Annotated in this window: 72 protein-coding genes and 1 pseudogene; 23 read left to right on the top strand and 50 right to left on the bottom strand. The window is 58.9% G+C overall.

Translation table 11 applies throughout. From position 1 onward, the window contains the following. Positions 1 to 93: 93 nt before the first annotated feature. Positions 94 to 711: a hypothetical protein gene (locus tag GSQ80_RS06075; RefSeq protein ID WP_158786752.1), complete on the bottom strand. Its 618-nt coding sequence runs from the start codon at positions 709 to 711 to the stop codon at positions 94 to 96. Positions 712 to 826: 115 nt separating this feature from the next. Here GSQ80_RS06075 and GSQ80_RS06070 point away from each other — a divergent pair, with 115 nt between their 5' ends. Next, positions 827 to 1,525, top strand: a complete 699-nt coding sequence (locus tag GSQ80_RS06070) for a potassium channel family protein (protein ID WP_158786751.1) — start codon at positions 827 to 829, stop codon at positions 1,523 to 1,525. Between the two features lie 28 nt (positions 1,526 to 1,553). On the opposite strand, the gene GSQ80_RS06065 is transcribed toward GSQ80_RS06070, so the two are convergent. Further along, a complete protein-coding gene (locus tag GSQ80_RS06065; RefSeq protein ID WP_254059467.1) occupies positions 1,554 to 2,411 on the bottom strand; it encodes an HAD family phosphatase in 858 nt (285 codons plus the stop codon). A gap of 307 nt (positions 2,412 to 2,718) precedes the next feature. Between GSQ80_RS06065 and GSQ80_RS06060 the strand changes: the two genes are divergently transcribed. Continuing rightward, entirely contained in the window at positions 2,719 to 3,603 is an 885-nt protein-coding gene (locus tag GSQ80_RS06060) for an aldo/keto reductase (protein ID WP_158786749.1), read from the top strand. A gap of 159 nt (positions 3,604 to 3,762) precedes the next feature. On the opposite strand, the gene GSQ80_RS23255 is transcribed toward GSQ80_RS06060, so the two are convergent. From GSQ80_RS23255 to GSQ80_RS06025, 8 genes and pseudogenes are all read right to left on the bottom strand, one after another. Continuing rightward, a complete protein-coding gene (locus GSQ80_RS23255) occupies positions 3,763 to 4,185 on the bottom strand; it encodes a hypothetical protein (protein WP_254059466.1) in 423 nt (140 codons plus the stop codon). Positions 4,186 to 4,452: 267 nt separating this feature from the next. Further along, positions 4,453 to 4,695: pseudogene (locus GSQ80_RS23830) on the bottom strand (carboxypeptidase-like regulatory domain-containing protein); the annotation flags it as partial. Between the two features lie 60 nt (positions 4,696 to 4,755). Beyond that, positions 4,756 to 5,463, bottom strand: a complete 708-nt coding sequence (locus GSQ80_RS06050; RefSeq protein ID WP_158786747.1) for a DUF899 family protein — start codon at positions 5,461 to 5,463, stop codon at positions 4,756 to 4,758. 84 nt (positions 5,464 to 5,547) lie between these two features. Continuing rightward, positions 5,548 to 6,030 (bottom strand): hypothetical protein, encoded by a 483-nt coding sequence (locus tag GSQ80_RS06045; RefSeq protein WP_158786746.1) that lies wholly within the window; start codon positions 6,028 to 6,030, stop codon positions 5,548 to 5,550. Positions 6,031 to 6,219: 189 nt separating this feature from the next. Beyond that, positions 6,220 to 6,696, bottom strand: a complete 477-nt coding sequence (locus GSQ80_RS06040; protein WP_158786745.1) for a chitobiase/beta-hexosaminidase C-terminal domain-containing protein — start codon at positions 6,694 to 6,696, stop codon at positions 6,220 to 6,222. A gap of 39 nt (positions 6,697 to 6,735) precedes the next feature. Further along, entirely contained in the window at positions 6,736 to 7,329 is a 594-nt protein-coding gene (locus GSQ80_RS06035; protein WP_158786744.1) for a chitobiase/beta-hexosaminidase C-terminal domain-containing protein, read from the bottom strand. A gap of 64 nt (positions 7,330 to 7,393) precedes the next feature. Then, positions 7,394 to 8,935, bottom strand: a complete 1,542-nt coding sequence (locus GSQ80_RS06030) for a carboxylesterase/lipase family protein (RefSeq protein ID WP_158786862.1) — start codon at positions 8,933 to 8,935, stop codon at positions 7,394 to 7,396. A 37-nt stretch (positions 8,936 to 8,972) separates the two neighbouring features. Continuing rightward, positions 8,973 to 9,770 carry a phosphatase PAP2 family protein gene (locus tag GSQ80_RS06025; protein ID WP_158786743.1) on the bottom strand — a complete coding sequence of 266 codons (798 nt, stop codon included), beginning with the start codon at positions 9,768 to 9,770 and terminating at the stop codon, positions 8,973 to 8,975. Between the two features lie 229 nt (positions 9,771 to 9,999). On the opposite strand from GSQ80_RS06025, the gene GSQ80_RS06020 reads away from it, so the two are divergent. Next, the gene (locus tag GSQ80_RS06020; protein WP_158786742.1) at positions 10,000 to 10,689 is read left to right on the top strand and encodes a peroxiredoxin-like family protein; all 690 of its coding nucleotides are present in this window, start codon (positions 10,000 to 10,002) and stop codon (positions 10,687 to 10,689) included. Positions 10,690 to 11,249: 560 nt separating this feature from the next. Here GSQ80_RS06020 and GSQ80_RS06015 read toward each other — a convergent pair. The 3 genes from GSQ80_RS06015 to GSQ80_RS06005 all read right to left on the bottom strand — a co-directional run bounded on the left by GSQ80_RS06015 (position 11,250) and on the right by GSQ80_RS06005 (position 18,577). Beyond that, positions 11,250 to 12,719, bottom strand: a complete 1,470-nt coding sequence (locus GSQ80_RS06015) for a nitronate monooxygenase (RefSeq protein WP_158786741.1) — start codon at positions 12,717 to 12,719, stop codon at positions 11,250 to 11,252. A gap of 82 nt (positions 12,720 to 12,801) precedes the next feature. Continuing rightward, the gene (locus tag GSQ80_RS06010; RefSeq protein ID WP_158786740.1) at positions 12,802 to 13,953 is read right to left on the bottom strand and encodes a PLP-dependent aspartate aminotransferase family protein; all 1,152 of its coding nucleotides are present in this window, start codon (positions 13,951 to 13,953) and stop codon (positions 12,802 to 12,804) included. A gap of 76 nt (positions 13,954 to 14,029) precedes the next feature. Beyond that, complete coding sequence (locus GSQ80_RS06005) at positions 14,030 to 18,577, bottom strand: glutamate synthase-related protein (protein WP_371315683.1); 4,548 nt, start codon at positions 18,575 to 18,577, stop codon at positions 14,030 to 14,032. Between the two features lie 253 nt (positions 18,578 to 18,830). Between GSQ80_RS06005 and GSQ80_RS06000 the strand changes: the two genes are divergently transcribed. From GSQ80_RS06000 to GSQ80_RS05965, 8 genes are all read left to right on the top strand, one after another. Continuing rightward, entirely contained in the window at positions 18,831 to 19,268 is a 438-nt protein-coding gene (locus GSQ80_RS06000) for an arginine repressor (RefSeq protein ID WP_158786738.1), read from the top strand. After that, on the top strand, positions 19,261 to 20,337 hold the full coding sequence (gene argC / locus GSQ80_RS05995; RefSeq protein ID WP_158786737.1) for an N-acetyl-gamma-glutamyl-phosphate reductase: 1,077 nt from the start codon (positions 19,261 to 19,263) through the stop codon (positions 20,335 to 20,337). Before GSQ80_RS06000 ends, argC begins: the two co-directional genes overlap by 8 nt. Next, positions 20,334 to 21,116 (top strand): acetylglutamate kinase, encoded by a 783-nt coding sequence (gene argB / locus GSQ80_RS05990; RefSeq protein WP_158786736.1) that lies wholly within the window; start codon positions 20,334 to 20,336, stop codon positions 21,114 to 21,116. Before argC ends, argB begins: the two co-directional genes overlap by 4 nt. Further along, a complete protein-coding gene (locus GSQ80_RS05985; protein ID WP_158786735.1) occupies positions 21,113 to 22,390 on the top strand; it encodes an aspartate aminotransferase family protein in 1,278 nt (425 codons plus the stop codon). Before argB ends, GSQ80_RS05985 begins: the two co-directional genes overlap by 4 nt. Before the next feature lie 4 nt (positions 22,391 to 22,394). After that, on the top strand, positions 22,395 to 23,486 hold the full coding sequence (argF, locus tag GSQ80_RS05980; RefSeq protein WP_174241313.1) for an ornithine carbamoyltransferase: 1,092 nt from the start codon (positions 22,395 to 22,397) through the stop codon (positions 23,484 to 23,486). A gap of 20 nt (positions 23,487 to 23,506) precedes the next feature. Continuing rightward, positions 23,507 to 24,847 carry an argininosuccinate synthase gene (gene argG, locus GSQ80_RS05975; RefSeq protein WP_158786733.1) on the top strand — a complete coding sequence of 447 codons (1,341 nt, stop codon included), beginning with the start codon at positions 23,507 to 23,509 and terminating at the stop codon, positions 24,845 to 24,847. An 87-nt stretch (positions 24,848 to 24,934) separates the two neighbouring features. Further along, positions 24,935 to 26,437: an argininosuccinate lyase gene (argH, locus tag GSQ80_RS05970; RefSeq protein ID WP_158786732.1), complete on the top strand. Its 1,503-nt coding sequence runs from the start codon at positions 24,935 to 24,937 to the stop codon at positions 26,435 to 26,437. Continuing rightward, a complete protein-coding gene (locus tag GSQ80_RS05965; protein ID WP_158786731.1) occupies positions 26,430 to 26,981 on the top strand; it encodes an N-acetyltransferase in 552 nt (183 codons plus the stop codon). The genes argH and GSQ80_RS05965 overlap by 8 nt, the downstream gene beginning before the upstream one ends. A gap of 6 nt (positions 26,982 to 26,987) precedes the next feature. Here the strand turns inward: GSQ80_RS05965 and GSQ80_RS05960 are convergent, their stop codons facing one another. Continuing rightward, positions 26,988 to 27,788 (bottom strand): ABC transporter ATP-binding protein, encoded by an 801-nt coding sequence (locus GSQ80_RS05960; RefSeq protein WP_158786730.1) that lies wholly within the window; start codon positions 27,786 to 27,788, stop codon positions 26,988 to 26,990. Between the two features lie 56 nt (positions 27,789 to 27,844). Beyond that, a complete protein-coding gene (locus GSQ80_RS05955) occupies positions 27,845 to 28,444 on the bottom strand; it encodes a histidine phosphatase family protein (protein ID WP_158786729.1) in 600 nt (199 codons plus the stop codon). 30 nt (positions 28,445 to 28,474) lie between these two features. Here GSQ80_RS05955 and uvrB point away from each other — a divergent pair, with 30 nt between their 5' ends. After that, positions 28,475 to 30,463, top strand: a complete 1,989-nt coding sequence (uvrB, locus tag GSQ80_RS05950) for an excinuclease ABC subunit UvrB (protein ID WP_158786728.1) — start codon at positions 28,475 to 28,477, stop codon at positions 30,461 to 30,463. A 51-nt stretch (positions 30,464 to 30,514) separates the two neighbouring features. Here uvrB and GSQ80_RS05945 read toward each other — a convergent pair whose 3' ends face one another. Further along, the gene (locus GSQ80_RS05945; protein ID WP_158786727.1) at positions 30,515 to 31,201 is read right to left on the bottom strand and encodes a Crp/Fnr family transcriptional regulator; all 687 of its coding nucleotides are present in this window, start codon (positions 31,199 to 31,201) and stop codon (positions 30,515 to 30,517) included. Positions 31,202 to 31,409: 208 nt separating this feature from the next. On the opposite strand from GSQ80_RS05945, the gene GSQ80_RS05940 reads away from it, so the two are divergent. Then, a complete protein-coding gene (locus GSQ80_RS05940; RefSeq protein WP_158786726.1) occupies positions 31,410 to 32,762 on the top strand; it encodes a sigma-54 dependent transcriptional regulator in 1,353 nt (450 codons plus the stop codon). Positions 32,763 to 32,991: 229 nt separating this feature from the next. On the opposite strand, the gene GSQ80_RS05935 is transcribed toward GSQ80_RS05940, so the two are convergent. From GSQ80_RS05935 to GSQ80_RS05920, 4 genes are all read right to left on the bottom strand, one after another. Continuing rightward, complete coding sequence (locus tag GSQ80_RS05935) at positions 32,992 to 33,399, bottom strand: response regulator (RefSeq protein WP_256369875.1); 408 nt, start codon at positions 33,397 to 33,399, stop codon at positions 32,992 to 32,994. A 44-nt stretch (positions 33,400 to 33,443) separates the two neighbouring features. After that, the gene (locus GSQ80_RS05930) at positions 33,444 to 35,072 is read right to left on the bottom strand and encodes a PAS domain-containing sensor histidine kinase (RefSeq protein WP_158786724.1); all 1,629 of its coding nucleotides are present in this window, start codon (positions 35,070 to 35,072) and stop codon (positions 33,444 to 33,446) included. A gap of 234 nt (positions 35,073 to 35,306) precedes the next feature. Further along, on the bottom strand, positions 35,307 to 38,132 hold the full coding sequence (locus tag GSQ80_RS05925) for a UPF0182 family protein (protein WP_254059465.1): 2,826 nt from the start codon (positions 38,130 to 38,132) through the stop codon (positions 35,307 to 35,309). A 59-nt stretch (positions 38,133 to 38,191) separates the two neighbouring features. Continuing rightward, the gene (locus GSQ80_RS05920; protein WP_158786723.1) at positions 38,192 to 38,512 is read right to left on the bottom strand and encodes a hypothetical protein; all 321 of its coding nucleotides are present in this window, start codon (positions 38,510 to 38,512) and stop codon (positions 38,192 to 38,194) included. Between the two features lie 188 nt (positions 38,513 to 38,700). Here GSQ80_RS05920 and GSQ80_RS05915 point away from each other — a divergent pair, with 188 nt between their 5' ends. From GSQ80_RS05915 to GSQ80_RS05885, 7 genes are all read left to right on the top strand, one after another. Beyond that, a complete protein-coding gene (locus tag GSQ80_RS05915; protein WP_158786722.1) occupies positions 38,701 to 42,513 on the top strand; it encodes an alpha-amylase family glycosyl hydrolase in 3,813 nt (1,270 codons plus the stop codon). A gap of 171 nt (positions 42,514 to 42,684) precedes the next feature. Then, positions 42,685 to 44,382 carry a 30S ribosomal protein S1 gene (locus tag GSQ80_RS05910; RefSeq protein WP_158786860.1) on the top strand — a complete coding sequence of 566 codons (1,698 nt, stop codon included), beginning with the start codon at positions 42,685 to 42,687 and terminating at the stop codon, positions 44,380 to 44,382. A 448-nt stretch (positions 44,383 to 44,830) separates the two neighbouring features. Beyond that, positions 44,831 to 46,534, top strand: coding sequence for a phospholipase C (locus GSQ80_RS05905; RefSeq protein WP_158786721.1), 1,704 nt, complete (start codon positions 44,831 to 44,833; stop codon positions 46,532 to 46,534). A 110-nt stretch (positions 46,535 to 46,644) separates the two neighbouring features. Further along, positions 46,645 to 48,285 (top strand): multicopper oxidase family protein, encoded by a 1,641-nt coding sequence (locus tag GSQ80_RS05900; protein WP_305794641.1) that lies wholly within the window; start codon positions 46,645 to 46,647, stop codon positions 48,283 to 48,285. Between the two features lie 95 nt (positions 48,286 to 48,380). Continuing rightward, positions 48,381 to 49,028 carry a 2Fe-2S iron-sulfur cluster-binding protein gene (locus GSQ80_RS05895; RefSeq protein ID WP_158786720.1) on the top strand — a complete coding sequence of 216 codons (648 nt, stop codon included), beginning with the start codon at positions 48,381 to 48,383 and terminating at the stop codon, positions 49,026 to 49,028. A 24-nt stretch (positions 49,029 to 49,052) separates the two neighbouring features. Next, complete coding sequence (locus GSQ80_RS05890) at positions 49,053 to 50,036, top strand: xanthine dehydrogenase family protein subunit M (RefSeq protein ID WP_158786719.1); 984 nt, start codon at positions 49,053 to 49,055, stop codon at positions 50,034 to 50,036. Between the two features lie 10 nt (positions 50,037 to 50,046). Further along, positions 50,047 to 52,308 (top strand): xanthine dehydrogenase family protein molybdopterin-binding subunit, encoded by a 2,262-nt coding sequence (locus tag GSQ80_RS05885; RefSeq protein ID WP_158786718.1) that lies wholly within the window; start codon positions 50,047 to 50,049, stop codon positions 52,306 to 52,308. Between the two features lie 3 nt (positions 52,309 to 52,311). Here GSQ80_RS05885 and GSQ80_RS05880 read toward each other — a convergent pair whose 3' ends face one another. Further along, entirely contained in the window at positions 52,312 to 53,568 is a 1,257-nt protein-coding gene (locus GSQ80_RS05880; RefSeq protein ID WP_158786717.1) for an SGNH/GDSL hydrolase family protein, read from the bottom strand. Positions 53,569 to 53,667: 99 nt separating this feature from the next. Between GSQ80_RS05880 and GSQ80_RS05875 the strand changes: the two genes are divergently transcribed. Continuing rightward, positions 53,668 to 55,293: a DUF5597 domain-containing protein gene (locus tag GSQ80_RS05875; protein ID WP_158786716.1), complete on the top strand. Its 1,626-nt coding sequence runs from the start codon at positions 53,668 to 53,670 to the stop codon at positions 55,291 to 55,293. A 59-nt stretch (positions 55,294 to 55,352) separates the two neighbouring features. On the opposite strand, the gene GSQ80_RS05870 is transcribed toward GSQ80_RS05875, so the two are convergent. The 28 genes from GSQ80_RS05870 to GSQ80_RS05735 all read right to left on the bottom strand — a co-directional run bounded on the left by GSQ80_RS05870 (position 55,353) and on the right by GSQ80_RS05735 (position 92,507). Next, positions 55,353 to 55,601 (bottom strand): hypothetical protein, encoded by a 249-nt coding sequence (locus GSQ80_RS05870; RefSeq protein WP_158786715.1) that lies wholly within the window; start codon positions 55,599 to 55,601, stop codon positions 55,353 to 55,355. A 13-nt stretch (positions 55,602 to 55,614) separates the two neighbouring features. Next, the gene (locus GSQ80_RS05865; protein WP_158786714.1) at positions 55,615 to 55,950 is read right to left on the bottom strand and encodes a DUF1360 domain-containing protein; all 336 of its coding nucleotides are present in this window, start codon (positions 55,948 to 55,950) and stop codon (positions 55,615 to 55,617) included. 156 nt (positions 55,951 to 56,106) lie between these two features. Next, positions 56,107 to 59,592: a DUF4157 domain-containing protein gene (locus GSQ80_RS05860; RefSeq protein WP_158786713.1), complete on the bottom strand. Its 3,486-nt coding sequence runs from the start codon at positions 59,590 to 59,592 to the stop codon at positions 56,107 to 56,109. 148 nt (positions 59,593 to 59,740) lie between these two features. Then, positions 59,741 to 61,633, bottom strand: a complete 1,893-nt coding sequence (locus GSQ80_RS05855) for a DUF4157 domain-containing protein (protein ID WP_158786712.1) — start codon at positions 61,631 to 61,633, stop codon at positions 59,741 to 59,743. A 14-nt stretch (positions 61,634 to 61,647) separates the two neighbouring features. Next, positions 61,648 to 63,879: an ATP-binding protein gene (locus tag GSQ80_RS05850; protein WP_158786711.1), complete on the bottom strand. Its 2,232-nt coding sequence runs from the start codon at positions 63,877 to 63,879 to the stop codon at positions 61,648 to 61,650. Beyond that, positions 63,855 to 65,468, bottom strand: coding sequence for a hypothetical protein (locus GSQ80_RS05845; protein WP_158786710.1), 1,614 nt, complete (start codon positions 65,466 to 65,468; stop codon positions 63,855 to 63,857). The genes GSQ80_RS05850 and GSQ80_RS05845 overlap by 25 nt, the downstream gene beginning before the upstream one ends. Positions 65,469 to 65,517: 49 nt before the next feature. Next, a complete protein-coding gene (locus GSQ80_RS05840) occupies positions 65,518 to 65,715 on the bottom strand; it encodes a hypothetical protein (protein ID WP_158786709.1) in 198 nt (65 codons plus the stop codon). Between the two features lie 11 nt (positions 65,716 to 65,726). Continuing rightward, positions 65,727 to 68,687 (bottom strand): hypothetical protein, encoded by a 2,961-nt coding sequence (locus GSQ80_RS05835; RefSeq protein ID WP_158786708.1) that lies wholly within the window; start codon positions 68,685 to 68,687, stop codon positions 65,727 to 65,729. A 27-nt stretch (positions 68,688 to 68,714) separates the two neighbouring features. Further along, positions 68,715 to 70,535: a hypothetical protein gene (locus GSQ80_RS05830; RefSeq protein WP_158786707.1), complete on the bottom strand. Its 1,821-nt coding sequence runs from the start codon at positions 70,533 to 70,535 to the stop codon at positions 68,715 to 68,717. A 35-nt stretch (positions 70,536 to 70,570) separates the two neighbouring features. Beyond that, the gene (locus GSQ80_RS22980) at positions 70,571 to 73,018 is read right to left on the bottom strand and encodes a YncE family protein (protein WP_216850152.1); all 2,448 of its coding nucleotides are present in this window, start codon (positions 73,016 to 73,018) and stop codon (positions 70,571 to 70,573) included. An 86-nt stretch (positions 73,019 to 73,104) separates the two neighbouring features. Then, positions 73,105 to 75,339, bottom strand: coding sequence for a phage tail protein (locus tag GSQ80_RS05820; RefSeq protein ID WP_158786706.1), 2,235 nt, complete (start codon positions 75,337 to 75,339; stop codon positions 73,105 to 73,107). A gap of 6 nt (positions 75,340 to 75,345) precedes the next feature. Further along, positions 75,346 to 77,343: a putative baseplate assembly protein gene (locus GSQ80_RS05815; RefSeq protein ID WP_158786705.1), complete on the bottom strand. Its 1,998-nt coding sequence runs from the start codon at positions 77,341 to 77,343 to the stop codon at positions 75,346 to 75,348. Positions 77,344 to 77,346: 3 nt separating this feature from the next. Beyond that, positions 77,347 to 77,760, bottom strand: coding sequence for a GPW/gp25 family protein (locus GSQ80_RS05810; RefSeq protein WP_158786704.1), 414 nt, complete (start codon positions 77,758 to 77,760; stop codon positions 77,347 to 77,349). Positions 77,761 to 77,780: 20 nt separating this feature from the next. Continuing rightward, the gene (locus GSQ80_RS05805; RefSeq protein WP_158786703.1) at positions 77,781 to 78,488 is read right to left on the bottom strand and encodes a hypothetical protein; all 708 of its coding nucleotides are present in this window, start codon (positions 78,486 to 78,488) and stop codon (positions 77,781 to 77,783) included. 36 nt (positions 78,489 to 78,524) lie between these two features. Beyond that, entirely contained in the window at positions 78,525 to 79,040 is a 516-nt protein-coding gene (locus GSQ80_RS05800; RefSeq protein WP_158786702.1) for a phage baseplate assembly protein V, read from the bottom strand. Positions 79,041 to 79,042: 2 nt separating this feature from the next. Next, positions 79,043 to 80,284 carry a phage late control D family protein gene (locus GSQ80_RS05795; RefSeq protein ID WP_158786701.1) on the bottom strand — a complete coding sequence of 414 codons (1,242 nt, stop codon included), beginning with the start codon at positions 80,282 to 80,284 and terminating at the stop codon, positions 79,043 to 79,045. A gap of 3 nt (positions 80,285 to 80,287) precedes the next feature. Next, positions 80,288 to 81,007: a LysM peptidoglycan-binding domain-containing protein gene (locus GSQ80_RS05790; protein WP_158786700.1), complete on the bottom strand. Its 720-nt coding sequence runs from the start codon at positions 81,005 to 81,007 to the stop codon at positions 80,288 to 80,290. A 21-nt stretch (positions 81,008 to 81,028) separates the two neighbouring features. Continuing rightward, entirely contained in the window at positions 81,029 to 81,217 is a 189-nt protein-coding gene (locus tag GSQ80_RS05785; protein WP_158786699.1) for a hypothetical protein, read from the bottom strand. 9 nt (positions 81,218 to 81,226) lie between these two features. Next, on the bottom strand, positions 81,227 to 81,778 hold the full coding sequence (locus GSQ80_RS05780) for a phage tail protein (RefSeq protein ID WP_158786698.1): 552 nt from the start codon (positions 81,776 to 81,778) through the stop codon (positions 81,227 to 81,229). Then, complete coding sequence (locus GSQ80_RS05775) at positions 81,775 to 84,123, bottom strand: phage tail sheath subtilisin-like domain-containing protein (RefSeq protein ID WP_158786697.1); 2,349 nt, start codon at positions 84,121 to 84,123, stop codon at positions 81,775 to 81,777. The genes GSQ80_RS05780 and GSQ80_RS05775 overlap by 4 nt, the downstream gene beginning before the upstream one ends. Positions 84,124 to 84,144: 21 nt before the next feature. Further along, on the bottom strand, positions 84,145 to 84,588 hold the full coding sequence (locus GSQ80_RS05770; RefSeq protein ID WP_158786696.1) for a phage tail protein: 444 nt from the start codon (positions 84,586 to 84,588) through the stop codon (positions 84,145 to 84,147). A 12-nt stretch (positions 84,589 to 84,600) separates the two neighbouring features. Next, a complete protein-coding gene (locus tag GSQ80_RS05765; RefSeq protein ID WP_158786695.1) occupies positions 84,601 to 87,009 on the bottom strand; it encodes a phage tail sheath C-terminal domain-containing protein in 2,409 nt (802 codons plus the stop codon). Between the two features lie 22 nt (positions 87,010 to 87,031). Beyond that, positions 87,032 to 88,114, bottom strand: coding sequence for a hypothetical protein (locus GSQ80_RS22885; RefSeq protein WP_174241312.1), 1,083 nt, complete (start codon positions 88,112 to 88,114; stop codon positions 87,032 to 87,034). Between the two features lie 11 nt (positions 88,115 to 88,125). Further along, complete coding sequence (locus GSQ80_RS05755; RefSeq protein ID WP_158786694.1) at positions 88,126 to 88,734, bottom strand: DUF4255 domain-containing protein; 609 nt, start codon at positions 88,732 to 88,734, stop codon at positions 88,126 to 88,128. Further along, positions 88,709 to 88,966 (bottom strand): DUF3467 domain-containing protein, encoded by a 258-nt coding sequence (locus GSQ80_RS05750; RefSeq protein ID WP_158786693.1) that lies wholly within the window; start codon positions 88,964 to 88,966, stop codon positions 88,709 to 88,711. The genes GSQ80_RS05755 and GSQ80_RS05750 overlap by 26 nt, the downstream gene beginning before the upstream one ends. A gap of 248 nt (positions 88,967 to 89,214) precedes the next feature. Beyond that, positions 89,215 to 90,591, bottom strand: a complete 1,377-nt coding sequence (locus GSQ80_RS05745) for a sigma-54 dependent transcriptional regulator (RefSeq protein ID WP_158786692.1) — start codon at positions 90,589 to 90,591, stop codon at positions 89,215 to 89,217. 420 nt (positions 90,592 to 91,011) lie between these two features. Further along, positions 91,012 to 91,797, bottom strand: coding sequence for a hypothetical protein (locus GSQ80_RS05740; RefSeq protein WP_158786691.1), 786 nt, complete (start codon positions 91,795 to 91,797; stop codon positions 91,012 to 91,014). Between the two features lie 80 nt (positions 91,798 to 91,877). Then, complete coding sequence (locus GSQ80_RS05735) at positions 91,878 to 92,507, bottom strand: TetR/AcrR family transcriptional regulator (protein WP_158786690.1); 630 nt, start codon at positions 92,505 to 92,507, stop codon at positions 91,878 to 91,880. A gap of 48 nt (positions 92,508 to 92,555) precedes the next feature. Here GSQ80_RS05735 and GSQ80_RS05730 point away from each other — a divergent pair, with 48 nt between their 5' ends. Both GSQ80_RS05730 and GSQ80_RS05725 read left to right on the top strand, forming a co-directional pair. Next, positions 92,556 to 93,161 (top strand): SRPBCC domain-containing protein, encoded by a 606-nt coding sequence (locus tag GSQ80_RS05730; RefSeq protein WP_254059464.1) that lies wholly within the window; start codon positions 92,556 to 92,558, stop codon positions 93,159 to 93,161. Then, positions 93,158 to 93,553 carry a DUF1761 domain-containing protein gene (locus GSQ80_RS05725; protein ID WP_158786689.1) on the top strand — a complete coding sequence of 132 codons (396 nt, stop codon included), beginning with the start codon at positions 93,158 to 93,160 and terminating at the stop codon, positions 93,551 to 93,553. The genes GSQ80_RS05730 and GSQ80_RS05725 overlap by 4 nt, the downstream gene beginning before the upstream one ends. A gap of 108 nt (positions 93,554 to 93,661) precedes the next feature. Here GSQ80_RS05725 and GSQ80_RS05720 read toward each other — a convergent pair. Next, positions 93,662 to 94,236, bottom strand: a 575-nt coding sequence (locus GSQ80_RS05720; protein WP_216850150.1) for a S9 family peptidase, incomplete at its 5' end; no start/stop codon positions are given.

The following is a 94,236-nucleotide window of genomic DNA, read 5'->3' as shown; positions in this document are numbered from 1 at the left end:
ACGCCCCCAAACCCCCCCCCCGCCGCCTCTCCCCCGACTTCAAAACCACGAACGCCCACGAAGCCGCCGCAACCCTCCTCAACCTCTTCGGGTTCACCGCCTAAGCGCCCTACTCTTCCTCTCCCACCTCACCACCAGCACCACAATCAACACGCAAAGCAGAAACGCCCGCAGCGGATAAAGCATCGCGACATAATCGCGGCTGCCGGTCACATCCAGCACGACGCCGATCAGCGCAGCCACAGCATTAATCCCCCACGTCTCAACTGGCTCCGGCGATCTCCCCGGCTTCCACTGCCACATACTCTCAATCGTCGGCAGATACGCCACCGTCATCACCGCCTGGAATCCCACAAAGCCGATCCACGCTGTCTTCGTAATCATCCAAGCGACCATTGTTATGCCCGCAATCAGCAGGCACAACCGCTCATTCCTCGTGAACGAAATCTTCTCACCGCGCTGCTCAAAAAACAGCGCTGCAATAATGGCAGTGACCACAACGAAGTCCGTAAGGTTTAGCGCGGCCTTCACCAGGCTATGATCCTGCGACGCAAAATACGCAACCAAACTCATCACCACGCCGAGCTCAAAGATCAGCCACGTCGCAATCCGCGGATGCGCCTCCTTGCGGATCAGCTTCACGCAATACCGAGCGCCCACGCACACATCCAGAAGCACCACCACGCCCGCCGCCCAGAGAGTTGCCGTCACCTAATCGAACGCTTCCTTTCAGCGGGGTCCCGCTAAGCCATCATAGGTCACCCCGCCAGCCCCGAATCCATCAACGTTCCCATCCGCCAGGCGATAGGAGAAGATGTAGATAGCCATGAAGCGAACCCCACGTGCCGTGCTCGAATCCTATCGCTCCGAGTTGCTGCTGGCTGCCCTCATCGCAGCGATGATTTCCTCGCCGCTGATTGACCACCATCGACGCATAGGCGGCGTAGCGGCAATCATCCAACTGCTGCTATTGATCGTAGGCGTCCTTCACTTGGCAGACCTGAAAGTTGTCCGCAGGATTGTGCTCCCAGCGGGTATCCTTTGGCTCTTCGCACGCCTTCTCGAAGCTTTCGGCGACCCCCGTCACGGCTACACCCACCTCGCGCCTCTCGCCGGATTAGCCCTCTCCTGCGCGATCCTATGGGGTTTGTTCCGCCGCTTTGGCTCCATCGCAAAGGTAACCGGCAGCATCATTTCAGAAGCAATCATCTGCTATCTCGTCCTCGCGATCGCCTTCTCGCAGCTCTATTGGGTCCTCGATCACTTCATTCATAACGCGTTCAATCAGACAATCGCCCTCGGCCAGAGTGGCACATTCCTGTACTTCAGCATGATCACGCTCAGTGGCGTCGGCTATGGAGGCATCCTCCCGATCAACAGTTACGTTCGATTGGTAGCCGCATTCGAGAACATCACTGGCCTCTTCTATCTCGCGGTCGTAATCTCGCGTCTCGTCTCCTCGTATCGCCCCAGAACCTCTACCCCGGATCTCCCGCCGCCGCACGTCTCCGAGCCGCCAGAATAACTACACCTGGAGTACGCGCTCCGACTACCTATTCCACGGCGTCGAACGCGAACACCCGGTTCCAGTCGTTCTTCATATCCACCACAGTCCAACCCTTCGCCGCGGCCTCCGTCAACGCCACATCCAGCTTGCCGAAGGGTGATACATCATAGGCATACTCGCGGACCGCATCCGTGTGATGCACCAGCAACGCAAATCGAGATCCCTTCCCCGCAGTCGTCCACTGCAGCATCTGCAGATCGCCGTCAGAGTTGCCAAACGCAGCGATCGGCCGCCGTCCAATATGTCGGTTGATCCCCACCGGCTTCCCAACGGTATCGTCCATAAAATTAAGCGCTGGCAGCCGCGTCAGCACCGGAACGCCGTCCACAATCTCGAACTTGGTTTCGATGCAACTGCCAATCACCTGCTCCGGCGGAATCCCATAAACCTTTTCGGCGAAGACCCGGATAAATTCAACTCCTCCGCCCGAAACAATAAACGTCTTAAAGAGATTGGCGCGCAGGTACGCAAGCAGTTCCAACATCGGCTGGAAAATCACATCCGTATAGCAGCAAGCGAACTTGGGATGCTTGGCGCTTTTCATCCAATCCGCAGCAATCTTCGCAAACTCTTCTGTGTTCATGCCGGCGTGGGTAACCATCGCCACCTCCAGCAAACCCTTCACCCCTCCCGCAGCCACAGCCTTCATATCTCCCGCCAGCACCGCCGTATAGAGTGGGTTGTCCTTCCACTCAGGATGTTCCGGCGCCATCGCTTTCAGACGATCGAAGACAAATGCAACCTGGAAATAAAATGGCTGCTCGCTCCACAACGTCCCGTCGTTATCGAAGACCGCGATCCGCTCTTCGGGTTTTACGAAGGAGGGCCCGCCAGCCGTTGTCACTCCCCGAACAAACTCGAGGATGCTTTTCTTTGTCGAACCTTCGTTCCAAGAAGGAAGTGGATCGCTGCCTATCATCTGCATTTACCTGCAATTGGACTTTCCGGCTGGATCTTCAGCAGTGCTACCCTACCCGATCGCGACCCATCGAAGAACTGGCAAAACTAACAGCCGTATGCGCTTGCTACTCCAACGGTGGACCAATCCGTCCAAAGCCACAAAGAACACTCTGCCCTGCCACAAACCTCGCGAGCAGAGTGCTACCATTTTGGAAATGGCAGCCGCCTTCTGCCTGAAACGGAGATCTCCCATGAGCCCGTTTACCCGTCGCGAATTTTTGAAGACTTCGATCGCTGCCGGAACCATGGCCAGCGTCAGCAATCCCTCTCTCCATGCAGCGCCGCGTTCCGCCACAGATACCGTGACCCTAGGCAAGTGTGGCGTGAAAGTCAGCCGGCTCGCGTTTGGCACCGGCTCCGACAATGGCTACGTCCAAGCCGCCCTCGGCCAGCAGGAGTTCAACCGCCTCATTCACTACGCCTACGACCGCGGCATTCGATTCTTTGAGACCGCGGAGGCCTACGTCACTCCCGCCATGCTCGGCGAAGCCCTCAAACCCTTTCCGCGCGATACATATCAGCTCATGACCAAGGTCACCACGGATCCAGGGGCTGACCCGCGCAAACGCTTCGACCAGATGCGCCGCACCTCGCAGACGGAATACTTCGACATCATGCTGCTCCACTGGCAGCACACACCAGACTGGGTCAGCAATACGAAGCACTGGCAAGATGGAATCCTGGAGGCGCAGTCGAAGAAGATCATCGTCGCACGTGGAGCCTCAGTGCATGGCTTGCCGGCGTTGCGCCAGATGCCGGGCAACGACTGGCTCGAGGTTGCGATGGTCCGCATGAACCACAACGGAACCCGTATGGATGGCCCCACCGGCGCAGACAACAACAACCCCTCCGATGTGTCCGAGGTGGTCGATCACGTCAAGAAGGTACACAGCCAGGGCATGGGTGTAGTCAGCATGAAGCTGGTAGGAGCGGGAACGTTTACGCGTCGTGAGGACCGCCAGGCAGCCATGCGGTTCGCCTTTCGCAACGCCGGCGTAGACGCAGTAACGGTTGGCTTCAAGAACACGCAGGAGATCGACGAAGCGATCAGCAACCTTAATCTCGCCTTGGCTTAGCCCCGCCCGTAAATCCTTCCTCACTCGAATTGAGGGTTCCGAAACCCCCGTTTTTAAGAGCCTGCTTTGATCGCAAGAGCTACGTATCTCTGGACAGCCGGACAAGTGGCCCGACCACGCGGCACCTTACGTTGCAAAAATAGAGCGCGCATCAACGGTTTAAGAGGGGATGTGGATTTCTATACCCTCAAGGTCAGCATTAGTTACCCGGATGTTTGTGGCGGCAAACTTCCGAAGCACGCTCGTGCGCCCGTCTGGCTCCGGCGGCGCAAGCTCCCAGACCTCGACAGCGTAATCGCCTGACTGCACCTGATGTTCAAAGGTTCCGTCCTGCCCCACCTTGGGTCCGCTACCCCCGCCGATCCCATCAATTGTTCCCATTGTTCGCGAGAACATCACATTGATTCGATGATCCCCTGTTGGCAGTTCCCCTGTTACTTTGCCCCGAACCGTATACCAGATTGAACGCGGAATCTGTAGTTGCAAACCCGAGATCGTCTGGCCAAGTTCAACATCGAAGCCCGTCGCATCCGAGATATCCTGAGCGTCGGGATACAGAAAATCAAAGATGCGCTGTTGCATGGCAAGGTGACGCGGTTCGTTTGGTACAGCGTCTGCTGGCTTACGAAGAATGCCGGCGAAGCGCAGAAAGTATCGAGCTGGAGGGAGGGGCGGTGAGCAGAAGGTGCCGTCGTCGGAGACTTTGTGGTCACCGGAGTCGCTGATGTACCCTGACTCGCCCCTTCTTTCCCCGGCTCGAACCAAGGTGAACCAGCAACGCTCAGGCGGCTGTTGCTTATCGTCGAGAATCCTCCCGGACAACACGCCCCCAGGCCTGAGGGCAATGTGCAGCGACGGCAAGATTTGACCCTGAGCAAGAGTCAGGCGTTCGTACCGAGGAACAAAGTTCTTATCTTGAAAGGCTAAGGAGTATTCCCCCTCAGGCAGGTCCGAGAACGAGAAACAGCCATGCTCGTCAAGCGAGGTGCAGGTCTCGCCAGAAACCCCAATCCGATAAAGCCTTACATCAGGCGAAGTAAGAGGCTCGCCCGTTGTTTCGTCGACTACGCAGCCATTAACGGATTGATTCATCGCTCCTCCGATGACCGCGAACCACCCACCTTTTCGGCAAGTTGACCGCGCACCCAGCCCCTACCCGCGCTTGTACTCCAGCTTCGGATACCAATCCGTCCCGCGCCCTTCCGGCGCCATATCCAGCATCAGCCACAACGGATCCATGTCCGGAGCACCGCGCGGATCCTGCCCCGGATCCGCCATCGCCCCGCTCAACTCCCCGCTGTAGAAGTGAAACACCTTCCCATCCCGCCGCGTGAACACACTGAACCCCGGCACGTCCGCGTCTTCCGCATTCACATACGTCCGCGTGTACTCGCCCGACCCATCCGAGGCGAACACAAGATTCCCCAGCCCACGTTGTTTCTTGAACTCCACCAGCCGCTCAATCGGCGAGCGCGCCGTCACCGCCATCGCCACCCGCTCCCGCAGATTCACCGCCGTCCCATTCCACGAAGTAAGGAACGAAGTGCACGATGGACACACTGCCTTCCGCTGCGGTCCAAACATCATGCTGTAAACCATCAGCGTGTCTTTATCGCCGAACAACTCCGAAAGCCGAACCGGCCCCGCCTCTGCCACGAACTCGAAGTCGCGCGGAACCTCACCACCCACCGGCAGCTCTCGCCGCTGCGCAGCCACCCGCTCCACATGCCGTCGCAATTCAATCTCTTCCGCCAGCAGCGCATTGCGTGCCGCCCGATAAGCCGCACTCTCGTTAGGAAAATGGGCCGTATTCGTAGCCGCCATCTGCGCGGCCGGCTTCAATATCTGGGAATCAGCCATAACTCCCTCCGCCAAATATCTTAGTGCAGTTCTCAGTTCCTGCCCTTCCTGACAGCTGACAACTAAGAACTGATAACTATCCCGTCACTGATCCGTTCGGTTGTACATCAACACCTGGTTGTACTGCTTCCCATCCTTGCCCGTGTACAACACCCGCACCAGCACTGTCCTCTTATCCTTCTCCAACGACATCTTCCCCACCCGCGTCGCCCCATCCGCGAACACCCAGTGCTCGTTCCCGTCCTTGTCGATCCCAAAGCTCATCCCCGAGCTTCCCGTCAGCGGCAGCATCCTGCCATTCTGTGGTCCGCTCCACGAGCTCTTCACCGTCTTCCCGGAATCATCCACCATCACGAAGTCCACGCTCAGCATCGCCGGCTTGTCCTCATTCACCGTGAACACGTCCGACTGCATCTTCGGCCCACCCCCAAAGTCCGACCGCAACTGGTCCAGCTCCCACGTACTCGGCACCGGCAGCTTGGTCTTAGCCGCCAACATCGCCGGGCAAACCATCGCCCCACACACCACCCCGACCGCCAGAACCCTCCACCCAGCTCTCATCTTCATAGCCCTCTCCTCGGACAGCCTGCCATCTCATTCCAAAAGCCCGAGTATCATAGCATCCCAAAATTGAGATGCCAGGCACAGCACCTCCTTCGCCACCTCTGCGTCCCGAAACCAGGCTAAGATGTCACCGCGTTACCCGAAACCGGGCTAAGTCGACACCAAATCCAACGAAAATCGCCCCCAAGCGCCTCAGGACTTGACTCGAAACGTCTTCGAAACCACCCCACTCGGCATATCCGCCAAGTCAAACGCCATCGCTCGAACCCGCACCTTCGAGCTCACCACGATCGGCCCCGCATACCGCAACGACCGAAGCGTCGGCAACGAACCGTCGGTCGTATAAAACACAATCGCCTCAGGATCAGCATCATACAAAATAACGCTAATCCCACCCTTCAACTTCACAATCACAGGCCGAGGCGTCACCGGCAGCGCTGGCCGCTGCACCGCCATAGACATTCTGCTGTTCACCTGCATAGCATCCTGAGTGGCCTGTTGCGCGGCCTGCATCGCCATCTGATTCGCAGTCTGCGCAGCCTGCATCGCCATGTCGTTCGCCTGTTGCGCCGCCTGTATCCCCATCATCGTCGCGTCCTGCGCCCGCACCAAGCCCCCACCCATCACAACCATCGCCACAACCGTCAGCATCAAGATCATCCTGCGCATACTCAGCGCCTCCCGGGCGCTTCTTCGTTGCAACATTCTCTAAGATGCACCCGCCGGCTGCAAAGACCCCTTCGCCGCCTTAACCTTAAACGTCTTCGAAACCACGCCGCTCGGCTGCATACTCACGTCGAACGCCAGCGCCTGCACCTTGGTCTTCGCGCTTACCGCAATCGGCCCAGCGTATCGCTCGGACGAAGTCGTAGGCTTCTTCCCGTCCGTCGTATAGAACACAGCCGCCGACGCATCGCTGTCCGCAATCGTCACCTGCACACTAGCATTGAACGTCCCGCCCCCAGGCGTAATTACCGGCTCCGGCGTAACCGGCAGCGCTGGAACCACCGGCGCCACCGGCGTATCGTCGCTAGAGTTCATCCCGGCAATCGAAGCCGACGCCGAATCCTGCATCGCCGCCATGTTCTGTTCGGCCGCAGCCTGTGCCTGCGCATTCGCCGACATCATCGCCTCCATCCCGACATTCCCCGGCTGCCCACTCATAATCGCCGAAAAATCCATCGGATCCGTAGCCGCATCCACCGTGAATCCCGTGGAAGGATCCACCACCTGCGCGCCGACCAGGCGCCCTCCCAAGGCCATCGCCATCATCACTACAAGAACACCGATCGTCTTGCGCATACCCTGCGCCTCCCGGGCGCCTACTCCAGCAAACCCAGCCCCGCGCAAATCCACTTGCTCTCGCTCACGAATTATTTACGACGATCACCTCTCCCATAACCCCATCCCATAACCGCAACTCCGCCTCCTGCGGCCTCGCCTCGACACGACTCACTTTGTCGAACACCATGGTCTCGCGCGTCTCACTCGAATACTGCGGCCACAACGGCAACCCCTCGGCGCCCGGAGTTTCCCCCTTGATGAACGCCAGCCAAGCCGCATGCATCTGCTTCGCGAGCGCCCGCTCCGCCGCGACATTCGTAATCTCCTCATTCACCTTGTCCCACACCAGCCCAATATCTTCGGAGTGATACGCCTCGCCCTTCCATCTCCCACTCGCAGGCGCAAAGTCCAACCGATACATCCACGCCGTCCCTCCGCCCTTCAGGTAGGCATCGACCAAGCGCACGCTCGGCACCCAATATTCTTCGGCCGTCACCGCCCGTATCCGCAGTTGCTCCTCGCTCATCCCCGGATACACTGCCCCGTACCGCGCAAACACCTCATCAAACTTCGCCAGCGGAACATTCCCCAAATCCGCCGCAGTGATTTTTTGTGGATGCGGCCCCACGAACAACGCACTCTCATCGCGGTTCGTCCCGATCAGCAACCGTGTCCCACTCAGCGCTCCACCCGCAATCGTCTCCACCGGCAGCCGCGGAATCAGGCTTCCATCCACCTCCATCCGCAGCGGGAAATGCTGCGGCCAGCTCGCCACAAACCGCACCTGCGCATTGATCAACGCATCTGGTGGCGCGACCTTCAACTTCTCCGCATCTCTCCCCCACGCCTCGCCAAATCCCCGCGCCACCGCCTCTGCATTTCCCTTCGGCCACACTCTCTCCGCGCCGCCGCTCTCCGAGATCATCTGCGCAAATAATCCCTGCGCCTTCGGCACCCCCATCAGCACATCCGTCAGCTTCGCCCCCGCCGACTCGCCCCCCACCGTTACGCGTTTCGGATCTCCTCCAAACGCCTCAATATTCTCCCGCACCCACTCCAGCGCACAAATTAAATCCCGCACCGCATTATTTCCCGATCCCGCATACTCCGCCCCCAGCAGCGGCCCCATGTCGAGAAACCCAAACACGCCTAACCGATACGCCACCGTCACCACCACCACACCGGCCTTCGCAAACTCCGTTCCATCAAAGACCGGCGCAAACGAGCTTCCGCCCGTGAACCCGCCCCCATGAATCCACACAAACACCGGCAACGCCTCGGCACCGGGCACTGTCCACACATTCAGATACAAACAGTCTTCGCTCTTCGGAACCTCTCCATCGCCGTCCTGCATCGCCTCTGCCGAAAACTGGCTAGCTTCGCGCTCCTCAACCCAGGGCTTTACTTTCACTGGCGGTTTGAACCGCAACACGCCCACCGGAGGCTCCGCGAACGGCACGCCCCGAAACACCCGCACGCCATCGATAACCTGGCCCCGCAGAGCTCCCAGCGGCGTCTGGATCAACCCCGCGTTCACCGCCGCTGCACTCTGGCCAAATATCCTTCGCCCACGACCCGTCAGCGCTGCCGCCGCGCCCGCCGCCACAAATTGCCGCCTGTTCATCCCGCGTCCGATCATGCGCTCATTCTAGCGCCCTGCCCTATCTCCCCAGCCCATGACGACGATGCGACCGCACCACATAGTGCCCAATCAACCAGCCTACAGAGCTACCCACCAGCACGTCCGTCGGAAAGTGTTCTTGTCCCAACACCCGCGTCAAGCTCACGCTGGTAGCCAGCGTGTACACACTCGCCTGCACCCACGGCGATCGATACTCTCCCGCAATCACAGCAGCCGACGACCACGCCAGCATCGAGTGCGACGACGGAAACGACGAGTCCCATCCCGCGTCCCCCTGAAAGAACCATCCCCGCGCATCATGCAGCGCCGGTCGTTCCCTCCAGAACACCAGCTTCATCCCCTGCTCCACCACCACGCTGTCGAGCAACGCCTCCCCGCCCAGTAGCCCGGTCTCCCGCGCCTTCGCATCATGCTCATACTGCCCCACGCCAAACAGCGCCACCGGCGCCGCAATGAACCCGCCAATCAACACGTTCGACGCATTTACGTTGTCCCCATTGAAACTCGGATTCTGCGACACAACCGAACTCATCGTGTAATGGTCCGTCGCGATCGCCACACCCGTCGCCGCCGCCAACGGAGCCAGCCATACCAAGTCCTTCCTCCGAATCCGTGCCGGACTCGTCCAGATCGACTTCTGGTCCACCCCCACCGCCTTCGGCAACCCCTTCAGCGTCACTTCCGGCGCACTCTCCAGCTGCGGTACCGGCGCATTCGTCAACCCCGCAACTTCGCCGCCCCCCGTCTGCGCAAACATCATCCCGCAGCTCATCAGCCCTACCGCAACCACACCCACCAACTTGCCCAAACCCTTCACAAGCCTCCTCAATGCAACTTCATTTCCCGGCCTCGTCCACGCCAGCTTCTAAGAGTACTTCCCCGACACCTCCGAATAGTCTGAAAAATCAGTCATCTTGACCTCACGACAATTACCTCTTCGCCATGAAGAGAACAGCAATCACCACTACCGCATCCCCGCCCCTCACCGTCCGATGTTCGCTCCCATCAGGCCGCCTTCCCAGCTCCGAGCATCTACACTTAAACCAATGCCGCACACCACCGACCTCCAAACCAGTCTCGACAACATCACCACCCGGACCCGCGCCCTGGTCCAGCCCAGCCGTCTTGCCATCACGGACGAAGCGGTGCAGGCCCTCTTCCTCACCGGCATCGAAGATCGCGTCCTCCCCATCGGCGCCCTCGCCCCCACCTTCGATCTGCCCGACGCCGCGGCCACCTCGCTCACCAACGCAACCGCCGCCAACGCCCGCCTCGTTCACTCAACAGACCTGCTAGGCATCGGCCCGCTCATCGTCGTCTTTTTCCGCGGCCGCTGGTGCCCTTACTGCATGACCCAGCTTGAAGCCTGGCAGGCCGCCTTCCCCGCCGTCCGCGAAAAGGGCGCTCTCCTCGTCGCCATCTCCCCTCAACTCCCCCGCCAGAACGACTTCACGGCCCAGCACCACAACCTCACCTTCCCTCTCCTCACCGACGCCGGTTCCGTTCTCGCCGACGCCTTTCGCGTTGCCTACACCGTCCCCGAGTCCATGCAGCAGCACTACCGCTCCATCATGATCAACATCCCCTTCATCAACGGCGACCAAGGCCCCAACACCTGGCGTCTGCCCATCCCCGCCACCTTTGCCATCGCCCCCTCCGGCAGGATCACCTTCGCCGAAGCCCACGCTGACCACCGCGTCCGTCCCGACCCCAAAGACGTCCTCGCCACCCTCTAGCCGCCAGGGTGTCATCCTTCGCCGCAGGCGGAGGATCCGCTTCTGATGTTGCTCTTGCCTTTCTTTCTGTCATATCCCCTTGGGAATTTGCTTCTGCTCTGTTGTTGCCGCTCTTTCGGATTCGCAGAGGGCTTCAGGCCCCAGAACCCCATCCGCACCGAAAGAGGGCTTTTAGCCCTGGAGCTTCTCCCCTTACGTAACAAAAATCCATCAAGAACAGCCCATAATCCGCGTGTCAACCCCCCAACGACCTCAGGATCTCTCAATGCCCCTATAAACATTGACGATTTCTCTCGCCCACACTTGGCATAGTTACCCCCGCCAAAGGCCTACAATTTAACTAGAGCAACCGCCAAAACAGTCCTCTTCATCCCAGGACAGAAGTAGTCTGTCCAGAAGCGCCGTAAGTCCTGCGGCTGCCCTACTTTACCCGCAAAGTCTCTGGATGGATAACTTTCGGCAGCTACCCTGCCAGACTTTATTCCCTAACCGCCCTGAATGGAATACTTTAGCAACAAAGTATGACTTGCCGGGGGTGGGGGGTAGGCCCACTCCTGTGTTTACACACCAACCGCGATCCGCTCGTCCCGTTCAGCCGATACTGGCCTCAACCCTTTCTCCAACTCCGTGATCACGTCCAGCGCAGAGTAATGCGTCTGCCCCGCAGGCAGAAACTGGGCAACCGTGACGATATCGTCGCCCGCAGTCACAATGCCCTGCTCCACGCGATTCCCATTCAGCACCTGCGGAAATCCAATGTTCGCCAGCAACCCATTGCAAATGCACTTCCGTCCAACCGCATCCTCGGCATGTCCGCCCTTGGACACATACACCGTGACGGGTTCGGAAGCGCAACGGTATCCAATCTCGCCCGAAGGCGTTCGATACGCCTCGCGCAAAAATCCCAGGTTGCAGATCCGGGGACGCTCCTCGTACACCTCGTCCTCCGAAACCGTTCCCTCCAACTGCGCGACCTTGAACGGAAACCCCGTCGGCGACGCCAGCGGATCCGTAAACACGCTCGCGGTCCCTGCAATGACCTTCTCCAACAACTCCCGCTTGTAGTCCGGCCGCAACCCCGACTCATCGGTAAACGCAAAGGCTGTCCCTACTTGGACGCCCGCAGCGCCAAGCGCCAAGGCCTCGCGCAACTTATCCGGATGCCCATATCCGCCAGCTAGCCAGAAAGGAATACCCAACTCGCAGAGCTTCGGAATATCGATCGCGTCGCGCTCCCCATAGATCGGCTCGCCGATCTCGCTGAGCTGCAGCTTCCCACGCGGAGGAGCATTGTGCCCTCCAGCGATCCGCGTCTCGATCACCAATCCATCCACGCGCCCGTTGGCTTTCTTCACCATCGTCAACGCCAGCGTGTTTGAAGAAACAATCGCCAGAAACTTCGGCCGATGCAGCGGAGCCAGCTCACATTCCATGAATTGGGCCGGATCAAACCGCATGGTCGTGTCGTCGCCCTCAACCGAGCCCGTCACATGCATCGGATATTCCGCAGCCTTATGCTCAGCATAGTGATCCAGAACGCCAGGCATCTTGAGCGGGATCCCCGCACCCATGATGACGTATTCCACCCCCGCGAGCATCGCGCCATACATACACGGCAAAATAGCCGCCTGGATCTTTTCCAGGTAGTTGATGCCCACCGGATTCCCATGACCCTCGCGGGCCAGAAACACCTCGACGAAGTTGCTTACGATACACAGTTCAGCCAGTTCGCGAGACATATCCTTCGCCAGCACAGGCACCGCACGATAAGGGGCACTCTCAGCCTTACCACCAGCAAGGAAGTACCGTTCACGAACCCGCTCTGCCATCGCCCGAAACGGGAACGCCTCCAAACCTCGGCGCATCGCTCCATCCGGATCACCATCCTGCAGCCGCCGAGCCAGCACTTGGTCCAGCGCCGTCCCCGACACAACGCCCAGTTGCCCAGCCCTTGATACAGCTTGTGCAAGCTTCCAACCCGATACACCAACACCCATGCCGCCCTGAATGATCGCGCAGTTCTCGCTCATGCTCTGATTGTTTCACTCAAGCGTGCGATGAACGGTATTAGTTGTGTAACGTGCGATATCCGTTCCAAATCGGGAAACGCCGCTATCTGGTCATTGCCTGCTCGAGATCCGCGACAATATCCGCGACATCCTCAATTCCCACCGAGATTCGCATCAATCCGTCGGTAATCCCGAGCTTCGCGCGTCCCTCAGCACCAACCGCAGCATGCGTCATCGTCGCCGGATGACAGATCAACGTCTCAACGCCGCCCAACGACTCAGCCAGGTAACAAAGCTTCAATCCCGTCGCAAACCGGTTCGCCGCCTCCAGCGATCCAAGCTCGAACGAGATCATCGACCCAAATCCGCGCTGCTGCCGCTTCGCCAGTTCGTGCTGCGGATGCGTCTCAAGGCCCGGATAAAACACCTTGCCTGTACCCAACTTCCTCGCCAAATACTCCGCCACAACGCGACCATTCGCATCATGCTGTTCCATCCGCACCGCAAGCGTCTTCACACCGCGCAACAGCAGATAGCTATCGAACGGAGAAAGAATTCCACCAGTACACTTCTGCACAAACCGAAAGGTCTCAGCATGTCCGGGCTTCGTGCCCACCAGAACGCCTCCCAAGCCATCAGAATGCCCATTCAAGAACTTGGTCGTCGAATGCATCACAATGTCCGCGCCCAGCTCAATCGGACGCTGCAAATAAGGAGATAGAAACGTGTTGTCGACGCTAAGTTCCACGCCCTTCGCATGACACACATCGGCCACTGCGCGAATGTCCGTGACTGCCATCATCGGATTCGTAGGAGTCTCGATATGAACCAGCTTGGTTTCCGGTCGAATGGCCGCGGCAACCGCATTGGCATCGGTCGTATCGACATAGGTGAAGCTCAGCCCATAGTGGACAAGCACCTTGTCGAACAGCCGCGATGTTCCGCCATACACATTGTCTGAACATACGACGTGATCGCCTGACTTCATCATGGTGCAAAGCGCCGTGATAGCGGCCATTCCCGACCCAAAGCAGTGCGCGGACGTCCCTCCCTCGAGCGAGCACAAGTTCTCTTCAAGCGCGTCGCGGGTCGGATTGGTCAATCGCGCGTACTCGTGACCCTTGTTCTTCCCAATCGCCTCCTGCTTGTACGTTGAGGTGAGATAGATGGGTACATTGACCGCGCCGGTGAGCGGATCAGCTTCCTGACCATCGTGGATGGCGCGAGTGGCAAAGCCTTGCTTGGTATCAGACATGACTCCATGGTAGCGAAGTGCAGAGAAAAGGTCAGCCGCTCGAGCGCGGCTGACCCTCACGACCTGACGATCGCTTCTATGCTTGCGGTTTTGGCGTAAACAGGATGAAGTTAGCCGAAGCCTTCGGCCAATTGGCCAGCAGTCGTTCGCCCAGCTTACTGTGCGCAACGCTCACATGTTCCTCGACCAGCGCTCGCAGGCCAGCCTGTTGCTCGGCCGTAGTCTCAGCAAACGTCTGGGCTTCGAGGAAGTCATTGTGATACCGGACTTCCGGAATCATCGTCTGCTGCGCGTCGTACACCCAAGCCAATCCGCCGGTCATGCCCGCGCCGAAGTTGATGCCAACAGGCCCGAGAATAGCCACGAGTCCACCAGTCATGTACTCGCAAGCATGATCGCCAACACCTTCAATCACTGCGGTCACTCCGGAGTTACGCACCGCGAATCGCTCGCCGGCGCGACCAGCCGCAAACAAACGTCCTGAGATCGCACCGTAAAGCGCAACGTTCCCCAACAAGACGTGCTCTTCACTATGTTCAGCGGCACTCCCGACGGCGCGCAGAATGAGGTCCGCGCCTGACAATCCCTTACCGACAAAGTCGTTCGCCTGCCCAGTGAGAATCAACTTCATTCCCTTGCCTGCGAACGCCCCAAAGGATTGACCGGCAGTCCCGACCAGGTCGTAGGTCACATCCACTTCGTCCAGTTGCCCCTTGGCGCGCAGCAGTGATAATTCGCCAGAAAGTCTCGCACCTACCGAGCGATGCTCATTGCAGATTTTGCTGTGAACCGAAAAGGCCTCACCCTTGGCAGCCGCAGCCAGCGCGGGCTCAGTCCACGGATCATCCAAAGGATGATCTTCACCGGGCCGCTGATTACGAGATCCCATCCATCGTGTCGGTCCATGGCCTGCGTCTGAAAGAATTGGCGTAAGGTCAAGGTTGCCATCGAAGCGCACTTGCTCCAGCAGGTCGACCCGCCCGATCGCGGCCTCAAGGCTAGGCAGACCGAACTTCGCCAGCAGCCGACGAAGATCTGCGGAAAGCTGGCGGAAGAACATGACGACGTGCTCAGACTTCCCGCGGAATTTGGCACGCAATTCAGGCCGCTGCGTGGCAATGCCTGTCGGACAGGTATTGAGATGACACTGCCTAGCCATATCGCAACCGAGGGCAACCAGAACCGAAGTACCGAATGCATATTCATCCGCACCCAACAAGGCTGCGACAAGCACATCACGCGCCGTCGCAATTCCACCATCCGTTCTCAATCGAACGCGTTCACGCATGCCTGTGCTACGCAACTGCTGTTGCGCTTCTGACAGTCCCAGCTCCCATGGATTGCCGGTGTACTTGATGCTCGAAAGCGCCGCAGCACCCGTTCCGCCCGTGTTCCCTGCGATCACGATGAAGTCCGCATAGGCCTTCGCAACTCCAGCGGCCACCGTTCCAACCCCACAACCTGAGACCAGTTTCACGCCAACCGCTGCGCGAGGGTTCACACGCTTCAGGTCATAAATCAGCTGCGCAAGATCTTCAATGGAGTAAATATCATGGTGCGGAGGCGGCGATATCAGCGACACACCGGGCTGCGCATGACGCAGCTTGGCAATAAGCCCAGAGACTTTATGTCCGGGCAATTGGCCGCCCTCGCCCGGTTTGGCTCCTTGCGCGACCTTGATCTCTATCTCTTCCGCGTGGGCCAGGTACTCCGCGGTCACACCAAAGCGGCCCGAGGCGATCTGCTTGATCTTGTTATTGAATGAGCTATGCACTGCAGGCGCCGAAACCAATTCCGCAACTGCAGCCGCACCTCCTTGACTGCTCGACCGAGCCGCGAACGCCCCTCCATCACCAAGGTCAATAGGCGAAGACACCGGCATAGGACGATAGACATCCGGATCCTCGCCGCCTTCGCCCGTGTTCGAGCGCGCACCCAGCGAGTTCATCGCTTGAGTAATGGTCTGGTGAGCCTCAGGACTGATCGATCCCAGCGACATTGCGCTCGATACAAAACGCTTGCACAGACTGTCTGCAAGTTCGACTTCGTCCAACGCCAGCTCTGGTCCCGCAGGCCTCACCTCCAGCAGGTCACGCAACGTCACGGCTTCGCCCGCATCGATATTGCGACTGAAGATCGCAAATGCGGCCGTGGGGTCCGCACTTGCGGCAACTCCGCGCGCGCTGCCAACTACCGTTTGTAATGCCTTTACCGTTGGCGGTTGCCACATGTGCGGCTCTGCGGTATCTGCCTTGCGAAATCGGACCCACCCAAAGTCGGGAAGGTCAGCATTCTCCGCTACTCCCTCGGCTGCGGGCTGCCAGGTAAGACGCAAGCGACGGTCGAGCTCCGCAAAGCCAATACCTGAAAGCGGAGCTGGGGTATTCGGGAAACATCGGTCAACAACACTCGAGTGGAGACCCAGCAGATCGAAGAGATGTGCGCCACGATAGCTGTCGACTACCGAAATCCCCATCTTCGACATCACCTTCGCCAAGCCACCATCCAGGGCCTTCAGCATCATCTTCTCGCCGTCGATGCCTTCCGGTTGCAATGACCTGGCAGTCTCCAGAGCCAGCCACGGACATACAGCACCCGCACCATAGCCAATCAAAACGGCAGCGTGATGAATGTCCCGGCAATCACCTGCCTCGACCGCGATTCCACACAGCGTCCGCAAACCCGCCGCAACGAGTCCCTGATGCACGGCTCCTGTAGCCATCGCCATTGGAATAGGAATCGCCGTCGCGTTCGCGTCACGGTCAGTCAGCAGTAGAAGCCGAACCCCAGTCCGCACCATCTCCACCGCGCGGCCGCAAAGATCATCGATAGCCTGTTCCAGCGTTCGTTCCGGAGAAAACAAGCACGAAAGCTTCTCGAGTCGGAGTAGCTCACAATGCGGATACAAGCCGGCGCGCAGCGCTGCTACCTGGCCTAAAGAAAGAAACGGGGATCGGAGAGAGATTCCGGGAAGCGGCTCGTTTTTCTCCAGGATGTGTGCCCATGGGCCCAGGCGAGTATCCATGGAAACCACGATTGCCTCGCGGAGTGGATCGATCGCGGGATTGGTGACCTGTGCAAAGCGCTGCCTAAAGAAGGAGTACATCGGCCGCGGACTCCGGGCGAGAAATGCCAGCGGAGTATCATCGCCCATCGACCAAACAGGGTCTTTGCCACCTGCGGCCATCGGCTGCAGAATCATCTTCACATCTTCTTTGGTATACCCGAACCCTCGTTGCTGAGAGGCGAGATCGAAGCTCTTTTCCGGCTCGGCGATTGGCAGGAGCGGCGTCTCCTCGACTAGCGACGCATACGTAGCCTTCGCGTCGAATGCATCCAGCATCTCTTCGTTGTGGTAGATCTTGTGCTCTTCGGTGTCGACGCCGATCATCTGACCGGGGCCCAATCGTCCACTCTCAATCACCGTCGCCGGATCAAGGTCAACCAATCCGGCTTCGCTGCCAGCCACCACCAGGCCATCACTGGTAATCGCATAGCGACAAGGCCTCAGGCCATTTCGATCTAAGGCGGCGCCCACGACAACCCCGTCACTGTAGGCAATGGCAGCCGGACCATCCCAAGGCTCACTACAACCCGCGTGGTATTGCAGAAACGGGCTCGGACGACTAACCATCGCCGGCGGCAAGAGCATTCGAACAGCTTCAGATATGGTGCGGCCATTCTGGCTAATCAACTCGACGGTCTCATCGAGGCTCGTTGAATCCGTGCCATCTTTAGTTAGGACCGGTTTGCACTCAACGGGCAGGGTGGAATCCCTCGCTGCCATGCGCGAACGGTTTCCCCATACGGTATTAATCTCCCCGTTGTGCCCCAGTTTGCGGCCCGGCTGCGCACGATGCCACGCCGGCAGCGTGTTGGTCGCATAACGTTGATGAAAGACAGCAAAGTGCGTCGTATACGAAGGAGACGCCAGATCCGGATAGAACTCGGGAAGCAACCGCCCCAGGCACATGGCCTTATACACCAGAGTGGAATTAGAAAGTGAGCAGATGTATCCCGTGACTTCGCCCAACTCAACGGCGCGCTCGAACTGCTTGCGCGCGAGATAGAGACGGCGTTCCATCGAATCGGGATCCTCGGGAGCATTATCTGCAATCAGAACTTGTCGAATGCTCGGCATCGTACTGAGGGCGATTTCTCCAAGAATCTCAGGCCGCGTCGGGACGTCGCGCCAGACGAGCACTCTCAGTTGTTGCGATAGGAGGCATTGTTCGAGCACACCTTCTGCTCGCGTCTCAGCATGGGGCCAGAAGGCCATGCCGACGCCGAGCTTCTCCTGAGCGCCAAGTTCCACCCCTGTATCGGCCAAGAGAAGCTGGCGCGGGACTGCGGTCATCAGCCCAATACCGTCGCTGCTTGCACCGTCCGCAGCTACAGCGCCGCGATGCTCAAGGCGCGATAGCGCGGTCAGAGCATGTTGAAGAATTTGGTGATCTGATTTCCCTAACGCAGACGCTACAAAACCAACACCGCACGAATCGTGATCAAAACGAGGATCAATCAACGAAGCGGGGGATTCGATCTGCGAGCTCCCAACCCGCGCCGACGCGCCCTGCGGCTCGGGTTTCAGGTCTTCGCACTTCCGACGTTCTACTTCAGACACACCCATAGTTCAATATACTTCCATTTCCGCACGGACATAGCCCACAAACAGGCGAATTGCCACCGGCGACCTGTACACTACTTTTGTGGCTACAAAGTGATTACGCTTCCACCTTGACAGCACATGTGTGTATATTTATACATGATTTATGGATTTTTATGCGAAGGGCGTGACGCTCCGTGCGTCACGTTTTTTCGTGCTTTCAGGACGCGGTATACGAGTGGCGTAGCGGTCTTCAAGTGAATTGGACTGTATGAAAAGTCAGCGGCATAGTGCGATTCGAGAACTCCTGGTGAAGACGACCGTCACCAATCAGGATGAACTACGGCGCAAGCTAGCCGGCCGCGGTATCCACGTCACGCAGGCGACCCTTTCTCGCGACATCCGTGAATTGAAACTAATGAAGGGCCCAACGGGTTATGCTCTGCCCGTTGTTCAGGACGGAGAGGACGATCTTCCGGAGATCGCCAGTGTGCTGCAAGACTTCGGGCTCGAAGTGCGTCAGGCGCAGAACCTGCTCATCGTCCTAACCACGATGGGAGGCGCCCAGCCGGTGGCTGCAAGCATTGATTCCGAGGATTGGGAAGAGGTTGTTGGCACCATTGCCGGCGATAACACGGTATTGATCATCTGTCCGGACAATCGTAGAGCAGAGGTGCTGAGGAGCCGAATCGAGGCCTACATTGCCTAACTCCGTGAACCGTTTACTCCGCACCGCAGTGGTGGGCGTCAGTGGGTACGCTGGCGGCGAGCTCGCACGCTTACTGCTGCGTCATCCACAGCTGATAAGTACTCCACCGGTCTTTCTCGGGCGTATGGGCGAGCCTGATGCGCATCCAGCTGCCTTAACCCAACTTCACCCCGAGCTTTCCGGGCTTCCCTTCGCGGACGAGTTGCGCGTGTCGGCTTTTGATTGGAAACAGTTGGAGAGAGAATCGATCGACATCCTTTTTCTCGCGACACCCCACGAGCAATCTCGCGCCTGGGTACCCGATGCGATTGGTCACGGGATGCGAGTCATCGACCTTAGTGGAGCATGGCGTCTTCACTCGGACACACTCCGTGCCGTCTACAAGCTTGAGGATGCGGATCCGGCCGTGACCGCCGAGTTACAGGCTGAAGCCGTGTACGGATCTCCCGAGCTTCACGGACCCGCTATTAAAGCGGCACGGTTGGTCGCAAACCCAGGTTGTTATTCCACTTCCATCATCCTTGCGCTGGCCCCTCTCGTGCGCGCCAACTTAATCGATCTCGACCATGGGATTATCTGCGATGCAAAGTCTGGGGTCAGTGGCGCCGGTAAAGCATTGGTTCCGACGAACAGTTTCATGCATGCCGCGGACAATCTCTCTGCATATGCTGTGTTCGGCCACCGTCATACCGGCGAACTGCTTGAGCAACTCAACCTCGCGGAAGATCAGATCCAGTTCACTCCGCACCTGCTACCCATTCCCAGGGGGATTCTGTCAACAATCTATGTGCGGCTGAATAAGCATTCTGATCGCGCGGAGGTCCAATCTGTTTTTGACCAGTTTTATTTTGACGCTCCACTCGTCAGGGTCCGGCGTTCACCGCAACTTCCTCAGATTCAGTATGTTGTGCGGACGAATTTCTGTGATGTTGGTTTCCAACTCGCTCCTGACGGCAAAAGGCTGGTCTTGATCTCATGTCTTGACAATCTATTGAAGGGCGCAGCCTCTCAGGCGGTGCAGAATATGAATCTTATGGCTGGATGGCATGAGGCGGAGGGTCTCCTATGAAGTTTGTAGTAAAGCTCGGCGGGGCGGCCCTGGAAAACCCAGAGTTGCTGCACCGTTGTGCTCGGGCCATTGCCGAACTAGCCAAGGACGGCCACAAAGTTGCTCTGGTTCATGGCGGCGGAGTTCAACTCACCCGGGTGCTTGCGCAGATGGGTAAGACGAGCGAGTTCGTTGCAGGGCTCCGCGTTACGGACGCCGAGACGCGTGATGCCGCTCTCATGGTTTTGGGAGGCCGCGTGAACAAGTCTCTCGTGGCAGCACTCGACAAGTGCGGTCAGGCAGCGATGGGACTTACGGGGGGCGATGGCCACGTATTTCGCGCGCGGAAGAAGAAAACGACGCCTGACCTTGGATATGTCGGTGAGATTGCCGCAACGGACACTAAATGGCTGGATGCTATCTGGACGATGGGAGCTATTCCGGTGATTTCTTCCATCGCACTTGGTTTTGACGGCGAATACTACAACATCAACGCGGATGAAATGGCTTCTGCATGCGCAGTGGCGACGAAGGCGGATGCTCTCGTCTTTCTTACGGACGTCCCGGGAGTCAAAGGAGCAGATGGTAACGTGATGCGCTGGCTCTCGCTCAAGCAGATCCCGGAACTCGAAGCGCAAGCTGTCGTCTCGGGTGGGATGCTGCCCAAGCTCAACGCGTGCAAGGAAGCTTTGATCCATGGTGTCAAGCGTGTTCGCATCCTTCCCGCGGAGTCTGCTTCCGTCCTTCCAGATCTGATTAGTTCACGCGTTAATGACGGTACGGAGGTGATGGTCGCATGATATCGAATCTTGAGAGCAGCCTAAAGGATCTTCAAACTGCAGAAGCCAAGCTGCTGGTTCAGACCTACGAACGCAATCCATTGCTTTTTGTTTCAGGCGAAGGCGTGTATCTGCGCGATGAAGACGGCAATGATTATCTTGATCTCCTCAGCGGTATAGGTGTCTGCGCACTCGGTTATAACCATCCGGTCATCACTAATGCCATCGCCGAACAAAGTCAGAAACTTCTACATACTTCCAATCTGTTCTTTCATCAAGGCACCGCTGAACTAGCGATGCGTCTTACGGAAATTACTGGTCTGGATCGGGTTTTTCTATGCAATAGCGGTACGGAAGCGTGGGAAGCTGCGCTCAAGCTCGCGCGCGCACATGCAGGCCTTTTGAGTTCCGAAGGCAAGCCTCTCGGAACGAAATTCCTCGCGCTCGAGCACAGCTTTCATGGCCGCACCATGGGATCCGTGGCGACGACGCACAAGCTGAAATATCGCGAACCGTTTGCTCCGGTCATGCCAGATGTTGAGTTCGTTCCGTTCGATGACGTATCAGCACTGAAAGCTGCGTTTTCGAACGACGTGTGTGCCATTGCGATCGAGACAATCCAAGGCGAAGGGGGTATCAACCCGGTCTCGCAAGAGTTTCTCGCGGCCGCCCGGGCATTGTGCGACTCGACCGGCGCTTTGCTGCTACTGGACGAAATACAGAGCGGCATGGGAAGGACGGGTAAGTGGTGCGCCTACCAGCACTATGGGATTCAACCGGATGTAACCACCCTCGCCAAACCGCTGGCTGGAGGCATTCCCATTGGAGCGATGCTCTGCACCGAAGAGGCCGCACGCGCATTCACTCCAGGTATGCATGGCACGACCTTTGGCGGCAATCCTTTGGCCTGCGCCGTGGCGATTGCCGTAATTGACGAAATCAAACACTCGATGTTGCTTGATCGGAATGCATCCACCGGGGAATACTTCGTCAGCCGTCTCCGCGATTTGCAAGCAAGGCATTCCTTGATCGTCGACGTGCGCGGCTTCGGCTTGATGATCGGAGTCGAACTGGATTCAGACATCCTTGCGAAAGCAATCCTGGCAGGCATGATGAATCAAGGCATTTTACTGAACAGAACGCATGAGACTGTGCTGCGTTTTTTACCACCATTCCTAATCACACGTGATCATGTTGATCAGGCGATAGGTGCCCTGGACGAATTGCTTGCGATCCACACCCCTGCAAAACCATCCGATGGCAGGGTACTAGCAGGAGAACCTATCAATGGATAACCGCATGAACGACATAAGAGAGAGTAAAACTATCGTGATGAATCCGCCCAAGGGCGCCCGTCCCGCTTCCACTCTCGGCATTCAATCCGATACTGCGTTCAATGAAACTGCGAAGAGCCTGGTTGGCCGTGATCTCTGCTCTATCGCTGACCTCTCCGTCTCGGAGATGGCCGCAATCATGGAGTTGTCACACGCGGTCAAGGCGCAACCCGAGGACTTCCGTCATGCCCTCGACGCGAGGCAGATGGTTTTGATTTTCGAGAAGGACTCGTTGCGCACACGTCTCACGTTCGAGACGGCAATGAACACTTCCGGCGGGAATGCGCTATTTGTGGATCAGACGAAGTCTCCACTGGGCGAGCGCGAATCGATTCCGGACGTGGCGCGTAATCTGGAACGGTGGATGCAAGTGATTGTTTTACGCACCTATGCGCATGACACGATCACGGAGATGGCGGCAAACGCGAAGGTTCCTGTGATCAACGCGCTTTCCGATCTCGAACATCCATGCCAGGCCATCGCTGACTTCATGACTCTCGAAGAACGATTTGGCTCACTCGAAGGCCTGAAGTTCACCTACGTTGGAGACGGCAATAACGTCTGCCACTCGCTGATGCTCACGGCTGCTCTACTTGGCGTGCACTGTACGGTCGCAACGCCCAAGGGGTTCGAACCTAAGCTCGAAATTGTTCATAAGGCGATCGAGATTGCCGAGAACACCGGCGGCTCTCTAACACTCACTCACGATCCGTTGAAGGCGGCCATCGAGGCAGACGCTATCTATACCGACGTCTGCACAAGTATGGGCCAGGAACATGAAGCAGCGCGGCGGGCGCCGATCTTCAAGCCCTTCCAAGTGAACGACGAGATGATGTCACGCGCACAAGAGTCGGCGGTCTTCATGCATTGCCTTCCGGCTCACCGCGGTGCAGAAGTCACCGACGCTGTGCTCGATGGACCTCAGTCCGTCGTCTTCGACCAGGCGGAGAACCGCATGCATGCACAAAAGGCGATCACTCTTATGTTGCTTGGTGGGGCTAAGCGAATCCCCAGCAACCGAAACCGCGCCGGCCTACAGGCTCGCACCAAGCGATAACGCTTCAGGAAAATATCTTTATGTCCGTAATCTTAGAAAAACTACCGATCGGCCAAAAGGTTGGCATTGCTTTCTCTGGCGGCCTGGATACCAGCGCCGCACTTCACTGGATGAAGCAGAAAGGAGCTGTGCCTTTCGCATATACAGCCAACCTCGGCCAGCCGGATGAAACCGACTACGACGAGATTCCCCGCAAGGCCCTCGAGTATGGTGCCGAAAAGGCGCGGCTCATCGACTGCCGGCAGCAGTTGGTTCGCGAAGGAATAGCCGCTCTCCAGTCCGGTGCATTTCACATCACCACTGCCGGAGTTACGTACTTTAATACCACTCCCATAGGCCGCGCAGTCACCGGCACCATGCTCGTTACCGCCATGAAGGAAGATGACGTCAACATCTGGGGCGACGGATCCACCTTCAAGGGGAATGATATAGAGCGCTTCTACCGTTACGGCCTGCTCGTGAATCCGAATCTCAAAGTTTATAAGCCGTGGCTGGATGCTGCTTTCATCGAAGAGCTAGGCGGCCGCGCCGAGATGTCGGACTTCATGCAGAAGTCTGGATTCTCCTACAAGATGTCCTCCGAGAAGGCATACTCAACTGACTCAAACATTCTCGGCGCAACCCACGAAGCCAAAGACCTCGAACACCTCACGACCAGCATGAAGATCATCGAACCCATCATGGGTTCGGCTTTCTGGCGAGACGACGTTGAGATCAAACGCGAACAGGTCACCGTCCGATTTGAGGAGGGCTTCCCTGTCTCACTCAACGAGACCGATTATGCAGACCCTGTTGCACTGCTGCTCGAAGCCAATGCCATCGGTGGTCGCCACGGGCTTGGCATGAGTGATCAAATTGAAAACCGCATCATTGAAGCCAAGAGCCGCGGGATTTATGAGTCCCCGGGGCTCGCGCTTCTTTTCATCGCTTACGAACGCCTCATCACCGGTATCCACAATGAGGACACCATCGAGCAATACCGCGAGAGCGGTCGCAAACTCGGCCGACTCCTCTATCAGGGCCGATGGTTTGACCCTCAGGCCATCATGCTCCGCGAAGCCGCCCAGCGTTGGGTCGCCAAGCCCGTCACCGGCTCGGTCACTTTGGAACTGCGGCGCGGCAACGACTATTCCATTCTCAACACCGAGTCGCCAAATCTCACTTTCTCGCCGGAGCGCCTTAGCATGGAGAAGACAGATTCCGCGTTCAGCCCTCGCGACCGCATCGGCCAACTCACCATGCGCAACCTTGATATCACCGACACCCGCGCGAAGTTGATGACTTATGCCAAAAGTGGGCTACTCACACTGAACAATGTTTCTGAAATGCCACAACTCAGCAGCGGAAGAAATAAGGAGTAACTGCGATGCATAGTGGGCTTGGTAAATTCGATACCCGGGCAATCCGCCGCAAACGTTTCGTGACTACAACGAGGTACGCTTCAGACAATGTCCAATGATCCCATCAAGATGTGGTCAGGGCGTTTTCGCGAGCCACTCGACCGCACCTTTGAACAATGGCAGCGCAGCTTTCCTTTTGACTGGCGGCTTCTGCCGCAGGAAGTTGCTGCGAGCAAAGCGCACGCGCAGACGATTGCAGCAGCTGGCATCCTTACGCCGGACGAATTAGACAGAACACTCGCGGGCCTGACCCGTGTCGGCGAGCGGGCAATCAACTGGTCTAACAGAATCTCTGCCACCAGTGGCCAGATCGATTACGAAACCTCCGACGAGCAGATTGGTGCGGCCATCGTCGCGTCCGCCCCGCAAGCGGAGGACATTCACCATTTTGTTGAGCTCGAGCTAACCAAAGAGCTTGGAACGTTGGCTCTCAAGCTACACACTGGCCGCAGCCGGAACGAACAGATCGCAACGGACATGCGGCTGTTCGTACGCGAAAGTATCGATTCAACGCTTCGAGGTCTGGAGCGTTGGATCGACGCACTGATTTCCCTCGCCGAATCGGCAGGAACTGCTGTAATGCCCAGCTATACGCACCTTCAACGCGCAGAGCCGGTACTGATTGCCCACTGGCTGCTTGCGTATGTCAGCATGGCGGAACGAGACCACTCCCGCCTGTTGGATGCCCGCGCACGCATGAACTTCTGCCCCCTCGGCTCGGGAGCGGTAGCTGGCGCTACGCTCACTCTCGACCGCAATATCGCGGCCGCAGCGCTAAAGTTCGAAGCGCCCACTCCCAATAGTATGGATGCGACGAGCGACCGCGACTTTGCAATCGAGTTCACTCAGTGTCTATGCATTTTGGGTTTGCACATTTCGCGTTTTGCCGAGGAACTCACGCTCTATTCCACCGCTGAATTTGGCTTTATTGATCTACCGGAGCGGTTCTCTACCGGTTCAAGCGCCATGCCGCAGAAGAAGAATCCTGACTTGACCGAGCTTCTTCGCGGCAAATGTGGACGCCTGGCCGGTGCAGCGACTACGCTCACCATAATTGTTAAAGGCTTGCCCCTGGCTTATAACAAGGACCTTCAAGAAGGCCAGGAGCCGGTCTTCGACGCAGCAGATACGATCGCCGGAATACTCAGTGTGTTGCCATCCTTCACAAAAGCATTGAGGTTCCGCCTTGACACGATGAAACTTGCGGCAACGTCTGGCTATCTAAACGCAATGGCCGCTGCAACTTATCTCACGCACAAAGGTGTTCCATTCCGAAAGGCACACGAGATCGTCGGAAACGCAGTTCGCTTTGCCCTTGAAAAGGGCGTCGAGCTCGATGAGCTTTCGCAGGACGATCTTGAATCATTCAGCCCAGAGTTCGGACCGGACTTCCGCCATGCAATTGCATTGCAGGCTACGATCGATTGCCACAATGTCATCGGAGGAACGGCAACCGCTCAGGTCCAGCAAGCTCTCCTACGTGCAGGCGAACGCGCGAAGAAGCGCACTCATCCTGGCAGAACATCCGTTGCGGAGGCCCCTCATGCCTGAAATCCGCATACATAAGGCTCGCCTTCAGGATGCTCGTAACATCTTTGATCTCGTGAATTCGCTATCCGGAGATGGCACGCTTTTGCAACGCAGCTATGCTGAAATTTGCGAGAATATTCGCGACTTCACTGTCGCTGAAACCAGCGAAGGCGAGTTCCTGGGGTGCGGTGCGCTTCACCTGTACGGTCCCCATCTAGCTGAAGTCCGATCCATTGTCATGAAGCCCGAAGCAAAGGGACAGGGTGCCGGAGGATTGCTCCTCAAAGCCCTCGTCGAAGAAGCCGAACAGCACGCGGTCCTCTCTGTATGTTTGTTTACAAGAATCCCCGACTTCTTTGAGCACTTCGGTTTTCGCGTCGCTGAACGCGATGCAATGCCAGATAAAATCTATAAAGATTGCCAGACCTGTCCGAGACTTTATGCCTGTGATGAAGTTGCAATGGTCCGCGGACCTCTTCCCAAGGTTGCGGTGCTTGGTCCTAGCAAGATTCAACGACCTGAGTTGGTCACGCTGCAGCTGAGTTCTACAGGCACGGGAAGATAAATCCTTTCACCAAGCATTCCAGTACCCATCACGTTCGGTGAGTGCGATCTCGCGCCCAAATAGAGTCCCCAAATGTTGGGCTGTGAGGAGGTCCTCTTTGCTCCCGTCCGCAACGATGTGGCCAGCATTCATCATCACGATACGACCGATCTCGGGCAAGATATCGGCAATGTGATGTGTGATCAGAAGAATGGCTGTACCTCGCTGGGCCAGTGTGCGCAACATCTCCCGCAGATCCTGTTGAGCAGTTAGGTCCAGGGCGTTCGAGGGCTCATCCAGCAACAGCATCTGCACGCTACCATCCAAGTCATTTGAGGAAGTTCCAGCCATGGCGCGCCCAATCATGATGCGTCGCTGCTGGCCTGCGGACATCTCTCCTACCGGGGTGCCTCTGAGGCTTTCAGCATTTATCTGGATCAGAATGTCTTCCGCGCGCTCGCGCATACGATCAGTGACGGCTAAATTTGGCCATAAGGTTGAACTAGAAAAGAACCCCGTGAGGACCGCATCTAACCCCGTGATCGATAGCGTTTGTCTACCTGGCAACTCTGCCGCAACAACGCCCATACGTCGCTTGAGCTCGGTGAGATCCCACCGTTCTCGTCCCATGATCCGAACTCTTGTCTCCGGTCTCACTACCGGATAAAGTTCGCAAGTGATTGTTTTCAGGAGCGTGGATTTTCCGCAACCGTTGGGTCCAAGGATTGCCAAATGCTCGCCACGGTCGATACGAAGACTGAGATCGTGCAGAACTACATTATTTCCTCTAGCCACGTGCACATGCTCCAGTTCAACGATCGAATCCATCCCCTCACACTCCGTCCCCGCATGGGATTCCCAGATTTGGTCCTGGAGATATACGTCTACTTGGTTTCCTCGACATAGTTCCATTGCGAGATAACACGTGTCTCGCGCTCAAACCCCACCACACTAATGCTCCCGGTACCGAGCCCGAAGTACTGGCCACCCACTGCAGGTAATCCGATCCAGCGGGCCGCGAGAATCCTCAAGATGTGAGCATGCGCGAAAAGCGCAACCGCTCCGCCGGATGGCACAGCAGCCAAAGCCGTACGGATCATTTCATCCGCGCGCTCTCCCACATGTTCTACCGTTTCACCGTCGAGAATCGGACTGGTCCAAACACTCCATTGCGGCCCGTGCAACTCCCGCATCTGCTGGGTGGTCTTCCCCTCACTCTCGCCATAATTCCACTCCTGAAGGTTGTCATCGATCACGGCTACATCTCCGAAACCCGCTATCTCACAAGTCTCACGAGCTCTTTGCCGAGGGCTGACAAACACCGCGGCAAACTTCTTGTTCGACATGACCGTGCGCAGCCACTTGGCCCGTTCACGGCCGCGGTTGGTCAGCGGGATGTCGGTCCAGCTCGTATGTCGACCGTCGAGGCTCCATTCAGTCTCCCCATGTCGGACCAGCCAAAGCTCTGTGTTCGTTTCAGACATCTCCACCCTCCCTTGCCCTATCCTACAAGGATGGACTTCCATCTCGTCTCTGAATACAAACCCCAGGGTGACCAGCCACGTGCGATCGCGGAACTCGTCTCCGGACTCCATGCCGGCGAGAAGGACCAGGTGCTGCTGGGCGTCACCGGCTCAGGTAAAACCTTTACAATGGCGAAGATTATCGCAGAGCTCAATCGCCCGGCACTTATTCTGGCACACAATAAGACGCTTGCAGCGCAGCTCTATCATGAGTTCAAGCAATTCTTTCCCAACAACGCGGTAGAGTACTTCGTCTCCTACTACGATTACTATCAGCCGGAAGCGTACATTCCTTCCGGCGATCTTTACATCGAGAAGGAATCCACCATAAACGACGAGCTCGACAAGCTTCGTCTCTCGGCTACTCGCAGTCTGTTTGAACGCCGTGACTCCATCATCGTTAGCTCCGTCTCTTGCATCTATGGGCTGGGTTCACCAGAAGCGTATTACGGCATGCTGCTCTTGCTGGAAAAAGGGCAAAAGATCAAACGAGAAGACATCACCCGCCGTCTGGTAGAAATCCTCTATGAACGCAATGACATCGACTTCCGTCGCGGAACCTTCCGTGTGCGTGGCGATGTGATCGAGGTTTATCCCACCTATGACGAAAACGCTTTTCGCATTGAACTATTCGGCGATGAGATTGACTCGCTCTCACAAATCGATCCGCTGTTCGGTACCGTCAAACAGAAGTATTCTCGCCTTCCCATTTATCCGAAGAGTCATTATGTTGTTCTTCCGGAACGCAAGAGCGCCGCGATCAATGGCATCCTGGCCGAACTGACTGACTGGGAAGCTCAACTCGAAAAAGAAGGACGGCTCGTCGAATCCCAACGTATTCATCAGCGCACCCGCTTTGATTTGGAAATGATCAAGTCGGTCGGATTTTGTCACGGGATTGAGAATTACTCTCGCCACTTCTCCGGTCGCCTCCCCGGTGAGCCTCCTCCGACATTGCTCGATTACTTCCCGCGTGATTTTCTCGTTTTCATCGACGAGTCGCATGTCACCGTGCCACAACTACATGGCATGTGGCACGGCGACCGATCGCGCAAGCAAAATCTCGTGGATTACGGGTTCCGTCTTCCCTCAGCGATGGACAATCGGCCGCTGCGATTTGAAGAATTCGAAACTCGCGTTGGGCAAACTATCTATGTATCGGCGACGCCCGGCCCGTTTGAACTCACGAAGTCGTCAGGGGTTGTTGTTGAACAGATCATCCGCCCTACAGGTCTAGTCGATCCTAAAGTGGAAATTCGTCCAATCAAAGGTCAGATCGACAACCTATTGGCAGAGATTCGTGAGCGTGCCCAGAAAAACCAGCGTGTGCTCGTCACAACTCTGACGAAACGTATGGCGGAGGACCTCGCGAACTATTACACCGAAGTCGGTGTCCGTTGCCGTTATATGCATTCTGAGATCGAGACGCTGGAGCGGATTCGGCTCCTGCGCGACCTGAGAAAGGGAGAATATGACGTTCTAATCGGTATCAATCTTTTGCGCGAGGGCCTTGACCTTCCGGAAGTATCCCTGGTTGCAATCCTCGATGCCGACAAGGAAGGATTCTTGCGTTCCCAAGGCTCCCTAATCCAAACAATTGGGCGCGCCGCACGCCACATCGAAGGCCGCGCGATCCTGTACGCAGACAAGATGACAGATTCTATGCGCCGTGCCATCGACGAGACTGACCGGCGTCGGGAAAAGCAAGTTGCGTATAACGAGGAGCATGGCATCACGCCGCAAAGCGTCATTCGTGGCCTTGATGACTCGCTTGCGACCGTTCTCAAGGCGGACTATGCAGATCTGACAGAGCAGGATGCTACGCTTCCCGAGTTTAGCTCTCAATCAGAATTGGATAGTTATATCGCTAATCTAGAAAGCGACATGAGGGAAGCCGCCAAGAAATTTGAATTCGAGAAAGCCGCGAACCTTCGCGATATCGTCAGAGAACTCCGCACGAAAGAGTTTCTTTTTAGTTAGCAAGACCGATGGCAATGTCGTCAATCTGTTCTCGCGCGGTGATAGATACCCTTAGCAGGCACAAAGCCGTTCGAGTGCTTTCGGCTGAAGGACGGTCAAAACAACGCCGTGCGTCGAAATAATCTTATCTTTGCGAAAGCGTCCGAGGGTTCTTGTGACGGTCTCGCGAGTGGTAGCCGTCATAGATGCGACCTCTTCATGCGTCAGAGACATCGTAATCAGCGAATTGGAACGGCTCCTCGCATCGTCTGCCCAGTCCAGAATCAGGCGGGCGACCCGTCCTGCCGGTGACGCGGGAAGCGCAATCAGCCGTGCTTCGTCGAACGCTGCGCGATAGTCCTCTGCGAGCGCATTGGCGGCTCCCAAGCTGGCATCGCCGTACTTCTGCAACATTGTCGTAAGGTGCCTCAGATGAAGGACTCGAACGCGGCATGGCTCAAGAGCCTCAGCCGTCACTTCATACTCGCCCTTCGTCAAAGCTGCGCTCATGCCCAATACGTCGCCGGCGTCAGCGATCCGCAAGATCATGGTCTTCCCGTCCCTGGAGGTCGCCGAAACCTTGGCCTTGCCCGAGCACATAACGAAGACTGCATTGCTGCGATCTCCCTCGCGAAAGAGAGTCGAGCCACGGGAGTAGTCGGTTGTTAGCGAGTTCGATTCGAGGAAGGCGCGAGACTCTGGACCGAGCTTGCAGAATGCGTGTTTTCCAGCTTCAGGACAATTCAGGCACTTGGTCATTTAGAACTCTCCGTTGTGATGTCTGACCTGAACTAAAGCAATCCCGCTGCCAAACTTGATTTCGTGTGATTTGAGACACATACACCTGTTCAGGGTAGGATCTCGCCCTGGCAACTGAGTGTTGACACCCACCAGCTGCGCCAAATGACCCAACTAGCCATCCAGACGGGGGGGGGATAGGATTTAGGTTGTTTACGTTTGCTCATTCATGGCCGAAGCTCTTTCTATTGTGATCATCGACGACAACCCTGGCAGTTTGGAGCTGCTGTCGGTGGCTTTGGCGCACTCTGAGGCTGCGGTTTATACGGCGGCGAACCCGGTGGAGGGGTTGGAACTGGTCAGAAAGCATCGTCCGCGGCTGGTGGTGACCGACCTCGTGATGCCCGAAATGAGCGGGCTGGAGGTGCTGAAAGAGGTTGTTAGCTTTGACTCATCCATCGACGTCATCCTGATGACGGCGCATTACACGCCGGAGACCGCAGTCGCGGCGATTCGCCAGGGAGCGGCGGATTATCTGCAAAAGCCGGTAAAGATTGGCCTGCTTCGGGAGCGAGTTGCGTCCCTGATCGAGTCGGCCAACCTTCGCAAGCGGGTGCACGCGTCGTCCGGCGCCGGAGCTCAGGATCTTGAGTTTGAAGGCCTGCAGGCTAAGAGCGATCCGATGTGGAATCTGTTTGCGATGATTCAGCGAGTCGCTCCGCACTATCGGTCGGTACTCATCCAAGGCCCCACTGGCGCCGGGAAAGACCTGATCGCGACGGCACTCCATCGTAGAAGCCACGTATTGGGGAAGTTTGTGGTGCTCAACTGTTCCGCAGTCGTAGAAACGCTGTTTGAAAGCGAGCTGTTCGGGCATGTTCGAGGTGCGTTTACGGGTGCCGATCGCGATAAGACTGGACTATTTGAGCTTGCCACCGGGGGTACGCTGTTTTTGGACGAGATTGGGGACATGCCGCTCGCGACACAGGCAAAGCTTCTCCGAGCTATTCAAAACCAGGAGATATTGCCGGTTGGCTCGCTAAACCCCCACAAAGTAAATGTACGGATCGTCGCCGCAACCCATCGTGATTTGCGGGCGGCCATTGCCTCCGGGAATTTTCGTGAGGATCTTTACTATCGGCTCTCGATGGTGGAGCTTACTGTGCCTCCGCTGAAGGATCGGCCAGAGGATATACCGCTGCTGGCGCGCCATTTCGTTCGCAAGTTCAGCGGCGAGTTCTCGAAGCCCATTGAGGGTCTCACTCAGCGAGCCCTGCTGGTCCTACAGCGCTACGGCTGGCCGGGTAATGTGCGGGAGCTTGAACACGTCATTGGCCGCGCCTGCATGCTTTCAGACGGCACTATGGTGGATATCGACAATCTGCCGGAAAGCCTCATTCATACAGAGGCAAGGCTGAACAGCAGCGAAGAGAGCTCGTCGCTGCTGGAGGACCAGGAACGGCAGTTGATTACAGATACTTTGCGAGCGGTAAAGGGAAATCAGTCGGAGGCGGCGCGGCGGCTGGGGATTGGGCGGGATGCGTTGCGATACAAGATCAAGCGGTATGAGCTGCCTGGGTAGGTGGGTGGGCTGTGGGTTGGGCCGTTGATCCCCTTTGGTATAGGTCGGGCCTTCAGCCCTTGGGTTGGTGGCTGGGCCTAACCTAGGGCTTCGCCCTAGGCTGTGATGGGCCGGGCCGTTGGCCCTATTCATGTGCTGGCTCAGGGGGGCGGGTGCGGAATGCAGGGATCTCTCCACTGCGCTCCGCTCCGGTCGAGATGACGCAGTTTCGATTGGTGGATGGGGGTGGTTACAGCAGGTCCGTCACGCATTCCCGTAGGCGGGTTGGGCTGATGGGTTTCACGAGGCAATGCGTGAATCCAGCCTGGGTCATCTGTTCTAGGGAGACCTCTGGAAGTGCAGCGGCTAGGGCGATGATGGGAATACTGGCGAAGGCAGCGATCTTGCGTAAGGCGATTGCCGTTGAGTATCCGTTCAATTTTGGCATCTGCAGATCGAGAATGACCATATGGGGCGCGAAGTTCGGAGCTTTGTCTACAGCTTGCGCGCCGTCCTCGGCCTCCATCACCACGTAGCCCTGTCGTTCAAGGATGGTCCGCAGTAATTCCCTGCTGCTCATGGCGTCGTCTGCAATGAGGATCCTTCTCGCCGAGGGTCGCTCAGCACCCGTCGAGCGATCTGGGGATGGGGATGTCACACCTGTAGCTTAGAGAGGCCCAGGGACAAACCTTGTGATTTAGATCACGTCTGGTTGTGTGGCAGGGTGAAATGGAACTTGCTTCCTTTTCCGAGTTCGCTTTCGACCCAGATTGTTCCTTTTTGCATCTCCACCAATTGCTTGCAGATCGCCAGCCCCAGGCCTGTTCCTTCACGCACACCGACGGGGGTCAAACCTACCTGGTAGAACTTCTCGAAGATTTGTGTACGCTCTTCCGGAGCGATGCCGAGACCGGTATCAGAGACCGTAATTCGAACGTTGTTGCCTTCGACGGCGGCCTCGACATGGACTTCGCCGCCGGGCTGCGTGAATTTCGCTCCATTGCTGAGCAGGTTGTAGAGGATCTGGCGCAGCCTCATGGGATCTGCCAGGACGTTGAAGTCGATTTCACTTCCCATGCGAATGGATACTGATCGCGACTCCGCGTAGAGCCGGATGGCAGCAATCGATTCGGCGACGATCAAGATTAAACGTACCGGCTCCGTATGGAGTTGGAGGCCGCCAGCCTCGATGCGACTGAGGTCGAGAACGTCGTTGATCAGGCCGAGCAGGTGTTCGGAATCAACGTGAATATGCTCCATAAATCGCCTTTGCCTGGAGTTGAGCGGGCCCTCCCCCTCTTCCTGCATAAGCTCTGCGAAACCGATGATGGTGTGGAGCGGGGTGCGGAGCTCATGGCTGATGCTGGCCATAAACTCACTTTTGAGCTGGTTGAGGCGTTCCGCTTCCTTGTGCCTGGCCTGCAGCTCGGTCATGTAACTTTCCTGCAGGGATCGGACGCGTTGTTCGGTCAGCTTGCGGTCGGTTACGTCGCGAATGACAGCGGTGACGTGGACGCCGGCTTCCGTATTCATGGGGCTTAGGCTGATTTCAACAGGAAACTGGGTGCCGTCCTTGCGCTGCGCGAAGAGATCCAGACCTAAGCCCATGGGTCGGCTTTTGCCTGCGGTTGCAAGGGTTTTGCGGTGGGTGGGGTGGGCGGCGCGATTGGCTTCGGGGACCAGCTGATCGACGTTTAGGCCGATCAACTCTTCGCGGGTGTAGCAGAACATTTTTTCGGCGGTGCAATTGGCGATGACGATGGCGCCGGCCTGGTCGACCTGGAGGATGGCGTCCGGAGCGTTTTCGATGAGCTCGCGGAATTTGCGTTCGGCGAGCATTTCGGCGCGGGCGTTGGCCTGCTGCTCGGCTAGGCGGATCCGGCTATCTTCGAGGGCGCTGGCGGCTTCGGTTCGTTCGGTGATATCGCGGGCGATCTTGGCGATGCCGATGATGGTGCCGTTGGAATCGACGATGGGGGAGAGGCTGAGGGCGACCAGTATTTTCTTTCCATTCTTGTGCTTGCGGGACACCTCGGTGTGATCGACGCGACCGCCATGACGCAGGATTGCGAGAAACAGGTCGATGCGTTCCTCTTCGCCGGGCCAGGCTAGAAGAGAGACTGGCTGGCCGAGGGCTTCGTGGGGTTCGTAGCCGAAGATCCTGGTGGCGGCGGCATTCCAGCTGGTGATTACGCCGGAAAGCGCCATGCCGAGGATGGCGTCGTCGGAGGATTCGACGATTGCGGCGAGCCACCGCTCGACATTTACGGGATTCTCGCTATTGGGGAGAGGGGGAAAGATCTTATTTGGATCGGAGACGCCACTGCTCATTGAAGTTCACCGCGTCAGGTCTGACGGCTCATTTTATCCTTGGTCGCAGGGCGTTACTGTTCAATAGGAACCGCGAACACGTAAAACGGGCGTATAAAGCGCGACTTAGGTGGGTTTCGGGTCCCAAATCGACTGCTTTAGCCTGGTTTCGGGACGCATTTCGAGCGTATTTCGGGTGTCGGGTACCTATCGGCTAGATAGATGGGTCATATGGCGCAGGTGCGGCGATTATCGTTACTTCGAGTGAGCGTTTAGCTGGTCGAGGGTGTGTTTGAGGGCGTCGAGCTTCTGGCCGGCTTCGGCTAGTTTGCCAGCGGCGGTCAGGCGCTGGTAGTCGGCGAAGTCACGGCTGGCTTCGGCGATGAGGGATTGGGTGGTGGCGGCTGGTTGAGTGGGTTGGGGAGTGTTGGGTGAGTTGGGGGAGGGGGCGGCTGGCTGGGGAGCTTCGGAGGCGGTGAGGGAGGAGAGCTCGCCGCCGAAGAGAGAGGTGAGGGCGGACTGGAAGGTGGGTCCGTAGGCTAGCTTGTCCTGGAGAGCGAGGACGACCAGGCGGAGCTCGGGCATGGGGGATTGCTGGGCCTGGAGATAGATGGGCTCGGCGTAGAGGAGGGCCTTGCCGGTGGGGATGACGAGGAGGCTGCCGCGGAGGACGTGCGAGCCTTGCTGGTTCCAGAGAGTGAGCTGGCCGGAGAGCTGGGCGTTCTGATCGATGCGGGCTTCGATCTGTTGCGGACCGTCGACGAGGCGGGTCTTCGGGAAGTCGTAGACAACTGCGTTGCCGTAGTCGTCGCCATCGCAGCGGCCGGCGATCCAGCCGATGAGGTTGTTGCGGTTGGCGGGGGTGAAGGGGAGGATTTCGACGAACTCCTCTTTGGCTCCGCTGGGGAGCTTCATGAGGACGTAGTTGGGCTTCATGGGCATGACGGCTTGCTGGCCGTCGGCGTCGGTGCCGTTCTCGGTGGCTACGGTCCAGAGGTCTTCGCGGTTGAAGAAGACCTCGGGGTTGGTCATGTGGTAGAGGCCGTAGACTTCGGATTGGAGGGTGAAGATGTCTTCGGGATAGCGGACGTGGCGGCGGAGGTCGGCGGGCATGGTGGCGGCGTCCTGGAAGAGGCTGGGGAAGATGCCGCGGTAGGCCGTGAGGATGGGGTCGGAGGGGTCGAAGACGTAGAAGGTGGCGGCGCCGTTGTAGGCGTCGACGACGACTTTGACGCTGTTGCGGATGTAGTTTACGGGGTTGTCGCCGAGGTTGTAGTGGGTGGAGTAGGGGTAGGTGTCGGAGGTGGTGTAGGCGTCGAGGATCCAGGAGAGGCGGCCGTTGTCGCCGACGACCAGGTAGGGGTCGTGGTCGAAGGTTAGGAAGGGGGCCAGGGCTGCTACGCGGTCACGGATGTTGCGGCGCATGAGGAGGCGGCTGTCGGGGGTGACGTCGTCCGAGAAGGGGAGCTTGCCGATGTCGCCGCGATCGAAGGCGAGGAGGATGCGGCGGAGGAAGCCGCCGAGACGGATGCCGCCTGTGCCCTGGTAGGAGGTGAAGTTGTTGCCCTGGCCTTGGGGGTAGTCGAATTCTTGTTGGTGGGTGTTGACGTAGACGTCGGAGTTGGTGAGCTCGCCGAAGTAGATCTCGGGGCGGGTGACGGTGAGGTTGGGGCTGGTGCTTTGGACGGGCATGTTGCTTAGCAGGAAGAGCGGGAGGCCTTCGGTGGTGAAGCCGTTGACGGGATTCATGGTGACGCCGTAGCCGTGGGTGTAGGTGAGGCGCTCGTTGATCCAGTTGCGGCTGCTGATGGGGAGCTTGTCGATGTTGAGCTCGCGGGCGGCCAGCATGACCTGGCGGGTGGTTCCGTTGAGGTTGTAGCGGTCGATATCGATGTCAGGGAAATCGTAGTAGGTGCGGATTTCCTGGACCTGGCGGAGGGTGTCCTGGAGGGCGTGCCAATCCCATAGGCGGATGTTCTGGAGGGTGGGCTGATTGTTGGCGGCGTCGGCTGACTCGATGGTGGTTTCGGCGGGGAATTCTTGTTGGTGGAAGCGGTCCAGGCCGTAGGCCTGGCGGGTGGCCTGGATGTTGTTGGTGATGTAGGGGCCTTCGCGGACTAGCTCGTTTGGTTTCACGATGAAGTTAGAGACGTACCAGCCGATGAGGCCTAGCGCCACGTAGCAGATGGCTGCAGGCGCGATGGAGGCGGCGATTAGGCGGCCGCGCGGGATGCGGAGGGCGTTGATGGCGGCGATGATGGCGCTGGCGATCAAGGCTAAGGTGACTACGAGGAGGCCGCCGATGGTGATGTGGGCGTCGGTGTAGTTGAGGCCGTCGAAGATGGTGTGGTGGTCGAGGAGTAGCTCGTAGCGGCTGACGTAGACCATGCTGGCTACTACGAGGAGGAGGAAGGAGATGGCGATGGAGAGGCCGCGCCAGGGTGAGGATCCGAGGACGCCGGTGGTGCGCTTGTCGAGTGCGCGGGTGCTGCTGGTGATGACGAAGTAGACGGCGGCGGCGGCGCAGATGGCGAGGGCCAGGGTTAGGAGCCAGTCGTTGAGGAGGTTCCAGGCGGGGAGGGTGAAGAGGTAAAAGTTCAGGGGCTTGGCGAAGATGGGGTCGGCGACTGGACCCGTTGCGTGGGGGGCGTACCAGAAGAGGGCTAGCTGGGGCCAGTCGGACATGATGGAGGCGCCGGAGATGAGGGCGATGACGACGGAGACTACGAGGGAGAGGATGCGGAGGACGGGCTCGACGTTGAGGTTGAAGGTTTGGCCGGAGATGACGAGGGCCTGGGCTCGCGGGAGGTCGTTAGCATGCGCGCGGCGGAGAACGGTGAAGGCGGTGAAGAGTATTGCGAAGGTGAGGGCGGCGATGACGAGGAAGACGCCGGCCTGGAGGAGGAGCATCTTCCAGAAGACGCTGCCGAAGCCTAGCGAGCCAAACCACTGGAGGTCGACCCAGTAGGAAAGGATGGTGGTGGCGCTGAAGAAGAGGGCGAGGAGGATGAGGGCGGAGAGGATGAGGATGCGGTTGCGCCAGGCGGGTTTGGTTTGCTTCGAGTCGATCAGGTAAGCCACGTTTCCTCCTGCGGCGAGCGGATAGTTCAGGTGAAGAGAAACTGGCTTTTAGCTTCTAGCTAGGAACGGGCGCTCGCTGCGCGAGCGAGAAGCAGGTTCCTCGCTGCGCTCGGAATGACAGCCAGAAAAGCAAAGGCAAAGGCAGAAGCAGATCCCTGCGGGATGACAACCAGAAAAGCAAGAGCAACGGCAAGCGCAACGGCAAGAGCAACGGCAAGAGCAACGGCAAGAGCAACGGCAAGAGCAACGGCAAGAGCAACGGCAAGAGCAACGGCAAGAGCAACGGCAAGAGCAACGGCAGAGGCAAATACAGGGATCCTTCGCTTCGCTCCAGGATGACGGCGTAAAACAGGCAACGGCAAGACCAAGAGCAACGGCAACGGCAACGGCTAGAGCAACGGCAATGGCTAGAGCAACGGCAACGACAATGGCTAGAGCAACGGCCATCGCGATTGTACAGTTTTGGCGCGATTGACCGTGAAATGTTGAATTTGCTGGATGCTGCATCTTACGGGAAGGCACTATAGTTAGTCGCAGGCGAAGTTGCGCCGGAAAGTATTAGATACGCATGGAATTTCACATCTCACGATCGATCCGCGAACGGCTGGACTTGAAGGATGTTTTGTTTAGCTTCACGGGGAATGTTGTCTTTGCGAATGTTGCTGCTGCGCGGAAGCTTGCTCAGGATTTGAATGAGTTGCCGGGGGCTGAGGGGGAGACTCAGGAGCAGAAGGTTGCGGGGCAGGTGAATGCCGGCGCGCTGTTTGCGATGGGGATGATTGATGAGTTGAGCCATGCGCTGGTGGCGCGATATCGCAGGGAGCAGGACCCGGCGGTGATGTCGGCTGCGGTGAAGTGGCTGGGTGCGCAGGTGACGCCGGCGGAGAGTGAGCGGCTGCTGCTGCGATTCGTGGAGCAGTTCCCTACTGTCGATGTGTATCGCGGGGAGATGACGGCGGCGGAGTGGCTGAAGGGGACGACGGTTGGGCAGCCGAATCGCGAGATTGCGTTTGAGGAGATGCTGCTGCTTTGGATTGCGAATAGTAATCCGGCGTTTGCGCCGTTCAAGCGGCTGTTCGATGACAAGCTTCTGAAGCAGCAGACGGCGTATACGGGCGCGACGACGGGGCTGCCGGATTTTTTTGCGACGCGGCCGAAGATTGATAAGAGCCTAGGGACGTTGCTGGATGCGCTGCGGGCTCCGATGCTGGCTTCGCCGGATTCGCTGACGGGGCAACTGGATTTTATTAGCGAGAAGTGGTCGGAGTTTCTTGGCGAGGATTTGAAGAAGGTGCTGCTCGCGATCGACGTGCTGCGCGAGGAGGAGCTGGCGGTGTGGATGAGGTTTCATCCGCCCGGGCCGGACTGGCATCGGCATGGAGAGTATCGCGGGGGTGAGGGGTTCGTTGGGGATGAGTACATTGGGTTCGATTCGGAGTATGTGACTGGGCCGGATGGGGTGCGGCGGCTGCGGTATCCGGCGGGGTACCAGGCTCCGCTGACGGAGTATGAGGCGTTCAGCGCGGACCAAGCCTGGATGCCAACCGTCGTGCTGATGGCGAAGAGTACGTATGTTTGGCTGGAGCAGTTGTCGAAGAAATATCTGCGGCATATTCATCGGCTGGATCAGATTCCGGATGAAGAGCTTCGGCTGTTGGCGGATCGCGGGATTACCGGGCTGTGGCTGATTGGGTTGTGGGAGCGGAGTCGCGCGTCAAAGACGATTAAACGGTTGAGGGGAAATCGCGAGGCGGTGGCTTCGGCTTATTCGCTGAAGGATTATTCGATTGCGGAAGATCTGGGCGGCGAACAGGCTTACGAGAATTTGAAGTATCGCGCGGCTATGGCGGGGTTGAGGCTGGCTAGCGATATGGTGCCGAATCATATGGGGATCGATTCGGATTGGGTGATTGAGAGTCCCGATTGGTTTATCTATCGGTGGGAGAGCCCGTTCCCTGCTTATAGCTTTGAGGGGCCGGATCTTTCTACGGATAGCCGCGTGGAGATCAAGATTGAGGATCACTACTACGATCAGACGGATGCGGCGGTGGTGTTTCGGTTGAGGCATTATCGCGATGGGGCTACGCGGTATATGTATCACGGGAATGATGGGACTACGTTTGCGTGGAATGATACGGCGCAGTTGGATTACTCGAAGGATTATGTGCGCGAGCATGTGATCCAGGTGATTTTGAATGTGGCGCGGCGGTTTCCGATTATTCGATTTGACGCGGCCATGGTGCTGGCAAAGCGGCATGTGCAGAGGCTTTGGTTTCCGCTGCCGGGTGCGGGGGGATCGATTCCATCGCGGGCTGAGAATGCGATGTCGCAGGAGGCGTTCGATGCGCTGATGCCGCATGAGTTCTGGCGCGAGGTGGTGGATCGCGTGGCGGTGGAGGTTCCGGGAACGCTGCTGCTGGCCGAGGCTTTCTGGTTGCTGGAGGGGTACTTCGTGCGGACGCTGGGAATGCATCGCGTGTACAACTCCGCGTTCATGAACATGCTGCGCGATGAGGAGAATGCGAAGTATCGTTCGTATTTGAAGAAGACGGTGGAGTTCGATCCGGATATTTTGAAGCGGTACGTGAACTTCATGAGCAATCCGGATGAGCGGACGGCGATTGATCAGTTTGGGTGGGGCGATAAGTATTTTGGCGTGTCGGTGCTGCTTGCTACGCTGCCGGGGCTGCCGATGTTTGGGCATGGACAGATTGAGGGATATACCGAGCGGTATGGGATGGACTTCAAGCAGGCTCGGCTGGATGAGACGCCGAATGAGGGGCTGATTGCGCGGCATATGCAGTTGATTGCGCCGCTGCTGAAGAATCGGCGACTGTTCGCGGAGAGCACTGACTTTGTGATGTATGACTTCTGGACCGATGGCGGTGATGTGGATGAGAACGTGTTTGCGTACTCGAATATGTGCGGGGATCAGAGGGGGCTGATTCTCTATAACAATCGGTATGGATCGACGCATGGGACGATCAAGATGTCGGTGGGATATTTAGAGAAGCAGAGTGGGGCGCTGCGGCAGAAGAGTTTGTATGAGGGGCTGCGGCTGCCTTGGGAGGACGATGCGATTCTGGCTTATCGCGATACGGCGCAGGGGCTGGAGTATCTGCGACGGGCGCGGGATTTTCGCGATCATGGGCTGACCGTGGATCTGCGCGGGTATCAGCATTTGGTGCTGCTGGATTGGCGCGAGTTGAGACCTAGTGAGGCTTATCCGTGGGACCGGCTGTGCGATGCGCTGCATGGGTCGGGCGTGTATAGCGTGGATGAGGCGCTGTCGCAGCTACGGCTGCAGCCGTTGGTGGATGTGCTGCACCGGACGATCAGCGAAGAGACGATCCAGATGTTTGTGAAGGCGGCGTATGTGTCGCTTACACGGGAGCTGGAGGTTGAGGCGAAGGCCGGGAAACGGGCGCAGGCGGGGGCGGCGAAGGAGTTGGTCGCGAAGCCTGTGGTGCCGGCGGAAGACTCGGTGTTCGAGGATGGATTGAGTGAGTTTGTGGCTAGCGTGCATCGGTTCGCGGAGACTGCGTTGTACCTGGCGCAGTTGGGCGGAACGCAACTGGACGCTGCGGATGCGACGGCCTGGATCTCGGCTTCGACGAAGGGCGATGACGTTGCGGACGTGGTCGGCAAGAAGGCTGCCAAGGTTGCGGAGAAGGATGGCGCTGGCGGTGCGAAGGGCGAGGCGGCAGAGGGGGCGGAGGATCGCGCGGCGGTGATGAGTGCGGCGGCGGTGCGGCTGCCGTGGATCGTGCTGAAGTATCCGGAAGCACTGCAGGCGGCGGCGCGGTTTGTGCTGCCGAGCAACGATGTGCGGATTCCCGCGGCGCAGACGTGGGCTCCCGTGATGGCGTGGATTGCGCTGCGTGAGTTGCCGACTCCGGCGGCCGCGCTGGCACTGTACGACGGGCTGCGGCTGCGGCATGCGCTGGCTGAGGTGTTCTCTGCCGTGGGTGTGCACGGCGAGCAGGCGTGGCGAGCGGCGGCACAGGTGCGGGCGCTGCTGCTGATGAATCAGTTTGGGTCGTGCCCGGCTGCGGTGCGGTCGGCGGAGTTCTGGAACGATGCGGATGTGCGCTGGCTGACCGGGATTCATGGAGGGGTGGATGAGCCGGAGTACTTTACGCAGGAGGGCTTTGAGTCGTTTGTGTGCTGGCTGAAGCTGCCGGACCTGATTGCGATTGCGGAGGGTTCCGCGGTGCAGACTAAGGCCGCGCAGGATGTTACGGCGATTGCGGCGAACCTGGTGTATGCGGCGAAGGTTGCCGGGTATGAGGTGCATCGGTTTTTGGATGTGCTGCGGACTGGGGACTTGAAGACACGGCGGGAGCCTGAGATTGCCGATTTGAGTGTTGCCGGGGAGTAGGTAACTTAGGAAGGGCAAAAGCAGAAGCAGATTCCCAGAGGGAATGACAGAAAGAAAAGCAAAGGCAAAGGCTCAAAATACAGGGGTCTCTCCGCTGCGCCGCGCAAAAGCGCGCGGTTTCGGTCGAGATGACGGGCCTTGTTTAGGGTGCGAGAATAAAAAGCAGACATGATGCCTGACGAAAAGATCGCTACGCCCCTCCACGATGTTGAAAGTCCTGCTGAAGAATCGACCGAATCGTTCTCCGAGATGCTGGCCGAGTTTGAGCATAGCCATACGCATAAGGCGGAGGGCGATGGGAAGCAGCTTGAGGGGACCGTGGTGTCGCTCGATGCTGAGTCGGTGTATTTGGATATTGGGTATAAGACTGAGGGGATTTTGCCGCGCACGGCGTTTGCGAATGATGCCGAGGGCGTGGAGGTGGGTGCGAAGTTTTCCGTGTCGGTGAAGGGGCGAAATGTTGAGCGGTACTACGAGCTGTCGCTGCTGCGGGTGGCGCAGGCTACGGATTGGGGATCGCTGGAAGAGGCTTTCAAGAACAAGACTGCCGTGGTGGGAACGGTTACGGCTGTGGTGAAGGGTGGGTTGTCGGTGGACGTGGGCGTGCGGGCGTTCATGCCGGCTTCGCGGAGTGGCGCGCGTGAGGCGGGAGAGATGGAGAAGCTGGTGGGGCAGCAGATTACCTGCCGGATTACGAAGCTGGATACGGAAGAAGAAGACGTGGTCGTGGATCGGCGGGCGGTGCTGGAGGAAGAGGCATTTGCCGTGCAGGGGGCGCGCGTTGCTGGGCTGAGCGAGGGCGAGGTGGTGACGGGGACGGTGCGGAGCTTTGCGGCTTATGGGGCGTTCGTCGATATTGGGGGCGTGGATGGGCTGCTGCATATCAGCGACATGGCTTGGAGCCGCGTGAAGGCTGCGGAAGATTTGCTGAGCGTGGGTGAAGAAATTCAGGTGAAGATTCTTAGCGTGGATCCGGAGACGAAGCGGATTTCGCTGGGGCTGAAGCAGTTGCAGCCGGAGCCCTGGGACGGGGCTGCGGCGACGTATACGGTGGGCCAGCGGATTACCGGGACGGTGACGCGGCTGATGGACTTTGGGGCGTTCGTGGAGCTTGAGCCGGGGATCGAGGGGCTGATTCACGTGTCGGAGATGTCGTGGGTGAAGAAGGTGCGGAAGCCTAGCGACACGTTGAAGGAAGGCGACTCGGTGGAGGCGGTGGTGCTGGCGGTGAGCCCAGCGGAGAAGCGGATTTCGCTGGGGCTGAAGCAGGCGCTGGGTGATCCGTGGAGCGATGTGTCGAAGAAGTTTGCGGTTGGGTCGCAAGTGGAGGGTCCGGTCACGCGGCTGACGAAGTTTGGGGCGTTTGTGGAGTTGGCCGAGGGGGTGGAGGGGCTGGTGCACGTGAGTGAGATCGTCGCAGACCGACGGATTAATCATCCGCAGGATGTGCTGCGGGTGGGCGAAGTCGTGAAGGCGCAGGTGGTGGCGGTCGATCCGGAGAAGCGGCAGATCAAGCTGAGCATGAAGCAGTTGGTGCCGACGGGACTGGGCGAGTATTTGGAGGAACACAAGGTGGGCGACACGGTTTCGGGGCGCGTGGTGGAACAGGGGGGAGAGTCGGTGGTGGTGGAGTTGGGCGAGGGGATTCGGGCGACGTGCCTGGTGGAGAAGAGCGCCGCGGTGGAGGAGAGCGCAGGTGGTGGCGGGGTGGACCTGTCGCAGCTTGGCTCGATGCTGAGCGCGCGGTGGAAGGGTGGGGCGGATACGGCCAAGAAGAAGGCTGAGCCACTTGCGGTGGGGCAGATTCGCAGCTTCCAGATCGTGAGGCTGGATGCCGAGGCGCAGACGATCGGGCTGAAGCTGGCTTGAACAGAATCCGTAGAAATCAGAGCTTGACCCCAGGGGCTGAAGCCCCTCATCAATTTTGGTCTAATTGGCACGACTAAAGTCGTGCCCCTTCGAATGTTGGCCCATCCGGCACAACTAAAGTCGTGCCCCTTCGAATGTTGGCCCATCCGGCACAACTAAGGTCGTGCCCCTTCGAATGTTGGCCTGTCCGGCACAGCTAAAATCGTGCCCCATCGAATGTTGGCCTATTTGGCACGCCTAAAGTCGTGCCCCTTCGAAACGGGGCGCAGGAAACAGGAAGCTGGAATAAGGCAGACGGGGCGACGCGGAGGGGGCTTGCGGGTTAGCAGGTTGTCCACATGATTGGTGAATGGAATCACTAGATTCACGCGGCATTAAAGCTACATTCACATTCGCGCTGTATCTGTGGAGGTGTTCTTAAAACACCATTTGGATTGAGGCGCGCAGAATGATTCGTCAGGTTTCCGCACTTTCGTTAATTGCACTTATGGTACTCACTGGTTGCACCGGCTATTCGCCTGCACCAGCCACCGTGATTTATCCGCCGGTGGTTACGCCAGTGACCAGTGCACAGGTTATCAAGCATGTGGTGGTGATTTTCAACGAGAACATCTCGTTTGACCATTACTTTGGGACGTATCCCAACGCGGCGAACCTTACGACGAATTCGTCGAAGTTCACGGCAGCGACCGGGACACCAACGAACATCGCGAATTATGTAACCAGCCCGGGCTTGTTGACGGCGAACCCTAACCTGAACATTGTGAATGCTGCGGGTGCGACGAATCCGTTCCGGCTGGACCCGAGCCAAGCGGGCACGAATGACCAGGACCATAATTACGGACCGGAGCAGATGGCGTTCGATAGCGGGAAGATGGACCAGTTTCCGCTGTCGGTGGGTGTGGCGGACAACAGCGCTTCGGCCCCAACACTAGCCCAAGTTACGGGTGCGCCATCAATTGCGAATACCACCGGCCTGACGATGGGCTACTACGACGGCAACACGGTGACGGCGATGTGGAATTATGCGCAGCATTATGCGCTGAACGACCACTCGTTCGGTAGCACGTTTGGTGCATCGACGCAGGGCGCGCTGAATCTTGTGGCGGGGCAGACGAACGGGGTTGCGACGTATACGGCGGGCGCGGCGTCGGGCGTGGTTGCTGACGGGCAGGGTGGATACACGCTGATTGGGGATGAAGATCCGGCGAATGATGTGTGCTCGTCTGCGAGCGCGAATGTGAGCATGGGCGGGAAGAATATCGGCGACCTGCTGAATGCGGCGGGGGTTAGCTGGGGATTCTTTTCGGGAGGCTTCAACCTGGGCGTCATCAACGGTAATGGGACGACCGGCTGCGCGCGCACGACGGCTGCGGTGAACATCCCGGGACACCCGTTGAAGGCCGATTACATTCCGCACCACCAGCCGTTCCAGTATTACCCGAGCACGGCGAATCCGACGCACATCCGGCCGGTATCGACGGCGGCGATTGGCACGGCAGCGGACACGGGCGCGAGCACGGCGAACCATCAGTATGACTCGCAGGATTTCACGGCAGCGTTGGCGGCGGGCAATCTGCCGGCAGTGAGCTTTATCAAGGCTCCGGGATTCCAGGATGCGCATGCGGGTTACTCTGATCCACTGGATGAGCAGACGTTCGTGGTGAACACGATCAATGCGATTGAGCAGTCGAGCTTCTGGTCGAGCACGGCCATCATTATTGCCTATGACGATTCCGATGGCTGGTATGACCACTTGACTGATTTTGTGAATGGCTCGGCTACGGCGGCGGATTCGCTGAACGGAACGGGCGTTTGCATCAGCGCGGGTGCTGCGGCGTCGGCCCTACCGGGACCGAACTCGAATGGTATGCCGGTGCAGGGTCGTTGCGGCCATGGACCGCGGCTGCCGCTGCTGGTTATCTCGCCGTGGGCGAACAAGAACTATATCGACAACACGGTGACGGACCAGGCTTCGGTGATTCGGTTCATTGAGGACACGTTCCTGAGCAGCCAGAGGATTGGGACGGGGTCGTTCGATTCCGCGGCTGGCACGCTCGATAACATGTTTAACTTCACCAACAATGTGGTTCCAAATCCGAATGTTGTGGTCCTGGATCCGACGAGCGGCAAAGTGACGAGCGGCAACTAGGCGGCATTCACGGATTATTCACACAGTCTGTCTAACTTGGAAAGCACGCACTCCTCACACATGGGTGCGTGCTTCTTCTTTTGCACTTGAGTTCACGGAGATCTGATCGCTTGTCTCGCAGCCGTCGTCGTTTTCTTCAGCAGGTGTCGGCCGTGGGTCTGGCTTGGGGTGCGCGGCGCGGGTTGGCGGCGCAGATGATGCAGGGGATGGCCATGCCGGCGGGGCCGGTGGTGCACGCGGACGAACCGCCGCGGATCATGCTGCATTCGCTGGGGCTGACGCCGTTTGTGGATGCGCTGCCGATGCCGGAGCGGGTGACGCCGGTGGGACCGCATCCGCAGCGCGTGGTGATGCGGGAGATCCATGCGAAGGTGCATCGGGATGTTGCGCCGACGCGGATGTGGAGCTATGGGAGTACGCCGGTGGGACCCCTGATTGAGGGGCGGAGCGGGCGCGCGATGCGCGTGGAGTGGGTCAATTCCCTGCCGCTGAAACATTTTCTTCCGGTGGATTATTCGCTGCATGGGTGTGGGCGCGATCTGCCGGAGGTGAGAGCGGTGGCGCATCTGCATGGGGCGCGGGTGCCGACGAAGGATGATGGCTATCCGGATGACTGGTTTACTCCGGGGCACAGCAGGACGTGCCACTATCCGCTGGAGCAGGAGTCGGCGACGCTTTGGTATCACGATCATGCGATGGGGCTGAATCGGCTGAATATCTATGCCGGGTTGCAGGGGATGATGTTGCTGCGGGATGAGCGCGAGGACTCGCTGGGACTGCCGAGTGGACGGCATGAGATTCCGCTGGTGCTGTATGACCGCAACTTCAGCGTGGATGGACAGCTTTACTATCCGACGTCGGGAGACCCTGAGCATCCGTGGGTTCCGGAGTTTGATGGCGATGCGATTTTGATCAATGGGAAGATTCGGCCTTATGTTGAGGTCGAGCCGCGGCTGTATCGGTTTCGAGTGCTGAATGGGGCGAATAGCCGATTTTTTGCGCTGTCGATGGAGAAGGGGCAGGCGTTTTGGCAGGTTGGGTCGGACCAGGGATTGCTTTCGGCTCCGGTGAAGCTGGGGTATTTGAATTTGGCGCCGGCGGAACGGGCGGATTTGCTGATTGATTTCTCGGAGGCGGCGGGGCAGCAGGTTCACTTGAAGAATGGTGGGCTGGAGATTCTGCAGTTCCGTGTGGGTTCTGCGCGGACGGCGAGGGCTAAGGATGGCGGTGGAGAAGCTAGTTCCCTGCTGCCGGAGAAGTTTCCTGCGACGTTCAAGCCGGTGGTGAGGACCGATGTGGCTGCGGCTACGGTTACACGGACGATTACGCTGGATGAGGCGCTGAATGGGCGCGGCGATTCGATGCTGATGGTGTTGAATCGCAAGCGTTGGATGGAGCCGGTGACGGAGTTGCCGCGACTGAATTCTACGGAGGTTTGGGAGTTCGTCAATCTGACCGAGGACACGCATCCGATTCATTTACATTTGGTGAGGTTTCAGGTGTTGGATCGGCGAACGTTTGATGTGTTTGCGTATCGAAATGCGAAGGGGTTGCGGTACCTGGCGGCGGCGGTGAAGCCGGAGTTGAATGAGATGGGGTGGAAGGATACCGTGCAGTGCCCGCCGGGAATGATTACGCGGATTATTACGAAGTTTGAGGGGTATACGGGGAAGTATCTGTATCACTGCCATATTCTTGAGCATGAGTCGAATGACATGATGCGGCCGTTTGAGGTGGTGGGCGAAGGGTGACACCGGGCAGTTGGCAGAATCAGCGGTAGGGTGACCTTCGGATCGCTGATCGCTTAGAATGCATCCAAGCGATCAGGCGCTCGAGGGAGATGCATATGGCGGTGAAGGATGAAGAGAAGGAAGAGTTGGCTCCGCGGGTGGGGAATGTAACGCGGCGCTCGTTTCTTTCGCAGGTGGGTGCTGCGGGAGTTGCGGTGACGACTGCTCCGCTGGTGGCTCGAGCAGCGCAGACGATGGAGCCGGTTGCGAAGCCGGCTGGTCCAGGGGAGAAGGTAGAGAATGCGATTGCCATCACATTGAATGTGAATGGGAAGACGCATGCGATCGAGGTGGATTCTCGTACGACGCTGTTGGATGGGTTGCGTGAGACGATTTCGCTGACGGGGACGAAGAAGGGTTGCGATCACGGGCAATGCGGGGCGTGCACGGTGCATGTGAACGGGCGGCGAATCAACTCGTGCCTGACGCTGGCGGTGATGCATGAGGGCGATGCGATTACGACGATTGAGGGGCTCGGTGGGCCGGAGAATCTTCATCCGATGCAGGCTGCGTTTGTGGAGCATGACGGCTATCAGTGCGGGTATTGCACGTCGGGGCAGATCATGTCCGCGGTGGCGTTGCTGAAAGAACCGTGCGGGCCGAAGGATGCCGATGTGAAGGAATTGATGAGCGGGAATATTTGCCGCTGCGGCGCGTATCCCAATATCGTTGCGGCGATTCAGCAGGTTCGGCAGCGCGCTTAACTGCGCAGATAAAGAGGGAGATGCATGGAAGCCTTTACTTATTCCCGTGCTAACGACGCTGCGCAGGCGACGAATGCTGTCGCGCAGAGGGATGCGAAATTCGTTGCGGGCGGAACGACGCTGCTCGATCTGATGAAGCTCGATGTTGAGCGGCCGACGCGGTTGGTGGATATCAATCACATTGGGCTGGACACGATTGAGCGACTGCCCGATGGGAGACTGCGGGTGGGAGCGCTGGTGCGAAATTCGGATATGGCGCATCATGCGGTGGTGCAGGCGGAGTACTCGGTGCTGTCGCAGGCGCTGCTGGCTGGGGCTTCGGCGCAGTTGCGAAATATGGCGACTACTGGCGGGAATTTGTTGCAGCGGACTCGGTGTATGTATTTTCGGAATACGGCGATGGCTTGTAATAAGCGCGTGCCGGGTTCGGGGTGCTCGGCGATTGAGGGGGATAATCGGTCGCTGGCGATTCTGGGAACGAGCAAGGATTGTATTGCTACGAATCCATCGGACATGAATGTGGCGCTGACTGCGCTGGAGGCGGTGGTTACGATTCAGGGGGCGAAGGGATCGCGCGACGTGGCGATCGGGGACTTCTTTTTGTTGCCGGGGACGACGCCGCATTTGGAGACGGTGGTGGCGCCGGGCGAGTTGATTACGCATGTGACACTGCCGGCGGCGCGGAAGGGGTCGAAGCAGGTTTATTTGAAACTGCGGGATCGGGCGTCGTATGAGTTTGCGCTTTCGTCGGCTGCGGTTGTTGCGGAGATTTCGGGAGGAAAGATCTCTTACATACGAGTGGCGATGGGTGGGGTGGGAACGAAGCCTTGGAGGTCGCATGAGGCCGAGGCGGCGCTGCTGCATCAACCTGCGGAGATGGCTGTATTTCATCGGGCAGGGGCGGCGGCGGTGCGGGATGCGCGACCGCAGACGGAGAATGGATTCAAAGTGGAACTGACGAAGCGCTGCATTGCGCATGCACTGACACTCGCGACACAAAGCGCGTAAGGAGATTTTGATGGCAACGCAATCTACTGTTCCGCCCCGCACCAATGGTTCGCTGCCGCGCGTCGATGGGCCGCTGAAGGTTAGCGGCGCGGCGATGTATTCGTCTGACTACAACCTGGCGGGCATGCTGTATGCGGTTCCGGTGTGCGCGACGATTGCGAGCGGGAAGATCACGAAGCTGGATGTGAGCCGGGCTGCGGCGATGCCGGGCGTGAAGGCGGTGTATCACAACGGCAATATTGGGAAGATCTTTCGCGCGGGTCCGCCGTCGGGGTTCAATGGGATTCTGGATGAGAAGCGGCCGCCGTTTGAAGACAACGTCGTTCGGTACTACGGGCAGTATGTGGCGGTGGCGGTCGCGTTGACGTTTGAGCAAGCGACGGCGGCTGCGAATGCAGTGGTGGCGACGTATGAGGCGGCGCCGATCAATGTGTCGACGAAGTTTACCGAGGCCGAGGCGGTTGAGAAGCCGAACGAAGATTCGAAGCGTGGGGATCCGGATGCGGCGTTCAAGACGGCGCCCGTCAAGATTGATGAGACTTACGGGACGCCTACAGAGACGCACAATCCGATTGAATTGCATGCTTCGGTGGCGGACTTCGATGGGCAGAATTTTACGCTGTATGAGACGACGCAGGCGGTGTGCAACTCGCAGGATGTGCTGGCGCAGATGCTGGGCGTACCGATACAGAATGTGCGGGTGATCTCGCGATTTTTGGGGTCGGGATTTGGGGGCAAGTTATGGCCCTGGCCGCACGCTATGATCGCGGCGCAGGCTTCGCGCAATTTGGGGAGGCCGGTAAAGCTGGTGGTGAGTCGCGACATGATGTTCCAGAACGTGGGGCATCGGCCACGGACGCAGCAGCGGGTGCGGCTGGGAGCTACGCCGGATGGCAAGCTGGTGGCGCTGATGCACGACTCGTTGAATCATACGTCGATGCTGGATGATTATTCGGAGGGGTGCAGCGAGGCGACGGGGTATAGCTACAGTGTGCCGAATCTTCGGGCTACGTCGGCGATTGTGCGGAGGAATGTGGGGACACCTACGTCGATGCGCGGGCCGGGTGCGGTGCCGGGATTGTTTGCTACGGAATCCGCGATGGACGAACTGGCGATTGCGCTGAAGATGGATCCGATCCAGCTGCGGCTGCTGAACGAGCCGGCAATCGATGAGGATAAGAAGCTTCCCTTCTCTTCGCGACACTTTGTGGAGTGTCTGCATGTGGGGGCGGAGAAGTTTGGGTGGTCGAGGTATACGCCGGCAGTGGGGTCGATGAAAGGCACGGGCGAGCAGAGTGGATTGACGCTGGGGTGGGGCGTTGCGGGGTGCTCGTGGATTGCGGAGAGTTGCGAGTCGCATGCAATGGTGGAGCTGCTGTCGAATGGGACGGCTCGGGTGTCGTGCGCTACGCAGGATATTGGGACGGGCATGTACACGGTGCTGTCGAACGTGGTGGCCGAGCGGATGGGGCTGCCGAACGATCGCATCGAGGTGGTGCTTGGAGATACGAATTTGCCGCTGGGGCCGATCTCGGGCGGGTCGTGGGCGACGGCCAGCGTGATTCCTGCGGTGCTTGACGCGGCAAACAATGCGATTGGGAAGTTGTTTGCGATTGCTACGGCGGGGCCGAATGCTGCGTTCGTTGATAAGGAGCCGAAGGATCTGGAGTTCGGTGATGGAAAAGTGCGGCTGAAAGACGGAGATACGAAGACGGCGATTCCGTTCGGCGACATCTTGACGAAGGCTAGCGTGCGGAGCGCGACGGGCAACGGGAAGGGCGCTGGGAGTTTTGGGGCGCCGGGTCGTAAGCACTCACAACATTCGTTTGGTGCACAATTTGTGGAGGTGACGTGGGAGCCGGAGACGGCGCGGCTGCGGGTCGCGCGGGTGGTGACGGTGATCGATGGGGGGCGGATTCTGAATCCGAAGCCGGCGCGGAATCAGATTGAGGGCGCGGTGGTGATGGGGGTCGGGATGGCGTTGTTTGAGGCGACTCGTTATGATGCGCGGTTCGGTGTGCCGATCAACAATAATTTGGCGGACTATATTCTGACGACCAATGCTGACGCGCCGAACATTGATGTCACGTTCCTGGATCATCCCGACCTGGTGATTAATGCACTGGGGGCGCGGGGTGTTGGGGAGATTGGGCTGGCGGGGGTTGCGGCGGCGATTGCGAACGCGGTTCATCATGCAACTGGTGTGCGGGTTCGCGAGCTGCCGATACGGATTGAAGATCTGCTGGGAATGCCTGCGCAGAGGCTCGCGTAAGGCTTAGTGGGTGAAGAGGGTCAGGGGGATGGATTCTCCCATGGCCTTGTAGCCGGCTGGGGATGGATGAAGGTGGTCGCCGCAATCGTAGGCGGGCAGGAGGCGGTCGGAGTGTTGAGGATCGCGGACTAGTTGATCGAAGTCGATGACGGCGTCGAAGTGACCGGGGGTGCGAATCCAGGAGTTGATGGCTTGGCGATCGGCTTCGCTCAAGGGGCCGGGGTGGTAGTAGTCGGAGCCGACGTAGGGCGTGATTGTGGCCCCGTAGACGCGTAGCTGGTGGGCGTGGGCGCGCGTGATGATTTGCTGATAGGCGGCGAGGATTCGCTGGACGAGTGCGGCGTGTTTGTCGGGGGACACTTCCGCGTCGCGGGTGAGGCCGCCGAGATCGTTGACGCCTTCGAGGAGGATGACCCAACGAACGCCGGCGGGTGCGAGGACGTCGCGATCGAAGCGGGCGAGTGCGTTGGGGCCGAGGCCGTCGGTGAGGAGATGATTGCCGCCGATGCCTTGGTTGGAGACGCCGATGGTTTGGGTGCCAGGCGATTGTTGCAGGTGCGCGGCGAGCACGTCGGGCCAGCGGTTGTTGCCGTTGGTGGTGGCTGCGTGGCCGTCGGTGATGGAGTCGCCGAGAGCGACGATGGTGGCGGCTCCGGGTGTGGTCTGTACGTCAACTTCCGAGAGCTGAAACCAGTGGTCGATCTTGCCGGGATTGGTTAAGGTGGGGGCCGAGACTGTGTCGCCGTGGACGTACCAGGAGGTGGCGCGCGAGCCGGGATGACTGGTTTCGCGTGCGGGTGGGGCGTCGAGATGGAAGGAGATGGCGACGTCTGAGAGCGCGGGGACGGTGAGAGTGATCGGGTCGGAGACGAACTCTGCGCCGACGGGGATGATGACGTCGGGGGCGCCGGCGAAGGTGAGGGCGTGATCGGTTTGCGGGTCGATGGTGGCTGCGTCGGATGCGACGGGTTTTGCGATGTGGGCTGAGGTGATGTGCAGCGGTTCGGTACCGAAGGCGTTGGAGAGGTGCACGCGTAACGCGGAGCCGCCGGCTGAGAGGTGCACTATCTGGCGCAGGGTTGCGTCAGTGAGATCGGCGGGGGGCATGGTGTTCTGCGATTCGGGTACCTGTTGCGAAGAGCCCCAGCTTGCTATCCAGGTGGACTGGGCAGGTGTAGTTTGAGAGATCGCGCAGGGTGCGAGCGAGGTGAGGACTACCAAGAGACCGATGGATGCGCTAGCGCAAAGACTAAGTTTCATAGAAGAGGATTTCATATCGCTCAGCAACTATAGCGCTTTAATTGGACGTTCCGCTATGTGGTACTGCTAGGATGTTCGTGCGCGATTTCGGAGATTAAGTTGGTTTCTAAAATGAAGATCCTCGTTGCTACTTTGTGCCTCGGCTGCGGACTGATGGCCCATGGGGCTTCGTTGCCGGTGGTGCGGCAGATGGGGGATGCGGCGCAGTTGCTCGTGGATGGGAAACCGTATCTGATTCTTGGGGGCGAGTTGGGAAACTCTTCCGCGGGGACGGCGGCGCAGGCTGATGAGATTCTGCCGAAGCTCGCACAGATGCATTTGAACACCGTGCTGATGCCGGTGGCGTGGGAGCAGATCGAGCCAGTCGAAGGGACATTCGACTTTCAGATTCTTGATCATTGGATCGACGTGGCGCGGCAACAGCATCTTCATTTGGTGCTGCTTTGGTTTGGGAGCTGGAAGAATAGCGTGTCGAGTTACGCGCCTGCGTGGGTGAAGGAAGACACCGCGCGATTCCCTCGAGCGGTGGCGGCTGATGGAACGCCTCTGGAGATTCTTTCCACGCTGGGCGAGCAGACACAGAAGGCGGACGCGCGGGCCTTCTCTTCCCTGATGAAGCATGTGCGGGCTGTGGACGAAGAGCAGCAGACCGTGTTGATGGTGCAGGTGGAGAATGAGGTCGGCTACCTGGGAAATGGACGCGACCGATCGAAGGCTGCGAACGAGTTGTTCCATCGACCGGTGCCGGCGGAGCTGATGCATGCGCTTGAGGCGAAGCGAGAGGAATTTTCTCCTGAACTTCGCGCGCACTTCAATCCTCAGGGCACGACTTGGCAGGAGGTGTTTGGGGACGCGGCTGATGAGGTCTTTATGGCGTGGAACTATGCGCGATATATTCAGACGGTTGCTGCAGAGGGCAAGCGCGCCTATGCGTTGCCGATGTATGCGAATTGCCAATTGCCGGCGCCGGGCGAGCGGGCGGGCGAGTATCCGAGTGGCGGGCCGCATCCTGCGTACCTGGAGGTGTATCGAGTGACCGCGCCTGCATTGGACTTCTTTTCACCGGATATTTACTGGCCGGATTTTGAGTATTGGATCGATCGTTACCGGCTAAAGGGCAACGCGGTGTTTGTTCCAGAGGCGCGCATCGACAGCGCTCCTGCCAATGCGTTCTATGCGTATGGGGAGGCGAAGGCGCTTGGGTTTTCTCCGTTTGGAGTGGATTCAGTCGAGAGTAAGGGTGAGCCGGATGCGGGGCTGAGCGGCGCGTATGAGGTGCTCGGGAGCCTCGGGGACATGATTCTTTCGGCGCAGGGTTCGGGCAAGATTCGCGGCATGGTGCTGAGGGAAAACAGCTCCCGGCCGACGAAGACGGTTGCGCTGGGTGGTTATTTGTTTGACGCGACGCTGGCTCGTTCGTGGCCTGACAAGAAACTTCTGAGCAGCGATGGCGCGATGATGGTGATCGAAGCTGAGGCGAATGAGTTTTTCATCGCGGGGAGTGGGCTTTACGTTTCCTTTCTGCGGGATGCTGATGTTGATGACAAGGTTGGAGGCATCGCGAGCATTGAGGAGGTCCGCCGCGACCACGGCGAATGGGTGACAGTGCGGCGACTGAACGGGGACCAATCGAACCAAGGGCGCGAGCTCCTGATGGATGCGCGAGGTTTTCATGTGTATCGCATGAGGCTGTATGCGATTAGTCGCACAGGGAATCAGGAATGAGCCGCGCCTGATTTTCGAGCGCGGATCGGTGGGGCCGTGAGGCTAAGCAGCAGCGGCAATCACACGTTGCGAGTGAAACGGACCGGGCGCAGGTCGGGCACATGAATCATCATGCCCTGGTCGCGCACATCCACAACCACTTGTGCTCCCGGCGAGTCGAACTGGTAACGAATGCCGGTGATGGGGCTGAGCACGGTCATCTTCGTCTTGCCCACGTACTCAAACTGCACTTGCGTGGGCGCGGACCGCTGAGAGACTGAAAGCGAGGCGGCTCGTGCCGGTGCTGGAATTCCACGATTGGCGATCACGTTGCTTCGGGATTTAGCTCCGCAACACATTTGGATCCTCCGGTTCTTCGAAGACGATGGGCGCGGCAGGCTCACCGCGGGAAGCGATTCTTTCAAGCAAGATGGCTCCGGCAGAGAGCGCGGGCCATAGCAGAAGACGATGCCGCCAGCCGTCGGCGAGTAGCCACGCAAGAGGGGCCGCGATCCAGAGGCTGAGGCAATAGAAACAACTCACGAGCTCTCCGAAGAAACCCGTGCCTGCGGATCGGCGCAACCTTCCGAACACATCCCACGGCCCGCTTTCGGTGGAGAGCAGATGCGTTACGCGCCAGGTTACGAGTACGCCGAGTAGCAGCCAATAGAAGAACATCGTCAATCCTTATACACCGGATGCAGCTGGAACGAACAGTGGTGGCAATACGATCATCGAGAAAGGTTCAGGCGGGCGTGGCGAACGAGATGTTGGGTTACGCGCAGGCTGCTAGGCCGTCGCTTGAAGCAGTGTCCGATCTCTTGATCCTGGGGCTTATACACCGGATTTACCGGCCGCATCGATAATGCTTTGGGCGAGGTTTCTTAGTTCGTCTTTGGTGAGGTCCGCTTTGAGTACATTGACGTTGATGCCCTGCCCTTGTATGCCCTTGATGAGGTCCTTGGGATCGACATCCCCGGGGACGAGGCCGACAACCTGCGAGCTGACAGGTCCGGCGGTGACCTGCAGCGGCTCATTGCTGTCGGTGCGGAAGAGGGTCGTTGCGTCTTCATCCGCGTTCGGAGCCAGGCGCTCGAGGGTGCGCCGCGCCTGCCCGGCTTCTGACTGAATGAGCTTGCCCGAGGCTTTGCGGAACTCAGCAGGGTACGCCTTCCTAATATCTGCAGCAGACATTCCATCCAGTTTGGCGAGGTTGGCCTTCGACAGCCCTCCCGCTCCCTTGAGATCTGCGCGGACATTTTCGGCAGCAACCTGCCCGAGTTCGGACCATCCGGCTTTGCTCAAACGCCCAGCCTCGGTGGCGAGTTTCTGGGCGGCGTCTTCGCCTGCCTTCGATTCGAAGATCTTGACGATGCGGAACTTGCCTCCTTCGCGATAACCGAGGATGCCGTCTGTGATGAGGCGGTTCTTTGAGTCTCTGAGGAGATAGCCAGGGATGAATTCGATTTCGGAGCCGGCTTTGCCCGCGGCCGCGACGGCCTTTGTGCCTGCCGCCGCCTCTCTTGCTTCGCGCGTTGCCTGACGGCTGTTCAGGAGTTCCTCGAGGAGCTGACCGGTCGCGTGATCGAGGTTCTTACGGCTGCTGAGGATGCGCTCAAAGGCTTCCGGGGTGAAATCGGCGACCGCAGGACTCACCGTCCGCAAGCCAGTGAGTTTATCGAGCTCGGCGATTCGCGCCGGAGTGGCGACTCCGCGCAGTTTGCTTTCGAGAACCCGGGCGCGGCGTTTCGCCTCGCGACCAAGCTCCTTATTCCCTGGATTATCGGCAGCCTCTTTGGCGAGTTTCTCTACATCTTCAAGCTCGGGCAAAAGAGTCTCTTCCTGGGCGAGGGCCGCTGCATAGCGGGAGCGGAACTGCGTGCACGGGGACGAGCAGGTCCACAGTTCGCCCGTTTTGGTGATATGCGTGCCCTCCTCGGCGAGCTCCTCTGAGTCGCCTAGCAAGCGCTCTGGAGTCATCAGCTCATCCCCGGAGCGGGCCGCCGCTTTGAGAGCATCGACTTCCTTCTCCGTAGCGCCAAAGGCCGCCTCCCCGGAGCCCAACGCCCGCTGGCGTTCGAGGTTGGCGATAACTTTCTCGGTAAGCTCTGCAGGCGCTTCGGCCTCTTTGCCGGCGTCGCGGATCGCCTGGGCGGCCTTGGTGAATTCCTCCTCCGTTTTCGCAGCTTCCGCAGTCCTGACGGCTGGAGTGAGGGCTTCGACCAAGGCGCGAGCTTCGCCGACTCTGGCCGCAGTCTTGACGACATCCAAGACGGCACCGGCGCCGCCTGCGACATCCAGGACAGCGCCGACGATATCCAGCGCCAGCCAAAAGAGAGACGGATCGTCGGAGATGGCGCGGGCCTTGTCGAAGTCTGTACCGGCCATGGCGCTCTGCAGCTCATACTGCTGCAGGTGTTCGACGGCGATGCCTGTGCTGATGGCAGCCGTGACGACGAGGCTGAGGCCTCCGGTGACAGGGGCAAGCAGGGCGAAGGCAAGGCCGATCACGCCGAGCGCAATATCGCGCCAGGACGAACTGAGGTCGTCGATTTTGTGATCGATCAGTTTCTCTTCGTAGGTATCCGTCTCGATGCCTCTTGCCGCTTTGGTGAGACTCAGAATGCGGGGCAGCTTCCAGATGCTGCCGTCCGGCGTGCCTAGCCCATCGCGCGTCTCCTGGATATTGTCGAGCTTCTCCTTCGCTTCCTTGAAGATGAGTTCGGCAGCCTGTGGGGACGGGCCGTTGGCCAGTTGGGCCAGCCCGTCGGTGCCCTGCGAGAGATCTCCAAAACTGGCCAAAGTGGGAAACTCGGCTTTTAGTTTTTCGAAGAGGATCTTGTATCCGCGCATCGATTCTTCTGTGTCGGCGTGCGCCTTCGCGTAGCCATCGTCGGGGTAATCGTAACAATCACCTTTAAAACAACGGCTATGCATGTGACTGGCTTCCACGCTCTGAAGCTTGGAAATATCTTCTCTTCTCGTGAGCAAAATGTTGGCTGCAGCGGAGAGACCCTTCACATCGGGTCCCTCGGTATTCATGGAGTAGGTGGGGCTCTCATCGTGTTCCTCCTCCGCGTCAGCGCCTTCGCCAGCGCCCGAGGTGCTGGGGATTTCTGTAATGCCGTAGCGAAGCAGCTCAGTTTTTATCCGGTTCTCGCTGTCCTTCAGGGTGGCCTCGAGCACCGCCTTCGCGTCGGATTCGAATTTATCGAGAAAGGTTTCGTTCTCGCCGTTCACGCGGGTCACGACAGTCTGCAGCACATCACGAACCTTGGTGGGCCCCTCGAGGGCTTCGAGGCCTTCGACCCCGGCTTCGGGCCGGTTCACGCTGATGTATGTGTTGAGGTGGTCGAGCAGGCGCTGGCCGCCGTCGAAGCCGTCCTGATAGATGCGTCCCTTCACCTCCCGCTCCAAATCTTTCTCGTTGTCGGTGAGCACGGTGCCATCCGGCAAGGTGACCATGGCATAGGTGCCAGACGAGGGCGTGCCTGCGTCCGCTGGCGGCGCACCTGCGTCCGCATCGGTGGGGGTCTGCTCCTTGGTCTGAGCCGGTGGCGCCTGTTCGTTGGTCGGTGCTGGAGGCGGGTCGGCCACGCCCGCATCGGCCTGGCGCAGGACCTGTGCGCGGCCGAAGGTCGGGAGGCCGGCAAGAAAGGGTGATTCAGCGCCGCTCGGCTGTTGAACGACATGCGTGAGTTCGTGGGCGAGAAGGAGGCCACCCTCCTCGGTACGCGGCGAGTACTTCCCTGCCGCGAAGAAAATCTCGCTGCCGGCTGTGAAGGCGTGCGCTTGAATCGAACGCGCCGAAGCCGCGGCGGATGCGTCGGTATGAATGCGGACATCGCTGAAATCGCGTCCGAAGTGTGGCTCGAAGAAGCTGCGCGTTGCTGCGTCGAGTGGATGGCCTGCTGAGCGCTTCATTATGTCGAACAGGTGGTGGGAAGAGCTGGCCGGTCCCGGTGCGGTTGCTTTGCGCGAGATGCCTGCGGCTTTTTGCCGGCACTCGTCGCACATCGTTTCTTCGTCGGTGCCGCAGGAGCACGGCGTGGCCGCGACGCTGGCGCCGGCATGCGAGCGCATGATGCGATTTGCGGTTGCGTCGGCCTCTCGCTCTTCTGGATCGTCGGGTTGGCTGATGGCCAGCTTGGCCTGGATGATGCCCGAGCGCAGCAGTTGCTGCATCACTTGGTTACCGACCTGCTGCTGCAATTGCAGAGCCGGGTGCAGCGCTGATTCCGCGGTGGTGGCTGGCCCGCGGTTCGGCGTGGCCTTGGTCGGCAGGCCCGTCTGCTTCGTGTTGGCAACCGCGTGTTCCATGCTTTGTGCTCTCGTCCCACGCACCTGTCGCCGGCGCCATCAAAATCGATCATTGCTCGCTCCAGGCCTCGGACTTGACTTAGTACGATTGCCGGAGCTTAGATTCCGACAAGATCGAAGGTGTCTCCGATCTCGTAACGAAACCTCGTCAACACTTAAATGGAACAGAGGTAACATTCGGCTCGATGTAGCCCTGAACGAGATCGGCAACCGCCTTATTGTTGAAGACCCACAGCAGAGAGTAGCCGCACCGCTCGGCGATCGCGAGCTGCAATGAGGACTGTTCGATGAACCTGGCGATTGTTTCCCTTCGCATTAGCTCGGTGGAGGGAGAGTTGCTCAACAGAAAGCCATACTCGGTCTTCACTTCGTAGAGCAACTTGCCGAACCCGAGCCCGTCGAAATCAGCGTACAAACCCTCAGGAGTTTCGACTCCCCACTCGCGGGGAGAGCCCGAAACGAGGGTAGCGAACATATCGTGACAGGAATTGCCGCCGCGCTGGCCAGTGGCTTCAGCCCGGCACTGGGATTCCTGGTCTTCGGTGTCCGGATCAGGATTGCGCGGTCCCGACGAGCTGTCGCTAGACAGCGTAGTGGCAGCCGTAACTCCAGCGACCGCTGCTACCGTCTTCGCCGCTGCGCTCGTTGTGGCAGCGGTGGTTGTCGTCGCAGCGGTGGTGGTCGTCGCAGCAGTGGTGGTCACGGTTTCGGTTGTGGCCACCGCGGTTTCACCGAGTACGGTCGTCACGGCAGCCTCCTCGCCACCAACGACAGCCGTATCGACCACCATCTCCACGGCAACCGTGGCACCGGCTTCGAGTGCTGTGCCTGCGGCCACATCCGCAGTACCCGTTGAGATGATGATCGCCAGAATAGGAAGCGCTTCAGGAAAAGCAATAAAGAACACTACTGCGCCAATTACCGCAGCACCTGCCAGAACGCCCGTCAAAATCTCGCCGTTGGTAAGTCCCGGCGATTCACGCGCAGAGGCTGCTTGGGGAAGAGGCCAAGGGAGCCCGAGATAGGTTGCTACCTCATGCTGCTGTTGCTCCTCGATACCGCCGAACGCCGGGATGCTGGCCGGCAATTGTGCGGCGGCAGGTGTGCCTTTAGCCGCCACTGCGTCAATCGCCACTTGGACGCGTGGAAAGTTGCCGGGATTATTTCCTTTCAGCAGGTCAAAATAGCCGCGAGCCTTGAGTTGCTCGATCTGCTGCAACATATCGACCATCCAAAGACCGTTGAGGATCGAATATGCCTCAACGAAGTTGCCAACGCCGTTTTCCTGTGGTTCCTGCATCGCAGAGATGACGCGGTCAATTGCAGCGGGCTGTGGCGGCGCGGCTGCCTGCGCCGTCCCACCGTCGAGGTCCCGGTGCACGACTTCTCCCGCTGAGCCGTGCTGTAAGACATGTGCCAATTCGTGAGCCAGCAGGCGACGGGTGGCTTCACTTTCAGGGGCATAACGACCGGCGGCAAAATAAACATCCGAGTCGAGGGCAAATGCGTTGGCATGGATTTCTGCCGCCGATTGTTCTGCATGAGAGTCAGTGTGAACACGGACGTCGCTGAAATCGCGGCCGAAGCGTGGCTCGAAGAAGGCGCGAGTTGCAGAGTCGAGAGGATGGCCGGCGGAACGCTTCATTCCGTCGAGTACATGATGCGAGGCGTGAGACGGGCCCGCTTCGGCGGCCTTGCGCGAGATGCTCGGGGCCTTTTGCCGGCACTCGTCGCACATCGTTTCTTCGTCGGTGCCACAGGAACACGGCGTTGCCGTCAGGTCCACGCCGGCATGCGAGCGCATGATGCGATCGGCGGTTGCGTCGGCCTCCCGCTCCTCGGGATCGTCGGGTTGGCTGATGGTCAGCTTGGCCTGGATCATGCCCGAGTGCAGCAGTTGCTGCATGGCCTGATTACCCGCCTGCTGCTGCAGTTGCAGGGCAGGATGCAGCGAGGGCGCCGCATTCGCTGCGGATCGGGGTCGCGACGCGGCCTTGAGTTCCCCGTTCGTTTGCTTCGGCTTGTCAATATCATGTTCCATAGACAGACGCTGAATTACACCCGCGAACGGATCAAGTCGTAATAATCCCGGAACTCCGAGCGCGACGGGAGCTTGCCGCTCTTTTGCAGTTCCATCGCTGTGCAGATAATGCAGTGCTCCATGAGGATCGGGGTTCCTGCCTCGGCCGCGAGAAATGCCGCGGCCAGTGCGATGTTGCGAATGCTTCCCCCGGCCAGCTCGAACTGGCGCGCCAGGAAACCGAAGTTGATATCGCCGGCGATGGGCGCGGCCGGCGGCAGAATACTGCGCCAGATCTTCTCGCGATGCTCAGCGTCCGGAAAGGGGAATTCAACGACGTGATGCATGCGGCGGCTGAAGGCCTCGTCCATATTGCGCCGCAAGTTCGTCGCCAGAATCACGATTCCTTCGTACTCCTCCATCTTCTGGAGCAGATAGGCAATCTCTACGTTGGCGTAACGGTCGTGCGCGTCCTTCACTTCAGAACGCTTTCCGAACAAGGCGTCGGCCTCGTCGAAGAAGAGCATGGCGTTGGAGCTCTTTGCTTCGCGAAAGATGAGACTGAGCTGCTTTTCGGTTTCGCCAATGTACTTGCTGACCACGATGGAGAGGTCGACACGATAAAGATCGCGGCCCAACTCTCGCGCCAGGATGCCGGCGGCCATGGTCTTGCCAGTACCGCTGGCGCCCGCAAACAGGACGTTGAGTCCTTTGCCGGCGGTTAACTGCTGTTCGAATCCCCACTCGAAATAAACCTTGTGGCGATACCGTTCGGCGGTACAGATGTCGCGCAACTGGCGGAGGATGTGCGGTGGAACAATCAGGGCTTCCCACGGCGCGGCGCGGTCGGTCTTCTGCGCAAACCGGCACAGGCCGTGGCTGGACTGCGCGCGCGCCGTCGCCTCAAAATCCCGCGTCGTCAATCCGGCGATCGGCCTAGCCCGGACGATCGCGCTGCGCACGGCATCGGCACAGGCGCGATGAATGGCGCCTCCCGTGAGCGCAAAACGGTTTGCCAACAATTCAAGATCGATGGTTCTGCCGACCGGAACTGCGGTTGCATTGAGAGCGTCCTCCCAAAGCTGTACGCGATCGAGGAAACACGGAACTGGAAACTCAAAAACATACCAGCCGCATTGCTTCGATCCTAGACTCGGCCAGGGTGCGTTGCCAGCCACAAAGATGCGGACGCCGGGCGCGGGTTCGACCCGTTCCAGCGCGACGCCGGCCGCGTCGGGTCCAGAGTGATCCTGCACGAGGGCATCTGCGTTCTCGAACAGCAAATCGGCGTCGCAAAGCATCGCTTCGCGTTGCAGCAAGGAGACGATCGTCGCCGGCAGAATCGTACTCGGGGCGAGCTGGCGCGAATCTACGCTAAGCAACGAGCGGTGGGCCGCGGTCGAAAGCGCTTCGACGGCGGAGCGCTTCCCTGCGCCCTCCGGCCCGGAAAGAAAAAGAACTACACCTTCCGTCAGACTAGCCGCCCGTTGCAGTTGCGCCACCAGACCCTCAGGCAAGTGCAGCGATGTGAACGGCCGTGACGGCAAAGAGCAGGAGGTGAATCCAGCGAGACGCTTGTCGATGCCACGTTCATCGAGGATAAAACCGGCAATGCGCTCGTCGATCGAGAGAGAGCGTGCAAGAAATGAGCTGTCGCGCTCCTGCTGATCTTCGCTGGTGCGCAATAGCTGATTGCGGAAGAGCGGGCTTTCGCGCCGCAACGATTCTCGCGCGCTGAACCGTTCTTCGCTCGAGTCGCAGAATAGTTTCAGTACCAGGTCGACGGACGGCCGCTTGCGCGTGACGTCGTTGCGCGCCCACGAGTATAAGACTTCGAAGCGGAGGTCCAACTCGACGGCCAACGCCGCGACGAGCACATGGCATTCGAATGGTGTGAGATCAAACAACTGGGCCAACCGCAACAGCGGCGGCAAACGATCGGTTTCTGCGCATGCTGCGATCTGCGCGTCGATCCTGGCGCGCTGCATCGCAGCCCGCTCCGTCATTTCCGCCAGCGCCGCTCCCTGCGGGACGCCTGTCTCGGAATGCCACTGGCTGAGGATTGCGTCCACCTGCTCGTCGGCCAGATAGAGCCCGCGAAACGGGTCCGACGATAGCAGGTTGGCGGCCTTGAGGCGAAGAATCTCACGATGCAGCACCAGCCGCAGCCACTCGAGCTCAGCCTGCATATGTTCGCGGGCTTCTGTGAACGGCCGAGGTCCATTCTCGTCGGAGAGGGCCGTTAGGTCGGCGGCGCTTGCAGACATATCTCGACTCCCTTCCGCCACGGCATTTCGAGGCTTTGGTACATGCCTGCGATGCGCAGCACGATCGAAAGAGGGCATGGAGCAAGACGTACTTCGATGCGATCTTCGCTCACGCGCAACTGGCTGGTGCCTGCGAGAAAGTTCTGGAAGATGTACTCGGGGCTGCTGCGAGCGAAGCCGGGCAAGCGCCGGCAGAAATCCCGCAGCAAACTCGTCGCCAGGCGCGACCATGAGCGCTCACATTCGGCATCGAGCTTCAATTCAGGAATAATCTCGCCAATGGCGAAGTAGTCGAGGTGTTGATCTGCCAAATCGTCCCGAAGACGCTCCCCAGTGCGATCCATCAGCGCATCCGAGACGATGCGCAGTGCGGCATCCACGTCTGCCGCGGCCAGGGCTTCAGCCATTTCGGCGAGCGTTACAGCCGACGGGATGCCGGAAAACTCCGCGACCGCGCGATCGTGAATGGCGAGCGCGGTGCGGCTTTGGCCAAGACAGCGCACGGCCAGCAGGTGGCGTAATACCGCTGCGGCTTTCGTGGGTTCGTCGCATCGCTGTGCCGCGGCAAGCGTGGCCAGGTCGATCTCGAGGTCACGAAAAGCCGAGATGAGCAGGAAGATGCCTCCAAGTTCGCTCAGGATGGTTTCATCCGCTACTCCGGGCGCGGCGCCGTGCGGAGCTATCACCTCCACTGCGAAGGCTGCCCACTTCGGATCTCCGCCCGAGACTTGTCGAATGAATTCGCTGAGCGTCGCATCGACCAGGGGGTTTCCCTCCTCGTGTGACTGCGTAATCGCTGCCTCTAAAATCTGCTGCGCCATGTCTGGAGCAGCGGCGCCGAGAACGCGACGAAGCTCTAGTAGGCCCTCGACTGCTTCGCGCAGTCCCTCGGTTTCTTGGGTGTCTTGGATCGGCCACTCCGCCAGAGCCGCAACTGCAAAACGAAGAGCCGCGCGCGGTGGGCTGGCTTGAACGTTCGACGGAAAGCCGCGCAATAACGCCAAGAGACGAGAGGCCCAACGAGCGACATTCTTCCATCGGCCGCGCGAGGTTGGAAATACCGCGGCCCACACTCGCTGCGCGTCTGTGTTGGAGACAACATCGAGCACCGGCTCCAGAGCTTGCATGGAATGCAGACGAAGCAGAACAGGAACGGCCTCTTCGCCTTCCCGAATGATTCCTTCGGCAATCGCTGTGCTCTGCGCAAGGCTGCGCAGCGAATCGAATTCGCGGTAGTACCACTTGCCCCAGGCTTGCCCGGCGGCCATATCACGCGCCCACTGTGCGATGTAGGCGGGACGGTCTGCGAAACGAAGCACAGAAACCCCGGGACCGCGCTCTATCGCGCGGCCGATCTCGAGCGCGATCTGCTCGCCCCAGGCGGCCGCACCGCGCGAGGCGGTTGCCGTGCCAGCGTCGATGGCGAGATCGATTTCGATTGAAGAGATCAGCCAGATCGAGGGATCTCGATTGTCTACGAACGCAGCGAGGGCGCGCCGGCATGAATCCATGACCTCGGATTCCGCCAGACAATCGAGCCGCGAGCGCAGATCTTCGGGCGCGGGATGATCCCGAGCAACGCAATACACATTGCGCAGCCGCTCAATCGTGATGGCCGATTCGTGCGTCATGGGCCGGTCAGGCAACGCGGGCGAATGGGCCTTCGGCCACGGAGGATTGTTGGCTGCTCTCTTCCAGCAATTCCTCGAGGACGCGAATGGCACCGCTAATGCGCAGCATGGTGTCGCGCACTTCCTGGCGCTCGCGATCGATCAGACGAAGTTTGTGTTCGCCTTTTTCAAGTTCTGCGCGGAGCTGTGCGAGTCGTTCGTTCATTGCGGTTCTCCTTATTGGTGCGAGATGAGAATAGGAATCTTGCCCTTGCCTTTTGCCAGAGAGGCTAACGCCTTGCCGATGATGCAGCCGGTGGCGGAGCCCATTTTCGGGTCGAAGCGCTGGGCGTGACCCGCGGTACTACTCGTGGTCAGCAAATCGCCCGCTGCGATGGGCGCGATGTCGGCATCCACTTTGCAGTACGCGTAGGCGCCCAGCGTGACCATCAGGCCCACAGTGCCTTTGCCGAGAGAGTTCTGATCGAGATCGAGAATCTCGTCGGCGGAAAGAACCGGCTCGTCCACGACTCCGCACACGCGTGTATCGCCAGCCTTGGTTGCCAGCGTGACCTCCACCAGAGGAATGCGATTCTCGACGCCATAAAACAGCGGCGATGGTTTCGCATGCAGCACCACCACATCTCCCTGCTGGAATTGCTTTTTTGTACGGCTCAGGAAGCGGTCGACGACATACCCGGATTTGGATCCTGTGACCTTGAGCTTGCCGTTAACCGTAACCGTCGCCGGTGAGCCTGCCGCGATCGAAAAAACAATGTGGCTGGGATAAAGCGAGCCATCGGAGAGGCTTTGAGTGGTGGCCCCGGCAGTCGGCACCTGGGCCACATACAAATCCCCGTCGGTGTTGCCGTAGATCACGCATCCGCCGCCATTGACGCCATCGTTTATGGTGTGCCAGTTGTTATCGGATCCGCGGTACATGTTGAAGCCAACGGCCGAGGAGGCATAGGACGTAGCGGATCCGCCGCCACCCGTGAAGATGAAGGGACCGAATGTGCCGATGTGCAAGGGCGCCTGCGGATTTGTGTTTCCGATTCCTACGTTGCCGGAGCTGCTGATGGTCATTTGCTGATTCGAGTTGGTGAAGAGGCCCATGGTTTGGCTGGTGGGCGCCGAGATGAAAACTCCGTACGGCGAGGTCGCCTGCTGGACGGTGCTGAACCCGAAGACTGAGTTGGTGGCTATGTTGCCTCGAACGTCCAGGGCCGATCCCGGCGATGTGGTGCCGATGCCCACCTCGCCCGAACTGCTGATGGTCAGTTGCTGGTTGAAGTTGGTAAAGAGCCCCATGGTCTGGCTGCTTGGCGCCGATATGAAGACTCCATACGGTGAGGTCGACTGCTGGACATTGCTGAATCCGAAGACTGAGTTTGAGGCAACGTTGCCGCGCACATCGAGGGACGATCCAGGCGATTGGGTGCCAATGCCCACATTGCCGCTGTGGTCTATGCTCATGCGGACGTCGAATGCGGTATAGAAATCGAGGCCGTTTTGATTGACTCCAGAAGTGCGTTGGGAGTTAATCCCTTCACCGCTCGCATTGCCAAAGGAAAGCCCCTTGTTCAGGTTGGCATTGTCGACTACGAGCGCGCCGTTGATCGTCAAATCGCCTGATGAATCGAGGAGCATGTTTAGGCTGCCGCCTATTCCGGGAGAGTCCTGCGAGGGGCTGTACTGCCCGTTCAGGTACCAGGCGAAATCCGAGCCGGAGCGGAAGTAGAGAGTTTCGGCCTGCGCGCCGATGCCGTAATTGGTTCCCAAGAGGTTCAGGGCCTGTGCCGTTTGCGTCGCGAACGTCAACGAGCCTTGGGGAATCTGCGCGTTGCCATCGCAGCCCACGATGAATGCATTCGTATCCGCGGTCGGCAGGCCGGTTCCGTAGCCGACGGTCAGCTGCTGCATTTTTGTCTGCGGGCTAGAACCGTCGCCGATATGAATATGCAGGTCGGCGCCGCCCGAGCTTGCGTCCAGGCGTTGCAGGTTAAGCGCTGTGCCGGCGTCGGTGCCACCGGCATCTTTGAAGCGCAGGGCAAAAAGATTTCCGCCGTTCAGCCAGACATCCTGCTGCGCGGTCAACTGCTCGTCAACTGTGAGCGTGCCCTGCACTTCCACGGCAACTCCCAGAGGCTGGGGAGTTGCCGTTCCGGTGTCGGTGCCGGCGCCGCTGACCGAGGTCGCCGTGATTGCGAAGGTGCTTGTGCCCGGCGAAGGCGAGCTGAGGACCGCATAGCCGCGGCCATTCAGCCCCGCTAGCCCTGAGGAGAAGCCGGTGAAGATCACGATCTGCCCAGCCGTGTAGGCGGTCGCAAGCGCGGGGGAAACGGTGAGCGTGACGACACCTCCCGATGCGTTGTAGCCGGCGATGGTTGCGGGGCTGGTTGGAGCGCCGCCGGCGATCGCCGAGGAAAGCGTGTTGCGATCTTGAATGGTAAGGATGCCGGCAGGCGCATAAATTGCCGAGGCCACGCTTCCTGCGTACCGTCGATTCTGGTTTGCCGTGCCGTCCGCGCTCTGCACAAAAACCTGGTTGGTTCCATCCCACAATATCTGGCCTAAGGGTATGAGCCAGTTCGCGGTGGTGTTGTCGTCGGGCAGTTCCTGGAAAGGAACCGAGTCGTCCAACGCGATCACCACCGCGCCTTCGGTCGAGGGCAACGGAGGGAGCGTCGCGGGTTGCGTCCATGTGGAAGCCGACGGCGGGGCGACCACATTGCCGCCCACGTATACAGGATCGCTGGTGGGCGGAAACGGCTGGACGACGATCTGAAAACTTTCCTGCACGCGACTATAAGCATTGGTCTGGCTGGCCGATGCGCAGGTGTCCGAGTCGGGATTAATCAGCTGCTGCGAGTAGCCAATCCAGAGGGTAAGCGTCTGCTTTGCGGGAAAATCGGCAAACATTTCCGAGGTAAGTTGATAGGGGCTGAAGACGACGATTTCTCGGCCAAACCCGTCGACGGCCACTCCCGGCTGGATGAAGACGTCGACTTCGTTGTTGGTGCCGCCGTTGAGAAATTGTGCGACGTCGAGACCGGTCACGATTCCCCAGGTATGCGGACCGATGTTGTGGCGGCGCCGCATGTCGCGGTGATACTCCTGCTCGGCTTCGAAATCGACCGCGCCAAGATACTCGCCCTCGTAATAGTTCAGCCGTTCGACATCTGTGACGTCCGCCATGGTTGCGCTTCCTCCCGCGGTCTGGTCCTACTTCGATTTCTTGGTTGCCGGCGCCGCGGCCTGTCCCGCCGTATTCGTTTGCTGCTGTACCTGCGGCTGTTGGGCCAGTTGGCTCTGCAGCGCCGTAATTTGACTCTGCAGATCCTGCAGCTTGGCGGTTGTGGGATCCACTACGTCAAAGCCCACAGCCTGGTCGCCCATGGTGTACACGATGAGCGGTTGCCCCGCAGATACGGCAGCGGGCGCAAACTGCGCGCTGGATGCAACGGCGCCGGCGGTCCATGCGGGATCGTCGTCCACGGCCTGAGTGGTCACAGTCTTAAAGCCTTGCTGGCCCAACGTTTCTTTCACCGTTTCCGTAGGCTTATTCACCAGGGTGCGCAGATCCACAGCACGCATGTCGGGCGAAATCGCATTCAGCACGTTTGCACCTACATTCTGCGCGATGTAATGTGCAGCGATGCGGTTGAAGTCAGCGCCGCTGGTAACGCCGGCCGTCGTCACTGACTCGTTGTAGTAGGCACGGGTGGAATTCACCGGGCTCTTCGTCGTCTGCCCCGTTCCGCAGCAAATCAGCTCGAATAGCTCGCCAAGCACGAGGCCGAGGTTGTCCAGGCCCAACGGACCCAGCCAGTAGCCGAGGGTTTGCAGCGTGATGAGCTGCTTGCGCCCCGGGTAATGGCAGATGTTGATTACCTCTCCATTGCGTATGGAGAAGCAGGCGAGCACGATTCGGCTGTCGCATGCGGGTGGGGGGCAGGGCGGAATCAGAGCGTAGCAGACGCAGTTTCGGAATGCATCGGTGAGTAGCTTTTTGATTGCTGCCAATATGCCAACGTAAGATCCCTGGTCGTTGCCTGCTTGTAGCTGTGTCTGCAATAACCCAAGTTCGCTGAGGATGGCACACAAAGTGATATTCGTTGCGCCGGAGAGAGCCTGCGTCACTTGAGCCAGATAGTTGCAGACGCTTTGATAGGGATTCTGCACCGTAGTGAGGTCGGGCGCGCGCTCGAGCAGTGAAGCTAGTTCGAGGATGCAAAGTTGGAGCTGCGAGAGGAGCGAATTGGGGTTGCCCGCAAGGAGCTCTGCCTCCACCTCCGAGGCCGGGACGACTCCCAGCGTAAATCCCTCTAAGATGCGCGTGGCTTCGCAGGCTCCGGCAGGCACCACGGCGCTCGGGGTCGGAGCAGTGGCCGTTTGGCAGGAGCCGCTGGTGGTCAGGTTGTTCGACGACGATTTCTTGGACTTGGACGAGGAGGTTCCGTTGCCGTTCGAGCAGCCGCATGAACACGAAGAGGGCGATGCCGAGTTGCTGAGCGGCGTGACCAGTCGCGAGGGCTGCTCCTGGTATTGGATCGTGATGCACCACTCCTGCGTCGTGTCCTGGCAACTGGGCGATGGGTTATAGCGCAGCGGCGAGCAGTTGGGCGTCGCCTGAGCCGCAGGTGCGCAGCATTGCTGGATGGCCTGCGCCACGTTGAAGTTCTGCGCGTCGCAAACAATGATGTCGTTCCCGCAGGGGTCGATGGCGTAGCCTGGCTGCACCACCACCCAGCCCGCGCACGCGCCGCAGGTCACCTGCATGCCGCACACCACGCCCCAGCCGTTCAGGTAGCGATTGTGAAGACGGCTCTTGGCCAGCCAGTACGACTGCTCGTTGGTCAGGTCCGCATCGCTGAGCAACTGGCCGGAGAAGAAGCGCGTGCGATCGAGACACTGTAGTCCTGTGCAAACCGGGCAGCAGCAGGGCGTGGCGGCGGGTTGCCTCGTCGTTACGCTACTCGCCGTGTTCACACCACGGGACGCAACCGTATAAACTCCTTGTTGCGGTCGATTGGTTGTAGCCATTTCTTCCTCCGTTCACCTTCTATGCTCATTACCCGTCAGTCTTTAGTGGTGAACCAGCTCTCGAAGGTTCCGCCTTCCAGTCCGTAAGTACCACCTGCAGGAATCTCACCCGTGGGCAGTTGGGCGCGCACGTACTCGGCGCTGATCGCACGCTTGGACGCGTCGATGACGAAGTCTCCTAGCAGCCGAATCTTGATCTGGTTGAATTGGCCGCCCGCCTTCTCAACGATGTAGGCGATTCCGTTCGGTGGGTCAGCCGATCCGGATACCCATTTCGTCGCGTGCGTAATCAAGCCGGCTTTCGGGCCGGAGCTACTGATGTCAGTGGGTACGATAGTGACCAGCACGGCGCTGCCCACCAACTGCGTCCATTGCACATTTGCCTGCACCGCTGTAGGCGCGACCTCGCACACCCACAGTTGAAAGACGAACAGTCGATCGATGGTCTTTGTGCTGTCGAGTGGGCCGTTCATCCCGATGACGATCACCACTTCTCCTTCGTTTTCCCCAGTGATCGTGGCGGTCCGCTCCGCTTGCGTTTCGGCGTGCTTCCAGCTCAGGTGGGAGATCTGAGTGAGGCCCGTTTCCAATCCGGGACCGGTCTGACCTGGGATACCCTGCGGCCCGACAGGCCCAGTTTCACCAGTAGGTCCTGCTGTTCCCTGCGGTCCCTGAATTCCCTGCGCGCCCGCTTCGCCCTGCGGTCCGGCCGGCCCGGTTGGCCCGGGAGGTCCCTGCGGTCCGGACCCGCTTGCTGTCGGTGTTTGCGACATCAGGCACTTCACTGCCTCGGTCAACAGCTCTGTACTCACCAGCAGGTGACGGTCGGTCAGATTATCAATCATGCTGGTGGTGACCGCGTTTTGATACGTGTACCCCGTGATGGTGGCCAGCACGATGCAGTTACCATCCGAGCAGTCGGGGCAGCATTCGATGGCGCGATCGAAGATTCCTGAGCAATCCGTTTGGGATACGTTGAGCTCGGCCACGGCGCCGAGCACACCCGTAGTGCTCCCGGTATAGGGCACGTACAGTGTCGTGCCGTCGTCACTCAGGACGATTTGGCCCGTTACGTTCACTCCCGCCTTTACTGTAGCTCCGAGGATGGGGGTCAGACTGAGTTCGACGGCGTGCTCGTCGACAGTCTGCACATAGCCTTGACCGGTTGAGTCTTGTTCGACGACGTAGACCCAACGTCCGGAGGCATCGATGGACACACCGCTGGCCGGATTCGCAAAGCCGGTGACCGGGCTACCGAGCGCGGTGGCCGACGCGGGATCGGGGCGGAAGCCAATGAAGTAAAGCGTGTCGTTCGTTATGTCCAGCACGGCCAGCGTATCGCCGGCCGAAGTGTTCGCCACCGCCAGCCGCGCAGGTGCCGCGCTGCCGCTGCCGACGGCGACCGCCGTGCCGGCGAGGCTCGAGAGCAACACCGCAGTTACATTGTTGCTGCCGGGGTTGGCGACGTACGCGTAGGTGCCGTCCGAACTTACTACGACGTCGGAGGGCGACGTGCCCACGGTGATCGACGTGGGAGCGGCCGGACTGCTGGATGTAGTAATGTCAGTTGCCCAGATCAGCGCGCCGGCCGCGGAGTTCACCGCCAGAAGGCGGTCGTCGGGCGCCGGAGCGACGGCGAGCCGCACAGGCTGACCTGCTCCGTTGGTGACCGTGAGCGTACTGACCGCCCCGCTGAAGTCTGACTTGATCACCGCGATGGTCGGTGCGGGCTGCGGGTCCGAGCCAACAGTCGGCGGCTGCGTGGCGACGTATACGAAGTCCCCTTCCGGAGAAACGGCCACATCCAGAGCCGCATCGCCGCCCAGCGAATACGAATTGAGAAACGAACCGGTGATTGCGTCGACGGCATAAAGTACCGCGCCCGACGATGGATTGCTGAGCACATAGACGGTACTCTTCGAAGCGCTCAACTCGCTCAACGCGACGGCAACGGGATTTGCCGCGTGGATCGTGCCATCCCACTTTACGATCGCGCCACCGGAATATTGCGGGGAGGGCTTGGGATCGATGAGCACGTCGAAGGAATAGCCGTCTACGATGCGATTCGGGCGGCACGAATCGCCGCCGCTGCCGCAATCGTCGAACACTGAGGGCACGTTCTCGGCAGCGCATTCGCTGTAGTTCACGCAGATCTGGAGGGTGTGCTCCGCCGTGTCCGGCTGTGACGAAGGGCCGTTCTGGACACGCCAGTTGTTAAGGAACTGTTGCACGAAGTCGAAGTACTCCTCGTGCTGGACAACGATCTCGCGACCGCAGCAATCCACCGCGGTACCCGGCTCAATGACCACGTACTGCGCCTGGCAAGCCGGGTTCGGATGCTCCTTGACTTTGAGCCCGCACACCGCGCCCCACCCGTGCAGCCGCTGATCGTGCCGGCGGAACTTGCCGAGGTAGTAGCGCTGCTCGTCGGTGAAGTCGCGCTCCACCAGCAGCTTTCCCGTGAAGTAGTTGTTGCGCGCCATTTGCGGAATATCGCACTCGACGCAAACACCGCCTACCGTTGTTGTGTTCTTGCAGTTGCAGTTGCCCATAGCTCAGTCTCGCTTTCTCAATTCAGGACCAAGGTTGTTCCCAATGTTGCATTGCGACCTACTCGAATTGCGCGCTGCACGCCTTGTTCGCCGGGAACGCCCAGTACCGTGTCGTAGCCCAAAGTCCCCTGGCCTTCCACCACGCCTACTGGATATTGCGCGATGATGGTGTCTACGCCGACAAAGGACTGAATGCCGATGCGAAAGCGCGGCTCGGCCCATTCGATTGTGGCTTCGGTGTGCGCCGGCTGCGCCATTTGGACAATCTGTTTAAGATTGGTGAGATCCGCTTCGCTTGCTCCCGACCAGCGGGGGACCACGACCAGAAACTGATTCGCATATTTGTTAAAGAGATCCAGATTCGGATCACCCCAATCGATGAGCTGAAATTGTCCGATGGTTGAGTTCGCGCCGATTTGAAGCCGGCTCATGATTGCGGATCCGAAAAGTTCAGAGCAGTTGCCGAGCGTCGACTGGCCCACGATCAGCCAGCGCCGCAGACGAAACATTTCCAGGATCGACGGCTTCACCCCGGTATAGAGCTCCACTGCCAACTTGACACCGGCTGCCGTGCCGCGCAGCGCATAGAGACGATGTGCCTTGCGTACCAGTTCGCGGCGCCGCTCCACCGACCAATTGCTTTCGAGCGTCATACCGATCCATGAGCCCAGGTAGGAAAGGAAATCGGTACCTCCCACATTCCTCGGGTTCGCCGGCGTCGAGCAGGGATCGAAGTAGCGCGCGATATAGGTGATCCGATCCGAAATCCGGCCGGCCATTGTGTCGAAGATGGAGAGAAACCTGCTCAGAAAATCCTCGCTCACCGGATCGACGCTGTACACCGGGGGCAAATACTTCAGCGAAGATGAGCGCGGATAGTAAATGCGGATCTCATCGATCTGCGGCGTCTGGATGCCGGCCCCGGTGAGCGTGAGGCGCAGCCAGAGATAGCGGCCAGACGTACTCAGAACCATGCAATCCCATTCGCAGCAGGTCGTATCCGCATCCACGATGCCTGTTGCCCAACGGCTTTCGGGCAGGCTCTCAATCTCAGCAGTTGATTTGGATGACTCCGAGGTGAAGGTGTCCACGCGGACCGCCGCGCCCTGAGGCACATACCCCGAAAGCACAACGCGATGCCAGACGCATTTGTAGGTTTTGCTGTCTAGTGGCCCCGCGATGAATGTGCCGTTCGTGGGATAAGCCGCTGCGGGTTCCATCTGGCAGACGGTTTGAGCACCGTCGGCGAGGATGGGGACTCCACTGCTCGTGAATTCGATCGCAGACGCGAAGGCCTGCGCGGACCCGCAGCAGCGCGTGGGACACCAGCTGCCGTCGCTGACCGGCTGATAGAAGAAGAGCTTGCGCGTGACGCAATCGCTGAGGCATAGATTGCCGTTGAGGTCCACCGCGACCGCGACTGGCCTGAAGTCGCCGGCCAACTGCTGCGGCTGCTGGACGCTTTGGAGGAATTTGCCCGCGGCGTCGAGCACCACCACGTAGTTCGCGCCCTGTTGAATCACGTAGACTCGGCCCTTCTTGTCGATGGCTATGCGCGTGGGCTGCTGAAGTGCCGCCTGCCCCGCGCCTGCTCCGTTCGAAGCGAAGCACCAGCAGCCCGCAGCGTCGAAGTAGTGAATCAGACCGTTGGCGAAATCGGAGACGCAGATCGAACCGTCGGGTGCGACGGCTACGTCCCACGGCTGCCAGGTGCCTTGCGGATATTCCATGTGCGGAGGGCATCCTTGAGTCGGCGCTTCTTGCTTTGCCACAGCCGACGTGATCGAGTAGCCGTCTGCGATCTGCGCCACCGTGACAGGCCCCCAGATAGAGCGCAGCGCGAGATCGGGCAAGGAGAATACCTGCACGCGGTAATTTCCAGTGTCGGCGACATACAAGTTGCCGCACCGCGAAATCGCAATACCGTGCGGATCGCTGAGTTGACGCGGCTCCGTTCCCTGACCGCCCACGCAGTGCAGGCGAACGAACTTCTGTATGCAGCGGTCGAACCGCTTGATCTCACACTTGCCGGCATCGAGGATGTACACATCGTCTTCGCGATCGAGGGCCACGCCGATGGCGGATTGCAATCCACCAAAGCTGCCAGCGGAGTCGACGAGCGGACGCACAGAGCCGGGCAACGGCTGTAGAGAGAGCGAGCCTCCGTTCATCGCGCCTGCGATGTTTGTGCTCGCCGCCGACTGCCAGCCGGCAATGCCGTTCATCAGGTAAAAAGGCTGTGTTGCGCTCATATTGGTTTACGAAGTACTGGTGCTGTAAGACACCGAAATCTGGTGGCCTGCCGGAGCGTTGTAGAGTAGTTCGCCAGGATTGATGGGAACATCCTGGCAGAGTTGTTGCCGTTGGTTATCGAGAACGAGAATAAGTTGATCGCTCACTACACGCTGCACGCCACCGATGCCGAGCAGTATGCGGTAAACGTCGGAGTAGTAAATTTCGCCGCCGAACGGCCAGCCGGTTCCGTTGTTGCCGCCGGTCAGCGGGCTGAAGAAGTTGTTCAGCGCAGCCACCGCCGCATTCTGCACGGTAGCGAGATCGGATCCGGGCTGCACCACCAGGCTCGCCAACACCTGGATCATGCGATACGTAGGACCGATGACAAAAACCTCCGTCGTCAGCAGACGGTGGGCGTCCAGATACTGACAGACCGCCTGCAGCGTGGTCTGGTTCGGGGTGGGATTCGGAGCATTGGAGTTTGGAACCACCACCACCGTCACCACGCCGGGAACCTGGCCGTTCGGAAAATCGGGATGGTAGAGCGGCAGCGCGTTGGCACGCACCACGTTCGCGCCGGGCGCCTGCGTTGCCATGTACTCAAAGTCACTGTTGGTTACAGCGCGGTCGTTGCTCTGCAGCGCCAGCGGTGCGCGTAACTGCGCGTCCGCGAGGCTCTCTTCGTCGGTGCCACCCTGCGAGGCCGCATAATTCGTCACCGCATTGATCGACGGAACGTAGCTCTGCATCTGCGTTATGCTGCCCGCGGGAAGGTTGCCCTGACTTCCGCCACCGTAGCGATAACTGGCCGCAATGATGTTATCGGTGGGGCTCGCCAGATTCACACCCGGGATGCGCCCGTGTATGCCATCGCCGAATGTCACCACTCCGGTGGTCGCGTCGAGCATGTAATTTGCATCGTCGGCACCGGAGGCGAAGAAATCGTCCACCTGCTGCCACACCATCGGTCCCTGGCCTTCGTCCACGGTCAGTTGAAGGCTCGTCACCGTTACCTGCGTCCCGTCGGAATTCGTAATGGAGAGCGGCTGCGGAAGTTGGCAGACTGGATTGTTCGCCAGAGTGAACGTCTGGCGGGGAGTGCCATCGCTGCCGCCCATCACCTCATCCGTGCTTGTGACAGCCTGCGTCGCCTGCGCGGTGTTGGTGAGTATCGACGCAAGCTGCGGCGGCATTTCGTAACTCGTCGCTGCAAGGCGTGCGCGGATCCAGTAGCGACTCACGGTCTGTTGCGGAATCAAACCCGCCTGGATGAGGCTCGGACCGTTGAACAGAACATGCCCGTTCTGCGTGAAGGCTCGCGTGCCGTCGCTGATCATGTTGATCGCCGCCCACTCAACTCCATCCCAGTACTCCCAAATGACCGTCGCCGGCGGAGGCAGCGCCCCGCCGCATTGCATGACCTGCGGCGTAAGCGGGTTGTCAAACAGAGTGACCGCGAGATCGATCTGTTGCACGGGAAATGCAACGGCGGTACTGAATCCGAACAGCAGCGCCGATCCCGGCTGCGGATTCTGGCCAAACGGATAAAAGGATTGCCCGGGGTTGTTGTTCTGATTGAGCGCATTACTGTAACTGAAGCCGTCATAACTTTGGAGCGCGGTGATGGCCGGACCAATGACCACCAGCGAAGTGTCGAGTTCAAAAATGATGGGCTGCCCGCCGCTCGAACCGCTGGCGGCCACCTGCGTTCCCTGCGGGACGATCGCGTACGACAGATCGGGCCTCGAAAGGCTGAAGGTCAGGTTCGCGACCGCAGGCTGCGCCGCTTCCAGTTCGATACCGATCAACTGCAGAAACTTGATGTAGTTCAGGTCGGGAACCTGATTGAGGCGGTAGATGACGATCTCGGTCATCCATGCAAACAACTGCACCAGCGTCATGCCGGGATCGCTGTTGTTGAAGTTCGTCCACTCCGGCGTGTAGCGCGGAATCAGCGTCTGCGCCTGCGACACGATGTCGGAGTACTGCATGTCGTCGAGATTGGGTGCAGTAAGCGGCATCGCTTAACCTCCGGTCCCTTCGGTGATGTAGAAGGGATAGACCATGTTGTTCATCGCGTTGTTGGAACGAATCCGGTAGTCGACGCGGATCAACAGCATATTGGCCTGGTCCGGCGCCGCACTCACGTTCACGTCCAGAACGTCGATGCGCGGTTCGCCCTGCGACAAAGCCTGCTTCACCAAGTGCGATACGTTCGTCTGCGTCGTGGCGTTGTTAGGCGCGAACACTAAATCGTGAATCCCGCAGCCGAACATGGGCAGCATCTGGCGTTCGCCCAGAGCGGTGCCCAGGATAATCCAGATCGCCTCCTGCACGCTTTGCTCGCCCACCGACCAGGACAGATTGCCGGCCGGATTCACGCGCACAGGAAACTTCCATCCTGTTCCGAGATACGATCTGTTGAGAGAAGTGCTCATCAGTCTCCTGTGTCCAAGGTCTATCCGGGGATCGCAGCAACAATTTGCTGCATTTCGGCGAGCATTGCGTCCATCTGGTTGACGGCCTCAACTACATTGCTTGCGCCGGTAATGGCGGAAAGCGATGGCAGTTGGATCGATAGTCCGGCGAAGCCGATGAACGTCTGAACCAAGCTAAAAAGCGGCCCGATCGGCCCGACCGCCAGCATGAGTTGCGCCATGGCCGCGTCCGCATTCCCGCTGGCGCATTGCAGCGATGCGAGCAGATCCGGGTTGCCCTGCGCGACGCTCAAGTCAATGCCTACCTGAAAATCGATGATGCTCTTGATCGCGTCGAGAAAGCATTTGAGGTATTCGATGATCAGCAGCAATATGTCCTTGATCATCAAGAAGAGTCCAAGGGGAGGAATGAGAATATCGAGGCACTCGGTCATTTCGCCAATGGCCGACAGCACTTTGGGAATACCTGAAAAGTCCGGCGGGACTTTGGTAAGTCCGCCGAGTGCCTGTTGCAGCGCACCTACGACAGCAAGCAGCTTGAAGATGCAGGTAAACCCTGCAAGCGTCGGCGTCAGCTGCACCATCAGGCTTGTCAACAGCGCGCAGTTTGTTGGCGGCCCCTGGGAAAAGTCCGCAATCGCTTGCAGTTGAATGCCCATCAGCAAGTTGACGCTGGGGATCGAAATGCTTCCCAGACTGCTGCACGGATTTTGAGTTGCCGTCGCCAAACTTGTCTCCTTCGTTCTGCCCTATTCCGTTTGTCGTTAGATCGGATTTGCCGAAATCGATACTGGCCTGCCGTTGATGGTGACGGTGGGGGCCTGGATCACGACCGCCGAATCGCTCTGAATCACAATCGAAGTGTTGTTGATCTCTACCTTGTTGGTAGATCCATCGCCCCGCGCGTACTGGAGGCGGATGTAGCCCTGATCACCGCCCGATACAGGAGGATCGTATAGTTGCACCTCATGCCCGTTCACCGAGTGGATGGTGCGCAGATGCGTGTCGGTTGACGGCGGCGTGTCCTGCCCATTCCACAGAAAACCGATGATGTAGGGATGCGAAACGTCTTCCTGGTTGAACGAAACCAGGACCTCATCGCCGACCTCCGGCATGAACCAGGCGCCGCGTTTGCCGCCGGACATGAGCGTCGCAATCGGCGCCCAGTAGCTGCTGTTCTGGCCGCCGAGAAATGGAAAGCTCACCTGCACGCGGCCCTGGCCGTCAGGGTCGACGTTGTTGATGACCTGGCCTGTCACTACGCCTGACATCTTGCCCATGCCTATGATCCTCCCCCTGGCAGGCTTACCGGCCCTTCGCGCCGTGCCGAGAATTGAGTACGATAGCCGCCGGACCCGATGGTGTGCGTGCTTTCCGTGACGTAGTACTCGCCGTCGAAATCGCTGCTGGTCCCGCTCAGGTTTCCATCCGCATCCGTTTGAATACCGAATCCGATGATTTCCAGCGCGCAACCAGCCCGCAAATCAGGCAGGCCCAACGTGGCGCCTGTGGCTTCAATCAGACGCTTGCTCTGGTCTTCGAGTGTGGCGCGCGCCAGTTGCTTGGCCTCAGCCACTGTGCGAACCGGTGGCTTGGTCACCACTTCCGTCCGGTTCGCATAGGCCTTGGCGATTTGGCCGAGGCGCGTGATCTCGGCCTGCGACTTGCCCTGGTCTTTCCACAAGTTCTGCAGCGTGTAATTCACTTCAATCTTCTGATTGCCCGTGCGATCCCAGCCGCGCACCGTTACTTGATTTACCTGCTTGGCCGTACTCAGAGTCGGCTTGAAACTGATGAGCGAGCGTCCCCACTCGAGCTGATAAACGGGTGCGTTGCCGTTGCTCTGCGAGAGTCCGAAATAGAGTGACTTCTTGCCGGTCTCGGGATTGTCTTCGAGGTACATCTCGTACCCGTGTCGCCGCGCCCGCTCCAGCAGGAACACGATGTCGTACTGATTGTTCATGAAGACGAAGGGATCAGCACTTTCGTCAGACGCGGGGTTGGTGTCGACTGGAATGCCTAGCCCCGGCTGACCTTGCTGAACTGGCTTGTTGCCGAGTTCGGTCGCAATGTCGCTGTCGCTGGTGTTGGTCCACGAGTAGGTATGTTGCTCACCGCGGAGTTGTTGAATCTCATTCAAGCCGCTGATGGTCAGCGTGGGTGCGCCCGATTCTGTAAAGTTCGGCTCCAGTGAGGTGATGATGCCCACCATCATGCGCCGCATGTTGCCCTGATTCTGATAGCCCATCCACAGCTCGATTTCTGTTCCGGCATCGAAGATGCCTGTGAAGTCCTGGTCCGCGGTCTTGAGAGGCGGTGCGAACTTGAACGTCTGGTAGTCTGCATCCCAGTTGTTGATCTCTATGCTGAAGTTGTCGATCTCGTTGACGTTGTCCTTGTAGGTGACCTCGATCAGGTCGCGGATCACCTCAGCGCCCAAGGGCTGGCCGCGCACGACGAGCTGCACCGTGGGGACGTAGAACGTCTCCGTGGTCGCGTAGATCGGGATTGCCTGCGATGCCATGGGTTAGGTGTTCACCAGCACGGGAATCTGCAAGAGCGTTCCCGGCGTCAGGTTGAGTGGATCAAGAATCGCGTTTTGATTCGCGATAGATCTCCACTGGGTTGGATCGTTGTAAGCGTCTGCCGCGATCTGGGCCAAGGTCTCGCCCTGCTGCACCACGTGCGACTGCGTGTGATCTGGCGATTGCAGATTTAGTTCTGCGAGCTGCTCGGAAAGCGTTTTGTATTCCTTGAGCGAAACCGAAAGCGTGGCCCGCAGCGGAACGCCCAAGGGACTGAAGAGCGTGTAACGCTGGCGCACGCTCTCGACAATGCATTTGAAGCCGAAGCGCTGCTGGCTGCCGGTGCCGTCGCTCATCGAAGCGTAGGCACGGTTTCCGGGGAACTCCGGGCCCCAGCTGAAAAACACCACCGGAGGCGCGTGCACCGTCCCGTCGATCTTGATGAGCTGATAGAACTGGTCGGTTTGCTCCGTGACTGACGTCGCGCTCTCGTCCATGCCGGAGTCGGTCGAGTCAAAGAATAGATCCAGGGTGAGGGTCTCCGATTGCCCGCGCACGAACTGCAGAATCGGCGAGTCCAGGCCGGGAATCGCGATCTCCGCGACCTGCACGCCCTTGTTCAGGGTGTACTCCGTTGGGTTAAATGTCACAGGGATGACGGGATCGAGGAGTGACCCGTCGATATCAACTCTCTGGAATTGTGCTTTTAGCGTTGCGCCCATCGATGGTTCCTCCCTTCGTCTTTATTCGCGGTCCGGCGCTACGCCGGGGGTAAGTTCGCGGTCCTGCTTGCGGCGCTTGTCGCGTGCCAGGTCTTCCTTGACGGCTTGCACACAAGCACGAACGATCTCCTTCATGACTCGCGGGTCGAGCAGACGCTGCGAATCTGTTGTCTGTACCCGGCTCTGCACGTCCTGAATGCGTATATCCATCCCATCTCCTCAGAGAGTTACCGATACAGAAATGCTGGCGCTGTCCGAAACTCCGGCGGACGATCCACCGCTCAGCGATGACACCGTGATTCCCTCATGCGCGATTTCAATTTCTTCGAACGCCACTTGGCTCTGGCCGGCGTTGAACGATGGGCCGGTCCACTTCACCGGCAATCCGCGGGTGAACGACCAGACGATCGAAGGGGTCTGCTGTTCGTCCTGCAGCACAATCATGCCGTCGCGCCGTGTACCCACGCCCTGGGAGAAGTCGTAGTGCCACTGCCAGAGATCGCCGGCGAAGGTCATGCCCCGCTTCATGCGCAGATTGCTCCATTTCACGCGCGTGGGAAAGTGCAGGATGGTTCCGTTGTTTCCGCCTTCCTTGTAGTCCTCGATATCCATGCTCATTTCCAGTCCGCTGCACTCGGAGAATCCGGCCAGCGGCGAACTGGTTAGTGCCGCAACCGCAAATGAGAGCAGGCTCGATGAGTCGAGGAGCGAGATTACGAAATTAAACCCGCGGAATGGATCTGGGGGAAGCGTTGGAGACATAGAACTCATGGCTGCTCTTGCACCTCCAGCGTGTCCTGCGTCTTGCCGATGCGGAAAATTACGAACTCCGCCGGCAGTGTGGGTGCAACACCTATTACAGCCAACATTTGGCCCTGGCTGGTCGCCGCCAAGGGATTGGTCTGTTGGTTACACTTCACGAAAAATGCCTGCGCCGCCGTATTGCCCACTAGCGCGCCCTGTTTCCATAAGGTGTTCAGAAAAGTAGTCGCCGCGAGTGTGACCTTCTGCCAGAGATAAAAGTTATTTGGCTCAAAGACAGCCCACTGCAGGGCCAGCTCCATGGCCTGCTCGATCATGCACATCAGCCGCCGCACGTTGAGGAATATCCAGCTGCTTTCGCTCGACAGGGTGCGTGCGCCGAAGATGCGCAGGCCGCGCCCGCGAAACGCACGAATGCAATTGATGCCCAGCGGATTGAGAAAGCCCTGCATCGCCGGCGTGATCTCAAGGGTCAAGTCCTGCGCCCACTGTAGCTCGGTATTGGCCGGCGCTTGCCACACACCTACGGTGGTGTCGGTGTACGCGCATACTCCCGCAGCGTGGCCGCTGGGCGGAATGCGGCGAACAATCTGGTTGTTGAGTAGCAGCGGATCGGAAACCAGTACCCAGGGAAAATACAACGCGGCATAACTGGAGTCGAACTGATTGCGCCACGTCTGCACTTCACCAAGACTGACTTGCTGCTTGGGGTAGCCGAAATCCGGAGGATCGAGCAGAGCCACGCGATATTGCATGGCTTCGCAATGGGCGATCATGGCCTGCTGCATGGCGGCAACGTCGCTTAGGGAGAACTGCGGCGCGGCCTCGACGGGTGGCGGCACGTATTGCGCAGCAGTGGAGGGCGGCGTCGAGCCGGGCAGACATTGATTTGTGGTTACCGGCGGCGGCACGGTATAGATGACGGCCGGACTCGGCTCAATCAGAATGTCGGGACAGCAGACGATGGAAACCTGGTCCACGTCTTCAAGTGTGCGCAGTCCCCATTTCGTCTGGCTCCCTAGATCTCCGGTAAAGTCGCTCAACGTGAGCGCGGCAATGCCGTCGCGTCCGCCGCGGAACGAAAGCACGCCTTCGTCGAGTTGCGGCGCGGTCGGGTTCGGCAACCTGGCGGCATACTGCAGCGACGAATGCATGTCGGTGGCTTGAATGAAATTCGACGTCGTGGCGCTAATGGCGGTTTCGACATAGTTTGCACTGTTCGGGTTCAGAGACAAGGCGGAGAATATCTCGCGCTCCAGCCCTTTCAAGCGAACGCTGACAGAAAACTCTACAGACTCGAATGATATCTCCGCGCTTAGATCGAGTGGCGCGACCAGAGGCGTATCCCACACCAGGGCGTTCGAACCGGGGTCGGTTGCGGCGACATATCGATACTGCGCCGCCACCCCTGGCTGATACGCCTGGACCAAAGTGCCCACAGGAAACCCAACGATCGAATTGAGAAAACTTGCAGCACCGGTGGGTGGCTGCGGCAACGCAGACGTTGTCGCGGCGGCAAGGCTCGTCCGTGCGACAAAAACCGTCAACGCGTCGCCCCACACTCCCGGAGTCTGCGCTTCCAGCAGGATTGTGGGATTGCCGCCGCTGTCAAAGAGCATGCCGCGCGAATCGGCCGCGCCGGTCGCAATCGTAATCGGCGGTGTGAGATTGAATGTGTTCGCAAGCGATGACGACCAGGTGATGGTGTTGCTTGCCACGCTTTGGATCAGCAGATCCTGCTGCTGAAACGCGGAAAATTCCATCGGTTGAGTCAGATCGAATGCCGCGTCGAGCGGAGCATCCCAATACACCGTATTGGTCGCCCCGTTCACGCCTTGTGCGATACGAACGTCCGTCAAGGCCGTGGGGGAACTTTGCTGAATGTTGACGACCGAGCCTTGAGGAAATCCGGCGACGCTCGTCAGAATAGACGCCGCGCGCGACAGAGGTTGTATGCCCGCGGCTGCGGCCGTCGCGATTTGCCGCGCAGTCGCTAGCGCTCCGGCGGCGAATCCCTGGGTCGAAACGACGATGGAGGAGAATCCGTCCGCCGGCTGAATCACGCCGGGAGCGGTGGAGGTTTGGGTGTCCGATGCCGCTACGCGCACGCCGTACATCGTCTGCCCGCCGTTTTCAAAAAAAGCCTGGGCGCAATAGGCCATGTAACCGTTGGGAAGATAGTTGCCAAAGACGCTCTGGAATTGCTCCCATGAATTGACCGGAGTGGGGACATTGAGAGGCCCCATCTGCGCGATCCCGATGAAGGCCGCAATATCGGTGCGCAAAACCGTCAGTGCCTGACTGTTCTGGTCCGTGGCCTCGAAATAAACACCGGGAGTGACGTAAGTCGCCATGCGCTGGAGCCTCTGCGTGGGTTAACTCAAACTCAACTCGAGCCGTTCGTGCACGATCTCGATGGACTCGATGGACACGTCGTTGCTGGTGGCGTTCAGGGTCGCGCCTTCCCATTTGGTGATCCAGCCGTTCTGGAACTGCCAGCGCAAAATTTCTTTGTGCTGCTCGTCCTGCAGTATGATCGCGCCGTTGCGGCGATCGTCAACGCCGTTCAGGATGTTCAGGTACCAGTTCCAAAGGTCCAAGTTGGTGGTGAAGCCGCGCTTGAGCGTGATGTTGGCGAACTTGCGCAAGCCCGGCAGCTTTCGTACCGAGAGCCACGTGTCTGTTCCCTCGCGATAATCCACCGGGTCGGTGTTCATCGACAGGCCACTGGCCTCGCGGAATGAGGCTACGCTTGTGTTGTCGAGCTCAATGCGGAAATTGTAGCCACGTAAAGGATCGTTTCGAACTGCGGTTGCCATGCTTCCCTCCTCTTACAGTTCCTGGACCGACGAGCCGCCCTGCCACTGTCCGATCTGGATAATTACGAACTCGGCCGGGAACACCGGCGCCACGCCAATCTGCATAATCAACCGCCCGTTCTCTCTGTCATCCAGCGACATCGTGGTCAGGTCGCACTTCACAAAGAAGGCCTGAGCAGCCGTCGCTCCCATCAGTCCGCCCGCTTGCCAGACAGTGGTGAGGAAGGCCTCAACGCTTTGTGTGAGGCGTGCCCAAAGAGCCGGGTTGTTGGGCTCAAATACCGCCCACTGCGTGCCCTGGTCGAGGGAATCCTCAAGGTAGATAAAGAGACGGCGGACGTTTATGTACATCCACTCGATGTCGGTGGTGATGCAGCGCGCGCCATACACACGCAGCCCGCGTCCCTGGGCGGTAAAGTCCCGCAGAGCATTGATGTTGTTCGGTTCGGGATTGAGAACGTCCTGGTCTCCCTTGCTGAGCTTGGTTGCCAGATTCAGAATTCCGTTGATGACAACATTGGCCGGAGCCTTCCATACGCCGCGTGTGGCGTCGGTCTGTGCATAGATGCCTGCGATGTGACCGCTCGGAGAGATGGTGAGCGGGTTGCCGCTCAATGGATCGGTAACAACCACACCCGGATAGTAGATCGCCGCGTAGTGGGTGTCGTAGAGGTTGCGCTGTTTCTGAATATCCGGTATTCCAGGGCTGCCGCCGGTCGATGTCGGTGCCGGATCGAGAATGGCGAAGCGGTACTTCAGGAGTTCGCATTGGTCGATTAGAGCCATCTGCGTGTTCTGGTCGGTAATGCCAGGCGCGGCGATGATGCTGATCTCCGCCGCGTCGATCAGCGCCGCGATTCCCGTTCGATTTCCCGGTCCGCCATCGTTGCCGACGAAGTCGAGCGCTACCGGAACGCTTCCGTCCGTGCCGGAAAGAGGCGTCATGTTCACCACGCCGCCGTACTGCGAAACCGGCATGGTACTCGGGTCCTGGGTGTGGATATCGAAAGGCAGAACGCCTCCGGTTGTGGGAACGCTTAGCAGGTTGGAGTTGTTGTTGATGATGTTCGCATAGTAATAAGGCGTGGTGTTGTCGAGCGTCAGCCCCGTCCAGTTTTCATTGGTGTTGTTGTACGATGCCGCGATGTTGAACTCGCACGTGCGGACCGCGATGCGAATGCCCGCAGCGATAGCCGCTTGGACGGTGGGGATCGCAGTACCGAAAATCCCTGCGTCGGGCGTCTCGACTAGCACGATGCCGCTGCCCTGAATGCTTGCGATCTTGGCGTAGTACTTGCCGCCTTGAACAAGCGCCGGGAGCGTAGTCGGTGTCGACGGAGTGAATTTGTTGGTTCCGGAGCTGTCCTGCCAATCGGTCCCGTTCGGAGGGCCGCCCGTGATTGGACCGAGCGTCATGACGCCCGCTGCTTCCGAGATGAAGGTTGCGGACGCACCCGTTCCAGGCTGCGTCACGAGCTCACCTGCAGTGAGTGTGCCAGTGAGGGTTCCGGCCACCGTGAAGGTGCCGCCCGTGTTGAGCTCAATGATGGCGCCCGCGTACATATTGGCCGCGGAATTCAGCACGAGAAGATTGTCGGCTCCGGAGCCGTAGTTACCCAGGTTGATGACCTGCGCCGACCCGCGTGAGCTTGGCGTGATTTGTACGAGGATGTTGCTGCCCCATGCGCCCGGGCTTGACGCCTGCAGCTGGAACTCCGAGGTGTTCGGCGCCGGCGCCAGTGCCGTACCCGCACCGTTGATTCCCGTGACTCCGGTCAGTTGCACCGTGGTGTACTGCCAGTCGTAGTTCGTGAAGTTGGCAGCGGCCGGTGACGGCGCGGGAATGCTGTTGACATTCACCGACTGGGAGCCATCGTTGTAGCTTTCGACGGTGATGGAGCCAGAGGTTGTGGTCACACCATTTTTCGTCTGGCTCAATACCAACGTGGTGCCGTTTTGAATACCGCGCATGTTGGCCAGGTACAGCGTTCCCCCGCTCGTGCTTGGGATGGCCGTGCTGCTCAGTGTTGTTGTCAGCGTCGGGGTGCCAACGTTGTTCTCTAGCGTGCCCAACTGGGCGGAAGCCGGAGCTGTGCCGCCATTCGCCACGGAAGCGGCTACCCGCTTGATATACAGCACCTGACCGCCGTTATTGAAGAAGCCCGCAGCCGCGTGGGGCAGGAAGTTGTATCCTGCTTCGCCTCCCAAAGGTGGCGCAGAGGAAAATTGCGGATTGAAGTATCCGCCAAAGGTTCGCTGGTAATCCGCAAGGCTAGTGACCAGTACCGGCGGATTCGTGTCGAGCGGACCCATCTGGGTGAGGCCCACAAAGCCCGTCACGCTGGTGCTTACACCTTCGATCGGCTGTACGGTATCGACTTCCTGGATGTATACACCGGGTGAAAGATACGACGTTCCCATGGCTTTCTCCTTGTGACGATCGCTATATGCTGAAATTCACAATGTTGGTTGGCTGATCGAACTCGATCATCCACGGCGTTGGAGGCGTTGCCCCATTGGCCTGCAAAAATAATTCCTGAACGCGGCCCACACCATTGAAGGCGTAGTAGCCCATGCTGTCGGTCACCGCACCGACTTCGTGGTATTCCACTGCGGGCGATCCATCGTCTATCACGAGGGTGGTTGCCGTGAGCAGCGCATCCGCCACGAGAATGCCGTCGCCGGCATTCGGATCGGCCAGCAAATGCGCCGCGGTTCCCGCCAAAGCCGCGGTGACAAAGTTGACCGTCGAGGCCGCGCCTGTGCCGTAGCTGCGATTGAGCGGCGTGGCTAGATTGACCTGGCCCGTCGCCGGTCCTGTGCTCGTCACGATCGCGTATTCCACCAGCGTCGTGTCCGGTGTCATGATCTGAATGAAAGCCGATCCCGATAATCCACCCGTCGCGTTTAGAAAAACCGTGGTCGTGCCCGCTGCTGCCGGCTGCGCGAGCTGCGTATTTCCGGTCTGAGTGAGCGTGACAGCCTGCACCGGAGCGCCCACTACATGCGCCGCATAGAGCTGCGACCGCAGCAGCATCGAGTGCGGGATAGGAGGTGGGGGCGGCGGAGACGGCGGAGTCGGATTGTCCACCGACACTACCGATGCGCCGATGATAGGCAGCCCGTTGGACTCGGAGACTACGCGCCCCTGCAGCCGCACCGGGAGCCGGCGCATCCCCACCGCCGGCGCGCTCACGGGGAAAGTGGCATTGACGGGAATCGTGACCTGAACGGGATAGTTACGAAAACCCGGGGCTGCGAGTGTGTAGTTCACTTTGTAGCTGGTCGAAGACAGTTTCGGGAAAGAGAGTACCGGGCGGCCCGTGACGGCGTAGAGTCCTTCCGGTGTGTTCTTGCTCTGGAGATCGTCCCGCGTCAGCTCGACTGCGAAACCTGGCATATTGAAACTGCCGAAAGTCTCATCCGTTACGGCGCCTGTGATCACCGCATAGTAGGTCGTCGTCACGTCGGTCGTGACCGTGTACAACGTGCCGTCTGCGCCGCTGATGGTCCAGCTACTTGCCACTGTCGAACTCCTCAATTCGCCGACTGGATTTTCGAAAACACCTGATTTCTCTCGAGCACTGTGGAGGACTGTACGGGCTGCATTTCCGAATCGATGCTCGCCAGTTGAATCATGTAACTCACCGAAAGTTGATAAGGCTCGCTCAACGCCTCCCACACGAGGCTCAGTTCCTCGAGGGTCAGGGTTTCCAAAACTACGCGCAGTTGATCTGTCGTGCCCATCAGGATTCCTTGGAGATCGGCGCCGCGCAAAACGGAGTGGTCATACATTACCTGCAGAACCTTGCCCATGAGCGCGTGACGCGTTAACGGATCGTCGGCCACCGGCGTGATCAGGTAGTAAAGCAGTATGGGCAGCGGAGTGTTGACGATCTGGGTCGCACTGATTCGCTGCGGGGGTTCGTTGAGCATGTCGGCCATGCGGCTTACGCGATATAGCCACACTGAAATTCCCAGATTCTCGTGGACTTCCTGCATCTCCGGCGGAGAAAGCAGCTCAATCGGCACGTTCTTGATCTGACTGTCCGTGCTGTCGGTAATGTTTGCGGTTAGCAGCGTGCGCAGCGTCTGGCTGACGGCGCTGATCACCGGGTAGTCACTCATGTTTGCTCCCAGCAGCAATTTCTCCGTACAACTTCTCGTAGTCCTCGATAGCGGACGTTAACAAGCCGAGCAAGGCCTTGGCGTACGCCGGCGCAGCGATGATTCTTGTGTGGATACGAGGCCGACTTACAACCTCGTACTGGCCGAACGCCAACACAACTTCGAACGCGTTGTGGCCCACGTCGAAGTAATTTGCGTAGCGCGCTTCCAGCTCATCCCCGGTTTGGTGCTCGTGCGCTTCGTGCATCATCGGGCTTCCTGCGACTGTAATTGCACGTGTGTGGCCACAGAAATCCACAACGCCGTTCTTCGCGCACGGCGCGTGAAACGTATGAAATATGAAGCATGAAGGGCGGGGACAAGAGATCCGCGATTGGACTCGGTGTCACACCTGTACAGGAGCGGTGTGGTAATCGGAAGCGGATTTGGTCAATTCAGGCTTGGTGTAGCAACGACATAGCGCGCGTCACAAGCGAATGTGACAACTGTAACGCGATGTTACAGTGCACTGGCGCCACCACGGAGGGATGCGGCCACCGACGAGAGTTGATACTTCGCCATCTTTCTATAAAGGGTCATGCGCGACCATCTGAGTTTTTCGGCGGCGCGGCTTTTGTTCCATCTCGTGGCGCAGAGAGCTTCTACAAGCCGTTCTCGCTCGTCTGGCGACAAGCGCGGTTCCTGCGAGGTATCCAGCAGACGCGGAGGCAGATCGTCCACTTGGGCCTCATCCGAGGTGCAATGCAGAAAGATGCTTTCCAGAACGTTTTTTAATTCCCGTATATTTCCCGGCCAGTTATGCCGGCTGAGATGACGCATACAGTCTTCCGAGATACGGGCGACTTCATCGCCGCCCAGCAGCTTGCGGTAATGCTCGACCAGCAGATGAATGTCGTCTTTGCGCTCCCGCAGTGGAGGTAGCTCAACGCGCGCGACGTTCAGCCGGTAATAAAGATCGCGTCGGAAAGTGCCAAGCTCCGTCATGTTTTCAAGATCCTGGTTGGTAGCCGCCAAAAATCGGATATCGACTTTTTGCCGCTGCGTTCCGCCGAGCCGCGAGACCTCCTTCTTTTCAAGCACCCGAAGGATTTTGGCCTGGGCGGTGAGGCTCATGTCGCCGATCTCATCTAGCAGAACGGTTCCTCCTTCGGCCGATGCAAACAAGCCGTCACGCTTGCTGTCGGCGCCTGTGAACGCGCCGCGGATGTGGCCGAACAACTCGCTTTCGAGGAGTGGATCCGGAATCGCCGCGCAGTTCACGCAGACGAATGGTTTGTTGCGGCGGCTGCTCTGACTGTGAATGAACTCCGCCGCCAGTTCCTTTCCCGTGCCGGTTTCTCCCGTAATCAGGACCGTACAATCCGACGCAGCCACTCGCTTCATATAGTTCTTGACGCGCGACAGATTTTCGCTAGCACCCACCATCGCATCACACGACGGGTTCAGTTCCCTTTCCGCGGCCTGCCCCCACTGCCTATCGCGCCGCTGGCACCGTGCGCATCGTGCCAGCGCCTCGGAGAGAGACTGCGCCTCAACCGGCAGTGCAATGTAATCCTCAACTCCCAGACGCAGCGCCGCAACCGCGGTCTCCTCCGACCCTCCCGCCACGAGTAGGAGCATCGGAGTCTCCGGGCTGGCGCGCCTTACGTCGAATGCAATCCGCTGCCAATCCCGCGGACTCTGCTGCGAGTGTTCGATGAAGATCCAATCGGGGCGCACGGAAGCCGTGTAATTCTCTGCGTCGACGTCCAAGCGCCGCTCCGTCACGCGAAGGCCGCGGGACTCGAGGAGCGGAATCACATCCCCACATGCGCCGGCGCATGAATTGAAGAATAGCGCCCGTGAACCGGGGAGTTTCGCCTGGGGTGATTGCATAAAGACACCTTCTGGCAATCGTTATGCCACGAGACAATGCGCCGGGAGTCATCTCTCTTAATGCCCTATCAACCGCGCGGAGCTTTACCTCGGCGGGAACAGGTCGTGTATTGTTCAGCTTCGAGATTTCTTTGCCGAGCGAACTTCAGTCTGGAAGGAAGACGCTCCGAGCGTAAGTGAGGCAACGAAAAAGCTCGGAGCATTCAAAGCGGACAGGCACCCATCATAATGCGATTTCATTATTTTGGAACTGTTTAAAACTACTTTTGCCTAAATTTTCTTACACATAGCCGGCCGGGATGAGCGTTTTGCACAAAAGTAGTGCAACTCGGCCTTTATAAGCTCGGCGAGCGAGTAGCGATTAGTGAGTAGCGGACAATGGAACCCCTCATGTGCGATTGGCATGTTTGCGAAGCTAGATCACGACAATGTTTTCGTGAGCATCGCGATCACCGCACGGCTGAATGCCTTGTTGCCGTTGAGCTGGATGTACTTTCGTTGGGCAAGGTCTATGGGATAGGGGTTTCTTATACCAGCCGATAGCATGTCGCCCCCTGTGGCTGACGAGCTCGGCGATTGCGGTGGTTTGCGGTAGAGATCGGACATGAGCACGCCCTTGCTCGCACGATCACGGGCTGCTTTGATGTTTTCGGGCATGTTGGCGAGATCCCAAAGCACGCGGATCGATTCCACTGCGCGGCAACCAGGGGCCAGACGTCCATCCGGCAGCGTGGCGTAGATCGAGGGGACAACCCAAAAGTTCCGGGAACCCCGATTTCGGGCGATGTGGGCAGCTGTGAGGAATGCGTCTCGCAGGTTGTGAATTTCGGCGGCGGCTACCTTCTGATCTTCAGGCGCACTGATGGTGTCGACATACGCGTTCCAGGCTTCGGCAAGGCGCGGCTCGGGGATAGTCTTTTGCGGGTCTGACACCGCAGAGAATTCCGCCCGCGCTATGAGGCCAAGGAGAGAGTTCCTTGTCCAGGCAGAGGGCGTTTCCTTGGAGAACAGGTCGGCCAGGAAATCGACGAAGCGACGAGCATCCGCGGGTGTCTGGATGGTCGATGCTAATTGATCTAATTCCTCGGCTTGCTTCCGATGATTGGTAGGGAGCGCAGCCTTTGTTCTCTTCGCACCGAAATATCGAGACGTGAACAGAGCGATGGGATTCCATGCGCCAAAGAGCAAGTCCGACGGTCGTTTCATCGCCTGTCTCCCAAAGAAAGCAAGTTCGCCTTTCGTTAGAACCTTACCAAATCGTTCCAGAAACACGGCGTTTTCGGCAACTACTTCATCAGAAGACGAAAATGTTCTCGCAGTGCTTTCACCGTCCGATCAAAAGGATCTACGGAGCCGTAGGACCTTGAGAGCATGACACCGCCTTCCATAGTGGCAAGCACATAGGTTGCGAGGGCCTCGATATCCGTGCCTGCGGGGAGCTTCGCAGCTTGGAGGCAATCACGTACGGCGTCGATCCATCCGCGAAAATTCTCGGCGATGAGTTTGTGCGCGGGACGGTTTTCCGGATCGATTTCCAGCGCCAGGCGCCCGAGCGGGCAACCATATTGCGCATCCGTCATGACAATGCGTTCGCGATAACCTTCGAGGATCGCGAAGATGCGCTCGATCGGCTTGGTGGTCGCAGAGTAGGCCGGCTCGACGATCATCGGATGAAGCGCGACCAGATAGCTTTCCAGAACCTCACGGAGCAGCGCTTCCTTGCTGTCGAAGAAATGATAGAAACTGCCGGAGTTCACCTTCGCGTGGGCCAACAAGTCAGCCATCGAGGTGCCGGCGAAACCCCTTTCCCAAAATAAATAGCGCGCCGATTCAATGAGCCGCTGTCGAGTCACAGATCCGGTGGACTGCACGAGGATGGGCTTCTTGACCTTTGATGTCGGAACTACATTCGCCATAAGCACCCTAAAAATCTTTCTTGACAATTCAGGTTACGATGGCTTTACTTGAACGATCAACTAAGTGAGGTAGCTTTTATGAGAATTGCCTTTTTCGCCTTCCTTCTTGTGGCATCAGTGAGTGCTTCGGCACAGGTTGCCAGTCCCGTACGGACAGAGGATTCCACACAGGTGTTGAGAATTGAGATGACGATTCCCGCCTCCGTGCATGATGTCTGGGAAGCGTTCACGACTAACAAGGGGCTGAGCAGCTGGCTTGCGCCCGAGGTGTCGGTCGAGTTGAAGCCTGGCGGAGACTGGCTCGTGAAGTTTCCCGGTAGCACAGGGGGCGGCACCATTGTGAGCTTCGTACCTGAGCAGGAGATCGTGATCAGCGCGCTCGCTCCGGATCGCTTTCCGCATGTGCGAACCGCACGAACCCACGCGGTGTTCAAGTTCACGAGCATGGGAAACGGCACGCTTGTGAGCCTGACGCAAACGGGCTGGCAGAGAGGAGCAGAATGGGATGCGGCCTATGAGTATCTCGCAGCCGGAGACGCGCAAATACTCGCAATGCTGCACCATCGTTTTGTGGCTGGACCGACCGACTGGCAAAAGGAGATGTCTGAAACCGCGGACAAATCTGCTCATTCACGAGAAGGGGAGAAACGATGAACAGCCACATAAACTATGCGGCGGTGCTTGGTGCGGCTGTCTCATTATTCGCGCTTGGCGGTGTGTGGTATCGGATTTTTTCCGCGCCCTGGATGAAGGCCAATGGCTTCAAGGACCAACCGCCGGCTAGCAACCCGGCAAAGATATTTGGGATCAGTTTTCTGTGCAGCCTGGTGATGGCGTTCAATCTGGCCAAATTCCTTGATAGTCCGACGACGACGGCGGCCTGGGGAGCGACCGCCGGTTTCCTCGCCGGATTTGGGTGGTGCTTTATGGGAATCGCCATCGTCTGTTTGTTTGAGCACAAGCCCTGGAGTTACGTGCTCATCAACGGAGGGTTTCTGACGGTGGGCCTCACGGTCATGGGCCTGATTCTGGGCGCCTGGCGTTGAATCGCCTCCTATGATCAGTCGGCAAAGTCAAGGCAACTGGCGGTGGTCGAAATTGGCCCGCTTGAGTCGGCTTCTCGGTGACGCACTATCAGAGCGCAGAAGAACCTGCTACTCGTGGACCTGTCCAAGATAGAGGTCAAGCCAATCCAGAACGCCCTTCACAAGCTGTGGCCGGTCCTCGGTTACGTCGTGCGACGTCTCCAGAACGATGTGCTTCTTATCCTTTGCCGGGGTTCCGAGCATGTCGAACATGGGGTCTTGCGATAGATTCATGGAGAAGACGTAATCATAGCGTCCATTCACCATGAGTACAGGCATTTTCATGCGCGGAGCGAAGTCGGCCTGATCGCCGCCGGGAGGTGGTGGATCAAGGAAATAGCCTCCATCGAGAAAGATGGCCGTCTTGAGACGGTCCTGAAGTAAGGTCGCGTAGATGATTCCCCCGGCTGATCCCATGCTCACGCCAAGGTAGGCGAGCTTGCTGTTGTCGATGTCGGATCGAGTAGCGAGGTAATCAAGGGTGCGCGCGGCATCCTTATACCAGTCGGTAGTCAGCTGGATCGCCTGTGAACCGCTCGGAAGAGAGTACCGCAAACGCCGCTCGTAGGTGTCCTGATAGATGGGATAGGCCACGGCGCGTCCACTCTGGATGACGTAGTCGAAGAATTCGATATCACCGAGTG

Source organism: Granulicella sp. L46 (assembly GCF_009765785.1).
Taxonomy (GTDB): Bacteria; Acidobacteriota; Terriglobia; order Terriglobales; family Acidobacteriaceae; genus Granulicella.
This window is presented reverse-complemented; position numbering and strand designations above follow the sequence as displayed.

Coding starts and splice junctions, on each gene's coding strand:
- GSQ80_RS06070 (WP_158786751.1), top strand. CDS start 827: ATGAAGCGAACCCCACGTGCCGTGCTCGAATCCTATCGCTCCGAGTTG.
- GSQ80_RS06060 (WP_158786749.1), top strand. CDS start 2,719: ATGAGCCCGTTTACCCGTCGCGAATTTTTGAAGACTTCGATCGCTGCC.
- GSQ80_RS23255 (WP_254059466.1), bottom strand. CDS start 4,185: ATGCAACAGCGCATCTTTGATTTTCTGTATCCCGACGCTCAGGATATC.
- GSQ80_RS06050 (WP_158786747.1), bottom strand. CDS start 5,463: ATGGCTGATTCCCAGATATTGAAGCCGGCCGCGCAGATGGCGGCTACG.
- GSQ80_RS06045 (WP_158786746.1), bottom strand. CDS start 6,030: ATGAAGATGAGAGCTGGGTGGAGGGTTCTGGCGGTCGGGGTGGTGTGT.
- GSQ80_RS06040 (WP_158786745.1), bottom strand. CDS start 6,696: ATGCGCAGGATGATCTTGATGCTGACGGTTGTGGCGATGGTTGTGATG.
- GSQ80_RS06035 (WP_158786744.1), bottom strand. CDS start 7,329: ATGCGCAAGACGATCGGTGTTCTTGTAGTGATGATGGCGATGGCCTTG.
- GSQ80_RS06030 (WP_158786862.1), bottom strand. CDS start 8,935: ATGAACAGGCGGCAATTTGTGGCGGCGGGCGCGGCGGCAGCGCTGACG.
- GSQ80_RS06020 (WP_158786742.1), top strand. CDS start 10,000: ATGCCGCACACCACCGACCTCCAAACCAGTCTCGACAACATCACCACC.
- GSQ80_RS06015 (WP_158786741.1), bottom strand. CDS start 12,719: ATGAGCGAGAACTGCGCGATCATTCAGGGCGGCATGGGTGTTGGTGTA.
- GSQ80_RS06010 (WP_158786740.1), bottom strand. CDS start 13,953: ATGTCTGATACCAAGCAAGGCTTTGCCACTCGCGCCATCCACGATGGT.
- GSQ80_RS06000 (WP_158786738.1), top strand. CDS start 18,831: ATGAAAAGTCAGCGGCATAGTGCGATTCGAGAACTCCTGGTGAAGACG.
- argB (WP_158786736.1), top strand. CDS start 20,334: ATGAAGTTTGTAGTAAAGCTCGGCGGGGCGGCCCTGGAAAACCCAGAG.
- GSQ80_RS05985 (WP_158786735.1), top strand. CDS start 21,113: ATGATATCGAATCTTGAGAGCAGCCTAAAGGATCTTCAAACTGCAGAA.
- argF (WP_174241313.1), top strand. CDS start 22,395: ATGAACGACATAAGAGAGAGTAAAACTATCGTGATGAATCCGCCCAAG.
- argG (WP_158786733.1), top strand. CDS start 23,507: ATGTCCGTAATCTTAGAAAAACTACCGATCGGCCAAAAGGTTGGCATT.
- argH (WP_158786732.1), top strand. CDS start 24,935: ATGTCCAATGATCCCATCAAGATGTGGTCAGGGCGTTTTCGCGAGCCA.
- GSQ80_RS05965 (WP_158786731.1), top strand. CDS start 26,430: ATGCCTGAAATCCGCATACATAAGGCTCGCCTTCAGGATGCTCGTAAC.
- GSQ80_RS05960 (WP_158786730.1), bottom strand. CDS start 27,788: ATGGATTCGATCGTTGAACTGGAGCATGTGCACGTGGCTAGAGGAAAT.
- GSQ80_RS05955 (WP_158786729.1), bottom strand. CDS start 28,444: ATGTCTGAAACGAACACAGAGCTTTGGCTGGTCCGACATGGGGAGACT.
- uvrB (WP_158786728.1), top strand. CDS start 28,475: ATGGACTTCCATCTCGTCTCTGAATACAAACCCCAGGGTGACCAGCCA.
- GSQ80_RS05945 (WP_158786727.1), bottom strand. CDS start 31,201: ATGACCAAGTGCCTGAATTGTCCTGAAGCTGGAAAACACGCATTCTGC.
- GSQ80_RS05940 (WP_158786726.1), top strand. CDS start 31,410: ATGGCCGAAGCTCTTTCTATTGTGATCATCGACGACAACCCTGGCAGT.
- GSQ80_RS05930 (WP_158786724.1), bottom strand. CDS start 35,072: ATGAGCAGTGGCGTCTCCGATCCAAATAAGATCTTTCCCCCTCTCCCC.
- GSQ80_RS05915 (WP_158786722.1), top strand. CDS start 38,701: ATGGAATTTCACATCTCACGATCGATCCGCGAACGGCTGGACTTGAAG.
- GSQ80_RS05910 (WP_158786860.1), top strand. CDS start 42,685: ATGCCTGACGAAAAGATCGCTACGCCCCTCCACGATGTTGAAAGTCCT.
- GSQ80_RS05905 (WP_158786721.1), top strand. CDS start 44,831: ATGATTCGTCAGGTTTCCGCACTTTCGTTAATTGCACTTATGGTACTC.
- GSQ80_RS05895 (WP_158786720.1), top strand. CDS start 48,381: ATGGCGGTGAAGGATGAAGAGAAGGAAGAGTTGGCTCCGCGGGTGGGG.
- GSQ80_RS05890 (WP_158786719.1), top strand. CDS start 49,053: ATGGAAGCCTTTACTTATTCCCGTGCTAACGACGCTGCGCAGGCGACG.
- GSQ80_RS05885 (WP_158786718.1), top strand. CDS start 50,047: ATGGCAACGCAATCTACTGTTCCGCCCCGCACCAATGGTTCGCTGCCG.
- GSQ80_RS05880 (WP_158786717.1), bottom strand. CDS start 53,568: ATGAAACTTAGTCTTTGCGCTAGCGCATCCATCGGTCTCTTGGTAGTC.
- GSQ80_RS05865 (WP_158786714.1), bottom strand. CDS start 55,950: ATGTTCTTCTATTGGCTGCTACTCGGCGTACTCGTAACCTGGCGCGTA.
- GSQ80_RS05860 (WP_158786713.1), bottom strand. CDS start 59,592: ATGGAACACGCGGTTGCCAACACGAAGCAGACGGGCCTGCCGACCAAG.
- GSQ80_RS05855 (WP_158786712.1), bottom strand. CDS start 61,633: ATGGAACATGATATTGACAAGCCGAAGCAAACGAACGGGGAACTCAAG.
- GSQ80_RS05850 (WP_158786711.1), bottom strand. CDS start 63,879: ATGTCTGCAAGCGCCGCCGACCTAACGGCCCTCTCCGACGAGAATGGA.
- GSQ80_RS05840 (WP_158786709.1), bottom strand. CDS start 65,715: ATGAACGAACGACTCGCACAGCTCCGCGCAGAACTTGAAAAAGGCGAA.
- GSQ80_RS05835 (WP_158786708.1), bottom strand. CDS start 68,687: ATGGCGGACGTCACAGATGTCGAACGGCTGAACTATTACGAGGGCGAG.
- GSQ80_RS05830 (WP_158786707.1), bottom strand. CDS start 70,535: ATGGCTACAACCAATCGACCGCAACAAGGAGTTTATACGGTTGCGTCC.
- GSQ80_RS22980 (WP_216850152.1), bottom strand. CDS start 73,018: ATGGCGCGCAACAACTACTTCACGGGAAAGCTGCTGGTGGAGCGCGAC.
- GSQ80_RS05820 (WP_158786706.1), bottom strand. CDS start 75,339: ATGAGCGCAACACAGCCTTTTTACCTGATGAACGGCATTGCCGGCTGG.
- GSQ80_RS05815 (WP_158786705.1), bottom strand. CDS start 77,343: ATGCCGCTTACTGCACCCAATCTCGACGACATGCAGTACTCCGACATC.
- GSQ80_RS05810 (WP_158786704.1), bottom strand. CDS start 77,760: ATGAGCACTTCTCTCAACAGATCGTATCTCGGAACAGGATGGAAGTTT.
- GSQ80_RS05800 (WP_158786702.1), bottom strand. CDS start 79,040: ATGGGCAAGATGTCAGGCGTAGTGACAGGCCAGGTCATCAACAACGTC.
- GSQ80_RS05795 (WP_158786701.1), bottom strand. CDS start 80,284: ATGGCATCGCAGGCAATCCCGATCTACGCGACCACGGAGACGTTCTAC.
- GSQ80_RS05790 (WP_158786700.1), bottom strand. CDS start 81,007: ATGGGCGCAACGCTAAAAGCACAATTCCAGAGAGTTGATATCGACGGG.
- GSQ80_RS05785 (WP_158786699.1), bottom strand. CDS start 81,217: ATGGATATACGCATTCAGGACGTGCAGAGCCGGGTACAGACAACAGAT.
- GSQ80_RS05780 (WP_158786698.1), bottom strand. CDS start 81,778: ATGAGTTCTATGTCTCCAACGCTTCCCCCAGATCCATTCCGCGGGTTT.
- GSQ80_RS05775 (WP_158786697.1), bottom strand. CDS start 84,123: ATGGCGACTTACGTCACTCCCGGTGTTTATTTCGAGGCCACGGACCAG.
- GSQ80_RS05770 (WP_158786696.1), bottom strand. CDS start 84,588: ATGGCAACCGCAGTTCGAAACGATCCTTTACGTGGCTACAATTTCCGC.
- GSQ80_RS05765 (WP_158786695.1), bottom strand. CDS start 87,009: ATGGGAACGTCGTATCTTTCACCCGGTGTATACATCCAGGAAGTCGAT.
- GSQ80_RS05750 (WP_158786693.1), bottom strand. CDS start 88,966: ATGATGCACGAAGCGCACGAGCACCAAACCGGGGATGAGCTGGAAGCG.
- GSQ80_RS05745 (WP_158786692.1), bottom strand. CDS start 90,591: ATGCAATCACCCCAGGCGAAACTCCCCGGTTCACGGGCGCTATTCTTC.
- GSQ80_RS05740 (WP_158786691.1), bottom strand. CDS start 91,797: ATGAAACGACCGTCGGACTTGCTCTTTGGCGCATGGAATCCCATCGCT.
- GSQ80_RS05735 (WP_158786690.1), bottom strand. CDS start 92,507: ATGGCGAATGTAGTTCCGACATCAAAGGTCAAGAAGCCCATCCTCGTG.
- GSQ80_RS05725 (WP_158786689.1), top strand. CDS start 93,158: ATGAACAGCCACATAAACTATGCGGCGGTGCTTGGTGCGGCTGTCTCA.